Origin of the sequence: Wolbachia endosymbiont of Phyllotreta cruciferae, from assembly GCF_918697765.1 — a bacterium.
Classification (GTDB): Bacteria; Pseudomonadota; Alphaproteobacteria; order Rickettsiales; family Anaplasmataceae; genus Wolbachia; species Wolbachia pipientis.
This window is the reverse complement of record NZ_OU953855.1, coordinates 807,400-922,742: the sequence shown is the minus strand read 5'-3', so window position 1 is coordinate 922,742 and position 115,343 is coordinate 807,400. Positions and strand designations below refer to the sequence as shown.

Below are 115,343 nucleotides of genomic sequence, written 5' to 3'. Positions count from 1 at the left end.
CTCACTTTGTCACTAATAAAGCAAAATAGGCTTTCGTTTGAGATATACCAAGAGGGATTAGTGAATATGGAAGAGGGAGTGTGTAAGACAATCAGGTCTTCCAGTGTAAATAGATATGTTATTGTACTGAGGAAGTCAAACCCATACATTATAGTGCATGAACTTTCACACATGGTTGAAAATGAACTGAACTTAAATTTGGAGCAGGAATTCCTCCATAAAGTTTACCAGGATATTGAGCAGAACCTAAAGCAAGCAAATATTCTTGTGCAGAAAATTATCGGCCAAGTTATATTTAAGGAGATACAGGCTTATCAAACTGCAAAATCACGTGCATCTGAATTATTTGCACGCTATTTTGAGCTATTTGCTTGGGCGCAGGAGGTTTACCCTAAAGATAAAGAATACTTAATCCGCACTCAAGACTTAAACAAAGTGTTCCTTGCTACTGACCAATGGAAAAAGAGCTACCTTGATTCACAAATGATGGAGAGAATAGATAAGGAAATCAAGGAATACAGCAATAAAACTGCCACTAAAGACGTAACCAAAGTGCAAAGCAGTTGGACTAATAAATTTTCTCCTGGGGGCAAAAAAATTAGCTCTATATTTGGAGATGATGATTAGCTTATAGTGCAGGTTTTCCTACGTCATGCCGCCGCGAACCGTCATACCGTGATTCATTCTTTTGGTGTACGAACATTGCAATTTGCAGGTAATTTGAGTAGTAGATGGTGTCATTCCAGTGCTTGACACTGGAATCCAGGAATTTGGATTGGGCACTAAGTTGGTGAGCATAAAAGTGGCTGATCTTATGTTAAAACACAACGTTCTTGATGAGATTACGGCAAGGCTGGATTCCAGTGTCAAGCACTGGAATGACACCATTTGCTGTGCAGTTTACCTTTAAGAATGAATGTTCGTACAGTTGTGCGCGGTATCTCATCAGCTAACACGTAGCGGAATGACGGTTGTCGGTAAATCTTTTAGCTATAGAAGTTAACTTTGCAGTTAACTTCTACAGCGTTTCAAAGTATAGTTTTGGTAATACAGTAACTAAATATACATGAAAACCATTTTAGCTGTTGAAACAAGCTGCGACGAAACTGCAGTAGCGATTGTAAATAGTGACAAGCAAGTCCTTGCTCACGAAATTCTCTCCCAAGCAGAACACAAAAAACGTGGTGGGGTGATCCCTGAAATAGCTTCACGTGCTCATATGAAGCATTTAAGTGGTCTAATAAAAAGCGCCGTGGAAAAATCTAACCTTAACTTTTGTGACCTCAATGCAATTGCAGCAACATCAGGACCAGGACTCATAGGTGGATTAATAGTTGGTACAATGATGGCTAAAGCAATTGCGCATGTAGCACAAAAACCATTCATTGCAGTGAATCACTTAGAAGCGCATGCATTGGTTATTAGGTTACTGCATGAGGTAAAATTTCCATTTTTAGTCCTACTAATATCAGGTGGTCACTGTCAATTTTTAATTGCACAGGATGTAGGTAAATACATTAAACTTGGAGAAACGCTCGATGATTCACTAGGAGAAGCATTTGATAAAGTTGCTAAGATGCTGGGTTTAAGCTATCCCGGAGGGCCATTAATTGAAAAGTTAGCTAAAAAAGGCAATGGTGCAAGATTTAAATTGCCAAGGGCAATGATAAAACGTTATGGATGTAACTTTTCGTTTTCTGGAATTAAAACAGCAGTAAAAAACTTAGTGCAAGAACTTAAAATGAGCGAGCAAGATGTGTGTGATGTATGTGCTTCGTTTCAAGAGTGTATTAGTGACATACTGCTGGACAGGGTTAGTAATGCGATTATTATGGCCGAATCTTTAAATATCAAAATCAATGACTTTGTGATTACCGGCGGAGTTGCAGCAAATAATTTCTTGAGAGAAAAATTAAAACAACACATAAACTTAAACATATTTTTTCCCCCTAACGACCTATGTACAGACAATGCAATTATGGTTGGATGGACAGGAATTGAAAGGTTACAGAAAAATTATATAGATCCACTTAATTTTGCACCAAGACCTAAGTGGGAGTTAGAGAGTTATTAAAAGCTCTCAATTCTGAATTATAGCTAAAGTGACTTAGGTTCTCTAATTGCACATAAGTCAACAATAATTTTCACACAAATCAAAACAGCATATCTTCTCCATAATCCTTGGTAATTTTACATAAGTTAAAAGTAGCATATGGTTCTCTCCGCGGTCTGAGATGACAATAAATTTGTCAAGCCGCATTATACTTGTTAGGCGGAAGTGGACGGCAACATGTTTACCACGAAGTCTAACTAAGTTCTTGCTTGTCCCTTCCATCGGCATTGCTATCTTTATTTTCAATAAAATTATTGTCCTATGCTCTTTTGATGTTTATTGATAATAAAATTCTGTTTTATCAACCAACATCCTATGCATAATTACAGCTAATTTTCTTGCTACTGCTACAATTGCTTTTTTCATTCCTTTTTTCTTCGCAACCCCAGTTTTTTAATTTAAATGTCCTCTTGGTAACTGTAAGCATTGTTTGTGCAGCTTCATATAACATACTTCTACATTCCGCTGGTCCCATCTTTGATATGCTGCCATGCCGATCAACTTCTCCAGAAGAATATTGCCTTGGTGTCAACCCTATATATGCTCCAACTGTATCAGATTTCTCAAACCTATGTGAGTTATCAATTGCAGCTTTATACGTCATTGCTACTATAATCCCCACTCCTGGAACAGTAGTTAACAATTTACAATCATCGTCTTTTTCACCTTGTTCTGAAAGCATTTTGTCAAGCTTTCTTAATGACTTTTCTATTGCTTCCAAACTACAAACTAACGCTTCAATTGAACTCCTACTGATTTCATCCAAATTATTTATTGCCTCTTGTATTCTTAAAGCGAAAGTTTCAAATTTTGATCCTTTACCGACCATGTATCTTCAACAACCCTCTTATTGTTCCAATAACCTGCTGTTTGCTACACATTAGCTGTCTTCTGCTTCCAAGCGCTATTTTAATTTGACAACTGATTTTACTAACACTTCTCATCATCTGCGCTATACCCCTCGCATCGTTTTTATCATTCTTATTGATTCTTGCAGACAACGCTGCTGCCATATGCCTTGCATCTACACAAATTACTGGTAATCCAAAACTCCTTAACTCTTTGCACATTGATATTGACAACTATCCACTTTCTATTCCTATGGGTTCGTATTTTTTGCCTTGGCTAATCTGCTATTGCCTTACTTTCGCTTGCAACAACTTCTTCCTTAACAACTTTTCCTTTCTCATCAACGATACTTATAAAAGTTTCTTTTAATGAGATCGCTATAATATTTCATGACCTACTGTAAAAGTTTAAATTATTTTTGAAGAACCAATTCATTGAATTTGTTACTTCGTGCTAAAATAATGGAGTATGTCTCTCCATCATTCAATAGCAATTACAGTATGTTTAGCTATAATTTGAAAAACAAAAATTCGTCATTCCGCTACTAGTTAGCGGGATCTAGAGATACCGCGGCGGCATGACGTAGGATTGCTGTCATCCCGCTGCTTGTTAGTGGCTAAGAGATACTGTGAATAAATCACGGTATGACGGTTAAGTATCCCGCTACGTGTTAGCGGCTGAGATAACGCGAATAAATCGCGGGATGACGTGTTGCTTGGGTCAGCTATAGAAGCAAAACTCATCATTTTGAAAGAGGAGGAGATTTTTCCGGACCCTCAGCGGAGATTGATTTTGGATCTGATAATTTGTAAAAGACAAGACTTAATCTGACAGACAAGAATTAACTGACAGAAGAATTGAGGTAGTCAAAACTAATATCAGTCTCTTGTGTAATGCTACTAATATTTTTCTGAAAAGCAACATGTTTGCTATCAAGAAAAGTCTGCATAGGCGTCTTACCATAGCAACATTTACCTGAATGCGGTCTTGTTTCATTGTAAGAACGCAACCAATAATCAACATCAATCTGTAGACCTTCCAAAGAATTGTAGATTTTCTTTCTGAAGATAATATTGTAACACTCATCTTGCATAGTTCTATGAAACCTTTCACATATGCCATTAGTCTGTGGAGAATTGGCTTTGGTCCTAGAATGATCGATATTTTCGATTCCCAAATAAAGCTGATAAGCGTGATTTTCAGGCTTACCACAATACTCTGTTCCTCGGTCTGTAAGGATACGCAATAATGGCACATTTTGCTCATCAAAAAATGGTATCACTCTATCATTCAGCAAGTCAGCAGCAGTAATAGCCGTTTTGTCTGTATAAAGCTTGGCAAATGCTACTCGAGAATAAGTATCAATGAAGGTCTGCTGGTAGATTCTTCCTATACCTTTTATATTACCTACATAATAGGTATCTTGAGAACCCAAATAACCTGAATGTTCGGTGTCAATTTCACCATGTGCTTCTCTTTGTTCTTTAACTTTTTCTAAAGCTGCAAGTTGCTCTTCGGTTAATATAATTCCATCTTGAGCTACTTTTGCTTCCAGTGCTTTAAGTCTTTTCTTGAAAGTTTCAAGATCATTTCTCAGCCATATAGATCTCACTCCTCCCTGAGAAATTATTATACCTCTTTTTCTCAGTTCATTTGCAGCTCTTTCTTGCCCATATGCTGGAAATTCTGTTGCTATACCAATCGCTGCTCTTTCTATATCGTCGGAAACTCTATTCGCTAATAGAGGTTTTTTCTTACTTATCTCATGTAATGCTTCTTCTCCTCCATTTTCGTACAACTCTTTGAATCGATAAAATGTATCTCTTGAGTATCCCATCACTTTGCATGCTTGAGATACATTTCCTAGTTGTTTTGCTAGTTCTAATAACCCTAGCTTTGGTTTTAGTATTTTTGTTTGTATTGTACTCATTTCTAACACTCCTTTCTTTTATTATTTTATAACTTACTTTTTTAAAGTGTCAGATCAAGTCTTGTTTAATACAGATAATTCTGTATTTACCTTGATTGGCTCTAATGGAGTTTTCTGCTCTTCTGGTTTATCGTCTGGAATTGGAACAGGCCAATCCATAATGTTTTGCGGTATAACTTCTGCTTCTTTAGCTTCTTTTTGACCTGTTGAAGATGATGCATCAACGCCTGCATTTTTGGTAACTTCTTGTTTTAGTTGTTTATTTTCTTCTTGCAGTTGCTTTAAATTTTTCTTTAACTCGTCAATCTCTCTTATTTTTTGTTTTAATTGTTCAGATATAGTTAGTTTGTCTCTAGTCAATTTTTTGTTTTCTTGTCTTAACCCCCTAGCTATTCTGCTTGAGTTGTTGTTTACAGCTTGTATACCTTGGTCTTGCTGCTGCATGCTTGTTCCTCTACTTTCATATTCAACTTCAGTTTGAGTTGCCTGACCTTTTTCCTGCTGTAATATGTTCTGCAGTTGCTCTAGACTCTCTTTGGCAGATTTCAACTCTTCTTGTAACATATCTTCCTTTTCCTTAAGCTGACGTTGAAGCTTTTCTATTTCCCCCTTCGTATTTTCTTCGCTTAGCTCATCTGCAAGTGATCTTCCAGGTTCAAGTTGTCGAATTTTCCTCTCTAAGTCTTCCTTTTCTCTCTGTAATCCATTTAATTCTTTAGACAATTGGTTCGCCGTTTCAGCCAATGTATTGTTTTCCTTTTTTGTTTCCATTAACTGTTCTGCCAACTGCTTTTTATGATCATCGTTTAAACCTTCCACTATTTTCTTCAGGTCATTCTCCAAATTTGCATTCTTTTCCTTTAGTACAGTTAAATTAGCTTCACTTTGCTTCAATTTTCTCTGTAATTCTTTATTTGCCTCATTTGTTTCACCTTCCTTATCTTTCAACTGATCATTTAAGTTCTTTATTACATCATTTTTATCCTGTAGTTCTTCCTCTTGTTCCTTTATTCTTTGACCTCTTTCAAATATCGCTCGCTGTTGTTCATGGACTTTATCTCTCAAGGAGTCACGTTCTAATCTTAGATCCTCAAGCTGCTTTGCCTGCACTGCAAAATATTTAGCAAATGTTTCTTTTTCTTCCTCTAATTCCTCAACTTCATCTTTTAATCCTTCTTGCTCATACTCTTCTTCATCACCAGACATATCATCCTCAAATATTTCATCTTCATCACTAAATTCACTGCTGGTGGATATAGAACTTCTACGTGAAGAAGGTGTGCTAGGAGAGGAATACCCACTGCTGCTTGGTGTAGGCAATTGCGATGATAGATCTTGTGTGGGCTCGAGACTGTCCATATCTTGACCTATATCAGTAAAAGCTTGATACAGAGTTTTTCTGTTGATAAAAACTTCTTTATTTTGTCCAACTAACTTTAATACTTCTTCTGAACTCGTTATTCCTCCAAATTTTGGCTCACCAATAACACTCTGTATACCACCAGAATCCAATTTTACGGTCATGCTACAGTCTATGCTGTTACCTTCAGAATCCTTAGCCTGCCAATTAATGGTCATTTCACATGAGCTTGAACCAGTAAAATCATAGTGCCTTTTGCTGCCTTTTTTGGTTGCAGTTATTTGACTATCTTTCCCTAAAGATATGTTATAAACCTTACCTTCACTGCTGGCCCTTAAAATATTGCTAATTTCTATTGGTTTTTCTTCATTTTCAAATCTAATTTTGAAGTCATCATCTTTTGTTGAATACGCTAAGAAATTTTGATTTGGTAAAGATGCTTCAAATTCTCTATGTGTTTCATTTATTGATTGCTCAAATTTTTGGAACTCCTTTTCCCACTTTAAATTTATCTGTCCTGTAATGTTCTCATCTTTGCGTAAAGGGCCAATAAAATACCAGATTAAATTTTTTTCCTCCAATTGTTTTATAGTCTCTTGAAAGCTGCTACAAGATTCAATCCTTACTATTACCCACAAATATAAATGTTTGTTGCATAGCTCTTAATGGCATAACTTTTGCTTGAAATAACTGTTTATATGGTGCAATTTACAGCTTTTAGTTGCTAAAATTATAACTCTTAGTTTAATAATTTTAATCTAATAAGCTTTCAGGTTAATAAAATTAAATTATTTGAGTAAATACAATACTATGTTTTTATTTGTGGGTAATAGTAAGGATTCAATCACATCTAAAATATCCTTTTTCTGCTGTTCATCTACATTTAAACTTTGACCCTCAGCTATAAATACATTTTCGTTCTCCCATGGCATAATTTTACATTTTTAGAAAATATACTACAATACTAACAATTTTAATTAAAAAATCAACTAATTATGTGGGTAAATAAAGAAGAAATTTGAACACTTGTCCATTATGTTATATAGTAGTTACTCCTTAAGCAGTGCAGTATGGACAATACCATTATAAGAAAATACGATATTAGAGGTATAATAGGCAAAGACTTGCAGATTAATGATGGGTACGAGATAGGTAGAAAGTTTGGCCAAACCGTAGTTAGTGTTTGTGTCGGCTACGACAGCAGAATAGATTCACCAGGTATAGAAAGAGAATTAATTAGGGGCTTAACTTTATCCGGTGCAAATGTTATACGCGTTGGACTATGCTCTTCACCTATGCTTTACGCTGCAACACAAATCACACAGGCGGATCTTGGTATCATAATAACTGCCTCTCATAACCCCAGCGAATATAATGGCTTTAAATTTTTTAGTAATAAAAAAGTCTTCTCAGATCAAGAAATGAAGGAAATTATAAGCAGTCCAATTAAAAACAGCACAAGAATTGGAAGCTTAATTAACATAAATATATATAGTGAGTACATTAGCATATTGAAAAGTGCAGTGAAGAATAATACTACACAGAAATTAAAAATAGCCTGGGATTGTGGAAATAGTCCAGCAAGTGGAATTATAAGGTATATTGAAAAGATCTTGCCTGGTCATACGCACATCGTAACCAATAACTCTATAGATGGGGCATTTCCACTGCATGATCCAGATCCCATAGAGGAAAAAAATCTTGCTCAATTAATTGACATTGTGAAGGAATATGGATGTGATCTTGGCATTGCGCTAGATGGCGATAGCGATAGGGTGCGCTTAATTGATAATAAAGGCAACGTTGTTTCCAATGACCATTTATTTATAATTTTTGCACGTGAAGTGTTGGAGGAATATCCAGAAAGCAAAGTTATTGCTAACGTAAAAATGAGTATGAAAGTGCATGATTTTGTTAGCAAGTTAGGAGGGCAAGTTATCACCTGTGCTACTGGACATTCACTAGTTAAGAAGAAGATGGTAGAGGAAGAGGCAAAGTTTGCTGGTGAATTAAGCGGGCACTTCTTCTTTTCTGAGCTAAGTTTTGATGATGGGCTATATTCTGCTGTTAAAGCAGTTGACATTTTGCTTAAGAAAAACCAAAGCCTATCTCAGGTGATTGAGGATTTACCGAAGTTATATATCACTCATGAAGTGAAGATTGTAGTGAAAGATGAGAAAAAGTTTCAAATAATTGAATCAATAAAGAAAACACTGGAGCAGCAAAATATTGTATTTTCAGATCTTGATGGTGTTAAGGTAACCGATAATAAAGGTTGGTGGCTTCTTAGGGTATCAAATACGCAAAACTGCATTACAGCAAGATGCGAAGGAGAGACTTTAGAAGGTTTTGAACTTACTAAAAAAGTTTTGTTCCATTACATTGATGAAGCAAGGTCTTTAAATTGTAGCTACTCACAGAAATAAATTTGATTTATAAAATTGGCATAAAAGTATAAAGATAAATAGGCTAAATGTACTTATCATCTGGTCAGGCTGCAGCATTATTTCGTGTAACCGTTTGCGGGTCCACTTAATTCTGCAATTCTTTGATCTCACTCATGGAGAGGCCAGTAAACTTAACAATAGTGGTGACATCAACATTATTAGCCAGCATTGTTTTTGCAATTTCAATTTTTCCTTCCTTTTTAGCATCATCAAGTTTTTGTTCAAGAACAGCCCGTTCATCACGAATACGTTTTATTTCCTGTTCGTAGGCAATAAATTCTTTCTCTGACCAGTTGAATCTATTTAGTTCTTCATATGCCTTTTTAATTATTACATCACTACCTATTATCTTTTCCAATTCTTCTTCGCTAGTTTCATCTGCATATTGTTGTCTAAGTGAAGAAGGTCGCCCTTCCTCACTCGACTGCAAAACCGTACGTGAGACTTTGCGCCTCATACGGCTTCTCTCTAATTTGGTGCTTTTCATGCACACCTCCTGTGTAATTCATCGTGACAATGTCCATGTAACAAAGATAAGTTTGTGATCATATTGTTTCGTCTATTCCGGTCTTTGTGATGTATTTCTATTGTATCATCACTTTTAAACCATAGTCTACAATTATCGCATTTACTTTGTTGCAACCTCAATAATTTTATTACTCCTAGTGGCTTATCTGGTATTTTTCTCAGACGTTTACCCCAATATACCCAATCACCATCATATGGGGATCTGGTTTTTTGCACTTTGATATGTCGTTTAATAACATGATCGCTGTGTATAGTAAGACGTACCTTGTTACTTGTCATAAAGCGCCAGTTTTCGTTATTATACTTCTTAAAGTACTTTCTTTTTATCCAGCATCTCCCTTTGTTTGGGTGCCTAAAAACTGCCCACTTCCAGAGTTTTCTATGCATAATATTATCCAATGAGCTAAAGATTTTACATGAAACTACCGAGGAGTAATATTGACTCCATCCTCTGTTTATTGGATTGAGATCCTTTATCACACGTTCTTGTGGTGCTCCACGCATTTCTCTGAGTTTATGTTTAATAGCTAGTGTATGCTGTTTTATAGAATTACGACTTGGTTTGATTAATAACTTGTAACCTTTCTTACTTTCTTTTATTGGATATTGTCTTATTGAAAATCCAAGAAAATCAAATCCTGGTTTTGTTTCGTCAATGGTTCTTAATGTATGAGAAACTCTTGTTTTAGAGGGCTTTAATTTTAGTCCAATGGTTTCTAACCATTCTTCAACTAAAATTTTTGCTTTAAGAATAATCTCTTCGTTTTCATGTATGATGACAAAATCATCACAGTAGAAAATTACACTAATAGACTTTTGCGCGTTTCTATGCGATATCCTACCATATTTTCTTTTCATGCATTGAAAGAGTTCGTTTGTTAATGCTTTTTTGACATGTTGCTCTAATCCGTGTAATGCAACACAAGCTAGCAACGGTGAGATCGTCCCTCCTTGAATTGTACCACGTTTTGTGGATTGAAGCTTTCCATCTTCCATAACACCAGCTCCTAACCATCCTTTTATGATTTTCTTTAATGTTGGTGTGGTATTGAGCTTTTCAAGCAATTTATTATGGTTAATATTGTCAAAGCATCCAGAAATATCAGCATCTAATACATATGCTGTTTTCTGTTTTAGCACATCAAATATGGCTTCAATTGCATCATGACATGATCTACCAGGTCTAAAACCATAAGTGTTTGGCTCAAGTTTTGCCTCCCATTCTGGTTCTAAAGCCATTTTTACAAGTGTTTGTTTTGCTCGACACGATATAGTGGGTATACCAAGTGGGCGATGCTCCGATGGCTTACCAGATTTTGGAATCCAGACACGTCTTGATGGCTTTGCTTTTTCTTTTATATCTAAAGAATATGATAGTTGTAATCTTTCTTTTTGATTAAGGTTAGCTTTTCCATCAATACCTGCAGTCTTCTTCCCCCTATTGTCCTGTGTTACTTTCTTAACAGCGAGTGTTTTTGCACTTGTTGATTTGAGTAATAATCTCTGAAGATTATGCATCTTTTTGATATCATTACATTTAGAAGCTTGGTAAATTCGTTTTTGTAGCTTAAATGAAGATTTCTTTAGCTTGCGCCAAGGAATTCCATTCCATTCATACCTAACTTTTTGCTGGTCCATAACATATTCACTACTATTCACCACTTTACCTTCCAAATTAAAGTGTTTACGTCTGCATATCCCAGATATTACTTTGGGCATTAGCTTCTTAAACAATCCTTCCACATAGTAGCTTGTGGCTGGCTACTTACTTATATTTTAATGAATATAAGAGCTTCTATGTGGTTACTCTGTTCCATGGCTTCGTTTCACGTTAAACTTAGATTCCTACTATTTGCCGGAAGCTTGGAACATCAATAACTAAAGTCTTCAATCTTTAGTTCCCTTTTTGCTTCGTACCATTTTGGTCTATGCGTAGTTCAATCTCTTTTCGCATATTATGCTTTGACGACAATTCAAACATAGGTTTCTCTCGTAATCATATCTAACTCTGTTTGCAGGGATTCACCACGAGATTTAGTGTTACCTGCTTTTATCTCATGCTTGCATCCCAGAGGTTGCCACTCTTTGAAATGTGAGATATACATTATCCCTGATGTCTGGGAAGATGGAATTTAACCACCACAAAACCATGACCTTCCAGGTCGCACTGAAAAAAAAGCACCAGCGCTCTATTGTACTTTCTAGCTGCTCTACTTTATTTTTTGCGAATTTAGGCAACTCAATAAAGACAAACTGAAAATCTTTTAAGTAATGTCCGTTGGTTTTTATATCTCGTATATTATGAGTGGAAATATACTCAACCTCCTCAGGAAATAGCGTATTATCGGAAATAGCAATAAAGAATACTGTTTTTAAATCGATGTACTCGCCACCTTTTCCAACCTGCCTTGAATAAGCTTTAGCAGCATATAGCTGAGCGCGTTTCTCAAAGCCTCTATCACGAGCGAGCTGCATCTCAATCACGTATCTGAACCCACTAGAATCCTTGCAAAGGACGTCAACAATGCTTTGTTTATCAGAGGCGACTTCAGGATCCATGTAGGTGCTAAGAAACTCAACTTCTTGTATAGTATCTATCCCGGTAAATCCTAAGATATCATTGAGGAAGTGAATAAGAATGTTCTTATTTTTTTCGGTACCAAAGACTTTTTTGAAGGTTAAGTCTAATTTTGGATTGAGAAATTTAGAAAGAGCCATGAGAAATTAACCTAAAAAGCATTAATAATTATACACAATTCTGAAGAAATGTTCAAGTTTTTTATTTTTTTAAGTTTTGAATGCGTTGATGAAAAAAATGTCTTCCATAGATGGCTTTAGAATGCTACTATGCACCTTAGACGTCCTTTTGTACATCTTTTATTAACCCTTCTATAAAGTATCTTAAAAGGCCGGCAAATGGATGCAATGAGTTTGAAGCTATAGGAGACATCAAAGATACGCTTTTTGGTGTGGGAGCCTAATAAAAATACGAGCGTAAAAACTCAATTACGATTATCGTGAGATTAACCTCTCACACCTTCATAATAAAAAATCAGAAACTTAATATCAACATATTTCAGTAGAAAATTTATGTTAAATCCGTATCCTGTGAGTATGGGCGAAAAAAAGAAGGTTACAATATATACGGATGGAGCTTGTTCTGGAAACCCTGGTCCAGGAGGCTGGGCTGCTGTAGTTATGTATGAAAATAAAAGTGTCTTTATCAAGAAACGTATTTCTGGAGGTGAAGAAAACACAACGAACAACAAGATGGAATTAAAGGCTGTAATTAACGGGCTAAAGATGTTAAAAATTTCTTGTGAGGTTATTTTACATACAGATAGTCTCTATGTTAAACAGGGTATAACACTTACTATTACCCACAAATAAAAACATAGTATTGTATTTACTCAAATAATTTAATTTTATTAACCTGAAAGCTTATTAGATTAAAATTATTAAACTAAGAGTTATAATTTTAGCAACTAAAAGCTGTAAATTGCACCATATAAACAGTTATTTCAAGCAAAAGTTATGCCATTAAGAGCTATGCAACAAACATTTATATTTGTGGGTAATAGTAAGTGTTATACCCTGTTTAACATAGAGACTATCTGTATGTAAAATAACCTCACAAGAAATTTTTAACATCTTTAGCCCGTTAATTACAGCCTTTAATTCCATCTTGTTGTTCGTTGTGTTTTCTTCACCTCCAGAAATACGTTTCTTGATAAAGACACTTTTATTTTCATACATAACTACAGCAGCCCAGCCTCCTGGACCAGGGTTTCCAGAACAAGCTCCATCCGTATATATTGTAACCTTCTTTTTTTCGCCCATACTCACAGGATACGGATTTAACATAAATTTTCTACTGAAATATGTTGATATTAAGTTTCTGATTTTTTATTATGAAGGTGTGAGAGGTTAATCTCACGATAATCGTAATTGAGTTTTTACGCTCGTATTTTTATTAGGCTCCCACACCAAAAAGCGTATCTTTGATGTCTCCTATAGCTTCAAACTCATTGCATCCATTTGCCGGCCTTTTAAGATACTTTATAGAAGGGTTAATAAAAGATGTACAAAAGGACGTCTAAGGTGCATAGTAGCATTCTAAAGCCATCTATGGAAGACATTTTTTTCATCAACGCATTCAAAACTTAAAAAAATAAAAAACTTGAACATTTCTTCAGAATTGTGTATAATTATTAATGCTTTTTAGGTTAATTTCTCATGGCTCTTTCTAAATTTCTTGATGCGCGCAATGACTACGCCTTTAAAAGAATATTTGGCTCTGAAAAGAATAAAGATATCCTCATTCATTTTCTGAACGATATTTTAGGCTTTACTGGCTTAGCTGCAATTCAGGACGTAGAATTTTTAGCTACTATTATGGACCCTGAGATTGCCGCTAAAAAGCAGAGTATTGTCGATGTTCTTTGCAAGGACTCTCAAGGCTCCAGGTACATAATAGAGATGCAGTTCACTAAAACCAAAGGCTTTGAAAAGCGTGCTCAGTATTATGCTGCTAAAGCCTACTCAAGTCAAGCTGACCAGGGAGATGAATATCATAACCTCAAAGAAATTATCTTTATTGCTGTTGCTGATTGTATTATTTTTCCAAACAAGACTGAGTACAGGTCAAATCATACTATTCGGGATGAGAATACCAATGAACATGACTTAAAGGATTTCTATTTCGTATTCATTGAACTACCAAAATTTACAAAGACGAAAGAAGACCAACTAGAAAATATAGTTGAAAAGTGGTGTTATTTTTTTCGATATGCAGCAGAAACAAGGGAAGAGGATCTAGATAAAATAGTTGGTAGTGACGTAATAATAAAACGAGCTTATGAAGAGATGAATAAGTTTAATTGGTCGGAAGAAGAATTACTAGCATATGAGCAAAGGAAAAAACGTCTAATGGATGAGATAGCTGCTTTCGCTCAAAAATTTGATGAAGGTGTTAAGGTTGGGGAAGAAAAAGGCATCCTAATCGGACATGAAAAAGGCAGAGCGGAAGGTCGCAAAGAGAGGGACATTGAAGTCGCAAAAAACCTACTTAAAGCAGGAGTTTCTATTGATATTATAGCCCAAACTACTGGTCTTACAGCTGACGAAATCAAAGACTTAAGCTCTTTGGATGTCTAGATGAACATCTTTGTACTAGATGAAAACCCAGCAATTGCGGCGCAAATGTTATGTATATAGTAAAAATGCCATTAGAAACTGCTCAATTATTGAGTAATGTTTTTTCAACAGCATCCAAATTCTTTTGTCAGTATCATAAATCAGAATACAGAAGTCCCATATAAACTGACTCACAACAATCATCCTTGTTCTTTGTGGGCTAGGCAATCAAAAGGGAACTTCTATTGGTTGATAGAGTACGGAAAAGAATTGTGTAAAGAGTATACGTGGCGATACAAAAGAAAACATAAGTCAGAGAAAGTAATAGATTGGTGTGATTGTAAAAGACAAGACTTAATCTGACAGACAAGAATTAACTGACAGAAGAATTGAGGTAGTCAAAACTAATATCAGTCTCTTGTGTAATGCTACTAATATTTTTCTGAAAAGCAACATGTTTGCTATCAAGAAAAGTCTGCATAGGCGTCTTACCATAGCAATATTTACCTGAATGCGGTCTTGTTTCATTGTAAGAACGCAACCAATAATCAACATCAATCTGTAGACCTTCCAAAGAATTGTAGATTTTCTTTCTGAAGATAATATTGTAACACTCATCTTGCATAGTTCTATGAAACCTTTCACATATGCCATTAGTCTGTGGAGAATTGGCTTTGGTCCTAGAATGATCGATATTTTCGATTCCCAAATAAAGCTGATAAGCGTGATTTTCAGGCTTACCACAATACTCTGTTCCTCGGTCTGTAAGGATACGCAATAATGGCACATTTTGCTCATCAAAAAATGGTATCACTCTATCATTCAGCAAGTCAGCAGCAGTAATAGCCGTTTTGTCTGTATAAAGCTTGGCAAATGCTACTCGAGAATAAGTATCAATGAAGGTCTGCTGGTAGATTCTTCCTATACCTTTTATATTACCTACATAATAGGTATCTTGAGAACCCAAATAACCTGAATGTTCGGTGTCAATTTCACCATGTGCTTCTCTTTGTTCTTTAACTTTTTCTAAAGCTGCAAGTTGCTCTTCGGTTAATATAATTCCATCTTGAGCTACTTTTGCTTCCAGTGCTTTAAGTCTTTTCTTGAAAGTTTCAAGATCATTTCTCAGCCATATAGATCTCACTCCTCCCTGAGAAATTATTATACCTCTTTTTCTCAGTTCATTTGCAGCTCTTTCTTGCCCATATGCTGGAAATTCTGTTGCTATACCAATCGCTGCTCTTTCTATATCGTCGGAAACTCTATTCGCTAATAGAGGTTTTTTCTTACTTATCTCATGTAATGCTTCTTCTCCTCCATTTTCGTACAACTCTTTGAATCGATAAAATGTATCTCTTGAGTATCCCATCACTTTGCATGCTTGAGATACATTTCCTAGTTGTTTTGCTAGTTCTAATAACCCTAGCTTTGGTTTTAGTATTTTTGTTTGTATTGTACTCATTTCTAACACTCCTTTCTTTTATTATTTTATAACTTACTTTTTTAAAGTGTCAGATCAAGTCTTGTTTAATACAAGTTTTCTAGATAGATTTTCTTTCGAGGTTTTATGACCTACCATTACTCTACCTTTACGACTCCTTGTACCATAATGGGTGAATCCTAGAAAGTTGAAACTTTCCGTTTTTCGTTTCTCCCTTATTCCTTGTTGCCACTCCTTTTTGCCAAACTTTACTATTCTTGTTTTGTCTTCAGATATTTCCAGTCCAAATTTTCCTAGCCTTTGTTTCAGTGACTCTAAGAGTTCTCTAGCATCTTTTTCTCTTTCGCAGCAAATCAGGTGATCGTCTGCATACCTAACTAGCTCCATATAACCTTTAGATCTTAGCTTGAATTTCTTTTCAAACCACAAATCCAGCACATAATGCAACTATATATTAGCTAGTATAGGACTTACTATTCCCCCCTGAGGTGTGCCTAGTTCAGTTGCTTCATAATGTCCTGCTTCGACTACTCCTGCCTTAAGAAATCGTTTTACTAACCACAGTATGTTTGGGTCTGTTATCCGTTCTCTCAAGCATCTCATTAGCCATTTGTGCTGGACATTATCAAAGAATTTCTTGATATCAACTTCTACTACATAGTTAGTTGGTCTGTACATAACTGCTTTATTTAGTGCATTTACCGCTTGATGACAGCTTCTACCAGGACGAAAACCATATGAGTTATCCAGAAAGTTAGCTTCATAAATATTTTCTAATATCTTCTTCAGCATTATCTGGACTAACTTATCTTCTGTAGACGGTACTCCAAGCCCGCGTTTCTCTTTGCTTCCAGCTTTTGGTATATATACTCTTTTCACTGGTTGCGGTTGATATCGCTTTCTTTTCATACTATCCACCAGAGTGTTGAGCTTCTCTTCAAGATTTTCTCCATAAGCTTCTACTGTCACCTGGTCTATACCGCATGCTTTGTTATGCTTTAGCTCTTTATAACATTCAGCAAGATTCTCTGCGTTTATCAGATGAATTAACGATTAAATTTCAATCGTTTATCTTGCCTGGCTCTTACTGCTATCTGATTTAGTTTTCTTTGCACGTTATTCCAACCTCCGTTGTATTGGCATAGCAATTCCTAAACCAGTCACTATATTGCTGACCGCTTCCCCTTGTATGTGGCTTTCCCACACTCTGAGTACTATCAATCAGTCCGACTTCCTTTATATCTTCCGTCAGTACTCGCCTTTGTTGACTTGTTCCAACGTACCTTAATAGGAATACAAAGGATCTCCCAAGTTTACGTAAACTCCATCTCAACACGTGATACGGCCTCAGATCCCGATAGAGTGAGTGATAACTTGCCCTATTGTTACCCTTCTTGCTGTCTTCCACTATATGCAACGTGTCGACCTCTATGACATCGAGAATTTCGGGACTCAATACCTTCACTTTCGTTGTACCCTGTGTTGTCCATTCCACTAGCTTTACTACGCTCGTTACCTTACGCAGCATAGTGGTTTGTTCCAGCCTGCTGGCTAGGCTTTGCCTGGGTTGGATTTTCACCAACTGGACTTTACGCACTTTGCTTGGCGCACGCATGTTTCACCTAAAAAGGACACATTTTAGACTTCTTTATTGAAATAAAACAGAAACAAAAGTGCTGTTTATTGCACTCTTTGGATAATTTAATGATAAAAAATTTAGAGAGAAATTTTATACACTATCGCTGATATTTTTCCTTAAGTTGACGCCATTGTGTGAACGGTTACCTTGGATGACAGAAAAGAGTGTTGGAAGGAGGCAATATTAAAAACTTAATTTCAGTCCAGCCAAGAACACATAACCAGAGTTGTTATTTTCTATTTTAGGCTCTTTTGTACTAAACTTTACAATATCGAAATAGTATGAAGTACCTAAAAAAAGAGAATTTTCAAGACTTAAAGCATATGATGTTAACTCGTTTGTACCTTCGCCTGCAATATCCCTACCACTACTAAAATATGTTAAGCTCGATTTGTAAGAATCAGAACGGTAAGCGATACCTGCATTCATATAATACGTATTATTTGTTTCAGGATTACGCTTCTCACCAGATTTACCACCATTACCATACGAAAAAATGCAATCAAGATCGAACAATTTTAGCTTCAAACCAAAATTCCAGTGTAGTAATTGATTGCGGCATTCATAATTTTTAGAAGTCCCATCTGAGCAATCAGTTAAATTTTCTCTTGCAAATTCACCAGTTAAGGCAGTAGTAAAACCTATATCATCTGACAAGCTGTTTTTATAGGAAAGGCCAGCAGCAATTAAATTGCTGTACTGTAAGTTATTTTTTCCTGGAACATAACTGAATCCGAGTTGAAAGTTATAGATTTCAGGGGAGATGTAGTTAATTGATGATTGTTTTAACCCTAGTTCGAGTTCATTATAATCGCTATAAATATTGGGCTTGACCCAGAACACCTTGTCTTGATCATATCCAGGGTCACCATCTTTTTTATGATCACCGCGCAAATTTGCATAGTTTGTCCAATGACCATTTACTCCTCCAGCAGCTGCATAAATTTTTGAAGTGTTAATTAACATGCTCTGACCAACTAAACTTCTTTTACCATATTCAATTGATCCAAGTTCCTGGTTTTTTATGATAAAATACCATTCCTCCATGTCTAACTTTTCTATGCCTAACGCTTTTAGGTTTGCAATACCAGAAACCCCTGCCTTAACATTAACCCCCATTTGAGTATTTGGATAAACTTGCTGTAAATAAAGAAAGCGCAAGTATGAATAACTTGAAGTTTTATCCTTAGGCTTAGCATTGAAAGAATCTCTGTTGAAGGCGTAGCCGAATCTCAAATCTATTTTTCCGTCTAGTTCTGCATAAAATATTTCCTTATCCAAAATTGTTTTAGAGCTAGCACTATTCTGCAAAAACAATGATGAAAGCAGTGCTACCAGGTAGTACTTTAACTTCATAAATAAACTTAAATCTTTATAAAAATTTAAGTTTAAACTCAATATAAATAAAAAACAACTTTTCAGAAGGCACCGCTGGTAGATTTTGCTGCCTGTTTTTGAGCTATATTCCCATAAATTATTGATACACTTGGTAATTTTCGCTTTAATAACTGCTTATTAATGGCAGAATGTATACGATTAGTTATTTTAGATATACTTTTTACATCGCAGTTAATCAAAACAAAAAGCACTTTATTCTCATCAATATACCCTAGAAAATCATCACTACGGCAATTTTTATAAAAATGTTCTATGATAACTTTCAGTGCATTATTTGTCTCACTACAGCTACTATTTAAGCCAATCACTCCTATAGCTGCATTAATTTGATGTTGAAAGGCAAAATTTAATATAACGTATAACTCTAGAATAGTGGACTCATTGCCCGGTATATCGAATAAGTCATGGTTTTTATATTTTTTACCCATTAGATATTTATCTCTAAAGATTCCTAGTTTATGGGACAAACTGATATCACGTATTAATAGCTCATAATTTATTTTATTACTGGCAAATTGTGCAGTGCGGAAAACTTTTACTTTTGTCCTGATATCTTCTCCTTTAGCATCAGTTAAGGAAAAATCTATCACTTTAGGTAATATATCAAGTAAATCGTGCCCATTTTCGGTATACTCTAAATAATTCTTCACGTTGTCAGCTGCTCTTGTGCTTAAGATATTAATTAATGGCTTATTAAGCAAATTCTCCTCTTCATATTTTAACAAATCCCTTGCAACTTGATTGAGCCCTAAAATTAACACGTTTTTTTTCTTATTATCCTGACAAACAGATACCACAGCATCATCTTTTCTTCTTGCAGTTATGAAATTATCCATACTTTCATTCTATACAGCGTATTTATAAGTATAATAAGATTATATTAAGATTTACTTACTTATTAATATGCTTGATTGGGTATAGGTAAAATGTCATATGGGATGGCTTTGTTGTAGAAGAATCAAGATTACTGTTTATAGACTTCAAGTTACTGCAAAAAATATTTTAAAACATAGTGATATCTTGACTTTACCTAGTTAATATTCCAAATTATAAAAAAACAGATAGTTCTATGACGACAAGTCTATTACAAGGCAAAAAGGGATCAATAACCGGAATAATAAATAAGAGATCAATAGCATACGGTATAGCAAAAACTCTCTCAGAGCACGGAGCAGAACTTGCAATCACCTACCAGAATGAAATAATAAAAGAAAAACTATCACCAATAGCAGATGAACTAAATGTGGAGCTAATATTACACTGCGACGTTTCAAATGAAAAAATCATAGATAACGCTTTCGAAATAATAGAGAAAAAATGGGGTACTCTTGACTTTTTGGTGCATGCAATAGCATTCTCCGATAAAAATGAGTTAGATGGTAAATATGTCAATACTTCACTGGATAACTTCCTCAATGCAATGCATATATCGTGCTATTCTTTTACTGCTTTAGCGCAAAGGGCTGAAAAAATGATGTCAAATGGTGGTAGTTTACTTACTTTATCTTATTATGGCGCTGAAAAAGTTATGCCAAATTATAACGTTATGGGTTTATGTAAAGCGGCACTTGAAGCAAGTGTAAAATATATAGCATGTGATCTCGGGCCACAAAATATCAGAGTAAATGCAATTTCCGCTGGTCCAATCAGAACTTTAGCATCTTCTGGAATAAGCGATTTTCACTCCATATCAGAATGGAATAGAAATAACTCTCCGCTCAGACGCAATGTTACAATAGAGGATGTTGGCAAGGCAGCGTTATACTTATTAAGCGACTTAAGTAGTGGCACTACTGGAGAAATTTTGCACGTTGATTCAGGATATAACGTTGTGGGAATGAAGGTAGTTGACTAACAAAGCACTAGTTCCTTCGGGTTCATACACAACTCTATCAGGAGTTTTGTGACTGTGATTGCAGAAGACATCGAACATAAAATTCCTATTGATAGAGTGACAGAAAAGCCTCTTATTGCTCCACTGCCAATAATGAACATTATTCCTGCAGCAATTAATGTAGTGATATTTGAATCCAGTATTGTCTTTATAGCGTTTTTAAACCCTTCTTCAATAGCACGTTCCACTCTCTTGCCAGATTTGATTTCCTCACGAATTCGCTCAAATATTAAAACATTTGTATCCACCGCCATACCAACAGTAAGTGCAATACCGGCAATTCCAGGTAAAGTTAGAGTTGCTTCAAGCAGAGTGAGAATTGATAATATAAGAATTACATTAGAAAAAAGCGCAACAGAGGCCAATACACCTAATTTGCCGTAAGTGATAATTATAAATAAAGCCACGGCTATAATAGAGATTGTTGCTGCCATTTCCCCTGCCTTTATTGATTCTTCTCCAAGACTTGGGCCAATGTTTTTTTCTTCAATTATTTTAAGTGGTGCTGGCAGTGCTCCAGATTTTAAAAGTATTGCAAGTTCGCTTGCTTGTTTTTCAGTAAAATTACCGCTAATTTCTCCCTCTCCATTTAAAATTGGCTCACGTATTGTAGGTACTGTTAAGACTGTGTTATCCAGAACAATTGCAAAAGGTTTTCCCACATTTTCTTTAGTGATTTTCGCGAATCTTTTACTCGCTATGCTGTCAAATTTAAAATGCACTGTCGGTTTACCTAAATTGCCGAATCTAACTGACGCGTTAACCAGCGAATCGCCACCTATTTCAGTTTTGCGGAATATTGGATAAGAATTACCTAAAGAATCCTTGAGCATGACAGTAGTTTCGTGATCTATATCCTGCACCTTGGCTATGTTAGTGTTTGCCAAATGAAAAGCTAGCTTAGCAGTTTTGCCAAGTAAAGATTTTATCTGCTTGGTGTCTTCTACTCCAGGCACCTGCACTAATATTTTATTCTGCCCTTGTTTTTGAACGCTGACTTCCTTTGTGCCAAGTTTGTCCAAACGGCGCTGGACATTGTTTATTGATTCTGCAGCTACTTCACTGATCAAAGAATTTTTATAATGGGGTTTATACGAAATGAGAATCGAAGAATCTTTTCTATTTAGCTCTAAATTTGGATTTATCGCATTAATCAACACAGATGCTTTTTTATAATCATCAATATTATTTAAAGTTATAACGCTATTTTGTACGTTAGATTCAATATTTTTTGTTAGCAATGTCTCTTTTATTTCGTTAGCTAGCATGCTTAGCTTTTCCTTAAAATAGAAGTCTAAGTCTATGTTTAAAAGCAAAGATGCCCCTCCTTTCAGGTCAAGGCCTAAGTTTATTCTTTTTTTCGAAATAAAAAGCTTATTATCAAAGAAATTTGGCAGTGTTATGTATAAAGCAAATAAACAGATGCATAATACTGAAAAAGATTTGACTATAAGTCTGTTGTACATAAGTTGTAGGTTTAAAATTGTAATAATTGATTGTAAGTTAAAAATAGATTTTTGTAAAATTCTCTATTTGACCTTACCCAGAAAAAGTAGAGAGAAAGTTAAGACGTTTTTATCATGAGAATAAATTGTGCAGGAATGCAATAGTTAATAGTAGAATGTCTACGTTATTTGTTATAAAAGATTTCTATGTATTCAAATATGGCAGTTCTGGTTTGTTGAGCGAGAAGTATCAATAAGCAGCTCCCTTTTAAGTGAACTTTTCTGCAACAGAGTTATCGTAACAACAGCCCTTATGGCTCATGCTGGAAATGATGTTTTTTGTATTCAATAGAAATTGGTAATTTTGAGAGGTATACTGTGACCCTTGATCGCTATGTAACAGCAGATTTTTATCGGGTTTGCGTTTATCAACGGCCATCAATAAAGAATCTATAACTAATTATCATGTTACTCATTAACCACCATGCGTGAATATAGGTCAATTATTGCCGCCAACAACCTTCTTTAGTTTTTATGTAGGTAATCCCAAACTTTATTTGGCTGATCAGTAGTAAAATTTTGATCCAATGTGTTCGGAGCCACAACTCGGTTGCTTATTTGCTGTTTTTTATTTTTGAACCTTCGTCTAAGCTTGGTTTTAATGCCATTTTCTTGCATAACACTTTGTACTGTTTTAATTTTTGCCTAAAGCTTTTAATTCAGCGTGAATTTTAGGGGCTCCATATCTGCATTTAGAATGCTTGATGTATTTTTTGAATATCTGCTAGAAGCCCTTCTTTTGCTAATTCTTTACTGCTTTTTTCCTTAGCAACCAATACCACCAGTACAAAACCCTACATAGTTCCTGTGTTTTATAGCAATTTCTATATAAAAGAATACTTTACTCTTTTTCTTTGCCCAGGGCTTTTTTTAAGATGTCTCTTTCTCTTGTTAGTTCTTTTTTTAGATCAAATCTTTCTTTGTCATAAGGAGCCTTTGCCTGGAAATGCGTATGCTCCAGACATTTTTCCATCATATTTTCTTACTTAACATACTGCCATCTATACCTAGATCTTTTGCTATTTTTGTACTTGCTTGACCTGTTTCTTTAACCAGCTTAACAGCTTCTAATTTGAATTCTGCTGTATATTCTCTTCTATTTGTCATATTTTGAAAAAACGTTTTATTTTACTCCAAAAACGTCTTAACTTTCTCTCTACTTTTTCTGGGTAAGGTCAATTTACCGCCGCGGCGCTAACTAGTAGCGGGATTACGGGTTACCAAATTGTAGAAGTTGCTTTAGCTATAAATTCAAGTTTTATCAATGTCTTGTGTTGTTACCCAAATAATGGTTGTGCAAGCGCTTAATTTTTTGATCAAAAAGGAACAAGTTTAGTAAAAAATAATGATATTATTAGTGGAACATAAAACAGTCCCACTGCAGTACTGATTAGAAGCAACAGAGTAGCTTTATCTGGTTGATAATTCAAAATATTAGCAAGTATTATACTGGACCCAGAAACTGGAATAATAGCCAGCAACATCAGTGCTTTATATATGCTCTCATCGTATATACCTATAACATGCTTGTCTAAAAGGACAATTCCTAAAACAAACAGTGGCCAGAATACGTACTTTGCTGTAATAGTGATCAAAGCAAGCTTCCAATCTATTTTAAAGCTTGCAATATTCGCAATGCTCACTCCAAGTAGCACCATTCCTAATGTGACAAATGTACTTCTAATATTCATCATAACATCTGTTAAAAAAGTAGGTATTTGTATATCGTATATACTTAAAAAGAAGCCCAGAACCATCGCATAAAGCGAAGGAAGTTTGAACAACTTTAATATGCATTCTTTTGCGGTATAAATACCATTTGCAGCTATGTAAAATCCTAAGCTGTTTTCAAATAGCGCCATTCCTATATAACAAACAACATATACAGATACTGAATCTTCATCAAATAAAGCCATGGCAATCGGCAGGCCAAAATAACCCATACTTGTGCTGCCCGAGCTAAATGCTAATATGTTTCTTGTGTTATCCTTAAATAAAAAAGAAGAAAGATAATACACTGATAAGGACATAGTGCTACCTATAAACCATATCAAAATCGGCAGAGAAATTACTTTTAAGTTAACTTCTGTATGAGAGACTCCATATAAAATCACTATTGGATTAGCTATATAAAAAAGTATTTGAGATATAGTGTTTCTATCAATTTTAAGATATTTTCCTGCTAAGTAACCAATAAATATTGTAATATAAATAGGTAATATTTTGAGAAAAAGAGTAAGGAACATACTAGCCTATTGTAATATTTTTGATTGATAAAGTGACATTAGATCTTAAGGTGTTGTAAAAGTAAACAAAATTTATTTTCCAATTTATCCAGCTCATAGTTAATTAAATTAGTGCCAAAATTTGTTTTTACATAGGACTTAAGAATGACATTTGTATGATAAAATTATGTTAAGTTTCTGTAAAGCTTCTTGCATATTTTTGAATAATGACATATTTACTAAAAATTAAACTGCTTGTAGTAATTTAGACGGACTGTTGAAAAAGTAAGAGGAAATAAGTAAAGTTAGGACAGAGAGTAAGAGCTTTAACATAGTTGTCATATTTTTCTTTAATTAACCCTAGTGTCCAATTTATCCACCATTCCTTCACATGAGGTGTTTCTAACCATTTTAATAACAGTAAAAAATGTTTTCTTTCAACGCTTTAAATGTGATATTTTTATTCATTAATTAAAAATCTCAAATGTTACTACCATTTCTGTTAATCCTGTCTCTCATTGCCAAGTTCATTGAAATTGACATTTCCGTACCTAGTTTTCCTTATATGGTGCACTATTTTAACGTACCGGAAGGCATAATTCAATTAACTATTGCTTATAATTTCCTAGGCTTTTGCACTTACTATTACCCACAAATATAAATGTTTGTTGCATAGCTCTTAATGGCATAACTTTTGCTTGAAATAACTGTTTATATGGTGCAATTTACAGCTTTTAGTTGCTAAAATTATAACTCTTAGTTTAATAATTTTAATCTAATAAGCTTTCAGGTTAATAAAATTAAATTATTTGAGTAAATACAATACTATGTTTTTATTTGTGGGTAATAGTAAGGCTTTTGCATAGGAGGGTTGTTTTTTGGTCCATTGTCTGAATGCTATGGCAGAAGGAGAATTATGATCATAGGTAACACTTTGTTATTAATCGGCGCTGTTGGTTGTGTTTTTGCACCGTCGATTTTTTGGCTTTTAATCTCTCGCTTTGTTCAGGGCATTGGTGTTAGCACATCTGTAGTTGTGTTTGCAATCGTTGCAGACAGCTACAAAGGCGACGAAGCGGTGAAATTTATTGGAATCATGAATTCTGTTCTTACAGTTGTCATGGCAACTGCGCCAGTGTTAGGCAGTTTCATCAATGAAATTGTAGGATGGCGTGGTAATTATGCAACTGTTGCAATACTTTGTTTAATCTCTTGGGTTTTGCTGCTTTTAGCGTTACCAGAAACAAAAAAGGACCGCGATATTTTCAGTTTGAAAAAAATGATGAAAGATTACAGAAAACTACTATCTAGTCCGAGGTTTGTTACGTTGTCTTTGATGTCAAGCCTCTTTTCTGCTGCGTATATGTCATTCATTACTTGTGGACCTTTTCTGTATATGAAGACTTTTGGTTTATCTAGCACTATTTATGCACTACATCAAGGTGCAATAGTTGGGTGCTTCTCACTCATCAGTCTATTTGCTGGCAAAATCTTGCAGAAACTTGGAGCAATAAAGTGTGTAATTTCTGGTACGAGCGTGGGTGCTATTGGGTCTCTATTGCTTGTAATATTCAGTATAATTGTACCCCACTCTTTCTACTTAGTAACACTGTCTATGATTATTTTTTCTATCGGTTGTGCAATTTTCCAGCCAGTGATTTTTAATGCATCAATAAATGTTTTCCCTGAAATTAAAGGCACAGCTTCTTCTGCAGTCTCGTTCATTAGAGCTTTTATCATGGCTATTTTTATCGGCTTAACAAGCTACATTTACAATGGTCAAACAATTAGTGTAGCTGTTCTTGTTTTATCCGCGATAGTACTAGAACTTGTTTTTACTGTCTATCTATTGCGTTTAAAAGATCCTATGTAATTAATAAAGATATTCCATTGTAGGCTGCTAACTTTCCCCTGCCAATCTTTCTGCTTCATTACGTGAGATTAATGCCTCAATAAATTCATCTAGTTCGCCTTCTTTTATAATCTGCTCTAGCCGATGTGAAGTTAGATTAATTCTGTGGTCTGTTATTCTTGATTGTGGGAAATTATATGTTCTTATGCGCTCGGAACGATCACCAGAGCCAATCTGACTTTTCCTCATTGTTGACCTTTCCATTTCTTTTTTTTGTCTTTCAATTTCGTATAGCCTTGCCCTCAATACTTTGAGCGCTTTAGCTTTATTTTTATGCTGCGATTTTTCATCTTGCTGTATCACAACTATCCCTGTTGGCAAGTGGGTGACCCTTACTGCGCTGTCAGTTGTATTCACTGATTGCCCTCCAGGACCACTGGATCTATAAACATCTATTCGTAAGTCTTTTTCTTCTATTTTAAAGTCAACTTCTTCTACTTCAGGTAATATCGCAACAGTAGCGGCAGAGGTATGCAACCTTCCTGAGGATTCAGTTTCTGGCACTCTCTGTACTCTGTGCACCCCTGATTCAAATTTCAACCTTGCAAAAACTTCTGTTCCATTAATGAGTGCAGAAGCTTCCTTATAGCCACCTATACCTGTATTAGAAATGCTTATTGGCTCGAACTTCCAATTTCTTCTTTCTGCATATTTTTGATACATACGAAATAACATTGCTGCAAATAATGCTGCTTCTTCTCCGCCTGTACCTGCTCTAATTTCTAATATTGCATTTCTTGAGTCATCTTCATCTTTGGGCAATAATGCTAACTTTAATTTTGCTTTTATTTTTGGTAATAATACCTTGTGCTTTTCGAAAAATTCTTCTTTTGCTAACTCTTTTATATCACCTTCGCTGTTTTCATCTTTCATTATTTCTTCTAAGTCTGAAATTTCCTCTTTCAGCGTGTTATATTCATCAATTATCTTGATTATTGGCCTGAGCTCAGAGTATTCCTTTGAAAGGGTAATGAATTCTTTTTGACTTAAATTGGTAGGATTTTCCAAATTCCTCTCTATATCATTAAATTTTTTCTTTAAGTCTTGTAAATTATTTTCCATATCCATATAGCACAGATCTAGCTAAGTAATATATACTGAAATAAAAAATTTCTTATATCAAGCAATAACACTATAATATACCTACTACCTTCTAGTTGAATATAATGGCAAAACAGATAACATCAAACTGCAATTTCATATTTGGAGCTTCGGACATAAAATCATTACCAAATGAGTCGGCTCCAGAGATTGCGTTTGCTGGTAGATCAAATGTAGGAAAATCCAGTCTGATCAACTTACTGATAAACAGCAAAAAAGCTGCCAGAGTTTCCTCTAAACCTGGATGCACTAGACAAATAAATTTTTACTCTATGTACAATGATAAGTTCAGACTTGTTGACCTACCAGGGTATGGCTACTCTCATGCAGGCAAGGAGGAAATTATACAATATTTAAACTTAATTGAGTATTATCTAATTCAAAGAAGAAATCTAAGAAGAGTGTTTGTGTTGATAGATAGCAAGGTAGGATTAAAAGAAATAGACAAAGACTTCATTTATTGGTTAATATATAATAACATTAACTTTAACATTGTGCTAACAAAAATAGATAAAGTAAGTCAAAAAAGCTTAGGTGCTGTTATAGAAGATATTCAAAAATGGATTAATAATGAGAATGTGTCAATTCATCAAATGAGCATCCGTGTTAAGCATAAAATAACCAAGGTAAGAGATGAGTTTTTCAAGTTTACAAGATAAAAAAATGAAGAGTAGTGAATTTTTAAAGGGTGAGGTATCATTTGAACAAAAAGCAGAAATATTACTTGAAGTGCTATCTAACATACCTAGCTTTGTAGGCGAGACTTTTGTCATTAAATGCGGTGGTACAATAATCTTAGATGAAACACTATTTAATACTTTTGTGCATAATGTTGTCTTGTTGAAGCAGCTTGGTATAAATCCGGTAATAATTCATGACGGAGAATATGAAATTAACTCAGTGTTAAAAATGCTGGATATGAACAGTAAGTTTGTGAATGGTATCAGACTTACAGACAAAGACACTATGAAAATCATTGAAATGGCACTGTGTGGTTCAGTTAATAAAAAAATTGTTCAGTATATAAATTCTGCTGGTGGTTCAGCTATTGGATTATGTGGAAAAGATGGTCACTTAATTAAAGCCGAAAAAATAACCGCTACGCTTAGAGAAGATAGATCAAATAATATCGAAAAGATATTAGACATGGGGTTCATCGGTAGACCCACTGAAATCAATCCTGATATATTATTTTTTATTGAAGAATCAGATTTTATACCAGTTATTGCACCAATTGGTCATGGAAAAGATGGGGAAACGTATCATATTGATGCCGATAGCACTGCAAGCGCAATTGCAATTGCAGTTTCTGCATCTAAAATGATAATCTTGAGTGACACAGATGAAGAAATAGATAAAATTGGTGGCAGGAAGATATCTGTTAAAAATTTAAATGCATCGATTGATTGTGGGAAAATTAAAGGGGAAAAATTTATTGAAAGGCTTATGGCATACGTTAAAATGGCGGAGGAATGTGCTGGAGTTGTTCACATAGTTGATGGTAGAATACCTAACATTATGCTTGATTTATTTACTGAGAATAATTCAAGCATATCGATTGTGAGTGATTTATAGCTATACTGCTTACAACTACACGAATACCAAGAGGGTGTCATTCAAGTAGCTGACACTGGAATGACAGCAATCTACGTCATACCGCGATTCATTCGCGGTATCTCTAGATCCCGCTAACAAGTAGCGGGGTGACGGTTGTCAGGGTGTCATCCCAGCGCCCTTATGATGTCATCCCAGTGCCCAGACACTGGGATCCAGAAGACTTAATTTCAACCAAGTGGCTGCATAATAAGGACTAGATTCCAGACTGGAATAACATCATAGGGGCACTGGGATGACAAAAAAAGGAGCACTGAACTTGTCAAGGAATTTTATGGCCTAGCGTCACGCGCTGGAATGACATCATTTACGATGTAACATTTATCACTTTTGCAGATACAATTTACATGCTATAATTGAGTCTTCATAGATGGTAAATTGGAGTGCAAAGAAGTAAAATTAAAGTAGAAATAAAAAGATTATCACACGGAGAAGACTTGTCTCTTCCATGTTATGCAACTACGCAGAGTGCTGGCATGGATCTTTATGCTGCATTGAATGATTCTGCTGTTTTAAATCCACTTGAAAGATTACTTGTTCCAACTGGAATTGTGATTGCAATACCAAACGGTTTTGAGGGGCAAATCCGCCCACGTTCTGGTCTTGCTGCAAAACATGGAATCACTGTCTTAAATTCTCCGGGCACTATAGACTCTGATTATCGAGGTGAAGTTAAAATTTGTCTAATTAATCTAAGTAATCAGCCATACGAAATAAAAAGAGGAGATAGAATCGCACAAATCCTTATCTCTCCTGTATCTCAGGTAATTTGGGATGACAGAGAAGAATTCTGCGCAGAAGAAACCGGTCGCAATGCAGGGGGCTTTGGCTCAAGCGGCAGGTAGCTTACGAAAAAGCTTGACTATGACAGTTCTTTTATACACAATTTAAGCATATTAATATTTTATTAAATGAAGTCGTTTATGCTAACTTTCAAAAATCATTGTGGCCAGCTCCACAAAGCAAACACTGTATTTGTTGCATTTACTGCTATATACGTTATAGGTGGATTAGCAATACTTTCAACACCGCTTTGGAGGCCTTCAACTTGCAAGCTAGCAGCTTTTGCAGCTACACCACTTGGAATGGGCGTTTTAGCATTTGTTGCTGCTGCGCTGACTTATTTAGCAATATATGCATCAGCAAAAATAACGAAATATCTGAGTTGAAAGCTCTGAAGGTTATTAAGGATGGGTTGCTAGTAACAAAAGACGCATTTAGGGAAATTGCAAGGAATAACCAAGTTAAAGATGAAGAAGGTAAGGTAGAAAAGGATAAATATTATATAGACTTCAGCTTAGAAGGCAAGAACTACCGTATTATTGTTGATATTGATCAGCTTACCAAGACGCTAGGCAATACTTTACTCTTTAAGATAGATTCACTAAAAGAGAAAAACGATGAAGGTAAGTTCGAGGCAGTAAATGAAACAAAGTGGAGTAAAACATTAGGTGTAAAAGACAAGACTTAATCTGACAGACAAGAATTAACTGACAGAAGAATTGAGGTAGTCAAAACTAATATCAGTCTCTTGTGTAATGCTACTAATATTTTTCTGAAAAGCAACATGTTTGCTATCAAGAAAAGTCTGCATAGGCGTCTTACCATAGCAATATTTACCTGAATGCGGTCTTGTTTCATTGTAAGAACGCAACCAATAATCAACATCAATCTGTAGACCTTCCAAAGAATTGTAGATTTTCTTTCTGAAGATAATATTGTAACACTCATCTTGCATAGTTCTATGAAACCTTTCACATATGCCATTAGTCTGTGGAGAATTGGCTTTGGTCCTAGAATGATCGATATTTTCGATTCCCAAATAAAGCTGATAAGCGTGATTTTCAGGCTTACCACAATACTCTGTTCCTCGGTCTGTAAGGATACGCAATAATGGCACATTTTGCTCATCAAAAAATGGTATCACTCTATCATTCAGCAAGTCAGCAGCAGTAATAGCCGTTTTGTCTGTATAAAGCTTGGCAAATGCTACTCGAGAATAAGTATCAATGAAGGTCTGCTGGTAGATTCTTCCTATACCTTTTATATTACCTACATAATAGGTATCTTGAGAACCCAAATAACCTGAATGTTCGGTGTCAATTTCACCATGTGCTTCTCTTTGTTCTTTAACTTTTTCTAAAGCTGCAAGTTGCTCTTCGGTTAATATAATTCCATCTTGAGCTACTTTTGCTTCCAGTGCTTTAAGTCTTTTCTTGAAAGTTTCAAGATCATTTCTCAGCCATATAGATCTCACTCCTCCCTGAGAAATTATTATACCTCTTTTTCTCAGTTCATTTGCAGCTCTTTCTTGCCCATATGCTGGAAATTCTGTTGCTATACCAATCGCTGCTCTTTCTATATCGTCGGAAACTCTATTCGCTAATAGAGGTTTTTTCTTACTTATCTCATGTAATGCTTCTTCTCCTCCATTTTCGTACAACTCTTTGAATCGATAAAATGTATCTCTTGAGTATCCCATCACTTTGCATGCTTGAGATACATTTCCTAGTTGTTTTGCTAGTTCTAATAACCCTAGCTTTGGTTTTAGTATTTTTGTTTGTATTGTACTCATTTCTAACACTCCTTTCTTTTATTATTTTATAACTTACTTTTTTAAAGTGTCAGATCAAGTCTTGTTTAATACATCACACATATGAAGCGACAATATATTACACATGACTAAGTTTGCCCAAAATTCTTGTAATACAGCCTCTAAATTTACGCCAGAAAAATTCTCTAATTCTGCACCTATTTTGAGTCGTTTATAGCACTCCTCTATATGCCACCTTAACACATAAGCTTTGCTGATATCTTCCAAAGTAAATTTTACTCGGTCAAAAAGTGAAGTAATCAATACCTCTGTTTCTCCGTTGGCTAATGTCAGCACTATTACTCTTACTTTCTGTCCTTTCATTTTATTTTTTAGCTTTTCATTTTCTAATATAAAATCGAAATCTAATTCTCCAGATGCAATTCGTTCCCATAGCTTGCTATAATTTCTTTTTTGCAAGCGAAAAATAAAATCTACTTCCAAATCATAATGCTGCTGAATGAATTTTACTGAAGACGATCATAGATAAATAATAATTTCTTTTGATTTAATGAACGCATTTGAGTGATAACTTCGGGTAATTGCTCTTCCGCCAACGTTTGTTCACCTATATTCCAAGCCGCAAGACGAGCACTACAAATCAGCGAAGTACACAAATCAACAAACAAATTGCCAATGGTGGCATTGTGCCTGTTGTTCCATTTGGTTTAAAGCGGCCAAACTCGGATACAATTTCCTCAGAGCTGGGTAATCTCATACCAGAACCATCTGCTGCAATAAGTCTATAGCCTCTCCAACTCAGGTTCATCCTGATAGGCTGTTTGGATGCTTAAATTCTTGAAAGCCTGTATGGCAAATCTTATACCTTGCTTTAGAAAAAGCTTGCTTTGAGGGTACATGTCAATGGCTCCATAAGTTCACATTCTATTCCCAAACTTTTTTTAACTAACTTTAAAATCATAGAAAATACTGTCGAAAAAGGAAGTTTTCTTGTTCGTGTAAAACTCAACACAATGGATTCTCTGAAAAGCTTTCGAGTATATTATATTTTTAATTTGTAGAATAAAATTTTTTCCTTTTTGTTTGGTAGAAGTCATAGTTTTAAATCCTCCTGATTAAGTTTTATCGCTATGACTCCCCCACCAGAACCGTGCTTGCAGCTTTCCCGCACACGGCTCCACAATGTAGTATTCACAGCATTTCCTATTTTGTATATAATGAGTAGCATATTCTTGGTTTTGGTAATGGATTAACTTGTAGATAGTGTATAAATTGCTTTGAATTCATACTCTTCTTCTGACTACGTCGGTTTATCCATTTATACGCTAGCTTGATTACCCGCCAGAAGAATTTATTCAACCACCGGTAATTTCCGCTAACTCCGAAGTAGTTATAGTGTCCTGTTAGTTTTGCTTTAAGTATTGACCACCAATCTTTAAGGTGAACTTTATTTCGGATCTTTTTCACCCATTCTTTGATTTCTTTAAGTTTTCTAGATAGATTTTCTTTCGAGGTTTTATGACCTACCATTACTCTACCTTTACGACTCCTTGTACCATAATGGGTGAATCCTAGAAAGTTGAAACTTTCCGTTTTTCGTTTCTCCCTTATTCCTTGTTGCCACTCCTTTTTGCCAAACTTTACTATTCTTGTTTTGTCTTCAGATATTTCCAGTCCAAATTTTCCTAGCCTTTGTTTCAGTGACTCTAAGAGTTCTCTAGCATCTTTTTCTCTTTCGCAGCAAATCAGGTGATCGTCTGCATACCTAACTAGCTCCATATAACCTTTAGATCTTAGCTTGAATTTCTTTTCAAACCACAAATCCAGCACATAATGCAACTATATATTAGCTAGTATAGGACTTACTATTCCCCCCTGAGGTGTGCCTAGTTCAGTTGCTTCATAATGTCCTGCTTCGACTACTCCTGCCTTAAGAAATCGTTTTACTAACCACAGTATGTTTGGGTCTGTTATCCGTTCTCTCAAGCATCTCATTAGCCATTTGTGCTGGACATTATCAAAGAATTTCTTGATATCAACTTCTACTACATAGTTAGTTGGTCTGTACATAACTGCTTTATTTAGTGCATTTACCGCTTGATGACAGCTTCTACCAGGACGAAAACCATATGAGTTATCCAGAAAGTTAGCTTCATAAATATTTTCTAATATCTTCTTCAGCATTATCTGGACTAACTTATCTTCTGTAGACGGTACTCCAAGCCCGCGTTTCTCTTTGCTTCCAGCTTTTGGTATATATACTCTTTTCACTGGTTGCGGTTGATATCGCTTTCTTTTCATACTATCCACCAGAGTGTTGAGCTTCTCTTCAAGATTTTCTCCATAAGCTTCTACTGTCACCTGGTCTATACCGCATGCTTTGTTATGCTTTAGCTCTTTATAACATTCAGCAAGATTCTCTGCGTTTATCAGATGAATTAACGATTAAATTTCAATCGTTTATCTTGCCTGGCTCTTACTGCTATCTGATTTAGTTTTCTTTGCACGTTATTCCAACCTCCGTTGTATTGGCATAGCAATTCCTAAACCAGTCACTATATTGCTGACCGCTTCCCCTTGTATGTGGCTTTCCCACACTCTGAGTACTATCAATCAGTCCGACTTCCTTTATATCTTCCGTCAGTACTCGCCTTTGTTGACTTGTTCCAACGTACCTTAATAGGAATACAAAGGATCTCCCAAGTTTACGTAAACTCCATCTCAACACGTGATACGGCCTCAGATCCCGATAGAGTGAGTGATAACTTGCCCTATTGTTACCCTTCTTGCTGTCTTCCACTATATGCAACGTGTCGACCTCTATGACATCGAGAATTTCGGGACTCAATACCTTCACTTTCGTTGTACCCTGTGTTGTCCATTCCACTAGCTTTACTACGCTCGTTACCTTACGCAGCATAGTGGTTTGTTCCAGCCTGCTGGCTAGGCTTTGCCTGGGTTGGATTTTCACCAACTGGACTTTACGCACTTTGCTTGGCGCACGCATGTTTCACCTAAAAAGGACACATTTTAGACTTCTTTGTTGAAATAAAACAGAAACAAAAGTGCTGTTTATTGCACTCTTTGGATAATTTAATGATAAAAAATTTAGAGAGAAATTTTATACACTATCGCTGATATTTTTCCTTAAGTTGACGCCATTGAGTGATCTTCTACCGGAAAAGGTGTCATCCCAGTGCTTGACACTGGGATGGCTTTGTTGCATCGCTAGCTATGATGGATTAAAGATAAAAAAGGTGGAGAATATCAGTAGCTTATTATTCTGGTATTTATAACAAGAACGGTCAGTGAATACCTAAATTTGAGTAAAAGAAATTTCACTACCACTCACTAATCCGGCTAAAATTCAAGAATTTCAATGCTTTAGCTATTTTCAATAGAATTAAATTTATTAATATAAATAACAAATTACTATTCTTAAATTTGATCAGATTGATTGCAAAAAAACAAGATTTTCAATAAGTTGCTTATAATCCTAATTATAGTTAGCCTTTCATAAGTAGCGATGCAACAAAGCCCACTGGGATCCAGGAAACTTAATTGCAAGTAATGCATTGGGTTTGGTGAGTATGGGTTTTGCGTTATAGAATGAAACACTTTTGGTGAATTTGTAAAGAAAACTGGATCCCAGTGGGCTTTGTTGCATCGCTAGCTATGATGGATTAAAGATAAAAAAGATGGAGAATATCAGTAGCTTATTATTCTGGTATTTATAACAAGAACGGTCAGTGAATACCTAAATTTGAGTAAAAGAAATTTCACTACCACTCACTAATCCGGCTAAAATTCAAGAATTTCAATGCTTTAGCTATTTTCAATAGAATTAAATTTATTAATGTAAATAATAAATTACTATTCTTAAATTTGATCAGATTGATTGCAAAAAAACAAGATTTTCAATAGGTTACTTATAATCCTAACTATAGTTAGCCTTTCATAAGTAGCGATGCAACAAAGCCATCCCAGTGTCAAGCACTGGGATGACACCTCTGGGCACTGTCGTCATAAAGGAACCAGTGTCAAGCACTGGAATGACATCATTGGATAACGTCACGCGCTGGAATGACAAAGAAGAGTGGGCTTTCATATGGTTATGCAAGAAGTCTACTAAATGTAAACCAGTTTCTCACACACACATTTTACCACATGATCGGCGCTGATATTAAAATGCTCATAAAGTGTTTTATAAGGTGCTGATTCTCCGAAGCTTTTCATGCCAATAAATATACCGTTTGAACCTATATACTTATGCCAACCCATTTCACTTCCGGCTTCAATTGCAACTTTAATGCTGTCATTATTTAATATTGCCGCTTTATATTCATCGCTTTGCTCGTCAAAAAGCCTCCAGCATGGCATAGAAACAATCCTTGTACCTATACCCTTTTCCTGCAATTTCTCCCTTGCTTCAACTGCAATTTCAACCTCGGACCCCGTAGCAAATATCGTCACTTTTAATTCTTTTGAACATTCACACAAAATATATGCACCAAACTTCGATAAATTAGTAGATTGATCGATATCAGAGTAGAACTTGCGCATGTAACTTACGTTTTGCCTTGAGAGCGCAAACAGTGCTGGAGATTCTTTCTTTTCGAGTGCAATGCTAACACACTCCAGAGTTTCAACTGCATCGGCTGGCCTAAAAACATATAGATTTGGTATAGCACGCAAAGAGGCTAAATGCTCTATTGGCTGATGAGTTGGGCCATCTTCTCCCACTCCAATTGAGTCGTGAGTCATGACATACATAACCTGCTGCTTCATCAGAGCTGAAAGACGTATAGCAGGACGACAATAGTCGGAAAATACCAAAAAAGTGCCGCCATAAGGAAGAATCGCGCCGTGAAGTGCCATACCATTCATACATGCTGCCATAGCGTGCTCTCTCACTCCATAGTGGACATAAGAGCCACTATAATTATTGCTATTTATTACCTGCATGTGCTTATATTTAGTGCAATTTGACCCAGTAAGATCAGCAGAACCGCCGATTAATTCCGGCATAGACTCAGTTAAAAGTTCCATTACTCTGCCGAAAGAAGATCGAGTAGCTTCGTTTGGCATTAGCTCACATATTTGTTTCTTCAGGTCAGCTAAAACACCAGCGATATTATCTGGTAGATGTTTATCTAACCGTCTTTGAAGTTCTACATGATATCCTGTTACCCCAGCTCCACTTTTTGTCATCCCAGTGCTTGACACTGGGATCCATTCTTTTTCTTCTTTCCTGGTCACGCGCTGGAATGACACCAAATTGTAGTTTTGTTTTGCTCTCTCAACAGTTTTCTTCCAGGCATTTTTCACATCTTCTGGTACATGGAATGGTTCATAATTCCAGTTTAATTTCTCTCTCATCTGTTTTATGTCTTCCTCCGAAAAAGCACCACTGTGAGCAGAGGATGTGCCAGCACGGCTTGAAAATTTTCCGATAATGGTTTTGCAGCAGATCATTGTAGGTTTACCAGACTTTTTTGCTTGCTCTATTGCAAGGGATATGGCATCAAAATCGTGGCCATCAATTTTGTCAACATTCCATCCATACGCTAAGAAGCGTTTCTCTACATCATCAGAGCAGGAAAGGCAAGTAGCGCCATCTATAGAGATATCATTATCATCAAAAAGAGCTATGAGCTTATTCAATTTAAGATGCCCAGCAAGTGATGCTACCTCATGGCTTATTCCTTCCATAAGACAGCCATCCCCTAGCATCACGTAAGTGTAGTGATTGATTCTGAATTGCTTTTTAAGGATTGATTCAGCAAGTGCCATGCCAACAGCAGCGGCAAACCCCTGACCGAGCGGGCCTGTTGTTGCCTCTACCCCGGAAGTCAAGCCGAACTCTGGATGACCTGGGGTCTTGGATCCCATTTGCCTGAAGTTTTTTAGCTCATCTATGCTAATATAACCCGTCAAATATAATATTGAATATAGTAACATTGACCCATGGCCGTTTGATAAAACAAAGCGATCTCTATTGAACCATTTAGAATCATCAGGATTATGATTCAGATATTTAGCAAACAAAACAGTTGCAACATCTGCCATGCCAAGTGGCATACCTGGGTGTCCAGAGTTTGCTTTTTGTACTGCATCAATTGATAAAAAACGGATGGCGTTTGCCATAGATTTTAAATGTGAATGATTCATGTGTTAATAGAAAAACTTAAAAATGAAGTATAAAAGATTATATCAGCAAAAACAAGTTGACACTGAGTGCTAAAATCCTTAATAATCTAAAGTTAAATCGTGAGAGTTTTTATATGACAACTGTTATCACTAGAAAGTATAGGATTAGCCGTAGACTTGGTGTAAATTTATGGGGTAGAGCTAAAGACCCAGTAAACAAAAGGAAATACCCTCCAGGTCAACATGGTATTCTTGGATTCAAGAAGTTATCCGACTTTGGTAAGCAGTTTGCTGCGCATAAGAAATTTAAGTTTTACTATGCGATTTCAAGTAAGCAGCTCAGACGTACATTTTTAGATGCTTATAACAGAAAGGGTTATACGGCTGATAATTTTATCGGTATCTTAGAATCGAGATTAAGTTCTGTTTTATACCACTCTGGTCTTGTTCCAACAATTTACTCAGCAAAGCAGCTCATATCTCATAAGCACGTTACAGTTAATGATAAGGTGGTTAACATATCGAGTTATCGAGTGAAGCCAGGTGATATAATAAAAATAAGAGAAAGGGCAGCAAAAATCCCTGTAGTAGTAGAGGCTGAACAAAAACAAGAGCGCAAGGCTCCGGATTATTTAGAAGCAGATAGTAAAGAGCATTCAGTGAAGTATTTGAGGTCACCTCAATATTCTGAGGTTCCTTATTCAGCAGACATGGAAGTCAATTTAGTAGTAGAGTTTTACTCTAGATAGATAAAAAAAGCCCGTGTGGCGGAATCGGTAGACGCAGCGGACTTAAAATCCGTGGGTTTTGCGACCTTGGGAGTTCAAGTCTCCCCATGGGCACCAATTTAACTTAGCAGATAAATACAAAAAAGTATGAAATGGCTTGATATAGAAGATATTGTGGAAGCTCTGGAGGAAAAATTTCCAAATGAGAATATAATTAGTATCAGATTCACTGAGCTTAAAAAAAAGGTCTTGAGTTTAGAGGAATTTGATGATGATGAAAAACGCTGTAACGAAAAAATACTCGAAGCTATTCAAGCAGCTTGGATTGAGGAAAGATTAACCGCATAGCAATAAACCATACGCAAACGTGATTTCTATTACAATTTGCATATTGATTATGCTATTTTTTGGATCTAGCCTGGCAAGTTAATAATAATTTAACCAATTGCAATTAAAACAGCTATAAGGTTAATTATGAGGCAAAACAAAAATTTTTGAATGGAACGATCTTGACAAGTGCTACGTTGAGATAAGTTTTGCATAAAAATACTGCTTTTACGGTGTGAGGCCAGAGGGTAGAGCCTTTGTAAAGCAGTTAGAAGGTTGTCATCTAAGTAGCGTGACCAGAGCTAGATTCCGCGAACACGCCGCGGAATGACGACTATGCAATATGCGTTGCGGAGTGACGATTATGGTCATACCGTCACGGTATCTCACAAACATGTAGCAGTAATGACAAAATCTCAAGTTATATGTATACTTTTATATTATCTACCTACTAAAAAAACAGAAAAATGCTCAAACGTAGCGGTCCAAAAAAATTAAAGTCTATAATTGAAAACTATGCATTAAAATGCATGAAAAATAAGATTAGTAAAAATGAAATACGTCTTATTTTAAACTGGCGAAATATAGTAGGGAAAGAAATAGCAGAGTGTACAAAACCGAAAAAGATCTCATATGCACAGAATATAAATTCGGGTGTGTTGCATCTGGTAGTAACAAATGGCAGCAAAGCATTGGAAATTCAGCATATGATTTCTCTTATAATAGAAAAAATTACGATATTTTTTGGTTATAAAGCAGTATATGGTATAAAAATTAAGCAAGAGAGTATTGACTATTTGACTATATAAGGTAATCTAAGTACATAGAATAATTTGGTATATTGAAGTGAGTAGAGTTTGTGAATTAACAAATAGAAAAAAATCTTTTGGTAATAAGGTATCACATTCGAATCGTAAAACAAAGCGTACCTTTCTTTTAAATTTACATAAGGTTACGTTGACAAGTGATATATTGAATAAAAAGTTTAGATTTCGTGTGGCAACAAGAACTTTGAGAACTATAGATTACAAAGGTGATTTAGATGCTTTTTTGCTCAACACAAGAACGATTAAACTAAGTGAGAAAGCGCAGAAGATAAAAAGAAGGTTGAAAAAAGTTTTAGTAAAGCAAGAGGTAGAGTTAGCAGTTTCAGATGCATAGCAAACCTCAATGGCTCAGAGCAAAAGCTCCGACCGGTGAAGTATTCAATGAAACCTTAAACATCGTTAAACTGCATAACTTGCATACAGTGTGCGAAGAGGCTGCATGTCCAAACATTGGTGAATGTTGGAATAAACGTCATGCTACTGTGATGATTCTCGGTTCTGTTTGCACTCGTGCTTGTGCATTTTGCAACGTTGCAACTGGCATTCCTGATAAACTAGACCCTCATGAACCAGAAAATTTAGCAAAAGCAATAAAAAAGTTAAACTTAAAACATGTTGTCATTACTTCTGTTGATCGTGATGATTTACCAGATGGTGGCGCAAATCAGTTTATACAGTGCATAGAAGAAATTAGAAAGATAACTTCAGAAACAACAATAGAGATTTTAACTCCTGATTTTTTAAATAAGAAAGGAGCATTTGAAGCAATTGCTGTTGCATCACCTGATGTCTATAACCACAATATTGAAACAGTGCCGAGATTGTATGCAAAAATAAGACCACGAGCTCGCTATTTTCATTCACTATATTTGTTGAAGATGGTAAAGCAGATTAATCCTAAAGTTTTCACAAAGTCAGGGCTTATGGTTGGTCTTGGAGAAACAAAAGAGGAAATACTTCAGGTTATGGACGATTTGCGCAGTGCTGAGGTTGATTTTATTACAATTGGTCAATATCTACAACCAACTCCAAAACATGCAAAACTTGATAGGTATGTTACCCCAGAAGAGTTTGAGCATTATAAATATATTGCTTACTCCAAAGGTTTCTTAGTGGTTGCATCAAGCCCACTGACTAGGTCATCATACCACGCTGAAGAAGATTTTAACAGGCTCAAGGCCTGTCGTTGACATTTGTGTTAATTCAAATTAATTTTTACTAATTATAAAGGAGTTGAGCGACTTTACGTAATGTCTACTATAAAAATCAAGAAGAAATCACAATTAGTTAAAGAGGTATTCGATTCCGTGGCAAGTCGCTACGACACCATGAATGATATAATGAGCCTCGGAATGCACAGATTATGGAAAGATAAGATGGTAAATAGTGTGCATTTTACAAAAAACTCTAAGGTTTTAGATGTTGCTGGAGGAACTGGAGATATAGCAATAAGAATAGTAAGAAAAGAGCCAAGTGCTAAGGTTACAGTATGCGATATAAATCAAAATATGCTAAGCAGAGGACGTGATAAAGCTATAAATTCAAATCAAATTAATTTTGATTGGGTATGTGCGAGTGCAGAAAGTTTACCATTTGAAGACTCCGAATTTGATTATTGCACAATAGCTTTTGGCATTCGAAACGTTTCTGACCGCAAGAAGGCTTTAAATGAGGCGCGCAGGGTATTAAAACCACATGGAAAATTTATCTGCTTAGAATTTGCCCCTATGCACTATCAAAATGAGATATTTACCAAACTTTATGACTTATATTCATTTAAAGTAATTCCTAAAATTGGCAGCATAGTTGCTAAAGACAAGAGTTCTTATGAATATTTAGTGAAGAGCATCAGAGAATTTCCAACTCAGGCTGATTTTAAAATGGAGATTGAAGAGGTAGGTTTTAAGAATGTTGAGTTTCATAATATGAGCTATGGAATAGTGGCATTACACATTGGAACAAAATGAATATTAAACTCTGGTATAGAACGCTGGATTATTATCTCATCCTTCCAGTGTTTTTTTTGCTCACTATAAGCTTCATTCTTGTTTATTCAGCAAGCCCTGTAATTGCGCAGCGTCTTTTTCTACCACAGGATTATTTTATACGGCGCCATACAATTTATATAGTCCTGTCACTAATTACCTTGGTGACATTTTCTTTTCTCAACACAAGAACTATACTTAACCTCTCATTCGCAGGTTTCGCTTTATTTACTATTCTAGTAGCAACTGCGATAATACTTGGTATAGAGGTAAAAGGTGCGAAACGATGGTTACATATTGTCAAAATTTCAGTTCAACCATCTGAGTTCGTAAGGCCATTTTTTTCTGTTGTTATAGCTAGTATCTTGGCCAGCGAAATGAAGTTTAAAATACACATATCAATCATAATATTTCTGTTAGTTTTTGTGTTGTTACTTTTGCAACCTGATTTCAGTATGTCTATGCTTTTAACATATTCTTTTATTGGTCAAATGTTTATTGCATGTATACCACTTTTATACTTTCTATGCATAATAGGAATGGCCACAACTGGAACTACAATAGCTTACTTATGCCTCCCACATATAAAGCAAAGGATTTACAATTTTGTCTTTTTTACGCAACGCGATAACTTTCAAGTCACAAAATCATTAGAAGCATTCAAAAGAGGTCAATTAACTGGAGTTGGACCTGGTGAAGGTAGCGTAAAAGCCTCTCTTCCTGATTGTCATACAGATTTTGTGTTTTCTGTTTTAGCAGAAGAATTTGGTTTGATTACGTGCTTAGCCACATTGATGTTATTTGGCATCATTTCCGCCCGCTTGCTTTACATTGCATATAGGGAAAATGAATTATTTAATCTGTTGGTGATTCTCGGTATCTCAATTCAATTCATCACACAATTCATAATAAACATAGGGGTAACATTGAGTGTTTTTCCAACCACCGGCATAACCCTGCCGTTACTTAGCTATGGTGGTTCTTCTCTTTTATCTTCGAGCATTGCACTTGGCATAATGCTGTCTTTTAGTAGAAATCAAGCTATTGCATTAAAGTTTCGTGAGCGTATTATGCTTGGAAGGTATATGGACTAAACTTGTACCGCTCACAACTGCACGAACATTGAAATTTGCAGGTGGCAGGTGCAAGTAGCTGACACTGGTTCACTTTATAATGGTGTCATCCAAGTAGCTTGACACTGGTATCCAGTCCTTTTGCACAGTTCCATCAAAAACGTTGTAAAGCGCTTTCGTGTTTACCAACTTAGTGCCCAATCTGGATCCCAGACGGCTTTGTTGCATCACACTTTATGAGATGGTGATTTATGGTAAATTCATGTAACTATCTCAAATTTAGCCATACCAATATCAGTGAATTTATTAAGCAAATAGCATTTGATTAGCAGTTCTTTTTCTCGATTTATCTCAGATTTATTCCTAAAACTAAATCCGAATATTTGCTTTAATCTTGAGAAAAACCCTTCAATATAAGATCTTTTCCCATAATTTACTTCTTTTTTCCATTCTTTCATGCCATCTTCACCGTATAATTTTATTAACCTAATAGCAGCATTCCTGTCAGACATATAATCTATTTCTGGATGTTCTGCCGCATTGTTTATTGGTGGAATTTTTGTCTTTATATCGTATTTGTTACACAACTTATAAAACTTGTGCCTATCACATGCTCTATCTGCATATAGTGCTTTTATGGCATGCTGAAAATCAACTTCTTTTAGCAAATCACAAGCTCCATAGTGATCAGAGTAGACACCGTTACTGTATTTTACAGCTATGGCTTTTTTGTTGTTTATATTCAACATTACGTGCAATTTTCTCGTTTGCTCATAGCCACGATATTTTCTGTCGGTGCTATTTTCCTTGCTGTGACCAGGAGTGTTGTTGTATATACTAATTCCTGTACTGTCTATAGCAATTTCGATATCTTCCATATTATTTTTATCAATTCTGCAATCATTTATCTTAATATTAAGTTTCTTAAACCTTCTTGATGCTTGTGAATAGCTGATAACTGCCAAATCTCTTCCTATTTGTTGCAAATACCCTTTTATAAACCCGACTGTTTGTCTTAAACCAATTCTAAAGAAACTGACGATTATATGCACCAAAATCACAACTTTATCACTATAAATATAGTTGCCGCCCTGCATTTTTGGACAATTCTCGTACCAATTTTCTATGGCGTCATTGATATAACAAAAAATGCTTCCTCTTTCTTGGAGAAATTTGTTATATTCATGGCAGTTACTGACTCTCATTTTTTGTGGCATATTTTTTCTTCAACAGTTAAATGGCTATTTATAATGAATTTTGTCAGTAACTGCCAGTTCTTTTCACTTGAGCGATGCAACAAAGCCCACTGGGATCCAGAAAAATTGATTGTGCACTATACAACATTTTCGATTAAAAGCTGGATTCCAGTGTCAAGCACTGGAATGACATCACAGGGGCACTGGAATTTTTGTTTCAATATTTGTACATTAGCCATGCATCTGAACAGACAATGGCGTCAACTTAAGGAAAAATATCAGCGATAGTGTATAAAATTTCTCTCTAAATTTTTTATCATTAAATTATCCAAAGAGTGCAATAAACAGCACTTTTGTTTCTGTTTTATTTCAACAAAGAAGTCTAAAATGTGTCCTTTTTAGGTGAAACATGCGTGCGCCAAGCAAAGTGCGTAAAGTCCAGTTGGTGAAAATCCAACCCAGGCAAAGCCTAGCCAGCAGGCTGGAACAAACCACTATGCTGCGTAAGGTAACGAGCGTAGTAAAGCTAGTGGAATGGACAACACAGGGTACAACGAAAGTGAAGGTATTGAGTCCCGAAATTCTCGATGTCATAGAGGTCGACACGTTGCATATAGTGGAAGACAGCAAGAAGGGTAACAATAGGGCAAGTTATCACTCACTCTATCGGGATCTGAGGCCGTATCACGTGTTGAGATGGAGTTTACGTAAACTTGGGAGATCCTTTGTATTCCTATTAAGGTACGTTGGAACAAGTCAACAAAGGCGAGTACTGACGGAAGATATAAAGGAAGTCGGACTGATTGATAGTACTCAGAGTGTGGGAAAGCCACATACAAGGGGAAGCGGTCAGCAATATAGTGACTGGTTTAGGAATTGCTATGCCAATACAACGGAGGTTGGAATAACGTGCAAAGAAAACTAAATCAGATAGCAGTAAGAGCCAGGCAAGATAAACGATTGAAATTTAATCGTTAATTCATCTGATAAACGCAGAGAATCTTGCTGAATGTTATAAAGAGCTAAAGCATAACAAAGCATGCGGTATAGACCAGGTGACAGTAGAAGCTTATGGAGAAAATCTTGAAGAGAAGCTCAACACTCTGGTGGATAGTATGAAAAGAAAGCGATATCAACCGCAACCAGTGAAAAGAGTATATATACCAAAAGCTGGAAGCAAAGAGAAACGCGGGCTTGGAGTACCGTCTACAGAAGATAAGTTAGTCCAGATAATGCTGAAGAAGATATTAGAAAATATTTATGAAGCTAACTTTCTGGATAACTCATATGGTTTTCGTCCTGGTAGAAGCTGTCATCAAGCGGTAAATGCACTAAATAAAGCAGTTATGTACAGACCAACTAACTATGTAGTAGAAGTTGATATCAAGAAATTCTTTGATAATGTCCAGCACAAATGGCTAATGAGATGCTTGAGAGAACGGATAACAGACCCAAACATACTGTGGTTAGTAAAACGATTTCTTAAGGCAGGAGTAGTCGAAGCAGGACATTATGAAGCAACTGAACTAGGCACACCTCAGGGGGGAATAGTAAGTCCTATACTAGCTAATATATAGTTGCATTATGTGCTGGATTTGTGGTTTGAAAAGAAATTCAAGCTAAGATCTAAAGGTTATATGGAGCTAGTTAGGTATGCAGACGATCACCTGATTTGCTGCGAAAGAGAAAAAGATGCTAGAGAACTCTTAGAGTCACTGAAACAAAGGCTAGGAAAATTTGGACTGGAAATATCTGAAGACAAAACAAGAATAGTAAAGTTTGGCAAAAAGGAGTGGCAACAAGGAATAAGGGAGAAACGAAAAACGGAAAGTTTCAACTTTCTAGGATTCACCCATTATGGTACAAGGAGTCGTAAAGGTAGAGTAATGGTAGGTCATAAAACCTCGAAAGAAAATCTATCTAGAAAACTTAAAGAAATCAAAGAATGGGTGAAAAAGATCCGAAATAAAGTTCACCTTAAAGATTGGTGGTCAATACTTAAAGCAAAACTAACAGGACACTATAACTACTTCGGAGTTAGCGGAAATTACCGGTGGTTGAATAAATTCTTCTGGCGGGTAATCAAGCTAGCGTATAAATGGATAAACCGACGTAGTCAGAAGAAGAGTATGAATTCAAAGCAATTTATACACTATCTACAAGTTAATCCATTACCAAAACCAAGAATATGCTACTCATTATATACAAAATAGGAAATGCTGTGAATACTACATTGTGGAGCCGTGTGCGGGAAAGCTGCAAGCACGGTTCTGGTGGGGGAGTCATAGCGATAAAACTTAATCAGGAGGATTTAAAACTATGACTTCTACCAAACAAAAAGGAAAAAATTTTATTCTACAAATTAAAAATATAATATACTCGAAAGCTTTTCAGAGAATCCATTGTGTTGAGTTTTACACGAACAAGAAAACTTCCTTTTTCGACAGTATTTTCTATGATTTTAAAGTTAGTTAAAAAAAGTTTGGGAATAGAATGTGAACTTATGGAGCCATTGACATGTACCCTCAAAGCAAGCTTTTTCTAAAGCAAGATATAAGATTTGTCATACAGGTTTTAAAGAATTTAAGCATCCAAACAGCCTATCAAGATGAGCCTGAGTTGGAGAGGCTATAGGCTTATTGCAGCAGATGGTTCTGGTATGAGATTACCCAGCTCTGAGGAAATTGTATCCGAGTTTGGCCGCTTTAAACCAAATGGAACAACAGGCACAATGCCACCATTGGCAATTTGTTTGTTGATTTGTGTACTTCGCTGATTTGTAGTGCTCGTCTTGCGGCTTGGAATATAGGTGAACAAACGTTGGCGGAAGAGCAATTACCCGAAGTTATCACTCAAATGCGTTCATTAAATCAAAAGAAATTATTATTTATCTATGATCGTCTTCAGTAAAATTCATTCAGCAGCATTATGATTTGGAAGTAGATTTTATTTTTCGCTTGCAAAAAAGAAATTATAGCAAGCTATGGGAACGAATTGCATCTGGAGAATTAGATTTCGATTTTATATTAGAAAATGAAAAGCTAAAAAATAAAATGAAAGGACAGAAAGTAAGAGTAATAGTGCTGACATTAGCCAACGGAGAAACAGAGGTATTGGTTACTTCACTTTTTGATCGAGAAAAATTTACTTTGGAAGATATCAGCAAAGCTTATGTATTAAGGTGGCATATAGAGGAGTGCTATAAACGACTCAAAATAGGTGCAGAGTTAGAGAATTTTTCTGGCGTAAATTTAGAGGCTGTATTACAAGAATTTTGGGCAAACTTAGTCATGTGTAATATATTGTCGCTTCATATGTGTGATGCACAAGGGCCTTGGAATCCAGATCAAATTGCTGAGTATCGTTTAAATTTTTCGGTTTTATTTGGTGTAATGAGGCAGAAACTCTATCAGGTACTTATTGCGCCAAAAAACTTTCAAGCCCTTTTTGATAGAGCAAGTATACGCGCTAAAGTTAAAATCCGACCGGGACGATTGTATAGCCGCGATAAGGTAGATAAGCCCAAACGCCATCATGTCTTTAGGAGAGTTTGCTAATGAAAGTTCTTAAGTTGACGCCATTGTCCGTTCAGGATAGCGGCAAGACCATAGAGTAAAAGTGAGTTTACAACAAATGGTGTCATCCCAGTGCTTGACACTGGGATGGCTTTGTTGCATAGCAACTGAAAAAATCTGGTGGCTACTGACAAAATTCATTATAAAATAGCCATTTAACCTTGAAAGAAAAAATATGCCACAAAAAATGAGGGTCAGTAACCATAGCGAATATAACAAATTTCTAGAAAAAAGAGGAAATATTTTTCATTATATCAACGAAGCCATAGAAAAGTGGTACGAGAATGGTCCAAAAATACCAGGTGGCAACAATATTTATAGCGATAAAGTTGTAATTTTGGTGCACATAATAACTTGTTTATTTAGAATAGGCCTGAGGCAAACAGTTGGGTTTATAGCAGGATACCTTGAGCAAATTGGGAAAAATTTGCAAGTTATCAGCTATTCACAATCATCAAGAAGGTTTAAGAAACTCAATATTAAGATCAATGATTGCAGAATTGATAAAAATAATATGGAAGATATCGAAATTACTATAGACAGTACAGGAATTAGTATATACAACAACACTCCTGGTCATAGCAAAGAAAATAGCGAAGATAGAAAGTATCGCAGCTATGAACAGACAAGAAAATTGCATGTAATGTTGAATACAAACAGCAAAAAAGCCATAGCTGTAAAATACAGTAACGGTGTCTACTCTGATCACTATGGAGCTTGTGATTTGCTAAAAGAAGTCGATTTTCAGTATGTCATAAAAGTACTATATGCAGATAGGGCATATGACAGAGAAAAGCTCTATAAGCTGTGTAATCAATATGGTATAAAAACGAAAATTCCTCCGAAAAACAACGCAGCAGAGCATCCAAAATTGGATTATATGCTTGATAGAAATGCCGCTATTCAGTTAATGAAATTACATGGTGAGAATGGTATAAAAAGATGGAAAGAAGAAGTAAATTACGGAAAAAGATCGTATATTGAAGGATTTTTCTCAAGGTTGAAGCGAATATTTGGGTTTAGTTTTAGGAGCAAATCTGAGATTAATCGTGAGAAGGAACTGCTACTCAAGTGTTATTTGCTTAACAAATTTACTGAAATAGGCATGGCTAAGTTTGAGATAGCTTCATGAATTTATTGTACGTTACCTACTATCCGAAGAGCGATACAACAAAGCCCTTACTATTACCCACAAATATAAATGTTTGTTGCATAGCTCTTAATGGCATAACTTTTGCTTGAAATAACTGTTTATATGGTGCAATTTACAGCTTTTAGTTGCTAAAATTATAACTCTTAGTTTAATAATTTTAATCTAATAAGCTTTCAGGTTAATAAAATTAAATTATTTGAGTAAATACAATACTATGTTTTTATTTGTGGGTAATAGTAAGAACAAAGCCCACTGGGATCCAGGAATTTTATTAAGTTGGTAAGCATAAAAGTAGCCGTTTTATGTTAAAATACAACATTTTGATGATTATGAAAAAGCTGGATTCCAGTGTCAAGCACTGGAATGACATCGTTTACTATGTACCATATTGCAATGTTCGTACAGCTGTGTGTCACGCACTTTGCTTCAATATTTGCACATTAGCCACTCCTCTAAACAGATACGCTAGTTTTTGTGAATATAATACAACGCAGCTTACCATTTGTTATGCAGACTTGCTACAACCCAAACTCTTCATTGACTTTATCAACTATTGCCTGTGGTGGATCCTCTCCCCATCCTGAATACAAAATCTCTCCATAGTCTGCAACATCTATAGAGCCAGTTCTGCTTTTTGCTAGAAACATTTCTCTTTTCTCTTTATCAACTAATACATAATGCCACGCTGATTTTCCACGATCTTTACCACGGACTAAGTATATAAGATCTGACCTACTTCTTTTTGTTGCATCAGCAAAAGATCTTTCATTGACAGTTCTGCTTTTACTTTTTATGCCGCCACTTTCAGAAAAAGCTTCCTTGGATTCGGTTTTTTTGCCTGCTAATTCAGAAATTTTTCCTTTTTCCCCTAATGCCCGTTCTTTGGTGTTTTGAGACGAATACTTACTGGAAAAACCTTCCCCTGTACCGCCAGGAGTCCTGTTTGTGAAACGCTTAGTAAATGAATTATTGTCGTTGTTTTCTGCCATAAAAATCTCCAAACTTTAGATTGTAGAATCCAAACTTTTACTACACTTTATCATATGTTAATTAAATTAATATAAATGAAAAATAATATAGTAATTATTACAGGAATTACGGCCTCAGGTAAATCAGAATTATGCGATAACCTGATAGAAAAATATGGAAATATTAGTATAATAAATTGTGATTCAAAGCAGGTATATGAAGAAATTCCCATAATTACTGCTCAACCACCAAAGCAAGAAGTATTTTATAAACTATATGGTTATGTTTCAGCAAAAGAAAATTATTCCGTGGGTCTATGGTTAGAAGATTTAGAAAAAGAAGTTAATCACGCATTAGAAAATGCTCAAATACCTATCATCACTGGAGGAAGCGGGCTTTACATCAGCAGTTTAATCAAAGGCTTATCATCAATGCCACAAATAAGTCAGGAAGTGAGGAAAAATGTAAGCGAATTAAGGAAAAATTTAAGTAAAGAGGAGTTTTACAAATTAGCGCTAAGCAAAGATCCAAGGATTCAAGGTAAAGTGTTCATGAATGACTCGCACCGCCTTTCAAGGGCACTTGAAGTTATCACTGAAACTGGCAAGTCAATTTTTGTATGGCAAGAGAATAGACAGCCTCCTTTATTCAATAATTTTAAGATATATACAATTCTGCCTAAACGTGAAGATGTATACCGAAAAATAAATTCTCGTTTCATTACAATGATTGAAAATGGAGCAATTGATGAAGTAAAAAAGCTACTTAGCATGAACCTAGCCCCACATTTGCCAGCTATGAAAGCACATGGAGTGCCAGAAATTGTAAAGTATTTGAAAGGTGAGATTACTTTAGACAAAGCGATACAGATTGCTCAAACAAACACAAGACACTACGCAAAACGCCAGTATACTTGGTTTAAAAACCAGTTCCCAAGTTCTGAAGTCATTGATTGTGCAAATGAGCTAACAGCGCTTGAAATATTTTAATTGTTAGTTTCTAGGTGTATTTCCATACTCATTGCTATGAATGGGCGGTTCCATATTTTCCAGATGGCTGTTCACTTTTGGTGGCTTATCCAAGCCATGCTCTATTTTTATTTTAAAAAATCCAAGCCTCTCGCAAAATTTCTGAAAACACTCTTTTATAACGTCAAACAAGTTTTTATCACCTATATTATAGTCCTTCAGTCTCTTAGGAACAGTAAGTGACAATTTACCATCTTCATATGTTACATTTTTATCACCTTGAGACTTAAGTGTGAATTCTAGCGAGCTATCCAATTTACATAATTCTTCTTCCAGTTCTGCAAAAGTGCGAACTGCAATTTTTTCTTCAATTCTGATTGCCGCATGACTTGGATCACTACAATTAATATGTGTTACATGATTAGACTGAAACAATAACCCATATGTTTCAGCTAAATGAAGGATAGGTCCTCCTTTACCATACAATGCACCCACATAAGCAGCCTGGTTACAATTAGTGATTAGTTCTTCTAGAATAGAATCATTTGGAACTTCTGCTTCAGCATATTCAAATAGCTCTGTAAAAACTTGTTTTACAAATTGGCGGTACTTATTTTTGTCATTTGAAATGAGGTTGGTATGTTTATTATATAATTCATCAACAAGCTCTTTTGTTATAACTTTGTTCTGAATAACAAGTTTCATTCTTGGAAGATCTACGTACATAGTTGCACCAGAATTCGCTTCAGCATTATCTTTACCAGCCCTCAACCTGCTAAAACCAAACTTTTCTGCTTGAGCTCTTAGTGTAACTATTGGATTTTCCTTTTCTTTTGGTGTAGAGCTGTTCATCATTAATACCTTGATATAGACTGCTAATGGTATAATAACACATAAAAATGATTAATAAGTTAATAAAATACCTACTATAAGCCCTATGATAGCAAATATAGTTAGGGGTAACTTAGGCTTACCGACGATTTTAAAAACAACAAATTCGTCATTCCGTTACGTGTTAGCAGCTGAGATACCGCGAATGAATCGCGGTATGACGTTAGAGAGCTGTGCTAGCTATAGTGCATACCTGACCATAAGGTGACAAGATTTTAAAAAGGCTCTATAACAGTTTTACACATGTATGAATCTCAATGAGCAATCAGATTTTTCTAAATAGCAGGCTGGAGAATATACCTAAGTTCCATTCCGCAATATTGCCTAAACTTTGTGGTGGGGACAAGGTGGTGGATCTGCTGTTTTATAAGCCACTTAGTTATGTGGATAGAAGCAAGTTACTATCTGATGCTCGAGTTGGAGAATTTACAACTTTCATTGCAAAAGTTTATGAACATCAGTCGCCCACTTTTAGAGGTAGACCATATAAAATAGTCGTTGAAAGTGAGAGTCAGTATATATTCATAGTCTTTTTTAATTACTCAGTTAAGTATTTATATAAACTATTTCCAATTGGAGCGAATGTGATCATCAGTGGCAAACTCGAAAAATTTGCTGAACATTGGCAAATTACTCATCCAGATTACGTGTCGCTTGACATCAACCAATTTAAAGAAATAGCTTGCATAGAGCCAGTTTACCAATTATGCCGTGGCATTACCAATAAGCGCATTGGGAACATAATAAGCTCTAATCTAAAGGAATTGCCTGATTTACCAGAGTGGATAGATGATACATTAATCAAGCAAAAAAAATGGTTAAGTTGGAGGGAAAGCATCATAAAGTTGCACAGACCAAGCTCATTGGCGGAAGCTGAGGTTTGTAGAAAAAGGCTTGCTTATGATGAATTGTTTGCGTATCAGCTAGCGCTGAAACTTGCAAGAAAAAATCATGTGAAAGAAAGGGGAAGAGAATTTGTAATATTGAGTAAATACAAAGAGCAAGTTTTAAATGAATTGTCGTTTCAATTAACAAATGATCAAACTCGTGCAATAGATGAGATCTCAGAGAGACAAAAATCCAAGTATCGCATGATAAGCTTGCTGCAAGGTGATGTTGGTAGTGGCAAAACCGTAGTTGCACTTTTTGCGATGATAAATGTGGTAGAAAACAACATGCAGGCAGCTCTAATGGCACCGACTACTATCTTGGCGGAGCAACATTATAATTGGATTGAGGAAGTTTTATCCTGTACCGATATAAAAGTTGCGCTGCTTACTGGTAAAACTTCGCGCAAGGAAAGAAAGATTATCATGAACGAACTTGCAAGTGGTGTTTTAAATATAGTGATTGGCACTCATGCACTATTTCAAGCTAACGTTACATTTAAAAATTTAGGGCTTGCAGTCATAGACGAGCAACAGCGATTTGGAGTGATGCAGAGAAATCGCTTGGTAGGAAAAGGAGAAAATGCCGATATACTTTTCGTTACTGCAACTCCCATTCCAAGAACTTTGCAGCAAGCTATGTATGGTGACGTTGAATGTTCAATTTTGAAAGAAAAACCAAAATCCAGATTGCCAATAAAAACTGTAACTATGAACATTAGTAGGGTGCCAGATGTTATTGAAAAGCTAAAAGGTGCTATAAACAGGGGCGAAAAAGCATATTGGATTTGTCCATATATAGAAGAAAACGAAGAGACCAATATTGCTGCAGCAGAGATGCGTTTTCAGGAATTACAAAAAACATTTCTTGATAAAGTCGGGATAATACACGGAAAATTGACTCAGGAGCAGAAAGATCAAGTTATGTTTTCCTTCAAAAGGAATGAATTTTCTCTGCTTGTTGCAACCACTGTGATAGAAGTTGGTATAGATGTGCCAGATGCAACCATCATGATTATAGAAAATGCAGAGCAATTTGGGTTATCACAATTGCATCAGTTAAGAGGCAGAGTAGGGCGAGGAAACAAGCCATCTTTTTGTGTATTATTATACGATAATTTAAGTAAAAGCTCATCTTCAAAGTTAAAGATCATGTGTGAGTCACAAGATGGATTTTACATTGCTGAAAGGGATATGATGCTAAGAGGCAGTGGAGATATTTTAGGCACAAAACAATCAGGATGTATGGAATTTAAATTTGCTGATTTATATCAGGACAAAGAGCTGCTCAATCTCGCGTATAATAACGCAAAAGGCGCAATGGCTGATTTTGAATTACTGCTTGATATATTTGAATATAGGAGTAGATTACATTTTTCAAAATTTCAGTAGAAAAACCAGGTAGCCCGCAGAAACAAAAAAACTTCCTTGACAAACCTCGCCAGCCCCCTTATCATGAAACTGAAGCTATTGTATTTGCTTTCGCCAATCTGCAGATTAAAAGGTAAGGATTACTTAATGTATCGGCGTCTTATGTTCAATTTTTTGCAGTATATAGATGCTGTATGTCTTTACAAAACTTCATCTACATCTAGATTTTTATCTAAATAAGCTGAACGCGCTTATAAAGCGTTACAAGACATCAAAAAATGCCAATACTCGACAGAGATAGTAAAAGACTAGCTAACTCGGGGATTCTTTGTCTTTTTTTCTGCTTAGTAAATTTCTTAAACATTTGCAGCGTAAGTTAGTTGCAATTAAAAGCAGCTGAATTTCGCTTGTCAAGCGTTTAAAACATAAAAAACGCCAATATTTTAAAGCGGATAATAACCACGGGGCTTCTTTTGCCTTTTTTTTCATTTGGTAAATTTCTTAAATATTTAGATTAGTTGCAATTTAAGAGCCCGTAAAGGGTGTCATTCCAGTGCTTGACACTGGAATCCAGGTTGCTCACAAGCGAACTAGCATAGAAAGTGGTTACAACGTTTTCGATGAGATTGCAGAAAGGCTGGATCCCAGTGGGCTTTGTTGCATCGCTACTTATGAAAGGCTAACTATAGTTAGGATTATAAGCAACCTATTGAAAATCTTGTTTTTTTGCAATCAATCTGATCAAATTTAAGAATAGTAATTTGTTACTTATATTAATAAATTTAATTCTATTGAAAATAGCTAAAGCATTGAAATTCTTGAATTTTAGCCAGATTAGTGAGTGGTAGTGAAATTTCTTTTACTCAAATTTAGGTATTCACTGACCGTTCTTGTTATAAATACCAGAATAATAAGCTACTGATATTCCCTATCTTTTTTATCTTTAATCCATCATAGCTAGCGATGCAACAAAGCCATCCCAGTGTCAGCTACTTGAATGACATCATAGGGGCGCTGGGCATAAGTGTTGAAAGTAACACAAAAAAGACATAAAGAACTATTATTGCAAGAAAATGGAGGCAATAATGGATCAAATAGAAAGAGTACTAAATTTAATAAAAGATGAGGATTTAGAAAGGCTAGGAAAATTAAGTGAAGTAGATAAATGTAATACTAAATTGTTGGGCAAGATTATATTTAAAGGTCTAATGAAGTTAATATTAATGGGGCAAAAAACAAGCCTAAGAGCGCTAGAAATGGTAATAAACAGGTGTATAATGGATAAGAATAGCGATAAAAGTACAGTAACATACAGTGGTTTGTCAAAAAGGTTAAAAGTTATAAATCCAGAATATTTTAAGGGAGTATATATTGATTTGATGAGCAAGATTAAAAAGCTATTACCCCAAAAAACATCAAATAACTTACATAAGTTTGATTCGACGATCATAAATTTATCGGGATATCTCATAAAAGATGGGCTAAAAATAGGCGGTAAAAGTAACGACAGTCAAGTTAAAGTGAGTGTAGGATTAAAGGATCAATTGCCGACAAGTATAAGATTTTGTAAAGGACAAGAAGAAAGTAGTGAAGATATAGCATTAGTGAGAGCAATTAATGAAGCTAAAGTTGAAAAAGAGGATATTTTATTATTTGATAGAGGAATCAGAAAAGTTGGAACTTTTGCCGAATTTGATGAAAAGGAGTACAAATTTATCACAAGAGTTAAAGTCTTACTATTACCCACAAATATAAATGTTTGTTGCATAGCTCTTAATGGCATAACTTTTGCTTGAAATAACTGTTTATATGGTGCAATTTACAGCTTTTAGTTGCTAAAATTATAACTCTTAGTTTAATAATTTTAATCTAATAAGCTTTCAGGTTAATAAAATTAAATTATTTGAGTAAATACAATACTATGTTTTTATTTGTGGGTAATAGTAAGAGTTAAAGTAGGAAGAAAACATGATGTTATAAGCAGGAACAAAGTTATAAGAGAACAAAAATCGGATGGATCAGAGATTTTAGAAGATATAATAGTTAATCTTTATCGTGCACGAGGTAAAGTGGCAGAAAAGCATGATCTACGGCTAATAAAAATCAGAAATAAAATTGGAGATGAAATATGGTTTTTGACAAACTTGTTTGAAATGCCAGCTTATGAAGTAACAGAGCTATATAGGCGCAGATGGGATATAGAAATGTTCTTTAAATTTATAAAGCAAAATCTTGGATATAAGCACTTTTTAAGCCATACTATGAATGGCATGAAGGTGTATATTTACATGATTATTATTACGGCTTTGTTATTTCTTGTTTATAAAATCAAAAATAATCTACATGGGTTCAAAATAGCATTACTGCAATTCACATTGGATCTAAATGACTCTTTTATACGTTCGATTGTTTTACTGTCGGGAGGTAATTTACATGCCGTTGATCATCTCATATCACGTTATTTTTGATACTTTCAACACTTATGGGGCGCTGCCCTGACAATCGTCATCCCGCTACGTGTTAGCGGAATCTGCTGTGGCAACATAAACTCAAATCATTCAAATTTTAATCCAAAGAGGTATCATTATGTCAAACAACTTCAATTTTAAAGAATTTTTTAACCACTATGAAACAAATAGTACGTCAGATGATATACAAAGGTATTATTTGCTGTGGAAATCAGTAATAGCGCAGGCAATGATTGATGCAGCAAGTCACTGCAAAAAAACAGAAAGCTTGGTAGAAAAACGTAAGGCAATTTCTTGGTTATCAGACTTTAGTCAAGATTTTGTGCACACATGTATATTGGCTGATTGTGATCCGGTATACGTAAAAAACAAAATACAGCCAATCTTAAAAAGCCTTACTAGATAAAGCCTTTTTATATACTCAATGAGGTTTACTCCTTTTACCGAAAAAAATATAATGCAATCTCCTATCTATAGTTTCCTCTATATCTTTGATTAATAGCTGCTTTATCATGTTTACTTTTCGCTTTGCATCTTGAGCTTGACGCTCATTGTTACCACTGTTATTGCTGTAATTATTCTTATCACTATAACTACTGCCACTTGGTTTGCTACTGTTACTGAACTCACTACCCCTTTTTCTTCTTGTGTTGAGTATCTGTATTATCTTTTCCTTTAAAAAGGACTTCCAGCCTGTGCCAAGTAATAATTTATAGAGAAAATGCGGAGTAAGAAACGCCACTAATATTCGAATAGAAATTCCGTAACCGAGATCTTCCCTATTTTCATAATACCACTTGCAATATTGAAACAAACGGTAAAACGCATTTTTGAAAGAGCCAAATTCTACAGCATACCAAAAACCATTGCTGAGAAACATCAGCACAATGCTGAACGTGTAAAGATACATTGTGCAGAGAAACAGCTTTACAACTATATCTTTCAAGCTGCCTAGTATATAATTAAATAATCTTAATTTATAGAAAAGTGATATCATTTCACACCCACTTCAACATGGCTGGGGTGGAAGGATTCGAACCTTCGCGTGGCGGTATCAAAAACCGCTGCCTTACCACTTGGCTACACCCCAATACTACTTACATCAATAACACTATTAGCCCAATTAGTAAAAGATTTATTTGCTTTTTCTATGGGCATCACAGCAATAGCTGGCTGATCATAAGAATGCATTGCTTCGATTTTTTCTACAATTTTATCAACTTGATCATTTTTGCTTTTCATAATTGCTACTATTTCACAACTACTGTTAATTTCACCCTTCCATAAATACAGAGAATTCACTTCAGGAAATATATTTACACATACAATTAATTTCTCGTTTAACAATTCCTCAGAAACAGTCTTAGCCTCCTCAAAATTTGAAAAAGTTGTATAAACCAAAACTAAATTATTCATTAGTAGCTACATAAATGCATTGCTACTATACTCTACCGAGATTTATTCATCAAGAGAAAATAACGCCAGCGCGTACTGTATGAACATTTGTTTGCAAAGGTAGTATGTTAAGTGTTATAGCTAGTTTGCCTCAAACGTAAAGGTGTCATCCCAGTGCCCCTGTGATGTCATTCCAGTGCTTGACACTGGAATCCAGTTTTCCATATAATCTCATCGAAAACGTTGTAACCACTTTCTATGCTAGTTTGCTTGTAAACAAGCAAACTTTCCTGGATCCCAGTGGGCTTTGTTGCATAGCAACTGAAAAAATCTGGTGGCTACTGACAAAATTCATTATAAAATAGCCATTTAACCTTGAAAGAAAAAATATGCCACAAAAAATGAGGGTCAGTAACCATAGCGAATATAACAAATTTCTAGAAAAAAGAGGAAATATTTTTCATTATATCAACGAAGCCATAGAAAAGTGGTACGAGAATGGTCCAAAAATACCAGGTGGCAACAATATTTATAGCGATAAAGTTGTAATTTTGGTGCACATAATAACTTGTTTATTTAGAATAGGCCTGAGGCAAACAGTTGGGTTTATAGCAGGATACCTTGAGCAAATTGGGAAAAATTTGCAAGTTATCAGCTATTCACAATCATCAAGAAGGTTTAAGAAACTCAATATTAAGATCAATGATTGCAGAATTGATAAAAATAATATGGAAGATATCGAAATTACTATAGACAGTACAGGAATTAGTATATACAACAACACTCCTGGTCATAGCAAAGAAAATAGCGAAGATAGAAAGTATCGCAGCTATGAACAGACAAGAAAATTGCATGTAATGTTGAATACAAACAGCAAAAAAGCCATAGCTGTAAAATACAGTAACGGTGTCTACTCTGATCACTATGGAGCTTGTGATTTGCTAAAAGAAGTCGATTTTCAGTATGTCATAAAAGTACTATATGCAGATAGGGCATATGACAGAGAAAAGCTCTATAAGCTGTGTAATCAATATGGTATAAAAACGAAAATTCCTCCGAAAAACAACGCAGCAGAGCATCCAAAATTGGATTATATGCTTGATAGAAATGCCGCTATTCAGTTAATGAAATTACATGGTGAGAATGGTATAAAAAGATGGAAAGAAGAAGTAAATTACGGAAAAAGATCGTATATTGAAGGATTTTTCTCAAGGTTGAAGCGAATATTTGGGTTTAGTTTTAGGAGCAAATCTGAGATTAATCGTGAGAAGGAACTGCTACTCAAGTGTTATTTGCTTAACAAATTTACTGAAATAGGCATGGCTAAGTTTGAGATAGCTTCATGAATTTATTGTACGTTACCTACTATCCGAAGAGCGATACAACAAAGCCATCCCAGTGTCAAGCACTGGGATGACATCATAGGGGCGCTGGGCATAAGTGTTGAAAGTATCAAAAATAACGTGATATGAGATGATCAACGGCATGTAAATTACCTCCCGACAGTAAAACAATCGAACGTATAAAAGAGTCATTTAGATCCAATGTGAATTGCAGTAATGCTATTTTGAACCCATGTAGATTATTTTTGATTTTATAAACAAGAAATAACAAAGCCGTAATAATAATCATGTAAATATACACCTTCATGCCATTCATAGTATGGCTTAAAAAGTGCTTATATCCAAGATTTTGCTTTATAAATTTAAAGAACACTTCTATATCCCATCTGCGCCTATATAGCTCTGTTACTTCATAAGCTGGCATTTCAAACAAGTTTGTCAAAAACCATATTTCATCTCCAATTTTATTTCTGATTTTTATTAGCCGTAGATCATGCTTTTCTGCCACTTTACCTCGTGCACGATAAAGATTAACTATTATATCTTCTAAAATCTCTGATCCATCCGATTTTTGTTCTCTTATAACTTTGTTCCTGCTTATAACATCATGTTTTCTTCCTACTTTAACTCTTGTGATAAATTTGTACTCCTTTTCATCAAATTCGGCAAAAGTTCCAACTTTTCTGATTCCTCTATCAAATAATAAAATATCCTCTTTTTCAACTTTAGCTTCATTAATTGCTCTCACTAATGCTATATCTTCACTACTTTCTTCTTGTCCTTTACAAAATCTTATACTTGTCGGCAATTGATCCTTTAATCCTACACTCACTTTAACTTGACTGTCGTTACTTTTACCGCCTATTTTTAGCCCATCTTTTATGAGATATCCCGATAAATTTATGATCGTCGAATCAAACTTATGTAAGTTATTTGATGTTTTTTGGGGTAATAGCTTTTTAATCTTGCTCATCAAATCAATATATACTCCCTTAAAATATTCTGGATTTATAACTTTTAACCTTTTTGACAAACCACTGTATGTTACTGTACTTTTATCGCTATTCTTATCCATTATACACCTGTTTATTACCATTTCTAGCGCTCTTAGGCTTGTTTTTTGCCCCATTAATATTAACTTCATTAGACCTTTAAATATAATCTTGCCCAACAATTTAGTATTACATTTATCTACTTCACTTAATTTTCCTAGCCTTTCTAAATCCTCATCTTTTATTAAATTTAGTACTCTTTCTATTTGATCCATTATTGCCTCCATTTTCTTGCAATAATAGTTCTTTATGTCTTTTTTGTGTTACTTTCAACACTTATGGGGCGCTGGGATGACATCATAGGGGGCTACTTGGCTGACAACCGTCATCCCGCTACGTGTTAGCGGGATCTCTTGTTAGCGCCGCGGCGGTATATTTGTCATCCCGCTAGCGGGATCTAGAGATACCGCGAATGAATCGCGGTATGACGGTTCGCGGCAGCATGACGATGGTTTATACCTCGTCATTCCGCTACGTGTTAGCGGGATCTAGAGATACCGCGGCGGTATGACGATAAGACACAAAGCCTAATGGAAAAAACTGCGAACGCCAGTGAAAAACATAGCAATTTTATTTTCATTTGCAGCTTTTATCACATCTTGATCTTTCAGCGAGCCGCCGGGCTGAATTATAGCTGTAATTCCATGTTTTGCACTTTCTACTATGCTATCTGGGAATGGAAAAAATGCATCTGAAGCAAGCACTGCACCTTTACATTTTTCACCTGCTTTTTTCACTGCAATGTTCACACTATCTATTCTGCTTGTTTGCCCTGCGCCGATGCCAATAGCACAACCATCTTTTGCTATAACTATTGCGTTGGATTTCACATGTTTACATATTTTCCAGGCAAAAATAAGATCTTCCTTTTCTTTTTCTGTTGTAGTGCACTTTGTTACTTGTTCTGCTTTTATTGTGTGGTCATTATTTTCTTGCACCAAAAACCCACCAACAACATTTTTAATTTGGTATTTCACATTTTGTTGGAAAGATTTATGAATAATCACTCTTAAATTTTTCTTTCTTTGTAAAATTTTTAGTGCCTCATTGTTTACCGATGGTGCTATCACTACTTCCAAAAATATCTCGTTTAATTTTTCTGCTAGCTTTAAATCTATCTCCCGATTTAAGGCAACTATGCCACCAAAACTGCTTACTTCATCACATGATAGAGCCTTTTCATATGCCTCCAAAGCATTATTACTAACAGCAGCGCCACATGGGTTATTGTGCTTTATTATCACTGCTGCAGGCTCTTCGAATTCAGAAGTTATGTTAAGTGCGGACTCTATATCTACTATATTATTATAACTCAACTCTTTTCCATGTATTTTTTCCAGCGGATATTTGGTGAATTGATTGCTATAAAATGCAGCTTTTTGATGAGGGTTTTCACCATACCTTAATTCTTGTGCTTTATGCCCATATAGTGCGAAAAACTCTGGCAACTCATTATTTTTACTCTGGGATAAAAACCAACTGTGAATATTAGAATCGTAGTGTGCAGTGAGAGCAAATGCTTTGGTTGCTAAATATTTTCTATATTCCAATGTTGTTTCATTGTTATTTTTTATCATCTCAGCTTTTAGTGCTTCGTAGTCTTGAATGCTAGAAATAACTGAAGTAAAACGAAAGTTTTTTGCTGCAGCTCTAATTAACGCCACTCCGCCGATATCAATTTGTTCTATAATTTGCTCTTCATTTGAGCCGCTACTTACTGTCTTCCAAAATGGGTATAGGTTAGTTATAAGCAGGTCTATTGGCTCAATACCTAGATTTTGTATTTCCGTTTTGTGTTTTTCTCTATTGCAAAGTATTCCTCCATGAATTTTAGGGTGTAAAGTTTTCACTCTACCACCCAGTATCTCTGGAAATTGTGTGTAATCTGAGACCTCTTGTGTTTTTATTCCTGCACTAGATAGTGCTTTATGAGTATTTCCCGTTGAAAGAATTTCTATTTGTTGCTGCGTTAAAAACGATGCAAGATCAATTATATTCGTTTTATCGTATACTGATATTAAAGCTCTTTTTATTTTCATTTTTATATGGAAAGTTTTTTAAGATTATATCTAAGAAAAGGAAATTTAGCTATTACATTTCTACACTAATTTAAAGCAGTCTATTCTATAAATTTTTTTACCATGCTTGATTTCAAGCCACGAATAAAATCTTCAATACTGCAAGGATTTCTCCCTTCCATTTGTACAACTTTAGGAATTAAAGTGCCACCTTTTAAACTTATGTGCATATTATCGTTAACAATCTTACCTTGTTCTGAAGCGAGAGCTTCAAAGTCAGCATCAAGTATCCTGATACGTTTATTTTCTATCTTAATGAATGCTTTTGGGTAAAACGCTTTAACCTTTCTATAAGCAACTTCACAGGCATCACTTGCATAAATTTTATAGTCTTCCACTTTGTCAGCGTAACATGCATTGTTATCGTTCTGTTTTAAGGGAAGCTGTTTTTCAATTTCGTTTAGCACTTTCAGCAGTAAATCACTGCCTAGCTTAGATAATTTATCATGCAATGTCTTGTAATTATCGTTCTTTTCGATAAGAAATTTTTCCTGTTTTAAAATAGGGCCGGAATCTAATCCTTCATCCAATTGCATAATGCTAACCCCGGTTTCTTGATCTCCTGCTAAAATTGTGTGCTGTATCGGGGCTGCACCACGCCACCTTGGTAGTAATGAAGGATGAATATTAATACAACCATATTTTGGAATATTCAAAATTTCTCTTGGAAGTATCAATCCATACGCGGCAACAACCGCAACGTCTGGCTTGAAATTTCTAAATTTTTCTTGCTCTGCCGAGAACTTTAGAGAGATAGGAGTACATACCTCTATGTTACTTTCTTCAGCGATAACATGTACTGGAGATTTCATTGGCTTCTGTCCACGCCCCGAAGGTTTTGGAGCCTTGGTGTATACTGTCACCACTTCGCTCTTTGATTTCAGTAACAAGCTCAGAGAATTAACAGCAAATCCTGGTGATCCCATGAAAATAATTCTCATGGTGTTTTTGCTTTAAGAATTCTCCGCTAATTTACCACTTACAGTTTCTACTAATTTGGCAAAATCATCCTTATAATTAACTGCCATCTCAGCAAGAATTTTTCTATTTAAATCAATGCCGGCAAGTGTAAGACCATGCATAAACCTACCATAAGTAAGCCCATGCTCTCTTGCTGCTGCATTAATACGTATTATCCATAAGCTACGGAAATCACGTTTACGGGTTCTTCTGTCTCTATAAGCATATTGCAGTGCTTTTTCAACTCTTTGTAATGCAATTCTATAACAACTTTTTGCGCGCCCTCTATAACCCTTTGCCAGTTTCAATATTTTTTTATGACGAGCGTGAGTAGTGACTCCACGTTTTACCCGAGCCATTTTATTTTACCTCCATTTTGTTAAATACCGTAAGGCATATGAAGCTTAACTATACGCGAGTCAGATTTACCAAGAATCGTTGTACCGCGCTGATTACGAATATTAGATTTACTTCTCTTTACCATGCCATGCCTTTTGCCTGACTGAGTAGAAATAACTTTACCCTTAGCTGTAAGGTGAAAGCGCTTTTTCACAGAAGATTTGGTTTTTAATTTTATTTTCTTCATATTCCAAATAAATTTACAAGCACTACTATTGAGTTCTTTAATAGTAATTAAGCATTAGTATAAATAATTTTATTAAAGAATCAAATTAAAATTGTATATTAAAGGAGTTTAAAAGTAATTACGCCCAATATGTGTGTTATACCTTCTTTATTCCCAAGTGGCAACAATACTTGCCTCATTTTAACACTTTCACTTTCTTCCTCTTCATTGATCGGGCATTTACTCTCTATTACAGTATCAAGTTTATCAATAACTGCATCTATTTTATATAGTCGCAAAAATGGTGCATCAATTGCATACTTATTATCAATGCGCGTCTTTTTCTCAAAACCATAGAATTCAACAGCCTTTTCTCCTGCATTTTCACAAATATAACCTTGATCCTTGACTTCAATGACAAAACAATGCTGCCATGATTCCATTATTTCTGCAGTGTCTATTTCATGCCTTTCTGGCCAATCTCTGTCTGATCCTTTTATGTCATTCCAGTGTTGAGTCACCACATTTGCTATTCTTTTTTCTTTGCCTACATAAATTTCCATTCCAATTTCCACATATAAAACACAGATATGAGGTAAATTTATCGTGAATATATTGATTTTTTCTTACCACAAGGTGCATGTCACTAGAAGTTCTGAGATCTAGAGAGTGGTATTGATTTTATTTCCATTACAACTTATTATTTATAGATAACCTCAATAAAAACGATGAAGCTAAACGAAATCAGAGAAAGATTTATAAAATTTTTTGTAAATAATGACCACGAGCAGGTTTCTTCTTCTCCTTTGATTCCAGAACATGACCCAACGCTCATGTTCACAAATGCTGGTATGGTGCAGTTTAAAAATATTTTTACTGGTGCTCAAAAAACTGAAATGAAACGTGCTGTCTCAAGTCAAAAGTGCCTAAGAGCAGGCGGTAAACACAATGATCTGGAAAATGTTGGCTATACAACTCGGCATCACACATTTTTTGAAATGCTCGGAAATTTTAGCTTCGGTGATTACTTTAAGGAAACTGCGATAGAATTTGCGTGGGAATTTATCACTAAGGAGTTATCTCTTGATAAAAACAGACTATCCATAACCGTCTACCATACTGATGATGAGGCGTACGAGATTTGGCGTAAGATAAGTGGCTTTTCAAGTGATAAAATCATAAGAATTACAACGGATGATAACTTTTGGAGTATGGGAAGCACTGGTCCGTGCGGTCCATGTTCTGAAATTTTTTATGACCATGGGAGTCCTCATTTACAAGAGGGCGATAGAATTGTTGAAATCTGGAATCTGGTATTCATGGAGTTTAACAAAGATGAAGAAGGTAATTTACACAAATTGCCAAAAAAATGCATCGATACTGGAATGGGCCTTGAAAGAATAGCGGCTGTTATGCAAAACGTCCATGATAACTATGATATTGATCTATTTTCTGCTCTGATAAGTAAATCACAAGAGTACTGTGGAAGAACGGAAAATAAAATAGCGCATAAGATCATAGCAGATCATCTTCGCGCGGCTGCATTTCTCATCGCAGAAGGAGTGCTTCCTGGAAATGAGGGCAGGAATTACGTATTACGCAGATTAATTAGGAGAGCCACACGTTATATTCACCTGCTTGGATATAATGATTCCCTACTCCATCGTATTTTTCCAGTGTTGATAGATAGCACGAGTTCGGCTTATATGGGAGCTGAATTAGTCAGAGCTAAAAGCTTAATAGAAACGACGTTAAAATCAGAGGAAGAAAACTTTAAAGACACTTTGATGAAAGGTATCAATCTCCTGGAGAAATTCACTACAGATTTAAAATCGGGCGATACTTTGCCTGGAGAATCAGCGTTTAAGCTATATGACACCTACGGATTTCCTTTGGATATTACACTTGATATTTTAAAAGAGAAAAAAATAAATTTTGACCAGAAGGGTTTTGATGATGCAATGGGAGAACAAAAAGAGAGAGCACGTGCTAAATGGGCTGGATCTGGTGAAAAATCTGTTGAGCAAGTATGGTTTGATTTGATCAATAAATTTGGCAAAACAAAATTTGTTGGTTATGAGTTCAATGAAGTAAGTGATGCGAAAATACTAGCTATAGTTTCCTCTAAAAATGAAGTAATTGATTCTGCAAAGGAGGGAGAAAAGATAACCATTATACTTGATAAAACACCTTTTTATGGCGAGTCAGGTGGACAAGTGGGAGATACTGGCAGTCTGATCAAACCTGGTAGAAGTATTATTATAGTCGAGAATACCAATAAGGTTAATGACCTATATTTGCACAGATGCATAGTTAAATTCGGTTCAATTTGTAAAGGTGACACAGTTACAGCAAGCATAGATAAGGAAAGAAGGCAAACCTTAAGGAGAAATCATTCAGCTACACACCTTTTGCACTTTGTATTAAGAAAAATCTTGGGTGATCATGTCACTCAAAAAGGTTCCCTAGTTGCACCGGATAAGTTACGATTTGACTTTAGTCATAACACTCAAGTTACTCAGGATCAGCTATTCTTAGTAGAAGATATGGTAAACTCTCTAATCAGAGAAAATCTTTCCGCATCTACAAAAATTCAAAGCATGAATCAGGCAATAGACGAAGGAGCTATGGCGTTATTCGGTGAAAAATATGGCAACCAAGTAAGAGTAGTGAAGATTGGAGATTCAAGGGAACTGTGTGGTGGCACACACGTTGAACACACTGGAGAAATTGGTTTATTTAAGATAGTAACAGAAAGTTCTGTTGCTTTTGGAGTGAGAAGAATTGAAGCTTTAACTGGTCAAGAAGCAATCAATTATGTACGTGATAATGAAATTAACTTAAAAAAAGTTGCAGAATTCGTAAAAGCGCCAGCAAGTGAAATAATAAACCGATTAAATATTTTAAATCAAGAGCGCAAAGAATCTGAAGCTAAAATAAAAAATTTATATAAAAAACTTATAAGCGCAGAGAGCATAAAAAGTACTGAAATAAATGGAATAAATTTTGTAAGTCATGCTTTTACCAATATTCCAGCGAATATAATAAGAGAGTTTGTTTTGCAGCAACAAAAACCAAAAACGATAATAGCTTTCACGGCAACAGAAAAAGATAAAACAGTCTTGATTATTAAAGTAAGTAAAGACTTAATCAATGAGATTAGCGCAAAAGAACTAATATCCATAGCAGTTGAAAAGAACTGTGGTGGGAATGCTGAATTTGCACAAACAGGCTGTGATAGCAATAAAATAGATGATGCCATTACAGCCATTTATAGCAAAATAGCAGCTTCTAAGCACTCTACGTCATACCACCACGAACCGTCATACCGCCGCGGCGCTAACAAGCAGCGGGATACTTAACCATCGTCTACACCGTCATACCGCGATTCATTCGCGGTATCTCTTAGCCGCTAACAAGAGATCCCGCTAACAAGCAGCGGGATGACGAATTACTATGCCGCCGCGAACCGTCATACCGTTGCAAACCGTCATACCGCGATTCATTCGCGGTATCTCTTAGCATAGATCCCGCTACCTGTTAGCGGGATGACGGTTGTCAGGCTAGCTGTCATCCAAGTAGCTCGACTACTTGGATCCAGGAAAAAGAATGGTGTCATGAAAGTAGCTGACACTGATTCCTTTATGATGGTGTCATCCCAGTGCCCAGACACTGGGATCCAGGAAACTTAATTGCAAGTAATGCATTGGATTTGGTGAGTATGGGTTTTGCGTTATAGAATGAAGCACTTTTGGTGAATTTATAAAGAAAAATGGATCCCAGTGGGCTTTGTTGCATCGCTAGCTATAATGGATTAAAGATAAAAAAGGTGGAGAATATCAGTAGCTTATTATTCTGGTATTTACAACAAGAACGGTCAGTGAATACCTAAATTTGAGTAAAAGAAATTTCACTACCACTCACTAATCCGGCTAAAATTCAAGAATTTCAATGCTTTAGCTATTTTCAATAGAATTAAATTTATTAATATAAATAACAAATTACTATTCTTAAATTTGATCAGATTGATTGCAAAAAAACAAGATTTTCAATAAGTTGCTTATAATCCTAATTATAGTTAGCCTTTCATAAGTAGCGATGCAACAAAGCCATCCCAGTGTCAAGCACTGGGATGACAAGGTATAAACCTTATCGTCATGCCGCCGCGAACCGTCATACCGTGATTCATTCGCGGTATCTCAGCCGCTAACAAGAGATCCCGCTAACAAGTAGCGGGATGACGGTTGTCGTTCAGCCACAAACATTAAGAAATTTACCAAATGAAAAAAAGGCAAAAGAAGCCCCGTGGTTATTATCCGCTTTAAAATATTGGCGTTTTTTATGTTTTAAACGCTTGACAAGCGAAATTCAGCTGCTTTTAATTGCAACTAACTTACGCTGCAAACGTTTAAGAAATTTACTAAGCAGAAAAAAAGACAAAGAATCCCCGAGTTAGCTAGTCTTTTACTATCTCTGTCGAGTATTGGCATTTTTTGATGTCTTGTAACGCTTTATAAGCGCGTTCAGCTTATTTAGATAAAAATCTAGATGTAGATGAAGTTTTGTAAAGACATACAGTATCTATATACTGCAAAAAATTGAACATAAGACGCCGATACATTAAGTAATCCTTACCTTTTAATCTGCAGATTGGCGAAAGCAAATACAATAGCTTCAGTTTCATGATAAGGGGGCTAGCGGAGTTTGTCAAGGAATTCTTATTAAAACTAAAGAGCTCAAATGAAAGGAGGTAAACTCTAAAGTATACATTTAGTAGCGCTTTCTATGAGAGAAATCGTATTACCTATTCCGTAAAGCTTTATGAAAGATCCCATTCTTGGACCGGTTTTTTGGCCAAGTAACGTTTCATATAATAGCTGAAACCAGTCACGTAAGTTGGTGTAATCATATTTTTTTCCAATAGAAAATACCTGAGATTGAATTTCTTCAGCAGTAGCAGTTGTAGATAGAGAATGTAAAGTGTCCTTCAAATCTAGTAACGCTGCTTTTTCTTTTTCATTTGGAGTTTTATATGATTTTGTTGGCTTGATAAAATCGTGATAATACTTTACTGCAAAGTCTGAAAGTCTATCAAGCATTTTATTATTTTCTGGTGTAACGTTTGGTGCATAAGAGGATATAAAACCCCATAGGATCTCTTTGTTTTCAGCATTACAAGCTGCTGCTAGGTTTAAAAGTAGTGAGAAATTTATGCCTGAAGTTTCTATACTGGGAACATTGCCCTGGTGAATGTGCCAAGCAGGATTATTTATATCCTTTTCTTTGTTCTCATGATAACGCTTTACAAATTCTAAATATTCATCAGTTGATTTTGGTATCACATCAAAATATAAACGTTTAGCTTTTTTAGGACTCTGAAAAATGTACAATGCTAAGCTCTCTGTTGGTGCGTAAGTTAGCCACTCTTCAATTGAAATGCCATTTCCTTTTGATTTTGATATTTTCTTTCCTTCTTTATCAAGAAAAAGCTCGTAGCAAAACAGAAGTGGTGGCTTTTCTCCAAGTATTTCACATATTTGACTTGAAAGCACAGCAGATGGAGTTAAATCTTTTCCGTGAGCTTCGTAATTTACTCCAAATGCGGCCCACCTCATTCCCCAATCAGGTTTCCATTGCAGTTTACATTTTCCTTTTGTCACTGGAACTTCTATTTTTTCCCCGTTTGGGTCTTCATATGTGATTGTTCCTTTCTCTGTATTTGTTTCAATTACTGGAACTTGTAAAACTTGAGAAGTTTTTGGGCATATTGGCAAGAATGGACTATAAGTCTGCTGTCTTTCTTCCCGAAATGATGGAAGCATTACGTCCATCACTTTATCATAATTTTTCAGTAAGAGTAAAAGTTTTTCATCGTAAACGCCAGATTTATAACACTCTGTTGCACTCCTGAACTCGTATTCAAATTCAAACATATCAAGAAATTTACACAACAATGAATTCATATGATGACCATAACTCTGATGAGTGCCAAATGGATCAGGTATCATAGTCAATGGTTTATTTAAGTGCTCTCTTAGCATCTCTTGATTTGGCACATTATCTGGTATTTTTCGCAAACCATCCATATCATCTGAAACTGCAATGATTTTGGTTTTTATACCAGGAGCTATTTTTTTTAATGCATTTACAATAACTGTAGTGCGGAAAACCTCTCCAAAGGTTCCTATGTGGGGTAAACCAGAGGGTCCATAACCAGTTTCAAATATTATTTCTTTTTTATTAGGAAACTCTTGCAATATTTTTTCTGCTTCTTGAAATGGCCAACTTGTCATTATCGGGATTAAACAATGTATCTTAACTTAAAGTGCTACTAGTTTCAATGGATTTTTACTATAATGATATAGTATTAGTGTTAGAGCTATTATTAGAAGGTTAAAGATATGTCCACAGGTAGTATACAAACAGATCAATTATTTAAGGGTCTTACAAGACCTGCAATGCTCTTTGGTGTGAGTTATATGTTTGCAATATTAAACGTCCTGATTTGCATGCTAATTTTCATTAATTCAAATGATTTAAGAGTGATTCTCTTAATGTTACCAGGTATACATGGACTTGGTTATATAGCTTCTGCAAAAGAACCGTTGTTTATTGAATTATTTATGGTAAAATTGGGAAAGTGCTCGAAATGTTTAAATCGTTTTTACCATGGAGCCAATTCTTATGATATTGCTTAACGTTGTGTGATGCTGAGGTTTAGGGCTATTCAATCAAAGAATAAATCTACTCTGAACAGGGAAGTTCACGCTGCTGAATTTATTCCTTATTCTTGCTATTGGAATAGCACAACCTTGATGACAAAAGAAAATTGGTTGGTTAAGGTTATAAAATTAAGTGGTTTTACATTTGAAACTGCCGATGACGAGGATTTAGTCATACAGAACAACATCAGGAATCAGATGCTAAGAAGCATTTCATCTCCGGCATTTAGTTTGTATTTTCATACTATCAGACGTAAGAAAAATATTTTTTCTGATGAATTTGCAAGTCAAGGTTTGCCGAATTTTTTCGCTAATCACGTAAATCTAAAATGGAGAGAAAAACACGCAACAAGGCAATCATTTATTAATGACCTATACATTACGATTATCCGTAGAGCGGACACAAAAGGAGTAGAATTTTTGTCACATCTACTAAAAAAATTCGGACATGTAACTTCAAAACATGCTTGGGAAAGTGATATACGTGCCACGTATGAAGATTTAGAGGAAACGACAAATCGTGTAGTGACAAGCCTTAGAAATTATTCGCCTAAAATTCTTGGAGTAAAAGAAACTCCAGATGGTTTGTTCTGCGAAATAATGGAGTTTCTATCTAGAATCGTAAATTGTGGCTTCGTTACAAATACGCTTTTTCCGCTAAGAACTGAAATATCAAGATACTTACCAGTACATAGGTTATTCTTTGGCCGTAAGATGATACAGGTTGTGACTCATAATGAGAGTAAATATGCTGGAATAATTAGTATCAAAGAATATGGAAATCATACTTCTGCAGGAATGCTTGATTCGTTTTTACAACTTCCTTACGAGTTTATAATTACGCAATCTTTTCAATTTATAAACAGGCAAATGGCGATTGGAAAAATGCAGATACAGCAAAATCGAATGATACAGTCTGCAGATAAAGCTATTTCTCAAATAGCAGAAATTTCTCAAGCGCTTGATGACGCAATGAGTGGTAAGATTGCGTTTGGTCAACATCACCTGACTATTTTATGTATAGAAAAAAGTCCTAAATCATTGGATAACGCTCTGTCGTTGGTAGAATCAGAGCTTTCTAATTGCGGTGTTTACCCTATACGTGAGAGAGTTAACCTTGAACCAGCATTTTGGGCGCAAATTCCTGGTAATTTCGATTATATAGTGAGAAAAGCTACAATAAGTAGTCTTAATTTGGCTGGATTTGCATCTCAACATAATTATCCTACTGGTAATAAATTCAATAACCACTGGGGAGATGCCGTTACAGTTTTTGACACGACATCTGGTACTCCATTTTTTTTCAACTTTCATATAAGGGATGTTGGACACACTATGATAATTGGCCCAACTGGTGCTGGTAAAACTGTTTTAATGAATTTCCTGTGTGCCCAAGCGATGAAGTTTTCTCCAAGGATATTCTTTTTTGATAAAGATCGCGGTGCAGAGATTTTCTTAAGAGCACTTAGTGGTATCTATACTGTAATAGAACCAAGAACTAAAACAAATTTTAATCCTTTACAACTTGATGATACCTCTGATAATAGAACATTTTTAATGGAGTGGATAAAGTCTTTAATTTCGGTATATAATGATAAATTTACTTCAGAAGATATTGCACGAATTAATGATGCAATTGAAGGAAATTTTAAATTAAGAAAAGAAGACAGATTCTTGAGAAACCTCGTACCGTTTTTAGGGCTTGCAGGTCCTGATACTCTAGCTGGGGCAATATCTATGTGGCATGATAATGGTTCTCATGCTGCAATATTTGACAATAAAGAAGATTTGCTAGATTTTTCACGAGCAAGAGTATTTGGTTTTGAGATGGCTAGCTTGCTCAAAGATCCTGTTGCTCTTGGACCGGTCTTGATTTATTTATTTCATAGGATTAGTATATCTCTTGATGGCACTCCATCTATTATCGTTCTTGATGAGGCATGGGCGTTAATAGATAATCCAGTTTTTGCACCCAAGATAAAAGACTGGTTGAAGGTACTGAGAAAACTAAATGCTTTTGTGATTTTTGCTACTCAGAGTGTTGAGGATGCAAGTAAAAGTACTATTAGCGATACGCTTGTACAACAAACAGCGACACAGATTTTTTTACCAAATCTGAAAGCTACTAGTGTCTATCGGGATGTTTTTATGTTAACTGAACGTGAATATATATTAATTAAGCACACAGATCCGAGTACTAGATTCTTTTTGGTGAAACAAGGAGTCAATGCTGTAGTAGCTAGAATAGACTTAAAAGGCCTGGATGATATAATCAACGTATTATCCGGACGTGCAGAAAGTGTTCTATTGTTACACGATATATTAAATGAAGTTGGGGACAACCCAAAAGTATGGTTGCCTATATTTTATCAGAAGGTAAAAAATGTTTAAGACTAAGCTGTCATTGCTATTAATTGCGATATTTTTACTAAATATAGACTTTTTACTCTCATATCCAGTGCTTGCAGATGGAGTAAGTGGTACTGACAAGACAGAATTTGTTAGCAGATTTAATTCCACTGGCAGTTTTAGTCGTGCCTCTAATCCTGATTGTGGAGCGTTTAAAACAGCTGCAGCACTTGCTGGAATAGCGATTGCTGTTGGCGCAATATTTACTGGCATTGTTTTGATCGTTTCTTCTGCTGGTTTGTTTACCGCTCTTGTTATTGTTGGAATGATAGCTGCAATTGTTGGAGTCTGGAAAGCGATAGGAGGGCTTGTTGTTTGTGAACATAGTTTTGTTAAACACCCAGTTGCACGTGATCATGATGGAAAATACAAAAATTTTAAATTAGAAGACACAGGTTATAGTGGCTGCACCAATGAAAATTACCAAACAGAAGAGGAATATTTTTCTTGTTTGCAAAATAAAGCTCGGGAAGACGTGAACAAAAAAGATTATGACGGGAAAAGAGCAGAAAAAGAAGCCTTAAATTCTAACGTTCAGGAGAGTACAGAGAGTTATTACTGGCCAAAAAACGGTGTGCAATACAGTGAATATATAGAAGTATGTCATCGAAACCCTTTAACTTTTGGTAATCTTTTTAACAAGAAAGACTTTGATTTCAGAAAAGAAACTGGATACATAGATTTTGATGTCAGGGAGAAAGATACTGGATATGTAGATGGGTCATGGTCCCCGAAGGTTGATGGTGAGCTGAAATGTAAAGTTCTCAAAGCAGGACAGAGCGAACCCATACATGGAGCTACATTTAAAGCAGTAAGAAAAATGGGCAGATTATGTGTGGAGTTAGCAAGTGTGAAAATGCTTGGTATCGAAATGACTCCTTGGCCGCAAGGGGTTGATATGGGGTGCACGGAATTGCCACCTGACCCGATTGCTCCTATGTGTGAAAAATCTGTGATGATTTTCAAGGATAAGGCCAGTGGTAATACTGATAAGCCAATAGAAATTGATCCCAAGAAAGATTACAAAACTCTGATAAGGGAAACGGAAGAAAAAGGAAAAGTTTTTGTAGGTTATGATAATGCTGGCTGTTTTAGCTCGTATGTCTCTGAAGCTTGTTATAACCAGGCAGGGAGTAAATCATTAGCTCCTATTCCCGTAACTTCTATGATAGTGCAATGCATTAAGGAATCGTTAGATAATTTAGTTGCAGGTATTGATTCAAGTGGCAGCCCACTTAAGGGTCAAAATGGACATAACAAGGGCAGTTTCTTGTCTGTAGCACAAAAGAGGTTGAAAAACACTGTCACTGCTGTTTTGGTTTTAGCTTTAATACTGTTCTCTATAAAAGCCATGTCTGGTGGAGTGCGCAGCCCACAAGAAATGTATATGTTGATCATAAAATTCGCTTTAGTGATTTACTTCACAACAGGCAGTACCATGTCTCATTATTATGGAGAATTAACTCGTCTCTCAAATGGTTTGTCAGAGATAGTGCTAAAAGCATCATCTGAAAGTAAAGGCATATGTAATTATAAAGCAGGTACAGATTATGAATATACTCGTGCAGGAAAGAGGGTATCTTACAGTTATCTTGCACCTTGGGATAGGCTTGATTGTAGAATTTTATTTTATTTAGGTGCCCCTTTAGATGGAATTGGTGGCAAAATTGGTACTGGAGGTGTTGCAACGTTAGCAGTCTTGCTTGGTGCTGCTCCTGTCTTATTAGTTGCAGGTTCGGTAATCGGTATTATTTTTGCTGGTGGACAGATTTTAATAGCTCTTGTTGCTATATTTATGGCCATTTTGCTGATGATGGTTATTTTGTGGCTGTGCTATGTATTTATTTTATCTCTAGTTGCTTTGAGTGTAATCATCATTTTATCACCTTTGTTCATCCCTATGGTTTTATTCCAACACACCAAAGGATATTTTGACGGCTGGGTAAGAGAATTGATCACCTATAGCTTATACCCGGTTATCCTTTTTGCGTTTTTGTCTTTTATGTTTATAGCATGTGATAAAATCTATTATAAAAATTTAAATTTTGAACCGGATAAGTCATATGAAAATAACCAAGCAAAACCCTCAGCTAGTAAGAAAAAACAGTGGTTTAAATTGAGAGATGGGGAATGTGATAACAATGAAACTACTCTTGCATGTATGATGCAAAATTATAGCTTTAAAAAGAGCAGCATACTTGGTCTATTTGATTTTACATACATGGAATTTGGCAGCTCTCTCATCGGAGAATTATTAAAATTGTGTTTAGTATTATTCCTCTTTTACCACTTTTTAAACATTCTTCCTGGCATGGCTGCTGAACTTGCTGGTAACCATAGAGCAGCACTTGGCTCAGGTCATACACCTGGACAAATGGTGGGCAAAGCTTTATCTGCTGCCAAAGCTGCTGCTGGGGGTGTTGCTGGAGTTGCTGGTGCTGCTGCTAAGAAGTTGAGTGGTGGAGACAAGAGTAAATCTCGAGGTTCTGGTTCTAGTAGCTCCGAGAGTGTTAACAAAAGCACTGAATGAGTTGGATTTATGCTAAAATTTTTGCTGATAATACCGTTTTTTTTTCTGTCAGGCTGCGGGGAACATCACTGTATTAAGCCAGAAAATTTATCAGGTTTGCGTGAAAAACTAGATATAGTGTCAACAGAGCAGAAATGGGTTGATTCTGGTGTTAATATCTCAGATAGAATAAGAGTAACAGAGATTGATATAGTGCCTAGTAAGGTTAATTTTTGTCCTAAGCAGTATGCAGATTTTGCAATTGGGCCTGGGAGAAATGACGTTGCATTACCATTTGCACTTAAAAAAGGCGATACGATAAGCTTTAGTGTGATTGGAAGTAAAGTGTGTAAAGATAAAGAGAGTGAGACAAAAATCAGGTATTTGAAAATCGACGAAAAGTGTAGCGAGCAAGAAACAGAACATTTTGCACATGTTTTAAATCAAGAGAAATGCCAAGGTGGCAAGGATGGGATATGTCCTAATAAATATATAATAGGCGATGTGCAATGGTTGAGAGGAAGAGAGTACTGGGATTCAGATTTTTCGAAGTTAGATCAAGATGAAAGAAAAAAGGAAATTGAAAATATTATTAACTCTATAAAACAAGGAGAAAATATAGATTGCAGCAAGCTTTCAGAGAGCAGTGCAAGTAAGATAGATACGCACATTTTAAATTCACTCTGTAGACGTATATGTAAATTTTCTTCTGGTCGTAGAGGCGAGGATTGCGTGTATATTGAATATAATAATATAGAAATTGAGCTATTCAATGCTTTAAATTCTAGTGGTGAATCTGTTGTTGCTGAAATTATTAGTAACGTATTAAAGGGAAAACAGGTAAAAACTGACATTACACTATTACGTGCTTACATGGATAATGAGAATTTTGAACACATTCCAGAAGGTGGTTTATGCACTAATTGTGATCACAAGATAAGAGATAACTATCGAACACCAAGATTAATTTTTAGTTTATGTAGTAGAAATGACAAGTACTGCTACGATCAAAATGACAAAGGTGGTTTCAATATAAGAGTAACAAAGAACCACAGTCTAGAAAATAGCTTGTATATAAGCGTCTCTGACAAACTTCCTGAGCATAAGCCTGGTGAAAACCAAGCGGATATATCTGTAGATATCAGCAAAGTTCATGATACTGAGTACATGGAAGGCTTAAAGGAAAAGTTAAAAGAAAAAAAAGGCACCATATATTACGGAATAAGAGACCATGGCTGCGATTACAAAAATGAAGGTCAGTTTAGTATTAACCTAACAACTAAAGAGCCACCTACAAAAACTTTTAGTGCAATATATAATTTCTTTGATGAAAAAGTGAAAACTGCATTTTTCGGCTCTAATTATAAAGACCCTAACGCAATTCACTCTGATACTAGTCCTGTGAAGTCTCTTTACGAAAGTTTTATAAAATCAAGCAGAACAAATACCATTAGATCTACTATAATATCACTATTAGTACTATATATAATCTTATATACTCTTTATTACTTTTTTGGATTAACTCATATTTCTATATATGAGTTTTTAATTATATGCGTAAAGATAGGAATCATCGCCCAGCTATTGCAGGATAATAGCTGGGACTTTTTTTATAACAACGCATTCTCTATATTTATTAACACTCCAAAACAACTAATAGAAATAGCAAATTTTAGAGGCACTACTTCAAATGTTTTTGAGTTTCTTGATTTGCCGCTCAATAGGTTCTTGTCATCGCATTCAGTATTGTTAATAGTATCTCTTATATTTTCTGGCCCTTTGGGCATTGTATCTTTTTGCTTGGTGATTTGGGGTTTAATCACAGTGAGCTTATCTATTTTTAATGCCTTATTTTCTTTTATTACATCTATAGCAATAGTTGCGTTATTACTTTCTTTAGCACCTATTTTTATTATTTGTCTTTTATTTGCGTATACTAGGCAGATGTTTCAAAACTGGGTTAAAAATTTAGCAAGATTTGCAATTCATCCAGTGGTCCTTTTAATTTTTATATCACTGATAAGTCAGGTTATGGATTATATTGTGTATTCAGTATTTGATTTTGAGGTCTGCTCTACATGTATACTTAATATTAACCTAAAGATTTTTAACCCTTGTATTTTTTATGGTTATGCTTCCAAATATACACCTAATATTACCGCTATGATGGCTTTTGTTATTTTGGGACACGCTATGAAAGCTTTAGTTGAAGCTTCTTCGGCAATATCTGACTCGTTGTTTGGTGCTTATGTAGCAAGCGAACCTGGAAGACAGTATCAACAAAGCTTAATGGGAACAGTAGGGTTAGATGAACAAAGCGTTCAAAGAAGAGAAAGAGGAGATGCCTCTCAACAGTCAGGTACGTCAAGACCTCAAATACCACAAGGGACTCAAAGGTCAACGCCTCAGATACCACAAGGAAGACAGCAATGATAAGTAAAAGATCACTATTGTTGATACTGTGTCTTGCAATCACTGGTTGTACTATGGATTGTGTTGAGCCTGGGTTACAGAGCAGAAACACTAGTGTTAACGTGGATGTTCCAGTTCATAAAGCCGATAAAGGAGTTAAAATTCATTGGGTTGATTCTGGTCAGGTAATTAGTCAGGGTGAGAAAATCAAATTCACCCTCGATGGATCAGTAAATTTTTGCCCTTTTAAAGAAGACAAAAATCCAAGGAAAGTACTTGTGCCAGCTAGCTTTTGTGCTGATGGCTCAGAACCAAATTATAGTAAGGCTGCGGATATTAATAGTGTACCTAACAATTATGGTGTTAATGAAAGTAAAAACGAACTATGTGGTGGCAAAGGATTTGGCAGCAATAGACATTATGTGGACACTGGAATTAAAGTAAATCCTGGTGACAAGTTAAGCTTCAGCTTAGTTCCCAGAAAAATAACAATTGATTACGACAATCCAGAAGGGAAAGGCATCAATTTTGATGACAATTGTTATAAAGCTGTAGAAAATGACCGTAAGGAAACTGTATATAAGAAAGCTACAGTGAGTGAAGTACATCAGGGGGGAGAGTTTTTTTGTGATGGTAAAGATGGTACAAAAAATAAAATACAATTTTTACCTCTTGATAAAACAAAAGCAAAGGAAAGCAAAGTGCTAGTTGGCAATGGGTATACCCCATATGATAATAAGGTGCATTTTAATAAAGGTTATATTCAAGACAACGAACCATGGGTATATGGTTCACTACTTGATTTACGCCGCGCTAAAATAGGATTGAACGAGTTATGTGATGGAAAAAACTGTAGTCTTGATGAGAGAAAAAAGTACTCCTCCTATGAGCTTAACTGTTACCATCAAAATATATGCTATACTGAGAAGGGTATATGGAACTATGGTTTAGGTCAAGCAGGAGAACGGAACTGTGTCTCCTCTATAAGGTATAAGAAGTACGATAAAGGAAATAAATGTGATATGTATTCTTATCTAGAAAAAATGGAAGGGAATGTTAAAGCAGGTAGTTTTACTGAAGATGATAAATCTTGGGCTGAGGCTCTTGTTGCAAAAATTGGTGATCCTGATGATAAAAATACCGCTAAAGGTATTCAATGTCTTCCAAAGAAAGAGGGTGCAAAAGGGGATAATATGTGTTCGCAAATTGGCGATAACAATAAATTCGAGGATTTTTCTCTGGAATTGAACAATGATTATCCAGTAAATGACGAGGTAACGCCCGGTAGTAGTGTGATGCTCGCTATCGCAGATTATGGTCATTATTACTATAATAGAGGAGGGTACCATGTTAAAGTGACTAGATCATGTGAATATATTAATGGCGAAAAATTATATGTATATTTAGGTGATGAGCCACCTAAAGATTTGCATGGTGTGGGAACTAATGATTTTAAAGTGGTAGGAGTGAGAGAAAGAGTAAACGGAAAAGATGAGTACACCATATTAGATGTAATAAGCGGAGAACACTTTCAGAACGAAGAATCTAAGAAGATATATTTCGGCATCAATGTAAGCAACGTAGAGAGAGATGACATTACAGATAAAAATGGCAAATATTATGAAAATAATAAGTACACAGTAACTTTATTTGTTAAAAGAAAAATTAATGATTTTATTTCATCGAATGTAAACGGGGTATTTAAACTTATAAAAGAAGAAGTAATTGGGGACAGCGTTAAAGATTCATACAAAGGATATGCAAGAGGTCTTCTTCAAGGGGTAAGAGCTTTGCTTACTCTATACGTTATATTTACTGTCGTTGGCTATATGCTTGGAACAATACAGCTAAGTAAATTTGATTTCATTGTAAGAATGTTCAAGATAGCATTTATAGCTTTTGCCTTTAGCGATAGAAGCTGGGAACTTTTTGGTACAACTTTATCCAGACTTTTTATAGATGGTAGCACTTATTTGGTTGATAGCTTTTCTGGCTATATAGGGGAAGGGGGGAGAAAATTTGCATTCTTAGACTTGACAGCAGGAGTATTATTCACAGCAGAAACTTGGTTAAAGTTTTTATCATTGATGCTCTCTGGTCCTTTTGGCTTTATTGCATTTTTGGCAATACTCTACGCTACTTTTATGTTCTTAAAATGCATTATTAGCGCTACGTTTAAATATGTAATATCTACTGTTCTAGTGGCGTTTTTACTGTCATTAACACCTTTATTTATCGTATTTATTCTATTTCAAAAGACTAAACCCTTGTTTGATAATTGGATAAAAACGTTGGCTCATGTTTCATTAGAACCAGTCATTTTATTTTCATTTTTATCTCTTTTAAATCAGTTGATGTATTCAGTTTTATATAACCTCACAAATTTTTCTGCATGCTATCAATGTTTAATTAGCGTAAATTTCTTATCGTATGACCTGTGCTTGATGAAATCAATACTGCCTCTTGGATACAGTCCTGGCACTAGCGTTGATGTTGCACTCAGTACCGGAGAAAGGGCTGGTGGACACTTTGCAGCATTACCTATAGACCTAATCCAGGCGTTTATATACCTCATTATTGCCGGTGCAATGGAAGCTTTTGTTTCTATATCGGAAACTATGGTACAAACACTATTTAGCTCTGGTTATGGAGTTACTGGCGGTGTTGGTACAGTTGCTAAGAGCGCATCGCAAGCTATGCTGTCAACCGTTGGCCTTGATGATAAGACCCAAAGTATGATACAGAGTATCAAGCAGAAAATGAGTAAAGATCGGGGAAAAATTGAGGCTAAATTACCTAACACGCCAAAGCAACCAGACAAAAAAGAAGATTCTAAAGGAAGTTCTGATAAAACAACGAGTGATAGACCTAAAACATTAAAACAATCAGATCAGCAAAAAAATTCTGATGAAACAATAAGAAGTGATCCTAGTGCTAAAGCTAAAAACAAGGAAGAAAATGGAGAGGAGTAAGATATAAATGATATTATGGAGTAACTAATTAAAAAGATATTTTAAGTAAAGTTTTAGAAATTTATTCTGTATTTGGAAAAAGTTTAGATATGCAATCACGTTTAGGCAAATGTTGGTTTAGGGTATTACTTCTTGCAGCTTATGTGCTGATCACAGGTTGTAGTAAAAACGATATGCCTTTTCCAAGGTGTATATCTGCTGACTATTTTGGTCCTAAACCTATTGCAGTAAGCGCTCATTTTTCAAGCGACCACGATGCGTTTATTCCAGGAGATGGAGAAGTTATTGATCCTGAAACTGGCGAAATTAATTATGGTTTTCACCATAACCAAGTGGTGAAGTGGGAGGATACCGGACTCGAAACCAATGGAGATAGTTTAAAAGTGCGAGTTAATGGTGCATGGACATCTTGGAGTAATAATAACAAGAAGAAATCTAAAAAAGGCAGTTATACCTTACAAAGCTTGGAGCAGTTAAAATATGCAACTAAATTTGAAGGTAAACAAAGTGATAATAGTTTACCTAATTTTCACTTAGTTTGTAATGATTATAAACCTAGCATACAAAAATTTTCAAGTAAGCCTAATGCAAGTTGCACTGTAAATTGCAAGTGCATTAATGAAGATGATAGTGCAAATACAGTATCACGTGGTGCTCCATGTTGGTTTACCAACGGTCATGGTGCTTATCTTTTGTTTCAAACGGGGAAAGATGATCCTAACGAAAATCTAAAGTTAATGCGCGATCCTCAATATCCTACTGTACATCTAGGTTATAACTCCACAGCAGAGGGCGACAATGGATTTTTTACTTTAGACAGAGATAACACTAAATTAAAGGACAGAAATTGTAATGAGTTGAAGTTAAAAAAGGGATGGAAAATATATGTAAAAATATTAGATAGATATTACTTAGATAATGTAGGTGGCTACTCTTTTGAGTTCTTAAGTGGAGTGCAGCAGCCAAGTAGTTTTGGGTTTTTTGATTACATTTATAACTATCTAAAATGTGTATTATTGATTAACGAAAATTGCAAAGAACATTTTAATAGCAATGATCCTGCAGTTGCACAAGCTATGTTCGAAAATATAGCTGAAAAAAGTACGAGCTTTCACAATTTTGTTCTTTCCTTGCTTGTTCTATTTGTAATGATTTCATCGCTTCTTTATCTTTTTGGCATGATACGAGAAACTAAGCATGATATGCTCATCAGAATGATGAAAATCACTCTAGTAATAGTGCTTATATCTCCTGGAAGTTTTAGATTTTTCTATGATCATTTTCTTGTTTTATTCGTTAAAGGTCTTGAACAATTGATAAGTGTAATTACTAACTTTGCTCCCAACATGAACACCGGAAGTATTGCTCAAGGAGATGAAGCTAAGTTGTTTAGCTTCATGGAGGACATGTTCAATAAATTTTTTGCTTATTCTGTTTGGAAAAAGTTTGCAGCGTTTTTACATTACCAAATGTGGGCAAGCCTTCTTATGATACCGGCAATTTTCATAGGGATTGTACTATACTTCTTGTTGTGCTTGTATGCTTACATAATATTTCTCTCTGGCTTTATGGGTATAGCTTTTCTTATAGCTATCATGCCACTGTTTCTAATTTCTATTTTATTTTCACCGCTGAAAAGTCTATTTGAAGGTTGGATAAAATTCTGCACCAGTTTTTGTTTACAATCGATTATGATATTTACTCTCTTGTCATTGTTGGCTTCAATGATAATGAACACCTTTTATAGACAACTAGGTTTTACTGTATGCTACAATAAATGGTTCGAGGTAAAGTTATGTGCTCCAAAATGGGTGTTTGGCGGTTTTTGTATCGTTGATAAGCAGTACTTTGGTTGGACCCCAGGGCAAATTTTTGTACCTTACACTCTTGGAGAAGCTTCTTCTCTTAACATAGATAAAAGTATAGAAGGTATAGAAAAGATAAGCAGAGAAGGTGGTACAATAAAATTTACTGGAGGCGCTGGATATATCCCGCTTCCACCGGATTACCCTAAAGATAAAAATGGTGAACATATAAAAGGGTTTCGTTATATAGATTATCCTTTCTTTAATCCAATGCCTGGAACTAAAGATAATCCAGCAGACCACTATATTGCAGAAAGTGATATGGTAGTTAGTAATGGCTGCAGTGCAAAAGATCTAGTACGCTTAACAAATAGTTTATCCCATGCATCAGAGAGGGCTGACATTATATTACTGATCAACAATATAGAGAAAAGGATAGGTGATGTTAGTGAAATAATAAAACGCTACTGTCAAGATATAAATAAATGCAATAGTTATAGGGAAATAATTAATGAAATAAGATCTTTAGTGCGGAGTGCGGTAGAAAAACAAGGTTGTAGAATACTGAAACTTCATGATTTATATAAGGATCTCAACAGTGAATACTGTCAGAAATGTAAAGATTGTGAGGATTGCAAAAATTATCAAGAAAATAGCGATTACCAAAGGGTGCAAGACATACAGAGAGGTTATTTAATCAATGCAGGGGAAATCTTTATACTATTCTTGCTTTCATTTTTAATGTTCTCCTTACGCACGTTCGTACAACAAATGGGCTCAAGTATCGCTGGTGGTGGATTCAGCGTTTACAATATATCTAGTATGTATCAGGCATCGCCTTTGACTGGCATAATGGAAGGATTCAAACAGCAGTGGCAAAATTTTGCTGGTAGAGGACTTGAGTCTTTAGGCAGTTGGGCTACTCATTTACCGGATAGATTAGCCGGAGGTGCAGCTAATCTGCTGGGGAGAGTACCAAGAGTTGGAGGAGTGCTGAAATACGCTATTGATGTGCCACGTAAATTTGTAGGTGCTACTATTGAAGCAACGAAGTTTGCAACATCGCCTGAAAATGATGTTGATAAGCTCGAGGAAAAAATTTACAGGGCATTTGGAGTTGATAAGGAAGATATTATACACAGAAGGATCGGTAAATATTTAGATTATTATAAAGGATACGTAGGATCACATTTGGGCTATACAATAGAAGATGCTATGAAGTTTACTTGGGAGCATGGTCTTGACTCTATAGGAAAGCATGGCTATGATCATAACCTACTCTATAGAGCAAAAGAATATAGGCGAGATTTCTTAGAGAAGCTTCATGATTACACTATCGGCCGTAAGAGAGAACCAGAAAAAGACAATCCTGATCAATCAAATAAGGTAGAACGAGAGTTAGGCACGGAACTAGTAAGAGATAACCATGATCAGCCACTAGAAGAAGGCGACCCTCTTCGACTACGAGGGGGAGGTCAGCCAGATAAGGTAGTACGAGAACTAAGCACAGAACAAGAAGACAAGCCTAATCAACTACAGCATGATCAGCCAACAGAAGAAGATAAGCCTGATCAATCAAATGAAGTGACACGAAATTTAGGCACGGAACCAAAAGGTTCAGATGAAATTGATGATTTTGGATCTGCTTTTGAAGGTATGGAAAAACGTGCTGAAAGAGAAGGCAGAAGAAATCAAGATAAAGTTTACAACCTCTCACCACTTTTTGAAATGAACACTCCAGAAGCTGTAGAAAAACGTGCTGAAAGAGCTAGAAGAAAAGAAGAAAGAGATCGAAAAGACGAAGTTTATAATCTTAAGCCTTTATTTAAAGAACCAAAAAATCCAGAAGAGTACGTTAAGGCACTTTTTGAAATGAATACCCAGGAAGCTATAAAAAAACGTGCTGAAAGAGAGGAAAAAAGAAATCGAGAAGACAGTAAAAGGAAATTACCGGAACCAATGAGGAAACCAGATGCAAAAGGAGATGAGAAGAGGATTGAAGATGAAGACTAATAAAAATTTCAAAGGCCTTGATTATTATAAATTGCAGCAAGACAAAGATGGCAACATAAAGTTAAATGACTACGACGACATTTTAAATGCGCGTAGGGCAAGGGTAGACTTGTTGCGGGATAACACATCACTTGACAAGGATGTCAATTTTGCTAAATTGAATAAAGCTTTGAGTGAGAAATTTGTAGATAATCATGGTTTATTGTCTGAATTTGATAAGGAAGACAAAGAGATTGCACAAGAAAGGCTTAAGATGTCTAATATTTTAGACAATCTTGATAATCTTGCAAACATTAAAAGTGAAGAGCTATTAGAGGTTAGTTTATTGCTATCAGACCTTAGCTTCATAGAGAGAAATGTTGTACTAAATACCGATCAGAATTCTGATCTTACAGAGTTTAAAAGTCTATTTATCGAAAAAAAGGCATCTGGTAAAGAGTATAGTGAAGAAGAATGTAGAGGCTTTCTTGATAATATAGATAAAATCAATACTATAATTAAGTTAGAGTTAGAAAGCAGAATTGAAGGGCTAAATCATGATGAAAAAAATGATCATGATGATTTACAAGATGAGATTGGTCAAGCAATTAATGCAGCAGGCAAATCAGAAAAAGATAACTGATGAGTCTTGTGTTTGTGTTTTTCTTACAAGCGACTCGATAGCTTCTCTCTATTAAACTGCTAAAGCCATATTGACATTAATCATATAGTATAAATAATTAATTATTTTGGAGCTTATTTAATATGCTACGCATCATTGCAGGCAAATATCGCGGAAGAAAAATAACTACAGGTAAGCATTTAGCTGCACGGCCAACTATGAGTATTGTCCGAGAAGCAATATTTAATATGCTTTCCTCAAGGAAACCTATTTATAACTTGAATGTACTTGATTTATTTTGCGGAAGTGGCTCTTTTTCATTTGAAGCGCTTTCTCGCGGCGCTAAACATGCATTTATGGTAGATTCAGATTATTACAATTTGCAATTGCCTAAAAAAACAGCAAAAGATTTTGGAATTACGGACAATGTTACGCTAATTTGCTGCAGTGCTAACTGCTTACCACAACCTATTTCAAAATGTGACATAGTTTTTATAGACCCACCTTACAATAGCAATCTAGTTGAATCAACGTTGAATGGACTAGCTCACTCAGGCTGGTTAAGTGATGATGCATTGATAATTCTAGAGATTAGGAAAAACGAAGATTTTGAGTGCAATAAAAACTTCAGTATAATCTTGGAACGCACCTACGGTATAGCGAGAATAATTTTTCTTTCTCTATTAACTTGAACTTGCATATACTTTTCATTGATGAGTTCCAGTTCTATTTTCGTCAAGTTTCCGGAGAAATTACTTATTCTGTACTGCCCTAGATCAAAATTTTTATTAAATTCAGAGTCTATTAAATATTCATGTGCTTCTTCAATAAATTTATTTTCTTTTTCTTCGTAACTGGTGTATTTTGTTGTACCATTATTATCCTCACGATAAACTAAATGTTCTTTATGATCAGCATGAATATTTTTATTTTCACAAACCTTTTCAGGATCGTGCTCAAGTACTTTTCTACCAACAATCAATAGCTTATAAGAAATTTCCTATGATTCCTTTTAAGCGAGTTTTGAATTTTTGAAATGTCATGACATTGTTGATACGGTTATCAAGAAACGATAAAGTATCCACAAAATCTTCTGAATAATCATTGATAAAAAAAAGTATCGTACTTAAGTACACTCCAGCTAATATTGCTCTTTTTGTATAGTAGTTAAAATCTGTTGATTGGTCATGAATGCCATACCAAATCGCACTAATAGTTCTGTATAAAAGTTTACTAGAAAAATATGTATTTTTTGGTGATACGGAGAATGATAAAACATTTTTTAAAAGTTCTCTATAATTTGGTAGCTTAGCGTAATTTGAAAGGCGTATTTGAATGGCTAACTTTACTCGCTCTCGCACTTTCATATCTTCTAAATTAGAATTCCTTAGTTCAGCTTCCATTGAGCTATTTAAGTCCTCTGCTATGTGCTCCAAAGCGCTATATATTCCATTCTGAAATTTGCAAAAGCTATTAGCTAGATTAAGGTCAGTGCACACCTTTAATAGGGTTTCATCGCTTATCCCTTCAAATGGAATAACCCTAATTAGCTTATCTATTATTAACTTTTGTTCCACGCAACATTATACTAAACAGCATGTGTGATTGTACCTGAGATTTTCAAACATTCTACAAAATGCTTCACCACGTTCCTCGAAATTTTTCCATTGATCAAAAGAAGCACACGCGGGAGAAAGTAATATTGTTACTTCTTCTGCGCTATTTAAGGCCTCTTCAAAAGCCAATCTGAATGCATCTTCTAGATTGCAACATTTAACATAATCTACTTTATTCTCCATAACATTTGCAAAAGCTTCGGTTGATTCTCCAATAAGAAAAGCTTTTCTAACCCTTGTAAAATGCTTGCTTAATGATTCTATTCCACCTTTTTTGCTTCTTCCACCAGCGATCCAATTTATGTTTTCATAAGATAAGATCGCCTTTTCGCTCGATTTTGCATTAGTTGCTTTGCTATCGTTCACGAAAAACACATTTCTTATTTTGCCAAGCAGTTCATTCCTATGCCTCAGTCCTGAAAAGGACTTGATTCCATTGATAATAGTGTTGCTATCTACTCCAAGTACCTTACATACGGCATATGTGGCTGCTATGTTTTCTGCGTTGGATATTAGGTTTATTTTCACGTCGCTTACTGATAAGCTATGATTCTCTAGTTTTAACGAGATCTTCTGGATCCCAGTGCCCCTTTTGTCATCCAAGTAGCTGACACTGGGATCCAGATAATTTCGATCTATACCAGTAATCTGTTCACTATAATCAAGCAAATTGTTACCTGCCAATGATATTAGATCTCTTGCACCACCCTCTGTCATCTGAGTAGTTGGCAATGGTTTTTCTTTTCTGGATTCCAGCGTCACGCGCTGGAATGACATCGGGGAATATGTTACTGAGATTGGAATTTTGTCTCCAGTGAATTTGTTGAATATATCAGCAGTAATCTCATTGTCACATCCTATTACGGCAACCTCACTACCGTTTATCAGTTTTAATTTAGTTGCTATGTAGTTCTCCATACTTCCATGCCTATCTATGTGATCTGGTGTAATATTGAGCAGTGCTGAAATGTCCACGTTAATTTCATTCATCAACTCCAATTGAAAAGAGGAGAGTTCGATTACATAAATTTCTGCATCTCTTTCTAGATCCAAAACAGGAACGCCTAAATTTCCACCAATAGCTACTTTTTTCCCTGCAGATTTTAATATGTGCCCTATTAGTGATGTAGTGGTTGATTTACCATTTGTTCCTGTGACGCCTATTACCTTCTGGTTCGTAGTTTTAGCTTCAAGAAATAGCTCAATGTCTGATTTTATTTTGCAATCAAATCTCCTTGCAAGTTTTACTATCCAATGTGGCTCTGTTGGCACTCCAGGGCTTAAAACCAATGCACTGATCTCATGCCAATTGTATTCCTTGGGATGAATAAAATTACATTTTTTATACATCATTTTTGCATTTGCTATTTGCTCTTCATGATCATCCCATGCATATATTCTTGCACCACTCTTTGTTAGAGCGTTAATGGCGGATAAACCAGTTTTACCAAGACCAAAAACCGCAACGTTTTGATTTTTGTATTTGTTTAGTTGCACTGCTAGATAACTTATGCGAACCATTTTATAAAGATATCGTACAAACTACAACAGACTTCTTGCGTAGGTTATAACTGTCATTCAATAGAAACGAAAAAACTTGCTTGACAAACTCCGCCAGCGCCCTTATCATGAAACTGAAGCTATTGTATTTGCTTTCGCCAATCTGCAGATTAAAAGGTAAGGATTACTTAATGTATCGGCGTCTTATGTTCAATTTTTTGCAGTATATAGATACTGTATGTCTTTACAAAACTTCATCTACATCTAGATTTTTATCTAAATAAGCTGAACGCGCTTATAAAGCGTTACAAGACATCAAAAAATGCCAATACTCGACAGAGATAGTAAAAGACTAGCTAACTCGGGGATTCTTTGTCTTTTTTTCTGCTTGGTAAATTTCTTAAACATTTGCAGCGTAGGTTAGTTGCAATTAAAAGCAGCTGAATTTCGCTTGTCAAGCGTTTAAAACATAAAAAACGCCAATATTTTAAAGCAGATAATAACCACGGGGCTTCTTTTGCCTTTTTTTTCGCTTAGTAAATTTCTTAACGTTTGTAGCTAAACAACAACCGTCATCCCGCTACTTGTTAGCGGGATCTCTTGTTAGCGGCTGAGATACCGCGAATGAATCGCGGTATGACGGTTCGTGGCGGTATAGCAATTCGTCATCCCGCTACGTGTTAGCGGGATCTAGAGATACCGCGGCGGTATGACGTAGAGCTCGCGTTAGCTATACTTTTATGCTTACTAACTTAATAAAATTCCTGGATCCCAGTGGGCTTTGTTGCATCACACTTTATGAGATGGTGATTTATGGTAAATTCATGTAACTATCTCAAATTTAGCCATACCAATATCAGTGAATTTATTAAGCAAATAGCATTTGATTAGCAGTTCTTTTTCTCGATTTATCTCAGATTTATTCCTAAAACTAAATCCGAATATTTGCTTTAATCTTGAGAAAAACCCTTCAATATAAGATCTTTTCCCATAATTTACTTCTTTTTTCCATTCTTTCATGCCATCTTCACCGTATAATTTTATTAACCTAATAGCAGCATTCCTGTCAGACATATAATCTATTTCTGGATGTTCTGCCGCATTGTTTATTGGTGGAATTTTTGTCTTTATATCATATTTGTTACACAACTTATAAAACTTGTGCCTATCACATGCTCTATCTGCATATAGTGCTTTTATGGCATGCTGAAAATCAACTTCTTTTAGCAAATCACAAGCTCCATAGTGATCAGAGTAGACACCGTTACTGTATTTTACAGCTATGGCTTTTTTGTTGTTTATATTCAACATTACGTGCAATTTTCTCGTTTGCTCATAGCCACGATATTTTCTGTCAGTGCTATTTTCCTTGCTGTGACCAGGAGTGTTGTTGTATATACTAATTCCTGTACTGTCTATAGCAATTTCGATATCTTCCATATTATTTTTATCAATTCTGCAATCATTTATCTTAATATTAAGTTTCTTAAACCTTCTTGATGCTTGTGAATAGCTGATAACTGCCAAATCTCTTCCTATTTGTTGCAAATACCCTTTTATAAACCCGACTGTTTGTCTTAAACCAATTCTAAAGAAACTGACGATTATATGCACCAAAATCACAACTTTATCACTATAAATATAGTTGCCGCCCTGCATTTTTGGACAATTCTCGTACCAATTTTCTATGGCGTCATTGATATAACAAAAAATGCTTCCTCTTTCTTGGAGAAATTTGTTATATTCATGGCAGTTACTGACTCTCATTTTTTGTGGCATATTTTTTCTTTCAAGGTTAAATGGCTATTTTATAATGAATTTTGTCAGTAGCCACCAGATTTTTTCAGTTGCTATGCAACAAAGCCCACTGGGATCCAGAAAATTCAACCGCAAAAGACTGGATTCCAGCATCAAATGCTGGAATGACACTACCTGCAAGAGTATTATACTCTTACTTTTACCCACAATTTTGAGAGGTTATGATGTGAAGCATAACAATGCTCTCCTTAAGGTTTTCATAGCCCCGCCATAGAGTCATAGACCCTGGTAAATTATCACTTTTTCTATTCATAAATCACCCAATTTTCCTAACCAAATAATAGCTTGTTTTATGTTTGGAGGTTCTTCGGGTAATGTTGCTACCCGATACTCACGCATGTAAAGGACCTTCCACTCTTCGTTGCTTAAAATTTTAGTACAAATTTCCATGGGATTTGATAAAGCCACTTTTGTCAAATATAAAATTTTAAACGCGATTATACTTTTTATAGCAATTAACTTCTGTAATCTTTCTTTTGTAGCTAAGCGGGAGCTTTCTATCTTACATCCTGATTTTAAAATCCTAAAATACTCTTCAATTTTCCACCTTAGCTTATACCAATTTATCTTTTCTATGGCATCTAAAGTATTATTAATCGGTACATTAGTTAGTAGAATCCAGTCGATAGCTTCCAATCCATCAGGAGGATTTGTTTCTTTTGCACTTACCACATATACAGGGATTTTATCACTTATTTTATGTATTGTATCTTTTGACCCATAAATGGAAGAAGATCTGATAGGTATATAGCCTTTCATATACTTAACTTCAATATTAGCTTTCCTTGATCTCTGGTTTCCACCTTTAGTAACTTCTAGAGAAATTTTCTTTTTTACTGGCAGTTGAGTGATGCGTGTTTGCAAATCTGTTTTTCCGACTTCAGTACAGATAAATCTTCTATTAGCTCGATTGCGGATTACATAAAAACTACCTAACGTCTCAGCCACCCATAAAAATTTGAAGATGTCTGCTTCCCTATCACCAAGGGTAACAAGTTGTACATTTGGAGGAAGGTTGTTTATAGTTTCTTTAAGAGCTGTTATCCACTTATAACTTTCTTTTTCTTCTATGGAGGTACGGTATTTTCTGTTTGCTTTTTCTTGTGCCGTTTCTTCTTCCCTAATAGAACGCGCCCAACATTGTTGGGAAGATAGACCTAAAGGTAATCCGTCTCTGCTGACTATTAAGGCACTATGCAACAGTAAACCCATTTTATGCTTTGTATAAGCTTTAGAAATACTGCCTAGTCTCTTGGTCTTTATACTTACTTTTACCCACAAATAAAAACATAGTATTGTATTTACTCAAATAATTTAATTTTATTAACCTGAAAGCTTATTAGATTAAAATTATTAAACTAAGAGTTATAATTTTAGCAACTAAAAGCTGTAAATTGCACCATATAAACAGTTATTTCAAGCAAAAGTTATGCCATTAAGAGCTATGCAACAAACATTTATATTTGTGGGTAATAGTAAAGTCTTTATATGAGAGTCAAAATCCAAATAACTTGTATCTTGAACTGAAAAGACCAACTGGTTTCCTTTTATTCTTTCCTTAGTTTCTTTATAATGGGAAGAATAAATTTCCTTATCTTCAAGCTTTTCATTGCTAAATAATCTATATGCACCCTTAGCTTCTTTCCACCCACTACAGCTTTGATTAATTGAACCAGATGCCTTACCCTCTATGCAATAACTTGTTTTTATAAGCCTTTTATTAAGCCTTTTATCTCCCAAATTAATGTGTTTTAACTCTCTTTCCAGCCATTTATCCCCTAAGCCATCTGTATATTGCACGCTTGTACTTGTTTCTATCATTTTGATCCTAAATTATTTAGCTTACTCACTTTTTACATTTGTGGGTAAAAGTAAGTATTATACTCAAGAGAAGAGAATGAGTTATTATATCCCCTGGAGGGAGGAAGAGAAGAAGTTGAGATGATAAAAGTTGAACTCGGGAGTTACGCTTTTGCTGCTCAATATCAACAAAACCCCCTGCCGCTTTCAAGTGGTATAATAAAACAAGAGTGGCTAAAGCGCTATAAAAATTTCCCTGATAATCTCTCACATGTAACTCAAAGCTGGGACACTGCAGTTTCAACAAACGATTCCAGCGACTTTAGCGTCTGCACCACCTGGGCAAAAATAGATAATAAATTCTATTTACTTGATGTATATCGAGCAAAGCTTGAGTACCCAAAGCTTAAAGAGCAAGTTCTGTCACTAGCTGCAAGATGGACGCCACACGCAATTTTGATTGAAGCAAAAACGAGTGGTCAACAATTAACACAAGAGCTAAAGGCAAATAGCGATCTACCGATTATCGAAATAATTCCACACAATGACAAACTCACTCGATTTTATCAAATTGTTCCGGTGATAGAGTCTGGTAGGGTTTTTTTGCCACAGCAAGCAGTATGGCTCAGCGATTTCGAGTACGAAATTTTAATGTTCCCAGAAGCTCGCCACAATGATCAAGTGGATAGTACCGTGCAATATCTGCAATGGATGAGAAAAATTAACACCAGTGCTTTCAGGGTCAGGAACTTTGGCCCTAACCCTAATAAAACACTTAGGTGGCTGAGAGCAGTGAAATTAATAAGCCTAATACTTACCTATTTGATGAGAGGAACTACTCAAACTTAACGACTCCAGCCTTGAAAGTGGTGAAGAACCTCTTTTCGGAGATTTTCTTGGATTACCTTCACCTACAGGCGATTGAGACCTACGTTTTGGCGATCCTTCTCTAGTATTCTCACAATCCATAGACTCATAACCACTTGTTGTTGCCTCAGCTTTGGAGCTTACCTTTTCAGCATCAGTCGCCTCCGCTGAAGAGATACCGCTGTCTTTATTATCTTCGGACTTCATCTTTTCAGCTTTTGACGTACCTTTAGCAAGCCATCGCTCTTCCCTAAACGACTTTACTTCCGAAGCATCATAAGTACGGTCAATCCAGCATCCACCTTCGTCTTTTGTAATTGAAATATATTCTAATGCGCTTTCATCGGGATAACAGGATGTAATTGCTGCGTCAGGGCATAACCCTTACTATTACCCACAAATAAAAACATAGTATTGTATTTACTCAAATAATTTAATTTTATTAACCTGAAAGCTTATTAGATTAAAATTATTAAACTAAGAGTTATAATTTTAGCAACTAAAAGCTGTAAATTGCACCATATAAACAGTTATTTCAAGCAAAAGTTATGCCATTAAGAGCTATGCAACAAACATTTATATTTGTGGGTAATAGTAAGGGCATAACCTATGTTCTCGCACCTGGGAATTTACCCATTCGTCCTTTTTAGATTTCACATACTTTTCGACGATGTTAATGTCGATATCTTCTATTTTTATTTCTACTTCTTTCTCATGCTTCTGAATAAAAAGTTTTTTTAAGTTATATAAGGCACCACGACTTATATTAGCAACAACTGTTGTTTCTTGGTTTTTCTCACAATTAGAAAGAAATTGAAATGGAAACTCATTGAAATCATAGGCTTCTTCCTTATTGACACGATACTCTTCTTTCGTTTTATCTATTATCTCCTGTAAATATTCTTTTACATCAACACTATCATCAATTAAACTAGCAATCTTCCCATTTTTTACAATAAAGTTAGTATGAGGAGGATCCAAAGCATAATTATTTAAGTTAAACCAATAAAGCAATGCTTTAAACAACTTTTCTTCTTCCTTTTCCTTAGTAACTTGCTGTTTTTCAGGTTCCTCATTATAAATGTTCTCCGTATCTTTTAGAGAATCTTCAGAAACCCCAGAATTTAAGGACATTGAATTCTTCCATGCTCTAGGAGAAGGAATCGATGATGATCTATAGGTCATTTGTGACCGTTGTAACACTGACTGCATCCTTTTACCTCCGCGTATGTATGGCCCGGATGACCTATAGCTCACTTGCTCACCCCGAATCTCTATTGGCATACTTTCATCATCTGCCTCAGCACCTTTCGATGATGAAGGTTCACTCCGTGTCCATGATGAACCACTAGGTCCTGCTTGCACATTTTGAACAGCACCTAGATCTCTAGATATCCCTGGAACACCACAACTAGTTGTAGCATAACTCAGATCTGTCAATGGCCTATCACTCGTTCTAACTGAATTTACATAATTGAGCAACCGCGGTCCTTCTTCTCCTTCTTCTTTTTCTGATCCTTGCCTGGGAGAATCCTTTACTCCACCCTGACTCCGCGTGGGAGACTCCCATTTCATATCTGACAGTTCAGTCGATGGTGATCGCGACAATGCTCGAAAACGAAGCTCAGTGTCAATGGACAGTTCATGGTCTTTGTTGATTACAGAGTTTTCTATAATTTTAGTTATCACACAGTGAGAAATTTCTTTATTAGAAAAGTCTATGCCATATATTCCACTGCTTCCATTCGTTGATAATTCTGCTTGAGTTCTACCATTAATATCAGCAAGTACAGCATTATTAAATCGACGATTTATAGCACGTGCGTCTTCCTTTGTTAATAACTCAATTCCCTTACCATTTTGCATAATGGGTGTAAGAATTGAGGCTTCTGTTCTATCTAAAGGAGAAGCAGAAACAAAGCCATCTATTGTTACTTTTACCATTTGATAAATAGATCTTATTACCATACATCTAAATAACTGCACTCTGCAATCAACATCGTTGCCAACTCCAAGGTCCATACCTGTAAGCCATGCCTTATACCGTGTTACACTATCAATAAAACGAACGTCATCAAAAACATCTTTGATATATACACTATTGCCTTTAACCTCTAAAGGCTTCTTAGGAACATTTTCATATCTTGCTTTCATCCTTGATAAAAACATACTCTCAAATTTCTTGCGTAATCCTTTATTATCAAATTCACCGTGCCATAAATAACCTTTCCTGTCAGATGCCCTAATGTTACAAGTTGGCATGCCTTCTATAACATCCTTTGCAAGTGAAGCAGCCAAATGAGACTTCAAATTAAAAATTACGCCCTCATCTACAGGTGTTACAAACTTAAACCCATGCTGTTTATCCCAAGACCAGTCTCTATCACTGATATAAAACGGGAAAGAATTAACATCAAAAATTAGCTTAGCTGTATCCAATATTTCTGCATCATTACTTTCCTCAATGCCGTAGAATTCACGTATTATCTTCTTTTTTATACTGTCCAGATATCTTCTACACTGATACGTATCCATACTCTTATCAAATGAGACTACGATACAGTTCTTCCCATACCTGCTTTGCAGTGTAAAATTAGTTTCAACTGTATCACGAGCATAATTATGCACATTAAAAGCGTTAATCAACGCCCTTACTGTTTCTGTATTATACATACCAACCTCCCCATTTTTAAATACAACAACTATTTTTTATTACTACCTTTTGTTACCGCTACCAACTCCACTAGAGCTCGACCCGCTCATAGAACTGCTAGGCTGCTCAGATTGACGTTGCTTCTCTCGTACGTCCTTAAGTGCATCACGATGATCATCAATTCTTGCTCCTTTAACTCTCACCAATTGTCCACCGCCTGGTGCTGTGTTTTGACGATCCCACTCTTTTTCTCCTTTAAAACTTTCCTTACCATTATCATTCGGCATATTACCCTCCAGTAAAAATATTATGCAGTTAATATACTAAAAATAAAATTAAGTGCAAGCACTTTTTTATATTTTTTTTCAAAAAATTTCATTCACTCTTTTTCACAAAACACAAATTTCAAGATTCCAGCGTCACGCGCTACCCTTTCTTGTCATCCCAGTGCCTAGACACTGGGATCCAGTTTTCTTCACAATTTCACCAAAAATGCTCCTTTTTAACATAAAACCCTACACTTACCAAACCCACAGCCTGGATTCCAGTGGGCTTTGTTGCATCGCTCAAGTGAAAAGAACTGGCAGTTACTGACAAAATTCATTATAAATAGCCATTTAACTGTTGAAGAAAAAATATGCCACAAAAAATGAGAGTCAGTAACTGCCATGAATATAACAAATTTCTCCAAGAAAGAGGAAGCATTTTTTGTTATATCAATGACGCCATAGAAAATTGGTACGAGAATTGTCCAAAAATGCAGGGCGGCAACTATATTTATAGTGATAAAGTTGTGATTTTGGTGCATATAATCGTCAGTTTCTTTAGAATTGGTTTAAGACAAACAGTCGGGTTTATAAAAGGGTATTTGCAACAAATAGGAAGAGATTTGGCAGTTATCAGCTATTCACAAGCATCAAGAAGGTTTAAGAAACTTAATATTAAGATAAATGATTGCAGAATTGATAAAAATAATATGGAAGATATCGAAATTGCTATAGACAGTACAGGAATTAGTATATACAACAACACTCCTGGTCACAGCAAGGAAAATAGCACTGACAGAAAATATCGTGGCTATGAGCAAACGAGAAAATTGCACGTAATGTTGAATATAAACAACAAAAAAGCCATAGCTGTAAAATACAGTAACGGTGTCTACTCTGATCACTATGGAGCTTGTGATTTGCTAAAAGAAGTTGATTTTCAGCATGCCATAAAAGCACTATATGCAGATAGAGCATGTGATAGGCACAAGTTTTATAAGTTGTGTAACAAATACGATATAAAGACAAAAATTCCACCAATAAACAATGCGGCAGAACATCCAGAAATAGATTATATGTCTGACAGGAATGCTGCTATTAGGTTAATAAAATTATACGGTGAAGATGGCATGAAAGAATGGAAAAAAGAAGTAAATTATGGGAAAAGATCTTATATTGAAGGGTTTTTCTCAAGATTAAAGCAAATATTCGGATTTAGTTTTAGGAATAAATCTGAGATAAATCGAGAAAAAGAACTGCTAATCAAATGCTATTTGCTTAATAAATTCACTGATATTGGTATGGCTAAATTTGAGATAGTTACATGAATTTACCATAAATCACCATCTCATAAAGTGTGATGCAACAAAGCCATTCCAGTGTCACGCACTGGAATGACAAAAAAGAAATCACTGTAATCTAACTACCTTCATGATTATGTCTTTCCTACTGACTGACCTTCTGCACATTTCTCAACTTTTACATCATTAGTCAATTCTTTTGGTGGTTGAGCATTACTCACAGAACCTTCATTCTCAGGACCATTCCAAAAACCAACTGTAAGATCATATTCACAATCAGCAACAGAACTTTTAACGGATTGCTTCGGAGCTCTTTTGTCAGAAGTAGATTCCTGAGCAGATTTTCCTAGAGTATTTTCACTAGTTTGGTTAGGTTGCCCGTTAGAAACAGAGCCTTGAGCAGATTGATTTGAAGCTTGCTTACTATTGCTATCTTGCCTCATCCTTCTTTCCCACCTACTATTGCATCCTTGAAAATAATTTCTTTCCTTTCTCACCCCCGTTGTATTCGCTGCAGTCTTTGGAGCAGGTGGACACACCTCTTTCTTCGGTTCCTCCGGCTTCGTTTTTTTCTCTTCATTCACTTTTTCTGGTTTTTGTGAATTTTCATGATATTTTCTTTCAAGCTCAGCAAGACGCAATAGATGTTTCAAAGGATCTGACACAATTTCAAGTTCTGGTTTGCTCAGAGGGACTGGCCTTACAAATCCGGGTGAAACTTCAAAAAGGAAAACTGGCACTTTAGGCTTTTCTCTTTCATCCACTTTCATTTCTACGTTTTCGCAAACTTCTTTATTTTCTTCCTTTAATGATGTTTTTTCTGCTTTTTTATCTTCTTTTTCTGTAGATGCCTCTACCGCAGCCGCCAACTCAACTCCAAACATCTCTGCGAACATTGTAACAATCCATCCGACAACGGCCATTTGTAACCTGAGTTTCAGATCTTGCAATGCAGTTAATCTTTCTAACGCCCTTGCAAACTCTTCTTCTGATAACTCACCACTGCCTAATTTCTCCTGCAATTCTTTTATCTCTTTGTCCAACTTCTGATTGAAACTTAAATCGCGTGCAAAAATCTTCTTGATTAACTCCTTAAGCTTGTCACGCATAAATTTAATTATCGAAAGAAGCCAATTTTTTTCTTTCTTCTCCTTGAGCATTTGGTAGATTTTCGGATCATCTACATCTACTTCAAAAAGGTTAAAGAGAGATTCAAAGAAATTCCAGAAATCTCCGAGTACTCTTTCTTTTTCACCAGTGAAGTAATCCTCACCATCACCTTCTCCGATATGTAGCTCTGCTTGAGATGATATTTCATCGATACAACTAGAAGCCTGACGCTCACACTCGAGCCTCCTGAGCAAATCTTGTCTGGTGAGCTCCTCTATGGCTGCTTTTAGTTCATTTAACTTCTGCTCCGCAGAGAAATCTTGCTCCCTGATTTTTCCTTGGAAGATCGAGCTACCGTTTCCGTTATTATCTGAAAAATTTTCCATTATTTTTGCCTCCTCAATAAAATTACTGCCTCTGTTGTTACCTGAAAAGCTTTCCACCATTTTTACTTCCTTCATAAAACTTAATAATTTAATTCTACAGTACTAAATATTTAAGAACTATTAATGTAAAGATGTCAATAAAATTATTTACATTTTTACACTATATATATATATTATATCATGTGCTATTTAACCTTTCAATAATATTTTTTATTTTTACTGCTTCTTCAAACTCTAGCATGCGCTTTTCTTAAATTATCCTTATTAATATTTGCTTTTGCCTCTATCCCACTTTTTCTTGTAAAGTATTTGATATAGATTTTATCATACTCTTTGGCATAACATTTGCAACATACTTTATCTATAAATGGAAATTATTATACTTGCAGCTAGACACAATTTGAAATAATTTACACTATAAAGTTAAGGAACGAGATCCCAGTGTCACGCACTGGGATGACAGCAGTCCTACGTCATACCGCGATTCATTCGCGGTATAGATTCCGCTAACAAGTAGCGGAATGACGAATTTTTGTTTTTCAAATTATCGTAAGTCACTTTAGCTATATCAGACAATAGAGGCAGTGCGTAGAGGAGCTCACCAGACAAGATTTGCTCAGAAGGCTCGAGTGTGAGCGTCAGGCTTCTAGCTGTGTCGATGAAATGTCATCTCAAGCAGAGCTACATATCGGAGAAGGTGATGATGAGGATTACTTCACTGGTGAAAAAGGAAGAGTACTCGGAGATTTCTGGAATTTCTTTGAATCTCTCTTTAACCTTTTTGAAGTAGATGTAGATGATCCGAAAATCTACCAAATGCTCAAGGAGAAGAAAGAAAAAAATTGGCTTCCTTCGATAATTAAATTTATGCGTGACAAGCTTAAGGAGTTAATCAAGAAGATTTTTGCACGCGATTTAAGTTTCAATCAGAAGTTGGACAAAGAGATAAAAGAATTGCAGGAGAAATTAGGCAGTGGTGAGTTATCAGAAGAAGAGTTTGCAAGGGCGTTAGAAAGATTAACTGCATTGCAAGATCTGAAACTCAGGTTACAAATGGCCGTTGTCGGATGGATTGTTACAATGTTCGCAGAGATGTTTGGAGTTGAGTTGGCGGCTGCGGTAGAGGCATCTACAGAAAAAGAAGATAAAAAAGCAGAAAAAACATCATTAAAGGAAGAAAATAAAGAAGTTTGCGAAAACGTAGAAATGAAAGTGGATGAAAGAGAAAAGCCTAAAGTGCCAGTTTTCCTTTTTGACGTTTCACCAGGATTTGTAAGGCCAGTCCCTCTGAGCAAACCAGAGCTTGATCTTTTACCAAAGCCTATAATGCCTTCTATATTTAAGGAGGTTATAAACAATGAGAACCGCGAGGAAACAAAACCAAAAGTGGAAGAAGAGAAAAAAGCGAAGCCGGAGGAACCGAAGAAAACTGAACCTGCACTTAAACAGGAAGCTCCAAAGAAGGAGCCAGTAATTTTTAGAGATACAGGGCAGTCTAGTGAAAGAGGCCAATGGGAAAATGATGCCAGCAGACAAGAGATACCAACAATAGGGTCAATTGGTGAGCAAAATATGAGAAATAGCGGTAATATTGGCAAAGAAACAATTGATATAGATAAAATTTGCGGTGAATTACTTGCTGGACAGGATCAAATTTCACCAGAATCAGAACTTAATTCTATAAATGTTCAACCTAAAGGAGGTTATAAAGGGAAATGAAAAAAAAATTTATAAAAATGCAAAAAAGTTCTTGCACTTATGATTTATTTATAATATATAGATTACATAATATTTTTATTAATGGAGGGTATTATGGATAAAAAACAACAAGCAAGCTCTAGTTCACAAGGGGATCCTCGTTTTAAGGTAGGCTCTGGTAGGTATGATTCTGCTGCTTGGATGGCAGCTAATCGTGGAACAGGGGGTGGAGGACCGGACATGCATAAAGATCCTAGTAAGTTTGATAGGTGTTATAACTATCCTTATACAGGGATGAGTGATGCTAAAGTTGAGAGTGCTCAAGGTAGTAATAAAAAAAAGTAATATTTGAATAGGGGGGAGTTATGACTAGTTTAGATTTTGTTAAGGAGCTGGTTAATGCGTTTAACGTTAGTAATTACGGCTCTAAAGTCAACACTAATTTTGTTGTGGAGGGCGATAATATCGTCGTTAAGTTTAATTGTGGTCAGCGCTCTGCAAAGAGGTACTTATCACAGATGGCAAGAGACTTAGTAAGAGAATATTATTCTGATGAGTCTGTAGCGCGTTACGCTTTTGATCTTGGATCTTTTCCATTTCACTTTGATAAGGAATGGTTAAAGTATGACAAGAAAACAAGAATGACTAAGCTTACAGTTCCTATAGACTCTGGAGTAATCTTTAATCTCAAGGTGCACTTTGCTGAGGAATTCAAACTGGACGTGAAAAACCAAGTGATGAAAAACATCATCTTGGTAAAAAACACATTGAAGAGATTTTAAACGCAAGTATAGGGCAGGTAGAAATAGATTCGTTCTCTGGTTATATAAAATGTCTTTTGTTTAATAGTCCAAATCTGCAAACGTATTTTATAGGAGCACTTCAAGAACAAACAAAGAAGCATGGTTATAACTACTCAGGTTTCTATGATATTGATGACAATAAAGTATATTTTAAAGACGTTGAAAATATTGGTTTTGTAAGAAGTGTAACAGAGACTTCTAAAAAGAAGACAGCGTATAATTTTAATCTTCAAGGAGTTGGTAATTTGAAAGTGAAGGCTGAGCGCTACAAGGGTGCTATGGGCGAGCTAATCTTTCGCTTAGCTGGGGTATCAATTTGTGGGTACTATCGTGATAATTTTATTAGCGAAGACAGGATAAGTAATGGAGATCGCTTTGCTTTTATACCTATGGTCAAGGAAGGTAATAGTTTAAGGTACCTAAATTATATGGAGGCAAATAAGATTAATGCTAAATTTTCTCATGATCTTTTCACTAATGTTAGAGGTCAAACTGAAGCCACACGGTCAAATGAATTTGGTGAGGTATATGCTTTTTCCGATAGACAGATTGCTCTTTTAATTCCTGTAATTATAGAAAACTCTGTAATCAACAAAGATGGTCAAATAGAGATTGATCCTGGGCTTCGTTTTCAAGCATTGTCGCGATCACCATCGACTGAACTGTCAGATATGAAATGGGAGTCTCCCACGCGGAGTCCTTACTATTACCCACAAATATAAATGTTTGTTGCATAGCTCTTAATGGCATAACTTTTGCTTGAAATAACTGTTTATATGGTGCAATTTACAGCTTTTAGTTGCTAAAATTATAACTCTTAGTTTAATAATTTTAATCTAATAAGCTTTCAGGTTAATAAAATTAAATTATTTGAGTAAATACAATACTATGTTTTTATTTGTGGGTAATAGTAAGCGCGGAGTCCCGATGGAGCATTAGATGGGTCTCCCAGGCAAGGGTTGGAAGAATCTTTTATGCTGCATAAAAAGTTAGATGTTCCTGGAACGAGTGGAGAATTCTTGCCACGTTCACATCTGAGTTATACTGCAGTTAGTCAGGGTACAGAGAAATGTGTAAGTGCTGCTCAAAATGTGCAAGCAGGACCTAGTACTTGGTCTCAGCCAATGAACCCTTTGTTATCACAAAGCACGTCCGGAAATAAATGGACGTCGTCAACGCAGTTTACCCAACCAGGACCTAGTGGTTTATTATGGACACAGAGTAGACCTTCATCATCGAAAGGTGCTGATGAAAGTATGCTAATAGAGATTCGGGGTCAGCAAGTGAGATATAGGCCATCATTGACTCCTCCTATAGCATGGGATGATTCAACATTCTTAAATCTTGAGGTTTCTAATGAGGAACCTGAAAAACAGCAAGTTACTGATAACAGTGATCAAAAAAGTAGTGATGAGTGTTCTGAAGCAAAGTCACAAGAAAGTGAATCTCCGGAGAAGAAACATGGGGGTGGTTTGTTCTGTAAAAAAGGAATGCCGATACTAGCAAAGTTATCACCTTTTAAGCGACATAGCGTAGAGCGTGATACGATGTGTTCAAGTAAAAGTGATCTTGTGTATCATGTAACTGAAAAATCATCTGTGTCTAAGCCATTTTTTTCATTCCCAACTAGAATAAAAGCAAAAAGTAATCCACCCTCAGGGGTGACTTCTCCTACGCATGAAGGTGGACCAGAGTGGCAACAACGTCTTGATCCTGATCAGAGGGAGGAACTATGCAAAGTTCTTTCTCCTGAGATGAAGGAGAAGCTAAACTCCGGCTTTTTTCTTCCTGAGTACGAGAAGTTACTACACTTACTTTATGTTGATAGTGAGACACTGCGTTCACTTCTTTCTACTTCTGAGGGAGCAGAGCAAGTGTGCTCAGTTCTTCCTCCTGAGAAGGGGAAGCAACTACACTCAGATTTACCTTTTAAGACAAAAAAAGGCTTACTTTTTAAATTCTTTGGTGATGAACAAGAAATTAGTCGTAACGTTTCTACAAGTTCTGCAGATAGTGGTTTAGGGAAGTCGCTTGAGCGGGGACAATCACCGTCGCTTATTGAAAAGTTTAATGATAAATCTCTTATAAATTCTAGGGTAGATTCTCCTAATATCAAGAAATACTTGCAAGAAGGAAAAGAAGTTTTTGTATAAGCGGTTTGTACCTAATCCACCGCTCTCAGCCACCTAAGCGTTTTATTAGGGTTAGGGCCAAAGCCCCTGACCCCATAAGTGTTGAAAGTAACACAAAAAAGACATAAAGAACTATTATTGCAAGAAAATGGAGGCAATAATGGATCAAATAGAAAGAGTACTAAATTTAATAAAAGATGAGGATTTAGAAAGGCTAGGAAAATTAAGTGAAGTAGATAAATGTAATACTAAATTGTTGGGCAAGATTATATTTAAAGGTCTAATGAAGTTAATATTAATGGGGCAAAAAACAAGCCTAAGAGCGCTAGAAATGGTAATAAACAGGTGTATAATGGATAAGAATAGCGATAAAAGTACAGTAACATACAGTGGTTTGTCAAAAAGGTTAAAAGTTATAAATCCAGAATATTTTAAGGGAGTATATATTGATTTGATGAGCAAGATTAAAAAGCTATTACCCCAAAAAACATCAAATAACTTACATAAGTTTGATTCGACGATCATAAATTTATCGGGATATCTCATAAAAGATGGGCTAAAAATAGGCGGTAAAAGTAACGACAGTCAAGTTAAAGTGAGTGTAGGATTAAAGGATCAATTGCCGACAAGTATAAGATTTTGTAAAGGACAAGAAGAAAGTAGTGAAGATATAGCATTAGTGAGAGCAATTAATGAAGCTAAAGTTGAAAAAGAGGATATTTTATTATTTGATAGAGGAATCAGAAAAGTTGGAACTTTTGCCGAATTTGATGAAAAGGAGTACAAATTTATCACAAGAGTTAAAGTAGGAAGAAAACATGATGTTATAAGCAGGAACAAAGTTATAAGAGAACAAAAATCGGATGGATCAGAGATTTTAGAAGATATAATAGTTAATCTTTATCGTGCACGAGGTAAAGTGGCAGAAAAGCATGATCTACGGCTAATAAAAATCAGAAATAAAATTGGAGATGAAATATGGTTTTTGACAAACTTGTTTGAAATGCCAGCTTATGAAGTAACAGAGCTATATAGGCGCAGATGGGATATAGAAGTGTTCTTTAAATTTATAAAGCAAAATCTTGGATATAAGCACTTTTTAAGCCATACTATGAATGGCATGAAGGTGTATATTTACATGATTATTATTACGGCTTTGTTATTTCTTGTTTATAAAATCAAAAATAATCTACATGGGTTCAAAATAGCATTACTGCAATTCACATTGGATCTAAATGACTCTTTTATACGTTCGATTGTTTTACTGTCGGGAGGTAATTTACATGCCGTTGATCATCTCATATCACGTTATTTTTGATACTTTCAACACTTATGCCCCTGACCCTGAAAGCACTGGTGTTAGTTTTTCTTGTCCATTGCAGATATTGCGCGGTACTAAATATTTAAAAAGTATTAATATAAAGATATCAATAAAATTATTTACATTTTTATACTATGCCCATAGCATCATATATTACTTAACCTTACAATAATTTTTTTATTCTTGCTGCTTCTTCAAACTCCAAATTTTTAGCATGCTCTATCATTTGCTTTCTCAAATCATCCTTATTAGTATTTACTTTCGGTTCTGCTATTGCCCTCTCCTGTAAGGTGTTTGATATAGGTTTTATTATAGTCTTTGGGACAATATTGTGCAATATATTATGTTCTTCTTGTTTTTTTCTTCTTCTTTCGGTCTCTCTTAATGCACGGTCCAGAGAACCAGTGATTTTATCTGCATACAAAATTACTCTACCTTCAGCATTACGCGCAGCACGACCAATCGTTTGAATTAATGAAGTTTCCGATCGCAAAAATCCTTCTTTATCAGCATCCAAAATTGCAACCAACCCACACTCTGGAATATCAAGACCTTCCCTCAGCAAGTTAACACCTACTAAAACATCGATTTCTTTAGATCTCAATTTGTATATAATTTCTATTCTCTCCAGCGCAGCAATATCAGAATGCAAATAACTCACTCTCATATTCAATTCACTCATATATTCAGCTAAATTTTCAGCCATTTTTTTCGTCAATGTAGTGATTAAAACACAAAATCCCTTCCCTATTGTCACTTGTGCCTCATGAATTACATCATCAATTTGACTCTCTATTGGTTTTACAATGCAGATTGGGTCTGTAAGCCCTGTTGGACGGATAACTTGCTCTATAAATACATTATTGGTCTTTGCCAACTCATACTTTCCTGGAGTGGCTGAAATGTAAACAGTCTGCGGCCTAACTCCCTCCCACTCTTCAAATTTTAATGGACGATTATCAAAAGCGGAAGGGAGCCTGAAGCCATAGTCGATCAATTTCTTTTTACGCGCCTCATTACCACTGTACATCGCACCAACCTGAGGAACGGTGACATGACTCTCATCAACAAATAAAATTACGTCTTTGGGTAAATATTCAAACAAAGTAGGTGGTGGATCCCCAGCTTCCATTCCATAGAGATAACGCGAATAATTTTCAATACCTTTACATATTCCTGTTGTTCTCATCATTTCGATATCAAAATTAGTGCGTTGCTCGAGGCGCTTTGCTTCAACAATCTTATTTTGCGAGTAGTAATAATCCAAGCGTTCATGCAGCTCTTTTTTGACTAGTTCAATTGCCTGCAACAAAGCCTCACGCGGGGTTATGTAATAGCTATTTGGAAAAATGGTGATTTTATTTACGCCTTTGGTAACATTGCCCGTTATAGCATCAACTTCAGAAATTTCTTCTATTTCATCGCCAAATAACGATAAACGCCAAGCTTTATTTTCATAATGGGAAGGAAATATATCAACAATATCGCCGCGCACTCTGAAATATCCTCTCTCAAACCTGGCATCAGAGCGCTTGTATTGAAGATCAGTTAAGTTGCTCAGGAAATCATTAATACGAATTTTATTTCCAACACTAAGCGGTATGATCATGCTGCGGTAGCTCTCAGGCGAACCAAGACCGTATATGCAGGAAACACTGGCAACTACGATCGTATCCCTGCGCTCCAAAAGGGAGCAGACGGTGGAATAACGCAGCATCTCAATTCTTTCGTTAATTGCAGAATCTTTTTCGATATAAGTATCAGTTTGTGGTAAATAGGCTTCAGGTTGATAATAATCATAATAAGAAATGAAGTATTCAACAGCATTATGGGGAAACAATCCTTTCATTTCCTCATAAAGCTGTGCTGCTAAAGTTTTATTGTGTGCCATAATTAATGCAGGCCTGTTTGTCCTTGCAATAACATTTGCCATAGTAAAAGTTTTCCCAGAACCAGTAACTCCAAGCAAAACCTGATCTCTTTTATTGCTATTTAGCCCTGCAATTAAGCTATCGATTGCCTGTGGTTGATCCCCAGCCGGTTGAAAATGTGTAGCGATTTGAAATTCCATAGACTTTACTTACTATCTTTGATTCATTGTATAGTAAACACTATATTGCTTTTAAGATAAGTTGTATAGCTATCGTAAAGCCATAAAACATTAACCAACAATGTCATGCAAGTAGCTGACACTGGAATCTTGTTTCAATGTTAAACAAAATACCATAGAATTCAAGAAGACAATTCCTAAAAAATCCCTACATCCAAAAAAAGGCAAAATGCTGCTTGAATAAGCTAAATTTTTTTAGATGCAAAAACAATAAAACATAGTTGATACTAAAGTTATAGTACTCCTATGACAACGTTACAAAAATTAAGGAAATGGATAGCTCTGATCAATTGGAATAGTATTTTCAGGTACCGGTGGTCAATATGACATTTTTAAAATAAAGATTTAGAACCTGTTTAAAATCTTCTCAATAGAAGAGAAATGAAGGAAAGAACGACCATTTGTAGGCCAGTGTTAAGTTTTCGCTCGCAATTTTTCCACAATCGTCTGCATTTTTCTAACCAAGCGAAAGATCGCTCTACAACCCATCTTTGTGGCAATACAGCAAAGGAATGTAATTCACTTCGTTTTATTACTTCTACAGTTGCTCCAATAATCGTTTTTATTTGAGTTGCAAAATTTTCTCCTGTATAACCTGCATCGACCAGTATATTTTTAACTTCCGAGAGGTTTTCTTTTGCGCTTTCAACCATTCTCACAGCACTGCTAACCCCAGTTGTAAATTAGAAAAAATAGAAAAGGTAAGGAAATAGGGTAAACTCCGAGGTATTTGATATTCATTCCTAAAATAGGAGGTTACCAATGAAAGAGAAAGTAACAGAAATCTTTTGTATAGTCGATGATTTTTGCAATACAGTCGATGAAAATTTTGCAGAAAAACTTCTACCAAGTGGCAAAAAACCAACCAGGACGCCAGAGATTACGCATTCAGAGATTTTTACCATAATATTGCTATATCACCAATCCAAGTGCGACAATTTTAAAATTTTCTATGTGCATTATTTGAAATTATTATACGAATCAGCGTTTCCAAAATTGCCATCTTATAGTAGGTTTATCAGGCTAAATCGCGGGTTTTATGGTATTTAGCGCTCTTAATGCAATGGTTTTGCGAACAGTCAAAAGTGACAGGGATTTCGTACATAGATGCAACATCTATCGCTGTTTGCAATCCAAAAAGGACCTCGAGAAACAAAGTTTTCAAAGGGTTGGCAAAGATTGGAAAGACTACTTATGGGTGGTTTTTCGGTACATCTAGTAATTAATGAAACTGGCGAAATTCAAGGGGTTACGGTGATAAAAGGCAACGTTGATACCTGTGCCAAATTTAACTAAGAAATTGATTGGATTATTGTTTGGAGATAAAGGATATATCAAAAAAGATCCTTTTCACGAATTATTCGATAGAGGGTTAAAGCTTGTAACCAGTATAAAAAAGGGTATGAAAAACTCATTAATGGCGCTAAATGAGAAGATTTTGTTAAGAAAAAGATCGATTATTGAGACAGTTTTTGGCTCTCTGAAAAACAAATTTGAGATTGAGCATACTCGCAACAGATCACCCAATGGCGTCAACTTAAGGAAAAATATCAGCGATAGTGTATAAAATTTCTCTCTAAAACTTTTACCATTAAATTATCCAGAAGCCGCAGGAAACAGCACTTTTGTTTCTATTTTATTTCAACAAAGAAGTTTAAAATGTGTCCTTTTTAGGTGAAACATGCAAAAAGGAAAAAATTTTATTCTACAAATTAAAAATATAATATACTCGAAAGCTTTTCAGAGAATCCATTGTGTTGAGTTTTACACGAACAAGAAAACTTCCTTTTTCGGCAGTATTTTCTATGATTTTAAAGTTAGTTAAAAAAAGTTTGGGAATAGAATGTGAACTTATGGAGCCATTGACATGTACCCTCAAAGCAAGCTTTTTCTAAAGCAAGATATAAGATTTGTCATACAGGTTTTAAAGAATTTAAGCATCCAAACAGCCTATCAAGATGAGCCTGAGTTGGAGAGGCTATAGGCTTATTGCAGCAGATGGTTCTGGTATGAGATTACCCAGCTCTGAGGAAATTGTATCCGAGTTTGGCCGCTTTAAACCCTTACTATTACCCACAAATATAAATGTTTGTTGCATAGCTCTTAATGGCATAACTTTTGCTTGAAATAACTGTTTATATGGTGCAATTTACAGCTTTTAGTTGCTAAAATTATAACTCTTAGTTTAATAATTTTAATCTAATAAGCTTTCAGGTTAATAAAATTAAATTATTTGAGTAAATACAATACTATGTTTTTATTTGTGGGTAATAGTAAGCTTTAAACCAAATGGAACAACAGGCACAATGCCACCATTGGCAATTTGTTTGTTGATTTGTGTACTTCGCTGATTTGTAGTGCTCGTCTTGCGGCTTGGAATATAGGTGAACAAACGTTGGCGGAAGAGCAATTACCCGAAGTTATCACTCAAATGCGTTCATTAAATCAAAAGAAATTATTATTTATCTATGATCGTCTTCAGTAAAATTCATTCAGCAGCATTATGATTTGGAAGTAGATTTTATTTTTCGCTTGCAAAAAAGAAATTATAGCAAGCTATGGGAACGAATTGCATCTGGAGAATTAGATTTCGATTTTATATTAGAAAATGAAAAGCTAAAAAATAAAATGAAAGGACAGAAAGTAAGAGTAATAGTGCTGACATTAGCCAACGGAGAAACAGAGGTATTGATTACTTCACTTTTTGACCGAGTAAAATTTACTTTGGAAGATATCAGCAAAGCTTATGTATTAAGGTGGCATATAGAGGAGTGCTATAAACGACTCAAAATAGGTGCAGAGTTAGAGAATTTTTCTGGCGTAAATTTAGAGGCTGTATTACAAGAATTTTGGGCAAACTTAGTCATGTGTAATATATTGTCGCTTCATATGTGTAATGCACAAGGGCCTTGGAATCCAGATCAAATTGCTGAGTATCGTTTAAATTTTTCGGTTTTATTTGGTGTAATGAGGCAGAAACTCTATCAGGTACTTATTGCGCCAAAAAACTTTCAAGCCCTTTTTGATAGAGCAAGTATACGCGCTAAAGTTAAAATCCGACCGGGACGATTGTATAGCCGCGATAAGGTAGATAAGCCCAAACGCCATCATGTCTTTAGGAGAGTTTGCTAATGAAAGTTCTTAAGTTGACGCCATTGACAGATCACCGATAAATTTTTTGGTACACATTTTTTCTACGCTTGTTTCATATTCCATGCAGCCGCTGCATTTCTAAGCTTTACTTCGTTGGCTAATCCGCAACTGGGGTATATACTTACTATTACCCACAAATATAAATGTTTGTTGCATAGCTCTTAATGGCATAACTTTTGCTTGAAATAACTGTTTATATGGTGCAATTTACAGCTTTTAGTTGCTAAAATTATAACTCTTAGTTTAATAATTTTAATCTAATAAGCTTTCAGGTTAATAAAATTAAATTATTTGAGTAAATACAATACTATGTTTTTATTTGTGGGTAATAGTAAGGGGTATATAGGGTTGACACCAAGGCAATATTCTTCTGGAAAAGTTGATCGGCATGGCAGCATATCAAAGATGGGACCAGCGGAATGTAGAAGTATGTTATATGAAGCTGCACAAACAATGCTTACAGTTACCAAGAGGACATTTAAATTAAAAAACTGGGGTTGCGAAGAAAAAAGGAATGAAAAAAGCAATTGTAGCAGTAGCAAGAAAATTAGCTGTAATTATGCATAGGATGTTGGTTGATAAAACAGAATTTTATTATCAATAAACATCAAAAGAGCATAGGACAATAATTTTATTGAAAATAAAGATAGCAATGCCGATGGAAGGGACAAGCAAGAACTTAGTTAGACTTCGTGGTAAATATGTTGCCGTCCACTTCCGCCTAACAAGTATAATGCGGCTTGACAAATTTATTGTCATCTCAGACCGCGGAGAGAACCATATGCTACTTTTAACTTATGTAAAATTACCAAGGATCATGGAGAAGATATGCTGTTTTGATTTGTGTGAAAATTATTGTTGACTTATGTGCAATTAGAGAACCTAAGTCACTTTAGCTATATATAAAAGGTTTAAGTGGTTGTATTGATGTATCTTTGTATTAAAAAACACCCAATAAGCAGAGTTGTAAGTGGAATAAACCACAAAATGTAAGTGCTAGGTGGTACGATTATAATTGAATTGCCGTAAGAATTTTTTAACTCTGAGATTATCTCTTCATCAGTGTATCCATCATTGATTTTTTTACGAATTGCTTCTCGCATATCATACGCGATCTGAGATCCAGATTCAGACAATGATTCGCCAGAACATATTGGACACCTTATTATTTCAAATAAACTTGTTGCTCGTTTTTCCATGCTTTTATCTCTGAGTTTATTATCCAGAGTAAAAGCGTTTACGCCTGAGTGGAATATCAATACGAAAAGTAAACTAACTACTGCTCTCATCCTTGGTTAATTGGGTTATTTTACTGAGCTGGTTCATAAAATCAGTGGTGGATAACTTTCCAATAAAGCTTGACCCTACATCATCATCGTACTTTATTGAAAATTGAATGCCATCATCAGTTGTTTTTTCTGATAAGGAAGACATTAATTTTTCAAACGCATCTGAAGTTTTTGAGTCACCAATCATAAACGAGATTAATTCTTTATAATTTGATATAGCCACGTTGATTTTGTCTTTAAATGAAGACGTAACCAAATTATAATTTCGCACTCCACCATCTGCAGCAAGAGAAAAATTATTACTTTGAATTAAAAATTTCTCTATGTTGAAATTAATTCTGGAAGCTGAGATGTGGTTTACAAATTCGTAATCAAATTTAGTGTCGATACTAAGGTAACTTTCAGGACTTGCAGTATTTTTATACCGATAAGTATAAAAATCAAATCCTAGTTTAGTATTTCCACTTGGTTCTTTATCGAGGTGAAATTGAATGTAATTGCTTTTATCATTCACTTCAGTTATAACACTTTGCTGATTTTCTAAAACATCACATTTTAATCCATAATCTTCGTAACGAAGTGTATCTATATAGTCTATCACGGTACTATTTTTGTTGAATCGCAATGAAGATGGTAAATCGTTTAGTCTAACAACAAAGTGGCTGCTATCGTTTGTGTGGCATTTTATATTCTTTTTCTCATCACCATGAACAGCAATATTGACTTCATTGCTTGGTATGTAGATATATACTGATTTATCAAACAATCTGTTTTTTATCAATAAAGCATCAGATGAGATGGTTAATTGCTCATTGGAAAATTTTAGGTTTGTCACACGAAAAATTAGGTTAGAAGGAAATCCACTAAAATCATGTGAAATATCAAATTTTTCGTCGTTAATGTATAGTATTGTTTCAGCTAAAAGATTTTTTACCTTACATGCAGAAAAATACCAAAAACCACTATACGCTACAGGAATAAACAAAAGTAAAGAGATGATAATATAGATAAAAATCTTACGCATAGCTAATCACTCCCCTGTTTATCCAATGATATATTTCTTGTACCCCTTGGTATGGTTACACACAAGCCGTCGATATCTTTTGTGATTTTTATTTGGCACCCAAGTCTTGATGTCTCTGTTAAGCCGAAAGCTAGGTCTAACATATCATTTTCCTCATCAGATATGGGATTATGCGTTTCTACAGCATCATAAGATTTTGGATCAACAATCACGTGGCATGTAGAACAAGCAAGAGAGCCTTCACATACACCTTCAAGCAGATCTGGATCACTTCTGTGGGCTAAATTAAGCAGAGTTTCTCCCTCTGCAGCTTCATAGCTTTTCTTACTCCCATCAGGTAAAACAAAAGTAACAGATGGCATATTATTTCCCTATTAAAATTCTTACTAATTTCTCTGTATTCTACAGGTAACGATTAACATTTGCAAACTCTTTGCAATTCCAGTGCCTATTTTTTGTTATCCAAGTAGCCGACACTGGTTTCCAGAAAAAAGGGTGTTATGCAAGTAGCTGACACTGGTTTCCATCCAAGACGGCAGTGCCCTCTTCTTGTCATCCTAGTGCCTTCTTCTTGTCATCCCAGTGCCCAGACACTGGGATGGCTTTGTTGCATAGCAACTGAAAAAATCTGGTGGCTACTGACAAAATTCATTATAAAATAGCCATTTAACCTTGAAAGAAAAAATATGCCACAAAAAATGAGAGTCAGTAACTGCCATGAATATAACAAATTTCTCCAAGAAAGAGGAAGCATTTTTTGTTATATCAATGACGCCATAGAAAATTGGTACGAGAATTGTCCAAAAATGCAGGGCGGCAACTATATTTATAGTGATAAAGTTGTGATTTTGGTGCATATAATCGTCAGTTTCTTTAGAATTGGTTTAAGACAAACAGTCGGGTTTATAAAAGGGTATTTGCAACAAATAGGAAGAGATTTGGCAGTTATCAGCTATTCACAAGCATCAAGAAGGTTTAAGAAACTTAATATTAAGATAAATGATTGCAGAATTGATAAAAATAATATGGAAGATATCGAAATTGCTATAGACAGTACAGGAATTAGTATATACAACAACACTCCTGGTCACAGCAAGGAAAATAGCACTGACAGAAAATATCGTGGCTATGAGCAAACGAGAAAATTGCACGTAATGTTGAATATAAACAACAAAAAAGCCATAGCTGTAAAATACAGTAACGGTGTCTACTCTGATCACTATGGAGCTTGTGATTTGCTAAAAGAAGTTGATTTTCAGCATGCCATAAAAGCACTATATGCAGATAGAGCATGTGATAGGCACAAGTTTTATAAGTTGTGTAACAAATACGGTATAAAGACAAAAATTCCACCAATAAACAATGCGGCAGAACATCCAGAAATAGATTATATGTCTGACAGGAATGCTGCTATTAGGTTAATAAAATTATACGGTGAAGATGGCATGAAAGAATGGAAAAAAGAAGTAAATTATGGGAAAAGATCTTATATTGAAGGGTTTTTCTCAAGATTAAAGCAAATATTCGGATTTAGTTTTAGGAATAAATCTGAGATAAATCGAGAAAAAGAACTGCTAATCAAATGCTATTTGCTTAATAAATTCACTGATATTGGTATGGCTAAATTTGAGATAGTTACATGAATTTACCATAAATCACCATCTCATAAAGTGTGATGCAACAAAGCCATCCCAGTGTCTGGGCACTGGGATGACAGGAGGGGGGGTTGGAATGACACCAGTATGGTTATTAATTGAATAAATAACCTCCTTATTTTCAGAAATCATTGGCAAACAAATGTGATGCCATATGTTTTTTGGCTTGGATAAGAGGTGCCCAGTTAAGTCTTCCAGGTGGAGCCTATGCATCACAAGCACAATTACTCCTTTTTTTCTATCGTTGAGTCTCGTTACTAAAGTCTGATCGAACCAGTTTGTGGCACGTTTTCTAAATGTTTCACTCAAAGCTTGAGCAGGGTTAAGCGGATCATCCACAATAATAGAGTCACCACCTTCACCGGTTAATGTTCCTCCAACTGATGTTGCGATTCTGTATCCTCTCTGCACTGTTTGGAATTTATATTTAGTGTTCTGGTTTTTGGATAGTTCTACCTCTGGAAATAGCTTTTTATACCAATCAGATTGCATTATGCACCTCGTATCAAGCGAATGTTTTTCACTAAGCAACTTAGAATAACTTGCAACTATTATTCTTGCAGTTGGCTGATTTCCCAGTATCCATGCGGGCCACGCAACACTCATACATATGGACTTCATTGAACGCGGAGGCATATTGAATATTATGCGCCTTACTTCGCCAGCATTCGCTGCTTCCAGCCTGTCTGCTATGACTTTTATGTACTGATAATCATTATACTCACATCCCGGCACTACTGTTTGAAAGCACAGTTCAATGAATTTTAGAAAGTTCATGTTAGACCTCCTATAGTATCACCCAAGTAACCCCTATGGTGTTATCCAAGTGGCCGACACTGGTTCCTTTATGACGGCGTCATGCAAGTAGCTGACACTGGAATGACATCCTTTGATTTTTTATATGGTTATGCAAGAAATCTAGTGTAGATTTTTATTTATTTTATAAGATTGAAGTGTTACAGTAGCGAGCTTACAACACTACTGTTTTGTAAATTTAGTGAATAAAATTACTTCTTTAACTTTATTGAAGCGAAAAATTGATTTCCATTGCGGTAAATGAGCAACATTATTGAATCTTTACCGTTTTTCTTTACTGCTAAATCAACTTGTTTTTGAAAATCGTTAGTATTTTCTATATCGGTTCCATCTAATTGGATAATAATGTCTCCTTTTTTAATACCACGCAGCGTGGCATTACTGTTACTATCTACATTAGTAACTATCACACCTTTTGTAGGATTACTTTCTTTTGATTCTTTTGGCAGATTTGAAACAGTTAAACCGGTTATATAATCAGATGTTGATTTATTTTCTTCTTGATTGTTATCTTGGCCATCATTTGTAGATTCTCCGATCACAACTTTAATATTAACCTCTTTGCTCTTTCTAAGTAACTTAACTTGCACTTTTTTCTCAGGTCCAGCTCTTGAAACCATTTGAGGTAATTGTGTCATTCTATCGATTTTTTTACCGTCAAATTCTAATAATATATCACCTACTTTAATCCCACCTTTTTCTGCAGGACTATCCTTTACTATACTTGCAACCAATGCGCCTTTTATATCTTTTAAACCCAAAGACTCAGCAAATTCTTTCGTTATAGGCTGAACTTGCACACCAAGCCAACCATGTTTTATTTTTTTGCCACTTTTTAATGTGTCAATAATTGACATAGCTAAATTAGATGGTATGGCAAAACCTATACCCACGTTGCCGCCAGACTCAGATGGAGAATAGATAGCAGTATTAATACCTATAACTTTTCCATTTAAATCAAATAACGGTCCTCCA

General features: G+C 35.4%; 85 protein-coding genes, 2 tRNA genes and 21 pseudogenes (2 of these 108 only partly in view). 55 read left to right on the top strand and 53 right to left on the bottom strand.

All coding sequences use genetic code 11. The features are described 5' to 3' along the window. On the top strand, positions 1-627 hold the 3' portion of the coding sequence (locus NL281_RS04295; RefSeq protein WP_458695369.1) for a WD_0702 family putative metalloprotease. 111 nt of this gene lie to the left of the window's left edge; only the last 627 of its 738 coding nucleotides appear in the window; its start codon lies beyond the left edge, outside the window; it ends in the stop codon at positions 625-627. A 439-nt stretch (positions 628-1,066) separates the two neighbouring features. Then, positions 1,067-2,074 (top strand): tRNA (adenosine(37)-N6)-threonylcarbamoyltransferase complex transferase subunit TsaD, encoded by a 1,008-nt coding sequence (gene tsaD / locus NL281_RS04290; protein ID WP_253302981.1) that lies wholly within the window; start codon positions 1,067-1,069, stop codon positions 2,072-2,074. Between the two features lie 352 nt (positions 2,075-2,426). On the opposite strand, the gene NL281_RS04285 is transcribed toward tsaD, so the two are convergent. The 5 genes from NL281_RS04285 to NL281_RS04265 form a co-directional block, all read right to left on the bottom strand. Further along, positions 2,427-2,942 carry a transposase gene (locus tag NL281_RS04285; protein WP_253302980.1) on the bottom strand — a complete coding sequence of 172 codons (516 nt, stop codon included), beginning with the start codon at positions 2,940-2,942 and terminating at the stop codon, positions 2,427-2,429. Continuing rightward, on the bottom strand, positions 2,932-3,195 hold the full coding sequence (locus NL281_RS04280; protein ID WP_007552904.1) for a hypothetical protein: 264 nt from the start codon (positions 3,193-3,195) through the stop codon (positions 2,932-2,934). Before NL281_RS04280 ends, NL281_RS04285 begins: the two co-directional genes overlap by 11 nt. Positions 3,196-3,803: 608 nt before the next feature. Continuing rightward, positions 3,804-4,892, bottom strand: a complete 1,089-nt coding sequence (locus tag NL281_RS04275) for an IS481 family transposase (RefSeq protein WP_253303725.1) — start codon at positions 4,890-4,892, stop codon at positions 3,804-3,806. 54 nt (positions 4,893-4,946) lie between these two features. After that, a complete protein-coding gene (locus NL281_RS04270; protein ID WP_253302979.1) occupies positions 4,947-6,890 on the bottom strand; it encodes a coiled-coil domain-containing protein in 1,944 nt (647 codons plus the stop codon). A gap of 150 nt (positions 6,891-7,040) precedes the next feature. Next, complete coding sequence (locus NL281_RS04265; protein ID WP_253302978.1) at positions 7,041-7,184, bottom strand: hypothetical protein; 144 nt, start codon at positions 7,182-7,184, stop codon at positions 7,041-7,043. A 138-nt stretch (positions 7,185-7,322) separates the two neighbouring features. Here NL281_RS04265 and NL281_RS04260 point away from each other — a divergent pair, with 138 nt between their 5' ends. Then, positions 7,323-8,678 (top strand): phosphomannomutase/phosphoglucomutase, encoded by a 1,356-nt coding sequence (locus tag NL281_RS04260; RefSeq protein WP_155968310.1) that lies wholly within the window; start codon positions 7,323-7,325, stop codon positions 8,676-8,678. A gap of 106 nt (positions 8,679-8,784) precedes the next feature. Here NL281_RS04260 and NL281_RS04255 read toward each other — a convergent pair. The 3 genes and pseudogenes from NL281_RS04255 to NL281_RS04245 form a co-directional block, all read right to left on the bottom strand. Then, positions 8,785-9,087: pseudogene (locus tag NL281_RS04255) on the bottom strand (nuclease/transposase family protein); the annotation flags it as partial. 95 nt (positions 9,088-9,182) lie between these two features. Next, positions 9,183-10,970, bottom strand: a complete 1,788-nt coding sequence (gene ltrA, locus NL281_RS04250; RefSeq protein WP_253302976.1) for a group II intron reverse transcriptase/maturase — start codon at positions 10,968-10,970, stop codon at positions 9,183-9,185. A gap of 426 nt (positions 10,971-11,396) precedes the next feature. Then, positions 11,397-11,945: pseudogene (locus NL281_RS04245) on the bottom strand (Rpn family recombination-promoting nuclease/putative transposase); the annotation flags it as partial. A 396-nt stretch (positions 11,946-12,341) separates the two neighbouring features. Here NL281_RS04245 and NL281_RS04240 point away from each other — a divergent pair. Further along, positions 12,342-12,596: pseudogene (locus NL281_RS04240) on the top strand (RNase H family protein); the annotation flags it as partial. A 207-nt stretch (positions 12,597-12,803) separates the two neighbouring features. Here NL281_RS04240 and NL281_RS04235 read toward each other — a convergent pair. Further along, positions 12,804-13,067, bottom strand: a pseudogene (locus NL281_RS04235) (RNase H family protein); the annotation flags it as partial. Between the two features lie 396 nt (positions 13,068-13,463). On the opposite strand from NL281_RS04235, the gene NL281_RS04230 reads away from it, so the two are divergent. Next, entirely contained in the window at positions 13,464-14,384 is a 921-nt protein-coding gene (locus NL281_RS04230; protein ID WP_253302975.1) for an Rpn family recombination-promoting nuclease/putative transposase, read from the top strand. Further along, positions 14,385-14,723 (top strand): annotated as a pseudogene (locus tag NL281_RS08755) (pyrimidine dimer DNA glycosylase/endonuclease V); the annotation flags it as partial. 13 nt (positions 14,724-14,736) lie between these two features. Here NL281_RS08755 and NL281_RS04225 read toward each other — a convergent pair. The 4 genes and pseudogenes from NL281_RS04225 to NL281_RS04210 all read right to left on the bottom strand — a co-directional run bounded on the left by NL281_RS04225 (position 14,737) and on the right by NL281_RS04210 (position 19,677). After that, a complete protein-coding gene (locus NL281_RS04225) occupies positions 14,737-15,825 on the bottom strand; it encodes an IS481 family transposase (RefSeq protein WP_253303703.1) in 1,089 nt (362 codons plus the stop codon). 54 nt (positions 15,826-15,879) lie between these two features. Further along, positions 15,880-16,713 (bottom strand): annotated as a pseudogene (gene ltrA, locus NL281_RS04220) (group II intron reverse transcriptase/maturase). 913 nt (positions 16,714-17,626) lie between these two features. After that, complete coding sequence (locus NL281_RS04215) at positions 17,627-18,799, bottom strand: porin (RefSeq protein ID WP_253303724.1); 1,173 nt, start codon at positions 18,797-18,799, stop codon at positions 17,627-17,629. A gap of 62 nt (positions 18,800-18,861) precedes the next feature. Then, complete coding sequence (locus tag NL281_RS04210) at positions 18,862-19,677, bottom strand: hypothetical protein (protein ID WP_253302974.1); 816 nt, start codon at positions 19,675-19,677, stop codon at positions 18,862-18,864. Positions 19,678-19,910: 233 nt separating this feature from the next. Here NL281_RS04210 and NL281_RS04205 point away from each other — a divergent pair, with 233 nt between their 5' ends. Further along, the gene (locus NL281_RS04205) at positions 19,911-20,696 is read left to right on the top strand and encodes an enoyl-ACP reductase FabI (protein ID WP_253302973.1); all 786 of its coding nucleotides are present in this window, start codon (positions 19,911-19,913) and stop codon (positions 20,694-20,696) included. On the opposite strand, the gene secD is transcribed toward NL281_RS04205, so the two are convergent. From secD to NL281_RS09205, 4 genes and pseudogenes are all read right to left on the bottom strand, one after another. Then, on the bottom strand, positions 20,693-22,201 hold the full coding sequence (secD, locus tag NL281_RS04200; RefSeq protein WP_253302972.1) for a protein translocase subunit SecD: 1,509 nt from the start codon (positions 22,199-22,201) through the stop codon (positions 20,693-20,695). The two genes, NL281_RS04205 and secD, sit on opposite strands and share 4 nt — an antisense overlap. A 164-nt stretch (positions 22,202-22,365) precedes the next feature. Beyond that, a pseudogene (locus NL281_RS09210) lies at positions 22,366-23,347 on the bottom strand (IS3 family transposase). A gap of 209 nt (positions 23,348-23,556) precedes the next feature. Then, positions 23,557-24,486 (bottom strand): AEC family transporter, encoded by a 930-nt coding sequence (locus tag NL281_RS04190; protein WP_006279391.1) that lies wholly within the window; start codon positions 24,484-24,486, stop codon positions 23,557-23,559. 304 nt (positions 24,487-24,790) lie between these two features. Further along, positions 24,791-24,933: pseudogene (locus tag NL281_RS09205) on the bottom strand (N-acetyltransferase); the annotation flags it as partial. A gap of 385 nt (positions 24,934-25,318) precedes the next feature. Here NL281_RS09205 and NL281_RS04185 point away from each other — a divergent pair. Beyond that, positions 25,319-26,338: pseudogene (locus NL281_RS04185) on the top strand (MFS transporter); the annotation flags it as partial. Positions 26,339-26,365: 27 nt separating this feature from the next. Here NL281_RS04185 and prfA read toward each other — a convergent pair. Then, the gene (gene prfA, locus NL281_RS04180; protein WP_007548640.1) at positions 26,366-27,445 is read right to left on the bottom strand and encodes a peptide chain release factor 1; all 1,080 of its coding nucleotides are present in this window, start codon (positions 27,443-27,445) and stop codon (positions 26,366-26,368) included. 98 nt (positions 27,446-27,543) lie between these two features. Between prfA and yihA the strand changes: the two genes are divergently transcribed. The 5 genes from yihA to NL281_RS04155 all read left to right on the top strand — a co-directional run bounded on the left by yihA (position 27,544) and on the right by NL281_RS04155 (position 30,563). Further along, positions 27,544-28,137 carry a ribosome biogenesis GTP-binding protein YihA/YsxC gene (gene yihA, locus NL281_RS04175; RefSeq protein ID WP_182320107.1) on the top strand — a complete coding sequence of 198 codons (594 nt, stop codon included), beginning with the start codon at positions 27,544-27,546 and terminating at the stop codon, positions 28,135-28,137. Between the two features lie 4 nt (positions 28,138-28,141). Beyond that, on the top strand, positions 28,142-29,053 hold the full coding sequence (gene argB, locus NL281_RS04170) for an acetylglutamate kinase (protein ID WP_370274057.1): 912 nt from the start codon (positions 28,142-28,144) through the stop codon (positions 29,051-29,053). A 422-nt stretch (positions 29,054-29,475) separates the two neighbouring features. Next, entirely contained in the window at positions 29,476-29,937 is a 462-nt protein-coding gene (gene dut / locus NL281_RS04165) for a dUTP diphosphatase (protein ID WP_006279458.1), read from the top strand. A gap of 78 nt (positions 29,938-30,015) precedes the next feature. After that, a complete protein-coding gene (locus NL281_RS04160) occupies positions 30,016-30,261 on the top strand; it encodes a hypothetical protein (RefSeq protein WP_253303691.1) in 246 nt (81 codons plus the stop codon). Between the two features lie 26 nt (positions 30,262-30,287). After that, positions 30,288-30,563 (top strand): hypothetical protein, encoded by a 276-nt coding sequence (locus NL281_RS04155; RefSeq protein ID WP_253303690.1) that lies wholly within the window; start codon positions 30,288-30,290, stop codon positions 30,561-30,563. Positions 30,564-30,578: 15 nt separating this feature from the next. On the opposite strand, the gene NL281_RS04150 is transcribed toward NL281_RS04155, so the two are convergent. From NL281_RS04150 to tkt, 5 genes and pseudogenes are all read right to left on the bottom strand, one after another. Beyond that, on the bottom strand, positions 30,579-31,667 hold the full coding sequence (locus tag NL281_RS04150; RefSeq protein ID WP_253303703.1) for an IS481 family transposase: 1,089 nt from the start codon (positions 31,665-31,667) through the stop codon (positions 30,579-30,581). Between the two features lie 72 nt (positions 31,668-31,739). After that, positions 31,740-32,743 (bottom strand): annotated as a pseudogene (locus tag NL281_RS04145) (IS4 family transposase); the annotation flags it as partial. Between the two features lie 106 nt (positions 32,744-32,849). Continuing rightward, positions 32,850-33,947 (bottom strand): annotated as a pseudogene (gene ltrA / locus NL281_RS09200) (group II intron reverse transcriptase/maturase). A 1,654-nt stretch (positions 33,948-35,601) separates the two neighbouring features. Then, on the bottom strand, positions 35,602-35,766 hold the full coding sequence (locus NL281_RS04135; RefSeq protein ID WP_253303689.1) for a hypothetical protein: 165 nt from the start codon (positions 35,764-35,766) through the stop codon (positions 35,602-35,604). An 8-nt stretch (positions 35,767-35,774) separates the two neighbouring features. Then, positions 35,775-37,817, bottom strand: a complete 2,043-nt coding sequence (tkt, locus tag NL281_RS04130) for a transketolase (RefSeq protein WP_253303688.1) — start codon at positions 37,815-37,817, stop codon at positions 35,775-35,777. Positions 37,818-37,930: 113 nt separating this feature from the next. Here tkt and rpsD point away from each other — a divergent pair, with 113 nt between their 5' ends. The 8 genes from rpsD (at position 37,931) to NL281_RS04090 (ending at position 42,757) form a co-directional block, all read left to right on the top strand. Beyond that, entirely contained in the window at positions 37,931-38,545 is a 615-nt protein-coding gene (gene rpsD, locus NL281_RS04125) for a 30S ribosomal protein S4 (protein WP_010962555.1), read from the top strand. Between the two features lie 9 nt (positions 38,546-38,554). Then, positions 38,555-38,641: transfer RNA gene (locus NL281_RS04120), tRNA-Leu, on the top strand. 30 nt (positions 38,642-38,671) lie between these two features. Then, the gene (iscX, locus tag NL281_RS04115; protein WP_007552114.1) at positions 38,672-38,872 is read left to right on the top strand and encodes a Fe-S cluster assembly protein IscX; all 201 of its coding nucleotides are present in this window, start codon (positions 38,672-38,674) and stop codon (positions 38,870-38,872) included. A 446-nt stretch (positions 38,873-39,318) separates the two neighbouring features. Then, the gene (locus NL281_RS04110) at positions 39,319-39,660 is read left to right on the top strand and encodes a DUF721 domain-containing protein (RefSeq protein ID WP_010082513.1); all 342 of its coding nucleotides are present in this window, start codon (positions 39,319-39,321) and stop codon (positions 39,658-39,660) included. Positions 39,661-39,697: 37 nt separating this feature from the next. After that, the gene (gene rpmB / locus NL281_RS04105; protein WP_006279619.1) at positions 39,698-40,012 is read left to right on the top strand and encodes a 50S ribosomal protein L28; all 315 of its coding nucleotides are present in this window, start codon (positions 39,698-39,700) and stop codon (positions 40,010-40,012) included. Beyond that, entirely contained in the window at positions 40,005-40,868 is an 864-nt protein-coding gene (gene lipA / locus NL281_RS04100; RefSeq protein ID WP_010082514.1) for a lipoyl synthase, read from the top strand. The genes rpmB and lipA overlap by 8 nt, the downstream gene beginning before the upstream one ends. A 60-nt stretch (positions 40,869-40,928) precedes the next feature. Continuing rightward, a complete protein-coding gene (gene ubiE / locus NL281_RS04095) occupies positions 40,929-41,645 on the top strand; it encodes a bifunctional demethylmenaquinone methyltransferase/2-methoxy-6-polyprenyl-1,4-benzoquinol methylase UbiE (RefSeq protein ID WP_253303687.1) in 717 nt (238 codons plus the stop codon). Next, positions 41,642-42,757 (top strand): FtsW/RodA/SpoVE family cell cycle protein, encoded by a 1,116-nt coding sequence (locus NL281_RS04090; RefSeq protein ID WP_253303686.1) that lies wholly within the window; start codon positions 41,642-41,644, stop codon positions 42,755-42,757. The genes ubiE and NL281_RS04090 overlap by 4 nt, the downstream gene beginning before the upstream one ends. Positions 42,758-42,996: 239 nt before the next feature. Here NL281_RS04090 and NL281_RS04085 read toward each other — a convergent pair whose 3' ends face one another. Then, the gene (locus tag NL281_RS04085; protein WP_253303014.1) at positions 42,997-43,953 is read right to left on the bottom strand and encodes an IS5 family transposase; all 957 of its coding nucleotides are present in this window, start codon (positions 43,951-43,953) and stop codon (positions 42,997-42,999) included. Positions 43,954-45,047: 1,094 nt separating this feature from the next. Between NL281_RS04085 and ltrA (NL281_RS09195) the strand changes: the two are divergent. The 3 genes and pseudogenes from ltrA (NL281_RS09195) to NL281_RS04065 all read left to right on the top strand — a co-directional run bounded on the left by ltrA (NL281_RS09195) (position 45,048) and on the right by NL281_RS04065 (position 48,639). Beyond that, positions 45,048-46,145, top strand: a pseudogene (gene ltrA / locus NL281_RS09195) (group II intron reverse transcriptase/maturase). A gap of 106 nt (positions 46,146-46,251) precedes the next feature. Beyond that, a pseudogene (locus NL281_RS04070) lies at positions 46,252-47,489 on the top strand (IS4 family transposase). 193 nt (positions 47,490-47,682) lie between these two features. After that, on the top strand, positions 47,683-48,639 hold the full coding sequence (locus tag NL281_RS04065) for an IS5 family transposase (protein ID WP_253303449.1): 957 nt from the start codon (positions 47,683-47,685) through the stop codon (positions 48,637-48,639). Between the two features lie 539 nt (positions 48,640-49,178). Here NL281_RS04065 and NL281_RS04060 read toward each other — a convergent pair. Then, positions 49,179-49,649, bottom strand: a complete 471-nt coding sequence (locus NL281_RS04060; protein WP_182309938.1) for a hypothetical protein — start codon at positions 49,647-49,649, stop codon at positions 49,179-49,181. A gap of 75 nt (positions 49,650-49,724) precedes the next feature. Between NL281_RS04060 and miaA the strand changes: the two genes are divergently transcribed. After that, entirely contained in the window at positions 49,725-50,618 is an 894-nt protein-coding gene (gene miaA, locus NL281_RS04055) for a tRNA (adenosine(37)-N6)-dimethylallyltransferase MiaA (RefSeq protein WP_253303685.1), read from the top strand. A 3-nt stretch (positions 50,619-50,621) separates the two neighbouring features. On the opposite strand, the gene NL281_RS04050 is transcribed toward miaA, so the two are convergent. Continuing rightward, on the bottom strand, positions 50,622-51,449 hold the full coding sequence (locus tag NL281_RS04050; RefSeq protein ID WP_253303684.1) for a hypothetical protein: 828 nt from the start codon (positions 51,447-51,449) through the stop codon (positions 50,622-50,624). A gap of 296 nt (positions 51,450-51,745) precedes the next feature. Here NL281_RS04050 and recG point away from each other — a divergent pair, with 296 nt between their 5' ends. From recG to NL281_RS04030, 4 genes are all read left to right on the top strand, one after another. Then, the gene (gene recG, locus NL281_RS04045; protein ID WP_341819225.1) at positions 51,746-53,767 is read left to right on the top strand and encodes an ATP-dependent DNA helicase RecG; all 2,022 of its coding nucleotides are present in this window, start codon (positions 51,746-51,748) and stop codon (positions 53,765-53,767) included. Between the two features lie 1,052 nt (positions 53,768-54,819). Further along, a complete protein-coding gene (locus NL281_RS04040) occupies positions 54,820-55,542 on the top strand; it encodes a hypothetical protein (protein ID WP_253303682.1) in 723 nt (240 codons plus the stop codon). A gap of 135 nt (positions 55,543-55,677) precedes the next feature. Next, positions 55,678-56,214, top strand: a complete 537-nt coding sequence (locus tag NL281_RS04035; protein ID WP_253303681.1) for a transposase — start codon at positions 55,678-55,680, stop codon at positions 56,212-56,214. A 118-nt stretch (positions 56,215-56,332) separates the two neighbouring features. Then, the gene (locus NL281_RS04030; RefSeq protein ID WP_064125289.1) at positions 56,333-56,620 is read left to right on the top strand and encodes a hypothetical protein; all 288 of its coding nucleotides are present in this window, start codon (positions 56,333-56,335) and stop codon (positions 56,618-56,620) included. A 15-nt stretch (positions 56,621-56,635) separates the two neighbouring features. Here the strand turns inward: NL281_RS04030 and NL281_RS04025 are convergent, their stop codons facing one another. The 3 genes from NL281_RS04025 to cutA all read right to left on the bottom strand — a co-directional run bounded on the left by NL281_RS04025 (position 56,636) and on the right by cutA (position 57,630). Continuing rightward, positions 56,636-57,211: a hypothetical protein gene (locus NL281_RS04025; protein WP_253303680.1), complete on the bottom strand. Its 576-nt coding sequence runs from the start codon at positions 57,209-57,211 to the stop codon at positions 56,636-56,638. Positions 57,212-57,229: 18 nt separating this feature from the next. Then, a tRNA-Gln gene (locus NL281_RS04020) sits at positions 57,230-57,304 on the bottom strand. Beyond that, complete coding sequence (gene cutA, locus NL281_RS04015; protein WP_253303679.1) at positions 57,295-57,630, bottom strand: divalent-cation tolerance protein CutA; 336 nt, start codon at positions 57,628-57,630, stop codon at positions 57,295-57,297. Before cutA ends, NL281_RS04020 begins: the two co-directional genes overlap by 10 nt. A 368-nt stretch (positions 57,631-57,998) precedes the next feature. Here cutA and NL281_RS04010 point away from each other — a divergent pair, with 368 nt between their 5' ends. Continuing rightward, positions 57,999-58,955: an IS5 family transposase gene (locus tag NL281_RS04010; protein WP_253303449.1), complete on the top strand. Its 957-nt coding sequence runs from the start codon at positions 57,999-58,001 to the stop codon at positions 58,953-58,955. Between the two features lie 106 nt (positions 58,956-59,061). Here the strand turns inward: NL281_RS04010 and NL281_RS04005 are convergent, their stop codons facing one another. From NL281_RS04005 to NL281_RS03980, 6 genes are all read right to left on the bottom strand, one after another. After that, complete coding sequence (locus NL281_RS04005) at positions 59,062-60,231, bottom strand: IS4 family transposase (RefSeq protein ID WP_253303197.1); 1,170 nt, start codon at positions 60,229-60,231, stop codon at positions 59,062-59,064. A gap of 300 nt (positions 60,232-60,531) precedes the next feature. After that, positions 60,532-62,043 (bottom strand): bifunctional phosphoribosylaminoimidazolecarboxamide formyltransferase/IMP cyclohydrolase, encoded by a 1,512-nt coding sequence (gene purH, locus NL281_RS04000; protein WP_253303678.1) that lies wholly within the window; start codon positions 62,041-62,043, stop codon positions 60,532-60,534. Between the two features lie 80 nt (positions 62,044-62,123). Further along, positions 62,124-63,023, bottom strand: coding sequence for a methionyl-tRNA formyltransferase (gene fmt, locus NL281_RS03995; protein ID WP_253303677.1), 900 nt, complete (start codon positions 63,021-63,023; stop codon positions 62,124-62,126). A gap of 12 nt (positions 63,024-63,035) precedes the next feature. Continuing rightward, positions 63,036-63,401: a 50S ribosomal protein L20 gene (rplT, locus tag NL281_RS03990; protein WP_006279340.1), complete on the bottom strand. Its 366-nt coding sequence runs from the start codon at positions 63,399-63,401 to the stop codon at positions 63,036-63,038. 20 nt (positions 63,402-63,421) lie between these two features. Further along, positions 63,422-63,628, bottom strand: a complete 207-nt coding sequence (rpmI, locus tag NL281_RS03985) for a 50S ribosomal protein L35 (protein ID WP_007548610.1) — start codon at positions 63,626-63,628, stop codon at positions 63,422-63,424. A gap of 98 nt (positions 63,629-63,726) precedes the next feature. Beyond that, on the bottom strand, positions 63,727-64,170 hold the full coding sequence (locus NL281_RS03980) for a PAS domain-containing protein (RefSeq protein ID WP_010962890.1): 444 nt from the start codon (positions 64,168-64,170) through the stop codon (positions 63,727-63,729). A gap of 165 nt (positions 64,171-64,335) precedes the next feature. On the opposite strand from NL281_RS03980, the gene alaS reads away from it, so the two are divergent. Together alaS and NL281_RS03970 are read left to right on the top strand one after the other, a co-directional pair. Then, positions 64,336-66,969 carry an alanine--tRNA ligase gene (alaS, locus tag NL281_RS03975; protein ID WP_253303676.1) on the top strand — a complete coding sequence of 878 codons (2,634 nt, stop codon included), beginning with the start codon at positions 64,336-64,338 and terminating at the stop codon, positions 66,967-66,969. A gap of 875 nt (positions 66,970-67,844) precedes the next feature. After that, positions 67,845-68,063, top strand: a complete 219-nt coding sequence (locus tag NL281_RS03970; protein WP_253303675.1) for a hypothetical protein — start codon at positions 67,845-67,847, stop codon at positions 68,061-68,063. Between the two features lie 301 nt (positions 68,064-68,364). On the opposite strand, the gene NL281_RS03965 is transcribed toward NL281_RS03970, so the two are convergent. Further along, on the bottom strand, positions 68,365-69,900 hold the full coding sequence (locus tag NL281_RS03965; RefSeq protein WP_015589250.1) for a lysine--tRNA ligase: 1,536 nt from the start codon (positions 69,898-69,900) through the stop codon (positions 68,365-68,367). A gap of 108 nt (positions 69,901-70,008) precedes the next feature. Here NL281_RS03965 and NL281_RS03960 point away from each other — a divergent pair, with 108 nt between their 5' ends. The 8 genes from NL281_RS03960 to rsmD all read left to right on the top strand — a co-directional run bounded on the left by NL281_RS03960 (position 70,009) and on the right by rsmD (position 85,742). Further along, a complete protein-coding gene (locus NL281_RS03960; RefSeq protein WP_007548615.1) occupies positions 70,009-70,305 on the top strand; it encodes a type IV secretion system protein VirB3 in 297 nt (98 codons plus the stop codon). A 9-nt stretch (positions 70,306-70,314) separates the two neighbouring features. Further along, on the top strand, positions 70,315-72,720 hold the full coding sequence (locus tag NL281_RS03955) for a VirB4 family type IV secretion/conjugal transfer ATPase (RefSeq protein ID WP_253303723.1): 2,406 nt from the start codon (positions 70,315-70,317) through the stop codon (positions 72,718-72,720). Then, on the top strand, positions 72,713-75,268 hold the full coding sequence (locus tag NL281_RS03950; protein WP_253303674.1) for a TrbL/VirB6 family protein: 2,556 nt from the start codon (positions 72,713-72,715) through the stop codon (positions 75,266-75,268). Before NL281_RS03955 ends, NL281_RS03950 begins: the two co-directional genes overlap by 8 nt. Positions 75,269-75,277: 9 nt before the next feature. Continuing rightward, complete coding sequence (locus NL281_RS03945; RefSeq protein WP_253303673.1) at positions 75,278-77,680, top strand: TrbL/VirB6 family protein; 2,403 nt, start codon at positions 75,278-75,280, stop codon at positions 77,678-77,680. After that, entirely contained in the window at positions 77,677-80,631 is a 2,955-nt protein-coding gene (locus NL281_RS03940) for a TrbL/VirB6 family protein (protein WP_253303672.1), read from the top strand. The genes NL281_RS03945 and NL281_RS03940 overlap by 4 nt, the downstream gene beginning before the upstream one ends. Before the next feature lie 89 nt (positions 80,632-80,720). Next, complete coding sequence (locus tag NL281_RS03935; RefSeq protein ID WP_253303671.1) at positions 80,721-84,449, top strand: TrbL/VirB6 family protein; 3,729 nt, start codon at positions 80,721-80,723, stop codon at positions 84,447-84,449. Further along, positions 84,439-85,071, top strand: a complete 633-nt coding sequence (locus NL281_RS03930; protein WP_253303722.1) for a WD_0853 family protein — start codon at positions 84,439-84,441, stop codon at positions 85,069-85,071. Before NL281_RS03935 ends, NL281_RS03930 begins: the two co-directional genes overlap by 11 nt. Positions 85,072-85,193: 122 nt before the next feature. Next, positions 85,194-85,742 carry a 16S rRNA (guanine(966)-N(2))-methyltransferase RsmD gene (rsmD, locus tag NL281_RS03925; protein WP_006280837.1) on the top strand — a complete coding sequence of 183 codons (549 nt, stop codon included), beginning with the start codon at positions 85,194-85,196 and terminating at the stop codon, positions 85,740-85,742. Here rsmD and NL281_RS03920 read toward each other — a convergent pair. The 4 genes and pseudogenes from NL281_RS03920 to NL281_RS03905 form a co-directional block, all read right to left on the bottom strand. Then, positions 85,700-86,014: pseudogene (locus NL281_RS03920) on the bottom strand (hypothetical protein); the annotation flags it as partial. The gene rsmD and the pseudogene NL281_RS03920 overlap by 43 nt on opposite strands. Positions 86,015-86,036: 22 nt before the next feature. Beyond that, positions 86,037-86,627: a COQ9 family protein gene (locus NL281_RS03915; RefSeq protein WP_253303670.1), complete on the bottom strand. Its 591-nt coding sequence runs from the start codon at positions 86,625-86,627 to the stop codon at positions 86,037-86,039. Between the two features lie 6 nt (positions 86,628-86,633). Further along, the gene (locus NL281_RS03910) at positions 86,634-88,187 is read right to left on the bottom strand and encodes a Mur ligase family protein (RefSeq protein ID WP_007549232.1); all 1,554 of its coding nucleotides are present in this window, start codon (positions 88,185-88,187) and stop codon (positions 86,634-86,636) included. Positions 88,188-88,988: 801 nt separating this feature from the next. Next, the gene (locus tag NL281_RS03905) at positions 88,989-89,945 is read right to left on the bottom strand and encodes an IS5 family transposase (protein WP_253303014.1); all 957 of its coding nucleotides are present in this window, start codon (positions 89,943-89,945) and stop codon (positions 88,989-88,991) included. A gap of 41 nt (positions 89,946-89,986) precedes the next feature. Here NL281_RS03905 and NL281_RS03900 point away from each other — a divergent pair, with 41 nt between their 5' ends. Further along, positions 89,987-90,139, top strand: a complete 153-nt coding sequence (locus NL281_RS03900; protein WP_253303669.1) for a hypothetical protein — start codon at positions 89,987-89,989, stop codon at positions 90,137-90,139. A gap of 94 nt (positions 90,140-90,233) precedes the next feature. On the opposite strand, the gene NL281_RS03895 is transcribed toward NL281_RS03900, so the two are convergent. Further along, on the bottom strand, positions 90,234-91,265 hold the full coding sequence (locus tag NL281_RS03895) for an IS4 family transposase (protein WP_253303668.1): 1,032 nt from the start codon (positions 91,263-91,265) through the stop codon (positions 90,234-90,236). A 135-nt stretch (positions 91,266-91,400) separates the two neighbouring features. After that, positions 91,401-91,805, bottom strand: coding sequence for an IS4/Tn5 family transposase DNA-binding protein (locus NL281_RS03890; protein WP_253303667.1), 405 nt, complete (start codon positions 91,803-91,805; stop codon positions 91,401-91,403). 54 nt (positions 91,806-91,859) lie between these two features. On the opposite strand from NL281_RS03890, the pseudogene terL reads away from it, so the two are divergent. Then, positions 91,860-92,528 (top strand): annotated as a pseudogene (gene terL, locus NL281_RS03885) (phage terminase large subunit); the annotation flags it as partial. 63 nt (positions 92,529-92,591) lie between these two features. On the opposite strand, the gene NL281_RS03880 reads toward terL, so the two are convergent. From NL281_RS03880 to NL281_RS03870, 3 genes are all read right to left on the bottom strand, one after another. Further along, positions 92,592-92,858, bottom strand: a complete 267-nt coding sequence (locus NL281_RS03880; protein ID WP_253303665.1) for a hypothetical protein — start codon at positions 92,856-92,858, stop codon at positions 92,592-92,594. 369 nt (positions 92,859-93,227) lie between these two features. Beyond that, positions 93,228-95,324, bottom strand: a complete 2,097-nt coding sequence (locus NL281_RS03875; RefSeq protein ID WP_253303664.1) for a hypothetical protein — start codon at positions 95,322-95,324, stop codon at positions 93,228-93,230. Positions 95,325-95,366: 42 nt separating this feature from the next. Further along, on the bottom strand, positions 95,367-95,591 hold the full coding sequence (locus NL281_RS03870) for a hypothetical protein (RefSeq protein ID WP_253303663.1): 225 nt from the start codon (positions 95,589-95,591) through the stop codon (positions 95,367-95,369). Positions 95,592-95,941: 350 nt separating this feature from the next. Here NL281_RS03870 and NL281_RS03865 point away from each other — a divergent pair, with 350 nt between their 5' ends. After that, complete coding sequence (locus NL281_RS03865) at positions 95,942-96,898, top strand: IS5 family transposase (RefSeq protein WP_253303014.1); 957 nt, start codon at positions 95,942-95,944, stop codon at positions 96,896-96,898. Positions 96,899-97,005: 107 nt separating this feature from the next. On the opposite strand, the gene NL281_RS03860 is transcribed toward NL281_RS03865, so the two are convergent. Beyond that, positions 97,006-98,427, bottom strand: coding sequence for a hypothetical protein (locus tag NL281_RS03860; RefSeq protein ID WP_253303721.1), 1,422 nt, complete (start codon positions 98,425-98,427; stop codon positions 97,006-97,008). Between the two features lie 603 nt (positions 98,428-99,030). Between NL281_RS03860 and NL281_RS03855 the strand changes: the two genes are divergently transcribed. The 6 genes from NL281_RS03855 to NL281_RS03830 all read left to right on the top strand — a co-directional run bounded on the left by NL281_RS03855 (position 99,031) and on the right by NL281_RS03830 (position 104,318). Continuing rightward, positions 99,031-100,086: a hypothetical protein gene (locus tag NL281_RS03855; protein WP_253303662.1), complete on the top strand. Its 1,056-nt coding sequence runs from the start codon at positions 99,031-99,033 to the stop codon at positions 100,084-100,086. A gap of 93 nt (positions 100,087-100,179) precedes the next feature. Continuing rightward, positions 100,180-100,410, top strand: coding sequence for a hypothetical protein (locus NL281_RS03850; protein WP_253303661.1), 231 nt, complete (start codon positions 100,180-100,182; stop codon positions 100,408-100,410). Between the two features lie 20 nt (positions 100,411-100,430). Next, positions 100,431-100,847, top strand: coding sequence for a hypothetical protein (locus NL281_RS03845; protein ID WP_253303660.1), 417 nt, complete (start codon positions 100,431-100,433; stop codon positions 100,845-100,847). A 56-nt stretch (positions 100,848-100,903) separates the two neighbouring features. After that, a complete protein-coding gene (locus NL281_RS03840; RefSeq protein ID WP_253303659.1) occupies positions 100,904-101,590 on the top strand; it encodes a hypothetical protein in 687 nt (228 codons plus the stop codon). A gap of 237 nt (positions 101,591-101,827) precedes the next feature. After that, entirely contained in the window at positions 101,828-103,021 is a 1,194-nt protein-coding gene (locus NL281_RS03835; protein WP_253303658.1) for a hypothetical protein, read from the top strand. Between the two features lie 127 nt (positions 103,022-103,148). Beyond that, complete coding sequence (locus tag NL281_RS03830; RefSeq protein WP_253303197.1) at positions 103,149-104,318, top strand: IS4 family transposase; 1,170 nt, start codon at positions 103,149-103,151, stop codon at positions 104,316-104,318. Between the two features lie 166 nt (positions 104,319-104,484). On the opposite strand, the gene uvrB is transcribed toward NL281_RS03830, so the two are convergent. Next, positions 104,485-106,392 carry an excinuclease ABC subunit UvrB gene (gene uvrB, locus NL281_RS03825; RefSeq protein ID WP_253303657.1) on the bottom strand — a complete coding sequence of 636 codons (1,908 nt, stop codon included), beginning with the start codon at positions 106,390-106,392 and terminating at the stop codon, positions 104,485-104,487. A 395-nt stretch (positions 106,393-106,787) separates the two neighbouring features. Next, a pseudogene (locus NL281_RS03820) lies at positions 106,788-107,108 on the bottom strand (transposase); the annotation flags it as partial. 85 nt (positions 107,109-107,193) lie between these two features. On the opposite strand from NL281_RS03820, the pseudogene NL281_RS03815 reads away from it, so the two are divergent. The 5 genes and pseudogenes from NL281_RS03815 to NL281_RS08730 form a co-directional block, all read left to right on the top strand. Next, positions 107,194-107,956, top strand: a pseudogene (locus tag NL281_RS03815) (IS982 family transposase); the annotation flags it as partial. Positions 107,957-108,112: 156 nt separating this feature from the next. Next, positions 108,113-108,485, top strand: a pseudogene (locus tag NL281_RS03810) (transposase); the annotation flags it as partial. Between the two features lie 225 nt (positions 108,486-108,710). Beyond that, positions 108,711-109,563 (top strand): annotated as a pseudogene (locus NL281_RS03805) (transposase); the annotation flags it as partial. A 28-nt stretch (positions 109,564-109,591) separates the two neighbouring features. Then, a pseudogene (locus tag NL281_RS09190) lies at positions 109,592-109,685 on the top strand (IS982 family transposase); the annotation flags it as partial. A gap of 208 nt (positions 109,686-109,893) precedes the next feature. After that, positions 109,894-110,151 (top strand): transposase, encoded by a 258-nt coding sequence (locus tag NL281_RS08730; protein WP_370274036.1) that lies wholly within the window; start codon positions 109,894-109,896, stop codon positions 110,149-110,151. Between the two features lie 344 nt (positions 110,152-110,495). Here the strand turns inward: NL281_RS08730 and NL281_RS03800 are convergent, their stop codons facing one another. Genes NL281_RS03800 through NL281_RS03790 form a run of 3 tightly spaced genes read right to left on the bottom strand, consistent with a single transcriptional unit; the run spans position 110,496 to position 112,259 of the window. Then, positions 110,496-110,873 (bottom strand): cytochrome c-type biogenesis protein, encoded by a 378-nt coding sequence (locus NL281_RS03800; protein WP_253303656.1) that lies wholly within the window; start codon positions 110,871-110,873, stop codon positions 110,496-110,498. Beyond that, entirely contained in the window at positions 110,857-111,897 is a 1,041-nt protein-coding gene (locus NL281_RS03795; protein ID WP_253303655.1) for a hypothetical protein, read from the bottom strand. Before NL281_RS03795 ends, NL281_RS03800 begins: the two co-directional genes overlap by 17 nt. A gap of 2 nt (positions 111,898-111,899) precedes the next feature. Beyond that, positions 111,900-112,259, bottom strand: coding sequence for a ferredoxin family 2Fe-2S iron-sulfur cluster binding protein (locus NL281_RS03790; protein ID WP_253303654.1), 360 nt, complete (start codon positions 112,257-112,259; stop codon positions 111,900-111,902). Between the two features lie 324 nt (positions 112,260-112,583). Here NL281_RS03790 and NL281_RS03785 point away from each other — a divergent pair, with 324 nt between their 5' ends. Then, positions 112,584-113,540, top strand: a complete 957-nt coding sequence (locus tag NL281_RS03785; protein ID WP_253302992.1) for an IS5 family transposase — start codon at positions 112,584-112,586, stop codon at positions 113,538-113,540. Between the two features lie 60 nt (positions 113,541-113,600). On the opposite strand, the pseudogene NL281_RS03780 reads toward NL281_RS03785, so the two are convergent. Together NL281_RS03780 and NL281_RS03775 are read right to left on the bottom strand one after the other, a co-directional pair. Continuing rightward, positions 113,601-114,329: pseudogene (locus NL281_RS03780) on the bottom strand (hypothetical protein); the annotation flags it as partial. Between the two features lie 230 nt (positions 114,330-114,559). Then, positions 114,560-115,343, bottom strand: partial view of a DegQ family serine endoprotease gene (locus NL281_RS03775; RefSeq protein ID WP_253303653.1) — the 3' portion only. 701 nt of this gene lie beyond the right edge of the window; 784 of the gene's 1,485 nt are visible here — the last part of the coding sequence; its start codon lies beyond the right edge, outside the window; its stop codon occupies positions 114,560-114,562.

What these genes read in the sequence shown, in the direction of transcription:
- tkt (WP_253303688.1), bottom strand. Translation starts at nt 37,817, where the DNA reads ATGAATCATTCACATTTAAAATCTATGGCAAACGCCATCCGTTTTTTA.
- purH (WP_253303678.1), bottom strand. Translation starts at nt 62,043, where the DNA reads ATGAAAATAAAAAGAGCTTTAATATCAGTATACGATAAAACGAATATA.
- iscX (WP_007552114.1), top strand. Translation starts at nt 38,672, where the DNA reads ATGAAATGGCTTGATATAGAAGATATTGTGGAAGCTCTGGAGGAAAAA.
- NL281_RS03880 (WP_253303665.1), bottom strand. Translation starts at nt 92,858, where the DNA reads ATGAAGTCCGAAGATAATAAAGACAGCGGTATCTCTTCAGCGGAGGCG.
- alaS (WP_253303676.1), top strand. Translation starts at nt 64,336, where the DNA reads ATGAAGCTAAACGAAATCAGAGAAAGATTTATAAAATTTTTTGTAAAT.
- NL281_RS04030 (WP_064125289.1), top strand. Translation starts at nt 56,333, where the DNA reads ATGTCAAACAACTTCAATTTTAAAGAATTTTTTAACCACTATGAAACA.
- ubiE (WP_253303687.1), top strand. Translation starts at nt 40,929, where the DNA reads ATGTCTACTATAAAAATCAAGAAGAAATCACAATTAGTTAAAGAGGTA.
- NL281_RS08730 (WP_370274036.1), top strand. Translation starts at nt 109,894, where the DNA reads ATGTTTTTATTTGTGGGTAATAGTAAGGGGTATATAGGGTTGACACCA.
- NL281_RS04190 (WP_006279391.1), bottom strand. Translation starts at nt 24,486, where the DNA reads ATGTTCCTTACTCTTTTTCTCAAAATATTACCTATTTATATTACAATA.
- NL281_RS03960 (WP_007548615.1), top strand. Translation starts at nt 70,009, where the DNA reads ATGTCCACAGGTAGTATACAAACAGATCAATTATTTAAGGGTCTTACA.
- NL281_RS03930 (WP_253303722.1), top strand. Translation starts at nt 84,439, where the DNA reads ATGAAGACTAATAAAAATTTCAAAGGCCTTGATTATTATAAATTGCAG.
- NL281_RS04065 (WP_253303449.1), top strand. Translation starts at nt 47,683, where the DNA reads ATGCCACAAAAAATGAGGGTCAGTAACCATAGCGAATATAACAAATTT.
- NL281_RS03890 (WP_253303667.1), bottom strand. Translation starts at nt 91,805, where the DNA reads ATGATAGAAACAAGTACAAGCGTGCAATATACAGATGGCTTAGGGGAT.
- NL281_RS04085 (WP_253303014.1), bottom strand. Translation starts at nt 43,953, where the DNA reads ATGCCACAAAAAATGAGAGTCAGTAACTGCCATGAATATAACAAATTT.
- NL281_RS03800 (WP_253303656.1), bottom strand. Translation starts at nt 110,873, where the DNA reads ATGAGAGCAGTAGTTAGTTTACTTTTCGTATTGATATTCCACTCAGGC.
- NL281_RS03855 (WP_253303662.1), top strand. Translation starts at nt 99,031, where the DNA reads ATGTCATCTCAAGCAGAGCTACATATCGGAGAAGGTGATGATGAGGAT.
- NL281_RS04260 (WP_155968310.1), top strand. Translation starts at nt 7,323, where the DNA reads ATGGACAATACCATTATAAGAAAATACGATATTAGAGGTATAATAGGC.
- NL281_RS03935 (WP_253303671.1), top strand. Translation starts at nt 80,721, where the DNA reads ATGCAATCACGTTTAGGCAAATGTTGGTTTAGGGTATTACTTCTTGCA.
- NL281_RS03865 (WP_253303014.1), top strand. Translation starts at nt 95,942, where the DNA reads ATGCCACAAAAAATGAGAGTCAGTAACTGCCATGAATATAACAAATTT.
- NL281_RS04205 (WP_253302973.1), top strand. Translation starts at nt 19,911, where the DNA reads ATGACGACAAGTCTATTACAAGGCAAAAAGGGATCAATAACCGGAATA.
- recG (WP_341819225.1), top strand. Translation starts at nt 51,746, where the DNA reads ATGAGCAATCAGATTTTTCTAAATAGCAGGCTGGAGAATATACCTAAG.
- NL281_RS03955 (WP_253303723.1), top strand. Translation starts at nt 70,315, where the DNA reads ATGCTGAGGTTTAGGGCTATTCAATCAAAGAATAAATCTACTCTGAAC.
- rpmI (WP_007548610.1), bottom strand. Translation starts at nt 63,628, where the DNA reads ATGAAGAAAATAAAATTAAAAACCAAATCTTCTGTGAAAAAGCGCTTT.
- NL281_RS04150 (WP_253303703.1), bottom strand. Translation starts at nt 31,667, where the DNA reads ATGAGTACAATACAAACAAAAATACTAAAACCAAAGCTAGGGTTATTA.
- NL281_RS04040 (WP_253303682.1), top strand. Translation starts at nt 54,820, where the DNA reads ATGGAGGCAATAATGGATCAAATAGAAAGAGTACTAAATTTAATAAAA.
- tsaD (WP_253302981.1), top strand. Translation starts at nt 1,067, where the DNA reads ATGAAAACCATTTTAGCTGTTGAAACAAGCTGCGACGAAACTGCAGTA.
- NL281_RS04285 (WP_253302980.1), bottom strand. Translation starts at nt 2,942, where the DNA reads ATGGTCGGTAAAGGATCAAAATTTGAAACTTTCGCTTTAAGAATACAA.
- NL281_RS03875 (WP_253303664.1), bottom strand. Translation starts at nt 95,324, where the DNA reads ATGTATAATACAGAAACAGTAAGGGCGTTGATTAACGCTTTTAATGTG.
- NL281_RS03850 (WP_253303661.1), top strand. Translation starts at nt 100,180, where the DNA reads ATGGATAAAAAACAACAAGCAAGCTCTAGTTCACAAGGGGATCCTCGT.
- uvrB (WP_253303657.1), bottom strand. Translation starts at nt 106,392, where the DNA reads ATGGAATTTCAAATCGCTACACATTTTCAACCGGCTGGGGATCAACCA.
- NL281_RS04060 (WP_182309938.1), bottom strand. Translation starts at nt 49,649, where the DNA reads ATGGCAGAAAACAACGACAATAATTCATTTACTAAGCGTTTCACAAAC.
- yihA (WP_182320107.1), top strand. Translation starts at nt 27,544, where the DNA reads ATGGCAAAACAGATAACATCAAACTGCAATTTCATATTTGGAGCTTCG.
- lipA (WP_010082514.1), top strand. Translation starts at nt 40,005, where the DNA reads ATGCATAGCAAACCTCAATGGCTCAGAGCAAAAGCTCCGACCGGTGAA.
- NL281_RS03965 (WP_015589250.1), bottom strand. Translation starts at nt 69,900, where the DNA reads ATGACAAGTTGGCCATTTCAAGAAGCAGAAAAAATATTGCAAGAGTTT.
- NL281_RS04110 (WP_010082513.1), top strand. Translation starts at nt 39,319, where the DNA reads ATGCTCAAACGTAGCGGTCCAAAAAAATTAAAGTCTATAATTGAAAAC.
- NL281_RS04225 (WP_253303703.1), bottom strand. Translation starts at nt 15,825, where the DNA reads ATGAGTACAATACAAACAAAAATACTAAAACCAAAGCTAGGGTTATTA.
- rpsD (WP_010962555.1), top strand. Translation starts at nt 37,931, where the DNA reads ATGACAACTGTTATCACTAGAAAGTATAGGATTAGCCGTAGACTTGGT.
- NL281_RS03790 (WP_253303654.1), bottom strand. Translation starts at nt 112,259, where the DNA reads ATGCCATCTGTTACTTTTGTTTTACCTGATGGGAGTAAGAAAAGCTAT.
- NL281_RS04005 (WP_253303197.1), bottom strand. Translation starts at nt 60,231, where the DNA reads ATGGAGGCAATAATGGATCAAATAGAAAGAGTACTAAATTTAATAAAA.
- miaA (WP_253303685.1), top strand. Translation starts at nt 49,725, where the DNA reads ATGAAAAATAATATAGTAATTATTACAGGAATTACGGCCTCAGGTAAA.
- NL281_RS04025 (WP_253303680.1), bottom strand. Translation starts at nt 57,211, where the DNA reads ATGATATCACTTTTCTATAAATTAAGATTATTTAATTATATACTAGGC.
- NL281_RS03795 (WP_253303655.1), bottom strand. Translation starts at nt 111,897, where the DNA reads ATGCGTAAGATTTTTATCTATATTATCATCTCTTTACTTTTGTTTATT.
- argB (WP_370274057.1), top strand. Translation starts at nt 28,142, where the DNA reads ATGAAGAGTAGTGAATTTTTAAAGGGTGAGGTATCATTTGAACAAAAA.
- NL281_RS03940 (WP_253303672.1), top strand. Translation starts at nt 77,677, where the DNA reads ATGATAAGTAAAAGATCACTATTGTTGATACTGTGTCTTGCAATCACT.
- NL281_RS03980 (WP_010962890.1), bottom strand. Translation starts at nt 64,170, where the DNA reads ATGGAAATTTATGTAGGCAAAGAAAAAAGAATAGCAAATGTGGTGACT.
- rsmD (WP_006280837.1), top strand. Translation starts at nt 85,194, where the DNA reads ATGCTACGCATCATTGCAGGCAAATATCGCGGAAGAAAAATAACTACA.
- secD (WP_253302972.1), bottom strand. Translation starts at nt 22,201, where the DNA reads ATGTACAACAGACTTATAGTCAAATCTTTTTCAGTATTATGCATCTGT.
- cutA (WP_253303679.1), bottom strand. Translation starts at nt 57,630, where the DNA reads ATGAATAATTTAGTTTTGGTTTATACAACTTTTTCAAATTTTGAGGAG.
- NL281_RS04160 (WP_253303691.1), top strand. Translation starts at nt 30,016, where the DNA reads ATGCTAACTTTCAAAAATCATTGTGGCCAGCTCCACAAAGCAAACACT.
- rplT (WP_006279340.1), bottom strand. Translation starts at nt 63,401, where the DNA reads ATGGCTCGGGTAAAACGTGGAGTCACTACTCACGCTCGTCATAAAAAA.
- NL281_RS04090 (WP_253303686.1), top strand. Translation starts at nt 41,642, where the DNA reads ATGAATATTAAACTCTGGTATAGAACGCTGGATTATTATCTCATCCTT.
- NL281_RS03845 (WP_253303660.1), top strand. Translation starts at nt 100,431, where the DNA reads ATGACTAGTTTAGATTTTGTTAAGGAGCTGGTTAATGCGTTTAACGTT.
- NL281_RS04265 (WP_253302978.1), bottom strand. Translation starts at nt 7,184, where the DNA reads ATGCCATGGGAGAACGAAAATGTATTTATAGCTGAGGGTCAAAGTTTA.
- NL281_RS03860 (WP_253303721.1), bottom strand. Translation starts at nt 98,427, where the DNA reads ATGGTGGAAAGCTTTTCAGGTAACAACAGAGGCAGTAATTTTATTGAG.
- NL281_RS04050 (WP_253303684.1), bottom strand. Translation starts at nt 51,449, where the DNA reads ATGAACAGCTCTACACCAAAAGAAAAGGAAAATCCAATAGTTACACTA.
- NL281_RS04215 (WP_253303724.1), bottom strand. Translation starts at nt 18,799, where the DNA reads ATGAAGTTAAAGTACTACCTGGTAGCACTGCTTTCATCATTGTTTTTG.
- fmt (WP_253303677.1), bottom strand. Translation starts at nt 63,023, where the DNA reads ATGAGAATTATTTTCATGGGATCACCAGGATTTGCTGTTAATTCTCTG.
- NL281_RS03830 (WP_253303197.1), top strand. Translation starts at nt 103,149, where the DNA reads ATGGAGGCAATAATGGATCAAATAGAAAGAGTACTAAATTTAATAAAA.
- NL281_RS04210 (WP_253302974.1), bottom strand. Translation starts at nt 19,677, where the DNA reads ATGGATAATTTCATAACTGCAAGAAGAAAAGATGATGCTGTGGTATCT.
- prfA (WP_007548640.1), bottom strand. Translation starts at nt 27,445, where the DNA reads ATGGATATGGAAAATAATTTACAAGACTTAAAGAAAAAATTTAATGAT.
- NL281_RS03950 (WP_253303674.1), top strand. Translation starts at nt 72,713, where the DNA reads ATGTTTAAGACTAAGCTGTCATTGCTATTAATTGCGATATTTTTACTA.
- NL281_RS03970 (WP_253303675.1), top strand. Translation starts at nt 67,845, where the DNA reads ATGACGGTTGTCGTTCAGCCACAAACATTAAGAAATTTACCAAATGAA.
- NL281_RS04230 (WP_253302975.1), top strand. Translation starts at nt 13,464, where the DNA reads ATGGCTCTTTCTAAATTTCTTGATGCGCGCAATGACTACGCCTTTAAA.
- NL281_RS03785 (WP_253302992.1), top strand. Translation starts at nt 112,584, where the DNA reads ATGCCACAAAAAATGAGAGTCAGTAACTGCCATGAATATAACAAATTT.
- NL281_RS04275 (WP_253303725.1), bottom strand. Translation starts at nt 4,892, where the DNA reads ATGAGTACAATACAAACAAAAATACTAAAACCAAAGCTAGGGTTATTA.
- NL281_RS03910 (WP_007549232.1), bottom strand. Translation starts at nt 88,187, where the DNA reads ATGGTTCGCATAAGTTATCTAGCAGTGCAACTAAACAAATACAAAAAT.
- NL281_RS03945 (WP_253303673.1), top strand. Translation starts at nt 75,278, where the DNA reads ATGCTAAAATTTTTGCTGATAATACCGTTTTTTTTTCTGTCAGGCTGC.
- NL281_RS04010 (WP_253303449.1), top strand. Translation starts at nt 57,999, where the DNA reads ATGCCACAAAAAATGAGGGTCAGTAACCATAGCGAATATAACAAATTT.
- NL281_RS03905 (WP_253303014.1), bottom strand. Translation starts at nt 89,945, where the DNA reads ATGCCACAAAAAATGAGAGTCAGTAACTGCCATGAATATAACAAATTT.
- NL281_RS03870 (WP_253303663.1), bottom strand. Translation starts at nt 95,591, where the DNA reads ATGCCGAATGATAATGGTAAGGAAAGTTTTAAAGGAGAAAAAGAGTGG.